At 64.1% G+C, this 115343-nt stretch carries 103 protein-coding genes, 2 tRNA genes and 3 riboswitches (1 of these 108 running past the window's edge); of the genes, 34 read left to right on the top strand and 71 right to left on the bottom strand.

All coding sequences use genetic code 11. The features are described from left to right. The 10 genes from AC50X5_RS14515 to AC50X5_RS14470 all read right to left on the bottom strand — a co-directional run. Positions 1–226, bottom strand: partial view of a PLDc N-terminal domain-containing protein gene (locus tag AC50X5_RS14515; protein WP_494976777.1) — the 5' portion only. The gene continues 29 nt to the left of window position 1, outside the view; 226 of the gene's 255 nt are visible here — the first part of the coding sequence; the start codon lies at positions 224–226; its stop codon lies beyond the left edge, outside the window. A 13-nt stretch (positions 227–239) separates the two neighbouring features. After that, positions 240–1022: a copper homeostasis protein CutC gene (locus tag AC50X5_RS14510; RefSeq protein ID WP_494976776.1), complete on the bottom strand. Its 783-nt coding sequence runs from the start codon at positions 1020–1022 to the stop codon at positions 240–242. 34 nt (positions 1023–1056) lie between these two features. After that, positions 1057–1473 (bottom strand): acyl-CoA thioesterase, encoded by a 417-nt coding sequence (locus tag AC50X5_RS14505; RefSeq protein WP_494976775.1) that lies wholly within the window; start codon positions 1471–1473, stop codon positions 1057–1059. Between the two features lie 89 nt (positions 1474–1562). Then, complete coding sequence (locus tag AC50X5_RS14500) at positions 1563–3494, bottom strand: ABC transporter ATP-binding protein (protein WP_494976879.1); 1932 nt, start codon at positions 3492–3494, stop codon at positions 1563–1565. A gap of 152 nt (positions 3495–3646) precedes the next feature. After that, positions 3647–5380, bottom strand: coding sequence for an ABC transporter ATP-binding protein (locus tag AC50X5_RS14495; protein WP_494976774.1), 1734 nt, complete (start codon positions 5378–5380; stop codon positions 3647–3649). A 168-nt stretch (positions 5381–5548) separates the two neighbouring features. Beyond that, positions 5549–7114: an MDR family MFS transporter gene (locus AC50X5_RS14490; protein ID WP_494976773.1), complete on the bottom strand. Its 1566-nt coding sequence runs from the start codon at positions 7112–7114 to the stop codon at positions 5549–5551. Between the two features lie 10 nt (positions 7115–7124). Further along, positions 7125–7598: a MarR family winged helix-turn-helix transcriptional regulator gene (locus AC50X5_RS14485; RefSeq protein ID WP_494976772.1), complete on the bottom strand. Its 474-nt coding sequence runs from the start codon at positions 7596–7598 to the stop codon at positions 7125–7127. Positions 7599–7762: 164 nt separating this feature from the next. Further along, positions 7763–9481, bottom strand: a complete 1719-nt coding sequence (locus AC50X5_RS14480) for a thiamine pyrophosphate-binding protein (RefSeq protein ID WP_494976771.1) — start codon at positions 9479–9481, stop codon at positions 7763–7765. 8 nt (positions 9482–9489) lie between these two features. Next, a complete protein-coding gene (gene speB / locus AC50X5_RS14475; RefSeq protein WP_494976770.1) occupies positions 9490–10575 on the bottom strand; it encodes an agmatinase in 1086 nt (361 codons plus the stop codon). 268 nt (positions 10576–10843) lie between these two features. Further along, positions 10844–11419 carry a helix-turn-helix domain-containing protein gene (locus tag AC50X5_RS14470; protein WP_494976878.1) on the bottom strand — a complete coding sequence of 192 codons (576 nt, stop codon included), beginning with the start codon at positions 11417–11419 and terminating at the stop codon, positions 10844–10846. A 291-nt stretch (positions 11420–11710) separates the two neighbouring features. On the opposite strand from AC50X5_RS14470, the gene AC50X5_RS14465 reads away from it, so the two are divergent. Further along, positions 11711–13240 (top strand): sodium:solute symporter family protein, encoded by a 1530-nt coding sequence (locus AC50X5_RS14465; protein WP_494976769.1) that lies wholly within the window; start codon positions 11711–11713, stop codon positions 13238–13240. A 105-nt stretch (positions 13241–13345) separates the two neighbouring features. On the opposite strand, the gene AC50X5_RS14460 is transcribed toward AC50X5_RS14465, so the two are convergent. Then, positions 13346–13567: a hypothetical protein gene (locus AC50X5_RS14460; RefSeq protein WP_494976768.1), complete on the bottom strand. Its 222-nt coding sequence runs from the start codon at positions 13565–13567 to the stop codon at positions 13346–13348. A 217-nt stretch (positions 13568–13784) separates the two neighbouring features. Here AC50X5_RS14460 and AC50X5_RS14455 point away from each other — a divergent pair, with 217 nt between their 5' ends. From AC50X5_RS14455 to iolB, 3 genes are all read left to right on the top strand, one after another. Further along, the gene (locus AC50X5_RS14455) at positions 13785–14924 is read left to right on the top strand and encodes a VIT1/CCC1 transporter family protein (protein WP_494976767.1); all 1140 of its coding nucleotides are present in this window, start codon (positions 13785–13787) and stop codon (positions 14922–14924) included. A gap of 169 nt (positions 14925–15093) precedes the next feature. Next, a complete protein-coding gene (locus tag AC50X5_RS14450; protein ID WP_494976766.1) occupies positions 15094–15834 on the top strand; it encodes a GntR family transcriptional regulator in 741 nt (246 codons plus the stop codon). Positions 15835–15849: 15 nt separating this feature from the next. Continuing rightward, on the top strand, positions 15850–16743 hold the full coding sequence (iolB, locus tag AC50X5_RS14445) for a 5-deoxy-glucuronate isomerase (protein ID WP_494976765.1): 894 nt from the start codon (positions 15850–15852) through the stop codon (positions 16741–16743). 78 nt (positions 16744–16821) lie between these two features. Here the strand turns inward: iolB and AC50X5_RS14440 are convergent, their stop codons facing one another. The 16 genes from AC50X5_RS14440 to AC50X5_RS14365 all read right to left on the bottom strand — a co-directional run bounded on the left by AC50X5_RS14440 (position 16822) and on the right by AC50X5_RS14365 (position 35047). Next, positions 16822–17862: a Gfo/Idh/MocA family protein gene (locus tag AC50X5_RS14440; protein WP_494976764.1), complete on the bottom strand. Its 1041-nt coding sequence runs from the start codon at positions 17860–17862 to the stop codon at positions 16822–16824. Beyond that, positions 17859–18638, bottom strand: a complete 780-nt coding sequence (locus AC50X5_RS14435) for a TIM barrel protein (RefSeq protein ID WP_494976763.1) — start codon at positions 18636–18638, stop codon at positions 17859–17861. Before AC50X5_RS14435 ends, AC50X5_RS14440 begins: the two co-directional genes overlap by 4 nt. Then, on the bottom strand, positions 18638–19774 hold the full coding sequence (locus AC50X5_RS14430) for a Gfo/Idh/MocA family oxidoreductase (RefSeq protein WP_494976762.1): 1137 nt from the start codon (positions 19772–19774) through the stop codon (positions 18638–18640). The genes AC50X5_RS14435 and AC50X5_RS14430 overlap by 1 nt, the downstream gene beginning before the upstream one ends. 42 nt (positions 19775–19816) lie before the next feature. After that, the gene (locus AC50X5_RS14425; protein WP_494976761.1) at positions 19817–20764 is read right to left on the bottom strand and encodes an ATP-binding cassette domain-containing protein; all 948 of its coding nucleotides are present in this window, start codon (positions 20762–20764) and stop codon (positions 19817–19819) included. 13 nt (positions 20765–20777) lie between these two features. After that, positions 20778–21821, bottom strand: coding sequence for an ABC transporter permease (locus tag AC50X5_RS14420; RefSeq protein WP_494976760.1), 1044 nt, complete (start codon positions 21819–21821; stop codon positions 20778–20780). Between the two features lie 59 nt (positions 21822–21880). After that, the gene (locus AC50X5_RS14415) at positions 21881–22876 is read right to left on the bottom strand and encodes a substrate-binding domain-containing protein (RefSeq protein WP_494976759.1); all 996 of its coding nucleotides are present in this window, start codon (positions 22874–22876) and stop codon (positions 21881–21883) included. A 239-nt stretch (positions 22877–23115) separates the two neighbouring features. Further along, a complete protein-coding gene (locus tag AC50X5_RS14410) occupies positions 23116–24555 on the bottom strand; it encodes a sugar porter family MFS transporter (protein ID WP_494976758.1) in 1440 nt (479 codons plus the stop codon). Next, entirely contained in the window at positions 24552–25427 is an 876-nt protein-coding gene (locus AC50X5_RS14405; RefSeq protein ID WP_494976757.1) for a sugar phosphate isomerase/epimerase family protein, read from the bottom strand. Before AC50X5_RS14405 ends, AC50X5_RS14410 begins: the two co-directional genes overlap by 4 nt. 79 nt (positions 25428–25506) lie before the next feature. Then, a complete protein-coding gene (locus tag AC50X5_RS14400; RefSeq protein WP_494976756.1) occupies positions 25507–26520 on the bottom strand; it encodes a Gfo/Idh/MocA family protein in 1014 nt (337 codons plus the stop codon). A gap of 54 nt (positions 26521–26574) precedes the next feature. Continuing rightward, positions 26575–27486, bottom strand: a complete 912-nt coding sequence (locus AC50X5_RS14395; protein WP_494976755.1) for a sugar phosphate isomerase/epimerase family protein — start codon at positions 27484–27486, stop codon at positions 26575–26577. Between the two features lie 78 nt (positions 27487–27564). Continuing rightward, positions 27565–29079, bottom strand: coding sequence for a CoA-acylating methylmalonate-semialdehyde dehydrogenase (locus tag AC50X5_RS14390; RefSeq protein ID WP_494976754.1), 1515 nt, complete (start codon positions 29077–29079; stop codon positions 27565–27567). Positions 29080–29124: 45 nt separating this feature from the next. Beyond that, positions 29125–31059 carry a 3D-(3,5/4)-trihydroxycyclohexane-1,2-dione acylhydrolase (decyclizing) gene (gene iolD, locus AC50X5_RS14385; protein WP_494976753.1) on the bottom strand — a complete coding sequence of 645 codons (1935 nt, stop codon included), beginning with the start codon at positions 31057–31059 and terminating at the stop codon, positions 29125–29127. 27 nt (positions 31060–31086) lie between these two features. Next, the gene (locus tag AC50X5_RS14380) at positions 31087–32001 is read right to left on the bottom strand and encodes a Cgl0159 family (beta/alpha)8-fold protein (RefSeq protein WP_494976877.1); all 915 of its coding nucleotides are present in this window, start codon (positions 31999–32001) and stop codon (positions 31087–31089) included. 35 nt (positions 32002–32036) lie between these two features. Further along, positions 32037–33038 (bottom strand): 5-dehydro-2-deoxygluconokinase, encoded by a 1002-nt coding sequence (gene iolC / locus AC50X5_RS14375; RefSeq protein ID WP_494976752.1) that lies wholly within the window; start codon positions 33036–33038, stop codon positions 32037–32039. Between the two features lie 197 nt (positions 33039–33235). Next, positions 33236–33640, bottom strand: a complete 405-nt coding sequence (locus AC50X5_RS14370) for a tautomerase family protein (RefSeq protein ID WP_494976751.1) — start codon at positions 33638–33640, stop codon at positions 33236–33238. A gap of 168 nt (positions 33641–33808) precedes the next feature. Next, positions 33809–35047: an MFS transporter gene (locus AC50X5_RS14365; RefSeq protein WP_494976750.1), complete on the bottom strand. Its 1239-nt coding sequence runs from the start codon at positions 35045–35047 to the stop codon at positions 33809–33811. 172 nt (positions 35048–35219) lie between these two features. On the opposite strand from AC50X5_RS14365, the gene AC50X5_RS14360 reads away from it, so the two are divergent. Next, positions 35220–35669, top strand: a complete 450-nt coding sequence (locus AC50X5_RS14360) for a MarR family winged helix-turn-helix transcriptional regulator (protein WP_494976749.1) — start codon at positions 35220–35222, stop codon at positions 35667–35669. Between the two features lie 27 nt (positions 35670–35696). On the opposite strand, the gene AC50X5_RS14355 is transcribed toward AC50X5_RS14360, so the two are convergent. Beyond that, positions 35697–37598 carry a glycerophosphodiester phosphodiesterase gene (locus AC50X5_RS14355; RefSeq protein ID WP_494976748.1) on the bottom strand — a complete coding sequence of 634 codons (1902 nt, stop codon included), beginning with the start codon at positions 37596–37598 and terminating at the stop codon, positions 35697–35699. 180 nt (positions 37599–37778) lie between these two features. Between AC50X5_RS14355 and AC50X5_RS14350 the strand changes: the two genes are divergently transcribed. Continuing rightward, positions 37779–38129, top strand: coding sequence for an ArsR/SmtB family transcription factor (locus tag AC50X5_RS14350; protein ID WP_463937044.1), 351 nt, complete (start codon positions 37779–37781; stop codon positions 38127–38129). A gap of 9 nt (positions 38130–38138) precedes the next feature. Continuing rightward, a complete protein-coding gene (locus AC50X5_RS14345) occupies positions 38139–38621 on the top strand; it encodes an SRPBCC family protein (protein WP_494976747.1) in 483 nt (160 codons plus the stop codon). 130 nt (positions 38622–38751) lie between these two features. Here the strand turns inward: AC50X5_RS14345 and sucD are convergent, their stop codons facing one another. From sucD to AC50X5_RS14320, 5 genes are all read right to left on the bottom strand, one after another. Next, complete coding sequence (gene sucD, locus AC50X5_RS14340; RefSeq protein ID WP_494976746.1) at positions 38752–39654, bottom strand: succinate--CoA ligase subunit alpha; 903 nt, start codon at positions 39652–39654, stop codon at positions 38752–38754. An 11-nt stretch (positions 39655–39665) separates the two neighbouring features. Continuing rightward, positions 39666–40835, bottom strand: coding sequence for an ADP-forming succinate--CoA ligase subunit beta (gene sucC / locus AC50X5_RS14335; RefSeq protein ID WP_494976745.1), 1170 nt, complete (start codon positions 40833–40835; stop codon positions 39666–39668). Between the two features lie 223 nt (positions 40836–41058). Continuing rightward, complete coding sequence (locus AC50X5_RS14330; protein ID WP_494976744.1) at positions 41059–41745, bottom strand: hypothetical protein; 687 nt, start codon at positions 41743–41745, stop codon at positions 41059–41061. Positions 41746–41769: 24 nt separating this feature from the next. Beyond that, entirely contained in the window at positions 41770–44301 is a 2532-nt protein-coding gene (pcrA, locus tag AC50X5_RS14325; protein WP_494976876.1) for a DNA helicase PcrA, read from the bottom strand. Positions 44302–44349: 48 nt separating this feature from the next. Further along, complete coding sequence (locus tag AC50X5_RS14320) at positions 44350–45177, bottom strand: inositol monophosphatase family protein (RefSeq protein WP_494976743.1); 828 nt, start codon at positions 45175–45177, stop codon at positions 44350–44352. A gap of 33 nt (positions 45178–45210) precedes the next feature. Between AC50X5_RS14320 and AC50X5_RS14315 the strand changes: the two genes are divergently transcribed. The 4 genes from AC50X5_RS14315 (at position 45211) to AC50X5_RS14300 (ending at position 48631) form a co-directional block, all read left to right on the top strand. After that, a complete protein-coding gene (locus AC50X5_RS14315; RefSeq protein WP_494976742.1) occupies positions 45211–45843 on the top strand; it encodes a hypothetical protein in 633 nt (210 codons plus the stop codon). Between the two features lie 89 nt (positions 45844–45932). Next, positions 45933–46718 (top strand): hypothetical protein, encoded by a 786-nt coding sequence (locus AC50X5_RS14310; protein WP_494976741.1) that lies wholly within the window; start codon positions 45933–45935, stop codon positions 46716–46718. Beyond that, positions 46715–48193 (top strand): hypothetical protein, encoded by a 1479-nt coding sequence (locus tag AC50X5_RS14305; RefSeq protein ID WP_494976740.1) that lies wholly within the window; start codon positions 46715–46717, stop codon positions 48191–48193. The genes AC50X5_RS14310 and AC50X5_RS14305 overlap by 4 nt, the downstream gene beginning before the upstream one ends. Positions 48194–48202: 9 nt before the next feature. Continuing rightward, entirely contained in the window at positions 48203–48631 is a 429-nt protein-coding gene (locus AC50X5_RS14300; RefSeq protein ID WP_494976739.1) for a hypothetical protein, read from the top strand. Here the strand turns inward: AC50X5_RS14300 and AC50X5_RS14295 are convergent. Further along, positions 48607–49371 (bottom strand): DUF998 domain-containing protein, encoded by a 765-nt coding sequence (locus AC50X5_RS14295; protein WP_494976738.1) that lies wholly within the window; start codon positions 49369–49371, stop codon positions 48607–48609. The genes AC50X5_RS14300 and AC50X5_RS14295 overlap by 25 nt on opposite strands. A 70-nt stretch (positions 49372–49441) precedes the next feature. On the opposite strand from AC50X5_RS14295, the gene AC50X5_RS14290 reads away from it, so the two are divergent. Both AC50X5_RS14290 and AC50X5_RS14285 read left to right on the top strand, forming a co-directional pair. Continuing rightward, positions 49442–49514 (top strand) — tRNA-Arg (locus tag AC50X5_RS14290). A gap of 1 nt (position 49515) precedes the next feature. Continuing rightward, positions 49516–49920, top strand: coding sequence for an NUDIX hydrolase (locus AC50X5_RS14285; RefSeq protein WP_494976737.1), 405 nt, complete (start codon positions 49516–49518; stop codon positions 49918–49920). Between the two features lie 4 nt (positions 49921–49924). Here AC50X5_RS14285 and AC50X5_RS14280 read toward each other — a convergent pair whose 3' ends face one another. Together AC50X5_RS14280 and AC50X5_RS14275 are read right to left on the bottom strand one after the other, a co-directional pair. Beyond that, positions 49925–51832 (bottom strand): ABC transporter ATP-binding protein, encoded by a 1908-nt coding sequence (locus tag AC50X5_RS14280; RefSeq protein WP_494976736.1) that lies wholly within the window; start codon positions 51830–51832, stop codon positions 49925–49927. After that, positions 51829–53493, bottom strand: coding sequence for an ABC-F family ATP-binding cassette domain-containing protein (locus AC50X5_RS14275; RefSeq protein ID WP_494976735.1), 1665 nt, complete (start codon positions 53491–53493; stop codon positions 51829–51831). Before AC50X5_RS14275 ends, AC50X5_RS14280 begins: the two co-directional genes overlap by 4 nt. 232 nt (positions 53494–53725) lie before the next feature. Between AC50X5_RS14275 and AC50X5_RS14270 the strand changes: the two genes are divergently transcribed. Both AC50X5_RS14270 and AC50X5_RS14265 read left to right on the top strand, forming a co-directional pair. Further along, complete coding sequence (locus AC50X5_RS14270; RefSeq protein WP_494976734.1) at positions 53726–54460, top strand: hypothetical protein; 735 nt, start codon at positions 53726–53728, stop codon at positions 54458–54460. Next, positions 54457–55191: a hypothetical protein gene (locus tag AC50X5_RS14265; protein ID WP_494976733.1), complete on the top strand. Its 735-nt coding sequence runs from the start codon at positions 54457–54459 to the stop codon at positions 55189–55191. Before AC50X5_RS14270 ends, AC50X5_RS14265 begins: the two co-directional genes overlap by 4 nt. Positions 55192–55362: 171 nt before the next feature. Here AC50X5_RS14265 and AC50X5_RS14260 read toward each other — a convergent pair whose 3' ends face one another. The 10 genes from AC50X5_RS14260 to AC50X5_RS14215 all read right to left on the bottom strand — a co-directional run bounded on the left by AC50X5_RS14260 (position 55363) and on the right by AC50X5_RS14215 (position 66519). Next, a complete protein-coding gene (locus AC50X5_RS14260; RefSeq protein ID WP_494976732.1) occupies positions 55363–58389 on the bottom strand; it encodes an alpha-mannosidase in 3027 nt (1008 codons plus the stop codon). A 68-nt stretch (positions 58390–58457) separates the two neighbouring features. Next, a complete protein-coding gene (gene fdhD, locus AC50X5_RS14255) occupies positions 58458–59393 on the bottom strand; it encodes a formate dehydrogenase accessory sulfurtransferase FdhD (protein WP_494976731.1) in 936 nt (311 codons plus the stop codon). Positions 59394–59529: 136 nt separating this feature from the next. Continuing rightward, a complete protein-coding gene (locus AC50X5_RS14250; RefSeq protein WP_494976730.1) occupies positions 59530–60858 on the bottom strand; it encodes a molybdopterin molybdotransferase MoeA in 1329 nt (442 codons plus the stop codon). Beyond that, on the bottom strand, positions 60855–61196 hold the full coding sequence (locus AC50X5_RS14245; protein WP_494976729.1) for a DUF6457 domain-containing protein: 342 nt from the start codon (positions 61194–61196) through the stop codon (positions 60855–60857). Before AC50X5_RS14245 ends, AC50X5_RS14250 begins: the two co-directional genes overlap by 4 nt. Further along, positions 61177–61869 carry a molybdenum cofactor guanylyltransferase gene (gene mobA, locus AC50X5_RS14240; protein WP_494976728.1) on the bottom strand — a complete coding sequence of 231 codons (693 nt, stop codon included), beginning with the start codon at positions 61867–61869 and terminating at the stop codon, positions 61177–61179. Before mobA ends, AC50X5_RS14245 begins: the two co-directional genes overlap by 20 nt. Before the next feature lie 86 nt (positions 61870–61955). Next, positions 61956–62456 (bottom strand): HNH endonuclease, encoded by a 501-nt coding sequence (locus AC50X5_RS14235; RefSeq protein WP_463937024.1) that lies wholly within the window; start codon positions 62454–62456, stop codon positions 61956–61958. 206 nt (positions 62457–62662) lie between these two features. Further along, positions 62663–63427 (bottom strand): NlpC/P60 family protein, encoded by a 765-nt coding sequence (locus AC50X5_RS14230; protein WP_494976727.1) that lies wholly within the window; start codon positions 63425–63427, stop codon positions 62663–62665. 98 nt (positions 63428–63525) lie between these two features. Continuing rightward, positions 63526–64227 (bottom strand): C40 family peptidase, encoded by a 702-nt coding sequence (locus tag AC50X5_RS14225; RefSeq protein WP_494976875.1) that lies wholly within the window; start codon positions 64225–64227, stop codon positions 63526–63528. A gap of 61 nt (positions 64228–64288) precedes the next feature. After that, positions 64289–64467, bottom strand: a riboswitch (cyclic di-AMP (ydaO/yuaA leader). Positions 64468–64595: 128 nt separating this feature from the next. Then, entirely contained in the window at positions 64596–65432 is an 837-nt protein-coding gene (locus AC50X5_RS14220) for a M23 family metallopeptidase (RefSeq protein ID WP_494976726.1), read from the bottom strand. Between the two features lie 3 nt (positions 65433–65435). Further along, a riboswitch (cyclic di-AMP (ydaO/yuaA leader) is annotated at positions 65436–65643 on the bottom strand. A gap of 180 nt (positions 65644–65823) precedes the next feature. Continuing rightward, the gene (locus AC50X5_RS14215) at positions 65824–66519 is read right to left on the bottom strand and encodes an iron-dependent transcriptional repressor DtxR (RefSeq protein WP_494976725.1); all 696 of its coding nucleotides are present in this window, start codon (positions 66517–66519) and stop codon (positions 65824–65826) included. A 275-nt stretch (positions 66520–66794) separates the two neighbouring features. Between AC50X5_RS14215 and serC the strand changes: the two genes are divergently transcribed. Further along, positions 66795–67925: a phosphoserine transaminase gene (serC, locus tag AC50X5_RS14210; protein WP_494976724.1), complete on the top strand. Its 1131-nt coding sequence runs from the start codon at positions 66795–66797 to the stop codon at positions 67923–67925. A 79-nt stretch (positions 67926–68004) separates the two neighbouring features. Here the strand turns inward: serC and AC50X5_RS14205 are convergent, their stop codons facing one another. After that, positions 68005–68610, bottom strand: a complete 606-nt coding sequence (locus AC50X5_RS14205) for a DUF3027 domain-containing protein (protein WP_494976723.1) — start codon at positions 68608–68610, stop codon at positions 68005–68007. Continuing rightward, the gene (locus tag AC50X5_RS14200; RefSeq protein ID WP_493984856.1) at positions 68603–68986 is read right to left on the bottom strand and encodes a cold-shock protein; all 384 of its coding nucleotides are present in this window, start codon (positions 68984–68986) and stop codon (positions 68603–68605) included. The genes AC50X5_RS14205 and AC50X5_RS14200 overlap by 8 nt, the downstream gene beginning before the upstream one ends. A 121-nt stretch (positions 68987–69107) precedes the next feature. Here AC50X5_RS14200 and AC50X5_RS14195 point away from each other — a divergent pair, with 121 nt between their 5' ends. From AC50X5_RS14195 to AC50X5_RS14170, 6 genes are all read left to right on the top strand, one after another. Next, positions 69108–69341 carry a hypothetical protein gene (locus AC50X5_RS14195; RefSeq protein ID WP_494976722.1) on the top strand — a complete coding sequence of 78 codons (234 nt, stop codon included), beginning with the start codon at positions 69108–69110 and terminating at the stop codon, positions 69339–69341. 10 nt (positions 69342–69351) lie between these two features. Then, positions 69352–71853 carry a helicase-associated domain-containing protein gene (locus AC50X5_RS14190; RefSeq protein WP_494976721.1) on the top strand — a complete coding sequence of 834 codons (2502 nt, stop codon included), beginning with the start codon at positions 69352–69354 and terminating at the stop codon, positions 71851–71853. A gap of 49 nt (positions 71854–71902) precedes the next feature. Further along, complete coding sequence (locus tag AC50X5_RS14185; protein ID WP_494976720.1) at positions 71903–73549, top strand: DNA repair helicase XPB; 1647 nt, start codon at positions 71903–71905, stop codon at positions 73547–73549. A gap of 66 nt (positions 73550–73615) precedes the next feature. Further along, entirely contained in the window at positions 73616–74326 is a 711-nt protein-coding gene (locus AC50X5_RS14180) for a response regulator transcription factor (protein WP_493984853.1), read from the top strand. Between the two features lie 2 nt (positions 74327–74328). Further along, positions 74329–75774 (top strand): sensor histidine kinase, encoded by a 1446-nt coding sequence (locus tag AC50X5_RS14175; protein ID WP_494976719.1) that lies wholly within the window; start codon positions 74329–74331, stop codon positions 75772–75774. A 125-nt stretch (positions 75775–75899) separates the two neighbouring features. Continuing rightward, positions 75900–76187 (top strand): WXG100 family type VII secretion target, encoded by a 288-nt coding sequence (locus tag AC50X5_RS14170; RefSeq protein ID WP_493984851.1) that lies wholly within the window; start codon positions 75900–75902, stop codon positions 76185–76187. 17 nt (positions 76188–76204) lie between these two features. Here the strand turns inward: AC50X5_RS14170 and AC50X5_RS14165 are convergent, their stop codons facing one another. Next, on the bottom strand, positions 76205–77218 hold the full coding sequence (locus AC50X5_RS14165) for an RNase H family protein (RefSeq protein WP_494976718.1): 1014 nt from the start codon (positions 77216–77218) through the stop codon (positions 76205–76207). A 151-nt stretch (positions 77219–77369) separates the two neighbouring features. On the opposite strand from AC50X5_RS14165, the gene AC50X5_RS14160 reads away from it, so the two are divergent. Continuing rightward, entirely contained in the window at positions 77370–78680 is a 1311-nt protein-coding gene (locus AC50X5_RS14160) for an ABC transporter substrate-binding protein (RefSeq protein ID WP_494976717.1), read from the top strand. A gap of 104 nt (positions 78681–78784) precedes the next feature. Here AC50X5_RS14160 and groL read toward each other — a convergent pair whose 3' ends face one another. The 5 genes from groL to AC50X5_RS14135 all read right to left on the bottom strand — a co-directional run bounded on the left by groL (position 78785) and on the right by AC50X5_RS14135 (position 83304). Beyond that, positions 78785–80419 (bottom strand): chaperonin GroEL, encoded by a 1635-nt coding sequence (groL, locus tag AC50X5_RS14155; protein WP_463937009.1) that lies wholly within the window; start codon positions 80417–80419, stop codon positions 78785–78787. Between the two features lie 312 nt (positions 80420–80731). Then, positions 80732–81883, bottom strand: a complete 1152-nt coding sequence (locus AC50X5_RS14150) for an ABC transporter substrate-binding protein (RefSeq protein WP_494976716.1) — start codon at positions 81881–81883, stop codon at positions 80732–80734. Positions 81884–81972: 89 nt separating this feature from the next. Beyond that, positions 81973–82179 carry a cold-shock protein gene (locus tag AC50X5_RS14145; RefSeq protein ID WP_463937007.1) on the bottom strand — a complete coding sequence of 69 codons (207 nt, stop codon included), beginning with the start codon at positions 82177–82179 and terminating at the stop codon, positions 81973–81975. Positions 82180–82304: 125 nt separating this feature from the next. Then, on the bottom strand, positions 82305–82925 hold the full coding sequence (locus AC50X5_RS14140) for a LytR C-terminal domain-containing protein (protein ID WP_494976715.1): 621 nt from the start codon (positions 82923–82925) through the stop codon (positions 82305–82307). A 49-nt stretch (positions 82926–82974) separates the two neighbouring features. Next, positions 82975–83304, bottom strand: coding sequence for a DUF3263 domain-containing protein (locus AC50X5_RS14135; RefSeq protein ID WP_494976714.1), 330 nt, complete (start codon positions 83302–83304; stop codon positions 82975–82977). 95 nt (positions 83305–83399) lie between these two features. On the opposite strand from AC50X5_RS14135, the gene AC50X5_RS14130 reads away from it, so the two are divergent. Together AC50X5_RS14130 and AC50X5_RS14125 are read left to right on the top strand one after the other, a co-directional pair. Continuing rightward, positions 83400–84176, top strand: coding sequence for a uracil-DNA glycosylase (locus tag AC50X5_RS14130; protein ID WP_494976713.1), 777 nt, complete (start codon positions 83400–83402; stop codon positions 84174–84176). A 15-nt stretch (positions 84177–84191) separates the two neighbouring features. Further along, the gene (locus AC50X5_RS14125; protein WP_494976712.1) at positions 84192–85028 is read left to right on the top strand and encodes a siderophore-interacting protein; all 837 of its coding nucleotides are present in this window, start codon (positions 84192–84194) and stop codon (positions 85026–85028) included. Between the two features lie 5 nt (positions 85029–85033). On the opposite strand, the gene AC50X5_RS14120 is transcribed toward AC50X5_RS14125, so the two are convergent. The 8 genes from AC50X5_RS14120 to AC50X5_RS14085 form a co-directional block, all read right to left on the bottom strand. Next, entirely contained in the window at positions 85034–86521 is a 1488-nt protein-coding gene (locus AC50X5_RS14120) for a threonine/serine exporter family protein (protein ID WP_494976711.1), read from the bottom strand. 36 nt (positions 86522–86557) lie between these two features. Then, the gene (locus AC50X5_RS14115) at positions 86558–87847 is read right to left on the bottom strand and encodes a peptidoglycan bridge formation glycyltransferase FemA/FemB family protein (RefSeq protein WP_494976874.1); all 1290 of its coding nucleotides are present in this window, start codon (positions 87845–87847) and stop codon (positions 86558–86560) included. 87 nt (positions 87848–87934) lie between these two features. Next, positions 87935–89008, bottom strand: a complete 1074-nt coding sequence (locus AC50X5_RS14110; protein WP_494976710.1) for a lipid II:glycine glycyltransferase FemX — start codon at positions 89006–89008, stop codon at positions 87935–87937. Between the two features lie 87 nt (positions 89009–89095). After that, positions 89096–90493: an L-serine ammonia-lyase gene (locus AC50X5_RS14105; protein ID WP_494976709.1), complete on the bottom strand. Its 1398-nt coding sequence runs from the start codon at positions 90491–90493 to the stop codon at positions 89096–89098. Between the two features lie 42 nt (positions 90494–90535). Next, the gene (gene gcvH, locus AC50X5_RS14100; RefSeq protein ID WP_494976708.1) at positions 90536–90910 is read right to left on the bottom strand and encodes a glycine cleavage system protein GcvH; all 375 of its coding nucleotides are present in this window, start codon (positions 90908–90910) and stop codon (positions 90536–90538) included. 18 nt (positions 90911–90928) lie between these two features. After that, positions 90929–92077, bottom strand: coding sequence for a glycine cleavage system aminomethyltransferase GcvT (gene gcvT, locus AC50X5_RS14095; RefSeq protein ID WP_494976707.1), 1149 nt, complete (start codon positions 92075–92077; stop codon positions 90929–90931). A 70-nt stretch (positions 92078–92147) separates the two neighbouring features. Beyond that, a complete protein-coding gene (gcvP, locus tag AC50X5_RS14090) occupies positions 92148–95009 on the bottom strand; it encodes an aminomethyl-transferring glycine dehydrogenase (RefSeq protein WP_494976706.1) in 2862 nt (953 codons plus the stop codon). A 143-nt stretch (positions 95010–95152) separates the two neighbouring features. Then, a riboswitch (glycine riboswitch) is annotated at positions 95153–95251 on the bottom strand. 115 nt (positions 95252–95366) lie between these two features. Further along, positions 95367–95927: a TetR/AcrR family transcriptional regulator gene (locus AC50X5_RS14085; RefSeq protein WP_494976705.1), complete on the bottom strand. Its 561-nt coding sequence runs from the start codon at positions 95925–95927 to the stop codon at positions 95367–95369. A 68-nt stretch (positions 95928–95995) separates the two neighbouring features. Here AC50X5_RS14085 and AC50X5_RS14080 point away from each other — a divergent pair, with 68 nt between their 5' ends. After that, complete coding sequence (locus AC50X5_RS14080; RefSeq protein WP_494976704.1) at positions 95996–97579, top strand: MFS transporter; 1584 nt, start codon at positions 95996–95998, stop codon at positions 97577–97579. Positions 97580–97701: 122 nt separating this feature from the next. Here the strand turns inward: AC50X5_RS14080 and AC50X5_RS14075 are convergent, their stop codons facing one another. Next, on the bottom strand, positions 97702–98181 hold the full coding sequence (locus AC50X5_RS14075) for a Dps family protein (protein ID WP_494976703.1): 480 nt from the start codon (positions 98179–98181) through the stop codon (positions 97702–97704). Between the two features lie 216 nt (positions 98182–98397). Between AC50X5_RS14075 and AC50X5_RS14070 the strand changes: the two genes are divergently transcribed. Genes AC50X5_RS14070 through AC50X5_RS14060 form a run of 3 tightly spaced genes read left to right on the top strand, consistent with a single transcriptional unit; the run spans position 98398 to position 102031 of the window. Continuing rightward, positions 98398–99438: a nitrilase-related carbon-nitrogen hydrolase gene (locus AC50X5_RS14070; protein WP_494976702.1), complete on the top strand. Its 1041-nt coding sequence runs from the start codon at positions 98398–98400 to the stop codon at positions 99436–99438. Then, a complete protein-coding gene (locus tag AC50X5_RS14065) occupies positions 99435–100457 on the top strand; it encodes an agmatine deiminase family protein (RefSeq protein WP_494976701.1) in 1023 nt (340 codons plus the stop codon). The genes AC50X5_RS14070 and AC50X5_RS14065 overlap by 4 nt, the downstream gene beginning before the upstream one ends. Positions 100458–100468: 11 nt before the next feature. Beyond that, positions 100469–102031 carry an APC family permease gene (locus tag AC50X5_RS14060; RefSeq protein ID WP_494976700.1) on the top strand — a complete coding sequence of 521 codons (1563 nt, stop codon included), beginning with the start codon at positions 100469–100471 and terminating at the stop codon, positions 102029–102031. 183 nt (positions 102032–102214) lie between these two features. Here AC50X5_RS14060 and AC50X5_RS14055 read toward each other — a convergent pair whose 3' ends face one another. The 6 genes from AC50X5_RS14055 to AC50X5_RS14030 form a co-directional block, all read right to left on the bottom strand. Next, positions 102215–102517, bottom strand: a complete 303-nt coding sequence (locus tag AC50X5_RS14055; RefSeq protein WP_463936990.1) for a DUF4193 domain-containing protein — start codon at positions 102515–102517, stop codon at positions 102215–102217. 170 nt (positions 102518–102687) lie between these two features. Further along, positions 102688–102900, bottom strand: a complete 213-nt coding sequence (locus AC50X5_RS14050; RefSeq protein ID WP_494976699.1) for a hypothetical protein — start codon at positions 102898–102900, stop codon at positions 102688–102690. Between the two features lie 88 nt (positions 102901–102988). Then, positions 102989–104647, bottom strand: a complete 1659-nt coding sequence (locus tag AC50X5_RS14045; protein WP_494976698.1) for an alkaline phosphatase D family protein — start codon at positions 104645–104647, stop codon at positions 102989–102991. A gap of 65 nt (positions 104648–104712) precedes the next feature. Next, positions 104713–104789 (bottom strand) — tRNA-Thr (locus AC50X5_RS14040). A gap of 70 nt (positions 104790–104859) precedes the next feature. Then, on the bottom strand, positions 104860–105168 hold the full coding sequence (locus AC50X5_RS14035; protein ID WP_494976697.1) for an MmcQ/YjbR family DNA-binding protein: 309 nt from the start codon (positions 105166–105168) through the stop codon (positions 104860–104862). 109 nt (positions 105169–105277) lie between these two features. Next, the gene (locus AC50X5_RS14030) at positions 105278–106153 is read right to left on the bottom strand and encodes a DsbA family protein (protein ID WP_494976696.1); all 876 of its coding nucleotides are present in this window, start codon (positions 106151–106153) and stop codon (positions 105278–105280) included. 283 nt (positions 106154–106436) lie between these two features. Between AC50X5_RS14030 and AC50X5_RS14025 the strand changes: the two genes are divergently transcribed. From AC50X5_RS14025 to AC50X5_RS14005, 5 genes are all read left to right on the top strand, one after another. Further along, positions 106437–107849 carry an alpha,alpha-trehalose-phosphate synthase (UDP-forming) gene (locus AC50X5_RS14025; RefSeq protein WP_494976873.1) on the top strand — a complete coding sequence of 471 codons (1413 nt, stop codon included), beginning with the start codon at positions 106437–106439 and terminating at the stop codon, positions 107847–107849. Beyond that, entirely contained in the window at positions 107839–108669 is an 831-nt protein-coding gene (gene otsB / locus AC50X5_RS14020) for a trehalose-phosphatase (protein WP_494976695.1), read from the top strand. The genes AC50X5_RS14025 and otsB overlap by 11 nt, the downstream gene beginning before the upstream one ends. Before the next feature lie 198 nt (positions 108670–108867). After that, a complete protein-coding gene (locus AC50X5_RS14015) occupies positions 108868–109950 on the top strand; it encodes an ABC transporter ATP-binding protein (RefSeq protein WP_493984827.1) in 1083 nt (360 codons plus the stop codon). Positions 109951–110095: 145 nt separating this feature from the next. After that, positions 110096–111670, top strand: a complete 1575-nt coding sequence (locus tag AC50X5_RS14010; RefSeq protein WP_494976694.1) for a beta-N-acetylhexosaminidase — start codon at positions 110096–110098, stop codon at positions 111668–111670. A gap of 32 nt (positions 111671–111702) precedes the next feature. Beyond that, the gene (locus AC50X5_RS14005; RefSeq protein WP_494976693.1) at positions 111703–113112 is read left to right on the top strand and encodes a DUF4032 domain-containing protein; all 1410 of its coding nucleotides are present in this window, start codon (positions 111703–111705) and stop codon (positions 113110–113112) included. A gap of 36 nt (positions 113113–113148) precedes the next feature. Here AC50X5_RS14005 and AC50X5_RS14000 read toward each other — a convergent pair whose 3' ends face one another. After that, a complete protein-coding gene (locus AC50X5_RS14000; RefSeq protein WP_494976872.1) occupies positions 113149–114492 on the bottom strand; it encodes an FAD-binding oxidoreductase in 1344 nt (447 codons plus the stop codon). A 102-nt stretch (positions 114493–114594) separates the two neighbouring features. Continuing rightward, a complete protein-coding gene (locus tag AC50X5_RS13995) occupies positions 114595–115080 on the bottom strand; it encodes an SRPBCC family protein (RefSeq protein WP_494976692.1) in 486 nt (161 codons plus the stop codon). Between the last annotated feature and the right edge of the window lie 263 nt (positions 115081–115343).

The raw sequence follows: 115343 nt of genomic DNA, 5'->3' as shown, positions 1-115343 counted from the left end.
GCGTCTTGATCCGGCCGAAGACGAAGTAGCCCATGGGCCCCACGAAATTCACCAGCGACGCCAACCGCCAGGCTGCCTTGGGCCCGCGGATCAGTTCTGCAGGCCGCCGTGAAATGTCCCGTTGGGCCATCGTCAGCAGGATGATCTGAGCCGCACCGACGGCCAGGACTCCTGCCCGCCTGGCCGGCGACAGCTCGCCCCACGTCTTCTTGTTGTTCATGGCCATGGTGTTCTCCTTCTCATTCCCTCACTGGGAGTTTTGCGCAGGCCATCGCGGCAGCTTGCACAATGGCTTCATCGGTGACCTGGTAGGCAGTGGGATCGGCGCCATCGGCCGTACCCAGTGCTATGGCTTGCCGCGCCGTGGACACTATCCGCTTGGCGGACAGATGGACAGCCGAAACCCCGGCCTGATGCATGGCCGGGATGTCCGCCGGAGCCAGTCCCCCGCCGGCCATTACGTCTATGCGGCCGGCAGCGTGCTGGACCATGCGCTGCAGCATGGTGGTTCCAGCTCCTGCGGTGGGTGCCTGGCCGGAGGTGAGGACCCTGGTAAAGCCCAGGCCTGCGAGCCCGTCAATCACGGCCAGCGGATCCGCTGCCTGGTCCATCGCCCTGTGGAAGGTGAGTTCCGCCGTCGGGTTGGTTTCCCGGGCAGCGTCGGCCAGCCGCGTGATCGCCTCACGGTCAATGCCGCCGCTGGGCGAGAGCGCACCCACCACAACGCCCGCGCACCCCATCCTCAGCAGCGCCTTCAGCTCTGCAACCATGGTGCGGATATCGTCCTCGGAATAGACAAAGTCGCCCGGACGGCAGCGGATCAGCGGGTGGACGCCGGCATTGTCCTCCGGGCGTTGGGAACCGGCCAGTTCCTCGACTCCGGCCAAGGTGGACTCGGCGAGCCCCTGGCTGGGTGTCAGGCCGCCCAGTTCCAGAGCACTACAGAGCTCAACGCGGTGGGCTCCGCCGCCAATAGCAACAACGGCTCCCGCAGCACTGGCTACGGCAATTTCAAGTTTCAAGCGCGTCCTCCCCCTGACGGTGCCACCTCGACGGTTAACCTGCGTACGGTGCCAACAGTTCCTTTTGTTCCGGGGTGAGCCGCTGAACCCGCCCGGTGGCTTCATCCACGAACGCCAGGTGCGTAATGGCCTTGACGCAATCTTCCCCCGTCACCGGGTCCTTCACCAGATAGTGCACATCGAAGCTTGCACCCTTCACGGCGCCCACCCAGACCAGGACGTCCGCGGGAATGTTGCGGTATTCCAGTGTCCTGACGTAGCGGATACGATGCTCCACCACCAGAGTCAGCGTTCCTTCCGGGACCGCATCAAACAGCGAAACCGGCGGCGGGGTTCCGGGCAGCCCGGCACCCCGCGGCGGACCGAAAGCAGCGATGCGTGCTTCCTCCAGCATCCGGACAATCTGGACGTTGTTGATGTGCCCGTAGGCGTCCATGTCGCCCCAGCGCATGGGCACCTTGACCTCTATGCGCCGGGGCCCGCCGCCAACCGTGACTGCCGAGGCTCCGGCCGCAGCACCTGCGGCGCCTCCTGTGCGCGTCAGCTGTGCACCGCCGTCGAATCATCCACCACTGCGTCCTCGACGTCAGCCCCGGCGAACTGGGACATGTACAGGCGGTAGTAGGCGCCCTTCGCGGCAAGCAGCACCTTGTGGTTGCCCTGCTCCACGATCCTGCCGTTTTCCATCACCAGGATGGTGTCGGCGTCGCGAATGGTGGAGAGCCGGTGGGCGATGACAAAGCTGGTCCGGTCGGTCCGCAGTGCCGCCATGGCCTTCTGCACCAGGACCTCTGTGCGCGTGTCCACCGAACTGGTGGCTTCGTCCAGGATCAGCAGCGACGGGTTGGCCACGAAGGCACGGGCGATGGTGATGAGCTGCTTTTCACCCGCGCTGACGTTGTTGCCTTCCTCGTCGATCACGGTGTTGTAGCCCTCCGGCAGCGCACGGACAAACCTGTCCACAAAGGTTGCCTTGGCGGCCGCCATCACCTGTTCTTCGGTGGCGTCCAGGTTGCCGTAGCGGATGTTGTCGTAAATGGATCCGCCGAACAGCCAGGCGTCCTGCAGCACCATGCCCACTTTTGAGCGCAGTTCGGAGCGGCTGAGTTCCGTGATGTCCACTCCGTCCAGGGTGATGGAGCCGGAATTCAGCTCGTAGAACCGCATCACCAGGTTCACCAGGGTGGTTTTGCCGGCCCCGGTAGGACCAACGATTGCCACCGTATTGCCGGGTTCTGCCGTGAAGGAGAGGTTCTCGATCAGCGACTTGTCCTCGGTGTAGCTGAAGGTGACGTCCCGGAACTCCACGTGGCCGTCTGTCTTGGCGGGCAGCTGCTCGGTGGCGGTTTCGGGATCCTGCTCATCGGCGTCGAGGAATTCAAAGACACGTTCGGAGGAGGCCACACCGGACTGGAGCATGTTGGCCATGCCGGCCATTTGCCCCAGCGGCTGCGTGAACTCACGCGAGTACTGGATGAACGCCGTGGCATCACCCAGGGACATCGAGCCGGAGGCAACCCGCAGGCCGCCCACCACGGCGATCCCGACGTAGCTGAGGTAGGAGACGAACTGCATCACCGGGAAGATGATGCCGGACACGAACTGCGCGCCGAAGCTGGCTTTGTAGAGTTCCTCGTTGCGCTCCTCGAAGCGCTCCAGGGCGTCGGCGTCGCGGCCGAACACGCGGACAAGGTCATGGCCGGAGAACGATTCCTCGATCTGGCCGTTGAGCGCACCGGTGTTCTTCCATTGCGCGGCAAAGAGCTTTTGGCTGCGTGTGCCGATGATGCCGGCTGCCACGGCGGACAGCGGCAGGGCGACCAGGGCGATCAGTGCCAGCTGCCAGGACACGATAAACATCATGATGACGATGCCGATCACGGTCAGCAGCGAGCTGATCAGCTGGGCGAATGCCTGCTGCAGCGCCTGCTGGATGTTGTCGACGTCGTTGGTAACCCGTGAGAGGACATCGCCGCGCTGACGAGTATCGAAGTAGTTCAACGGCAGCCGGTTGAGCTTCGCCTCGGTGTTGTCGCGGAGGTTCCGGATCACCTTCATGACGATCCTGTTGAGCACATAGCCCTGGAGCCACATGAAAATATTGGCCACGAAGTACATCAGCAGCACAATGGAGATCAGCACGGTCAGCTTCTGGAAGTCGATTCCGGTGCCCGGGATGAGCTCCATGCGGGCGATCATGTCCGCCATCTGGGTCTCGCCCTGCTGGCGGAGGCCTGCCACCACCTGTTCCTTACTGGCCTCGGCTGGCAGTGACTTACCGATCACGCCACCGAAAATCACGTCCATCGCCTGGCCCAGGATCTTGGGCGCCACGACGTTCAGCACTACCGAAACCACCACCAGTGCCACCACCGCGTAGATGCCCGCTGCTTCGGGCTTCAGCAGCCCCAGCAGGCGCTTGGCGGACGGCCAGAAGTGCTCCGCCTTCTTGGCCGGGACGCCACCGAACATGTCGCCGTCGGCCTCCGAGGGCTTAAATTCTTCTTCAACAAAGTCGTCGTCCTCGTCAAGGGCATCCACGGATTCGACACCGGTATCCGTGGTGTCGGTGGTGGGGCTGGCCGAGTCGGCGGTCGAGCTTTTCGAGATCCTGTTTCCGGCGCTCATGCCATTTCCTCCACGCTCAGCTGGGATTCCACAATTTCCTGGTAGGTGGGAGAGGTTTCCAGGAGTTCCTCATGGGTGCCGCGGTCTACGATCCGGCCGTTGTCCAGAACCAGAATCTGGTCTGCGCCAGTGATGGTGGAGATACGCTGCGCCACGATGATCACGGTGGCGTCGGCGGTGGTTTCCTTCAAGGCTGCCCGCAGCCGGGCGTCTGTGGCGACGTCCAAAGCGGAGAAGGAGTCGTCAAACAGGTACACCCTGGGTTTGGTGACCAGGGCGCGGGCGATGCACAGGCGTTGCCGCTGTCCGCCGGAAACGTTGGTGCCGCCCTGCGAGACCCGCGAGGCTAGGCCCTTCTTCTTCTCCCTGACAAAATCCTCACCCTGGGCTACGCGGAGCGCCTCCCAGAGTTCCTCATCCGTGGCCTCTGTCTTACCGAAGCGGAGGTTGTATTCAATGGTTCCGGAGAACAGGTAGGGCCGCTGCGGGACCATAGCCACCCGCTTGGTGATCTCTGCGCGGTCCAGCTTGTTGACGGATACGCCGTCCAGGAGCACGTCGCCGCCGGCGATGTCATACAGACGGGGAAGGAGGGACAGCAGCGAGGTCTTGCCGGAGCCCGTGGACCCGATGATCGCCGTGGTCTGTCCGGGCCGGGCGGTGAAGCTGATGTTGCTGAGGACTGGTGCCTCCGCGCCCGGATAGGCAAAGCTGACATCGCGGTATTCCACCACGCCTTCCAGGCGTTCGGGCGTGATGGGCTCCTGGGGATCGTGGATGGACGGCTCAACGTCCAGGACTTCGCCGATGCGGTCAGCACATACAGAAGCGCGCGGAATCATCATGGCCATGAACGTGCCCATCATGACCGCGATGAGGATCTGCAGCAGGTACTGCAGGAAGGCCGTCAGCGCACCGACCTGCATGTCGCCCGAATCCACCCGCTGGCCACCGAACCACAGCACGGCAGCGGTGGACAGGTGAAGGATCATGCCGATGGCAGGGAACATCAGCACGAACAGGGCACCGATCTTCAGCGATACCTGCGTCAGTTCCTGGTTGGCGGCGCCGAACCGCTCGGTCTCGTACGGTTCCCGGACGAAGGCACGCACGACGCGGATGCCGATGATCTGTTCACGAAGGACGGCGTTGATCCGGTCGATCTTCTTCTGCATGCTGCGGAACAGCGGCATCAACCGGACCACAATAAAGCCAACCACCACGACGAGCACTGGCACTGATACCCACACCAGCCAGGAAAGGCTGAGGTCCTCACGGAGAGCCATGATAATGCCGCCAACACACATGATGGGCGTGGCCACCATGAAGTTCAGCCCCATCAGCAGCAGCATCTGAACCTGCTGGACATCGTTGGTGCCGCGGGTGATCAGGGTTGGTGCACCAAAGACGTTGACGTCTTTTGCCGAGAAGCTGGTGACTTTCCGGAACACGCCGCGGCGAAGGTCGCGCCCCACAGCCATGGCGGTCTTCGAGCCGAAGTAGACGCCGGCGATGGCAGTGCCGACCTGGAGGAAGGCCACCAGCAGCATGATGCCGCCGGTGCGCCAGATGAAATCGGTGTCCCCGCGGGAAACGCCTTCGTCGATGATCTGGGCGTTCAGGCTGGGCAGGTACAGCGCGGCAATGGTGGAGGCGAGCTGGAAAATCACGACGGCGACGATGTACGGCATATACGGCCGGGAATACCGCCGTATGAGAGTGAGGAGCATGCCCACTGGTCCTTAGGAAGTCAGTTCGAGGAAGTCAGTTCGAGTTAGTGGTGTTAAGAGATACCAGCGGGGTATGACACCCGCAGCCTTCCAACTCTACGAGCTCCGTTGCCGGTGCGGAACATCACCGGCCAAAGATCATCCCGTGGACTTACTTCCCCCGAGCCTCTACCCCTCGGGACGGATGTCCACGGTCTTGCGCAGCGGCTTTTCCTTGATGAACAGGACGGCGACGAGTGCCACCACTGCGATGATGGCCGAGATGAGGAAGACCAGCGCCGTGGCGTCGCCATAGGCGCCCCGCACGATGTCCGCGATGGGTGCCGGCATGTGGGTGAGGTCCATCGTGGCGCCTGCCGAACCGCCGTCGGACTGGATTCCGGCTGCAGTCATCCCCTCCGCGGTCAGGTGCTTGACCTGGTTGGACATCACGGCGCCCAGGACCGCAACGCCGACGGCGCCACCCACGGAGCGGAAGAACGCCACAGAGGCACTGGCGGTACCGATGTCCGAGGCCCGGACCGTGTTCTGCACGGCAAGGACCAGGTTTTGCATCAGCATGCCGAGGCCGAGGCCAAGGATGAAGATGTAGATGCCGGTAAGCCGGAAGTCGGTGGTGTGGTCCAGTGTGCCGCCTAGGCCCATGCCGCCGATCAGGAAGATGGAACCGGCGATGAGGTAGCCCTTCCATTTGCCCGTGCGGGAGATCAGCAGGCCGGTAGCCACCGAGCCGATCAGGTTGCCGGCGATCATGGGCAGTGTCAACAGACCGGCTTCGGTGGGAGTTGCCCCGCGGGCCACCTGGAAGTACTGGCCGATGAAGGTGGAGGAGCCGAACATCGCCACACCCACCGCCATCGAGGCCACGATCGCCAGGGCTGTGGTGCGCTCGGAAATGATCTTCAGCGAGATGATGGGCTGGGCCGCCCTGGACTCAACCAGGACCAGCAGTGCCAGCAGGATGATGCTTCCGCCCACCATCGCGGCAGACTGCCAGGAAATCCAGTCGTAGTATTCGGGGTTGCCTGCAAAGGAAACCCAGATCAGCAGCAGGCTGACCCCTGAGGTAAGGAGGATGGATCCGAGCCAGTCGATCTTCGCCGGGCGCCGGACGTGCTTGATCTTCAGGGTGAACTGCAGCAGGATCATGGCGACGATCGCCAGCGGGACGCAGACGAAGAAGGTCCAGCGCCAGCCCAGCGGGCTGTCCACAATGAATCCGCCCAGCAGCGGGCCGCCGGCAGTGGCCACAGCCATGACAGCGCCCATGTAGCCGGAGTACTTGCCGCGGTTGCGCGGAGCGATCATGGTTCCGATGATTGCCTGGGCCAGTGCCGTCAAACCGCCCATGGCGATCCCCTGGATGACCCTCGCGGTGAGCAGCAGCGGCATGGTGTGCGACAACCCTGCCATGACGGATCCGGCCACGAAGATGACGATGCTGAGCTGGACCAGGAGTTTCTTGTCGAACAAATCGGCCAGCTTGCCCCAGATCGGGGTACTGGCCGCGTTCGCCAGGAGGGCCGCGGTGATCACCCAGGCGAAGTCCATTTGGGTTCCGTGCAAATCGGACATGATGGTGGGCAGGGCGTTGGCGACGATGGTGCTGCTGAGGATGGCAGTGAAGAACGCTGCCAGCAGGCCGGTCAAGGCCTCCATGATCTGGCGGTGCGACATTTCCGGGGTAGCCTCCCGCAATGCCTCTTCAGCGGGGGCGGCAGTCTGACTTGCCATGGATGTGCTCCTAAGAGGTGGTGATGGTGGTTCCGGCCGCCTTTGCCCGGGCTGAAATTCTGAGTGATTCGGTGAGCTTGCGCAGGGTGCCGGCCGTTGCTTCGGCATCTTCCTCGCTCCACTCACGGAGAAGGTCCTGCAGGGACGCAACGCGCTGTTCTTCGATCCGGTGGAGCTTCTCCGCTCCTGCAGGACTCAACGCAACCAACTGGGCCCGGCCGTCGTCGGGGTCCTGCTTCCGCACGATGTAACCCTGCTCCTCCAGATCGGCGATATGCCGGCTGAGGACCGGCGCGCTGACACCAAGCCGTTCGGCCAGACGCGTAGCACGGGTCTCCCCCTCCCCCACGAAACGAAGGACGCCTTGCAGCGCGACGCCCGTCTCCAGGCCTTTGGTATTGGCCGCGGCTATACAGCGAACAGCCCGCTGGAGGTCGAAGATTTGATAGACCAGCTCCACTGCCGTGCCTGACTTAACTGCCATTGCCCGTCACTCCTTAGTTGCTTGCCTAAAGCAACTATATGGCTAAATGGTTGCTTAGGGCAAGTATTGAGGCGGGAGTCACTCATTTGATCGAGGCATCGCAGATGCGAAAAGCCCCGGTCCCACCAGGACCGGGGCTTTCTCGATAGAACTGACGGTGAAGCTCAGCTGTCCAGATGCGTTGGAGCGAACATCTTCAGCAGGGTTTCAACTACGACGACGTTAGGGCCGTCTGCGGCGAAGCCCGCCTTCAGCGCGTCCCCCACTTCCTCCGGCGACACGCGGCGTGCAGGGACGCCAAAAGCTTCCGCCAACTTCACAAAGTCCGGCCGCGCGAGTTCGGTGGCCGTGGCTTTGCCGAACGCACCCACCATGTATTCGCGCAGGATGCCGTAGCCGCCGTCGTCAACAATCAGCCACGTGACCGGCACATTGTGCTGCTTGGCGGTAGCCAGCTCTGAGATGGAGTACATGGCCGAGCCGTCACCGGAAACGGCAAGCACCCGGGACGGCGCGCCCACAGTTTCCAGCCCCACCGCCCCGCCGATCGCGGCGGGGAAACCGTAGCCGAGTCCGCCGGCACCCTGCGCCGAGTGGAACTGGCCGCTGCGCGCGTCCCAGCAGCTCCAGGCCCAGTACGCGGAAATGGTCATGTCCCAGAAAGTCTGCATGCCATCCGGCACGGCGTCCCGGATTGCCGCCATGAAGTTCAGCTCCTTGGCCAGGTCCTGGGATTCCAGCCGGGCCCGCACGTTAGCAAGGGATTCCTTCACCAGGTCCTCGGGCGAGGTGCCATGCCAGTCAGCAGACACGGCCACGCCGTGCCGGCGTGAACCGGCGAGGGCCTCGGCGAGGGCTTCATCCAACGCTGAGAGCGCCTGTCCGGCGTCGGCACGGATGCCCAGACCAGGCCGGTTCGATTCAAGGACCCGGGGCTCGGCGTCAATCTGGATGATTCTGCCGCGCGGCTCGAAAGTGAAGTAGTTGGAGGTGACTTCGCCCAGTGAGGAACCGATGACGATCAGGACGTCGGCGTCTTCCAGGAGGTCCGTCATGTAACGGTCCTCGATCCAGGACTGCAGGGATAACTCGTGGTTCCAGGGGAAGGCACCATTGCCACCCGGCGTGCAGATCACCGGGGCCCGGAGATGCTCCGCGATCGAGAGCAGGAACTTCTCCCCTTTGCCCCGACGCGTACCGCCGCCTGCGATGATGGCCGGGCGTTCCGCCGTCGTCAGCCATTTCACGGCTTCCCTGATCAGCTCCACCCGCGGCGGATTGTCCGCGGCAACCGCCAGGGCATCCTCCACCGGCGGGACCATGATCGGGTCCAGCAGGACATTCTGCGGGACCTCGATCCAGACGGGTCCCTGCGGCGACGAAATGGCTTCCGTCCAGGCATCCTGGATGGCTGACGGGATGCCGGAGGCATGCTGGATGAGGCGCTGGCTCTTGGTCACGTTCGCTGCGGACGCCTTTTGGTCATCCAGCTGGTGCAGCATTCCCTTGCGCCGGGCACCGAGTCCGTCAAGCGGGATCTGGCTGGCCACCACCACCATGGGCACCCCGGTTGCATAAGCTTCCTGGAGCCCGGCGAGCGAGGTCAACGCGCCGGGGCCGGTGGACAGGAAAAGAACACCTACCTCGCCGGTGGCGCGTGAGTAGCCGTCCGCCGCAAAGGCGCTGTTGTTCTCCACGCGGGAGGACACAAAATGCAGGTTGCCGCGACCCATCGCGTCAAAAAGGCCCAGGGCGTGCTGTCCCGGGATGCCGAAAACCGTTTTGGCACCCAGCGCCTCGAGGGTTTCGACGACGAGGTCTCCGCCGTTACGGACGCCGGTTCCCTTACTGGCAGCAGGAGCCCCGGGATCGATATCGGTCATGGCGTACCTTAGTTCGTGCGTCCGGCTGCAGCACCGGCAGCAGGGCTTGCAAAACCTGCAGGCCTGCGGCTTTCCTGGCCGAGGACCTGGGCAGCGTAGCCGTTGGCGGCACCAAAGCGGTCCCCGTCAACGGCATTGTCCGCCATGAGGGTGATGAGCTCATAGGCCACGTGGCTGGCAGCAACACCGGTGATTTCGGCGTGGTCGTAGGCGGGGGCCACCTCAACAACATCGGCGCCCACCAGGTTCATGCCGCGGAAGCCACGGATGATTTCGAGGAGCTCGCGGCTGGTGATGCCACCGGCCTCCGGGGTGCCGGTGCCCGGCGCGTGGGCGGGGTCAAGAACGTCGATGTCCACCGAAATGTAGAGCGGCCGGTTGCCGATCCGGTCCCGGACCTTGGCCACCGTCTCCAGGACGCCCTGGTAGTAGACGTCCGAGGAGGTGACGATGCCGAAGCCGAAACGGTGGTCGTCGTCGAGGTCCTTCTTGCCGTAGAGGGGACCACGGGTACCGATGTGGCTGATCGCTTCGGTATCCAGGATGCCTTCCTCCACAGCACGGCGGAACGGCGTGCCGTGGGTGTATTCGGCGCCGAAGTAGGTGTCCCAGGTGTCCAGGTGTGCATCGAAGTGCAACATGGCGATCGGTCCGCCAGCGCGTTCGGCGGCTGCCCGGAGCAGCGGCAGGGCGATGGTGTGGTCACCGCCGAGGGTTACCAGCTTGCTGCCGTTGGCCGTGAGGTCAAGGGCGTTCTGCTGGACTGTCTCGATGGCCTCGTCAATGTTGAACGGGTTGACGGCCATGTCTCCGGCGTCGGCCACCTGGATGTTCTCGAACGGGCTGACATCCCAGGCCGGGTTGTACGGCCGCAGCAGGCGGCTTGCCTCGCGCACGTGATTGGCGCCAAAGCGGGCGCCCGGGCGATAGGAAACGCCGGAATCGAAGGGGACGCCCACCACTGTGATGCCGGCTTGGGCCACCTGGTCCAGGCGCGGGAGCCGGGCGTAGGTGGCAGCCCCTGCATAGCGGGGAATACGGGCGGAATCGATGGGGCCCAGGTTGCCGTTGGCTTCAATGCGCAACTCTTCCAAGATGTACCTTCCTTCGAGGACGATCGGCGGATGTGATTGCCATCATACACTTCGAGTTGCCTCATATGCACCATGTGTTTACACCCGCCGCTGCGGCCCTGCGTTTCTGCTTGGCATCTACGACGGCGGAACCCGCGGTATTCCGCGCATCAGCGCACGCGGGGGCGCCTAAGCCGAAGCAAGAGGGAGGAACGACGCGGCAGGGCAGCGGGAAGCAGGCTCGCGGTGAAATTAGCGGCTGGCCGCAGGAAGCAGGATCGCGGCGAATCTAACGGCTGGCCGCAGGCACCAGAACCCAGAGAACTTCGACAGGCTCATCAGTGGGGTTTACCCAGGTGTGTGGCTCGCGGCCCGGGAAGGTGACGGTATCGCCGGCCTCCAGGTCGTATTGCTCGTTGGAGAGGATCAACTGGATGGATCCTTTGACGACGTGCAGGACGTCGACGTCGCAATCCACGGCGTAGAGTTCGGACTCCCCGCGGCCCCGGGGAGCGATCACAGACTGGATAATTTGCACCCGGCGCTCGGATCGGGCAGTGAGCAGGCGCTCCGTAATGCCCTCCCCGCCCAGGGAGATGCGCGGCCCGGAGTCGCGTTTGGTGAGATGGGTTTCCGGTGCGGCGAACAACTCGCCGATCGAGATGGAGAGCACCTGGCAGAGGGTCACCAGCGACGCTACTGACGGCGAAGTAAGGTCGCGCTCCACCCGGCTCAGGAATCCCTTGGTCAGGCCGGTGGCGTCGGCAACCTGCTCGATGGTAAGCCGCTGCGACTGCCGGGCAGCACGGATCCGGGAGCCAATAGCCACGGGGACATTACTGGGCTCAACGGGCAGTGCCTTCATCATCAAACCTTTCACGGCCAGACGCCTGGCCCCATCACTGGAGTAATCCTAACGGGCAGCCCCCTTTGTGACGCCGACCATGCGGGGGAGTCGGAAGCAAGGTCGCCGGCCTCGCGTCACACGTTGACTGTTACTCCAGTCACAATCTAACGTATGGTCAACAATAGTTGCGTATTTGAAACATGAGAGCAGACGCTCCACACGACGTGTCGGCGTCATCCCAGCACTGCACCCTCCCGGGCACTGCGGCTACCCCGGCCGTACCGCCTCCCAGATCCAGGAGCTCCAAACATGGATGCAAGTTTTATCAACATCGCCATCGTGGTGGTGTACCTGATAGCCATGCTGGCCTTTGGCTGGTGGGGCAAGTCCCGTACCAAGAACAACAGCGACTTCCTGGTGGCCGGCCGCCGCCTGGGCCCTTTCCTCTACACGGGCACCATGGCCGCCGTGGTCCTCGGCGGAGCCTCAACCGTCGGTGGCGTGGGGCTTGGCTACAAGTTCGGCATCTCCGGCATGTGGCTGGTGGTGGCCATCGGCGCCGGCGTCCTGCTGCTGAGCCTGCTCTTCGCCGGAACCATCCAGAAGCTCAAAATCTACACGGTTTCCCAGATGCTCACCCTGCGCTACGGCAGCAAGGCCACGCAGACCTCCGGCATCGTGATGCTGGCCTACACCCTGATGCTTTGCGCCACGTCCACCGGCGCCTATGCCACCATCTTCGTGGTCCTGTTCGGCTGGGATCGTGCCCTGGCCATCGGCATCGGCGGGGCGATTGTGCTGGTTTACTCCACAATCGGCGGAATGTGGTCCATTACGCTTGCGGACCAGGTGCAGTTCGTCATCAAGACCGTCGGCATCTTCGCCCTGATGCTGCCGTTCACCCTGAACGCCGCCGGCGGCCTGGACGGCATCCGCAGCCGTGTTGACGCAAGCTTCTTCCAGATGGACGGCATCGGGCTCCAGACGATCATCACGTACTTCGTGGTCTATACCCTGGGCCTGCTGATCGGCCAGGACATCTGGCAGCGCGTTTTCACCGCCAGGACTCCAACCGTAGCCCGCTGGGGTGGGGCGACTGCCGGTGTTTACTGCATCCTTTACGGCGTGGCCGGCGCCCTGATCGGCATGGCGGCAAGCGTGGCCCTCGTGGACATGGAAATTGAAGCCAAGGACGACGTCTACGCAGTTGTGGCGCAGAACCTCCTCCCCGTCGGCATCGGCGGACTGGTCCTGGCTGCCGCAGTGGCCGCCATGATGTCCACCGCTTCGGGCGCGCTCATCGCCGCCGCGACCGTTGCGCGGGCCGACGTCATGCCGTTCGTTGCCGGCTGGTTTGGCAAAACCGTCAACACCGAGGACACCGATAACCCGGAGCACGACGTCAGGGCCAACCGCATGTGGGTACTGGCCCTGGGCGTGGTAGCCATCCTGCTCGCCATCATGACCAAGGACGTGGTGGCCGCCCTCACCATCGCGTACGACATCCTGGTTGGCGGTCTGCTGGTGGCCATTCTGGGCGGTTTGGTCTGGAAGCGCGGCACCGGAATTGCCGCCGCGGCTTCGATGGCCGTTGGAACCGTGGTGACGCTGGGCACCATGATTGTCCTGGAGCTCAATGCGGAGGTACCGCTGGACGGCGTCTACGCTAATGAGCCCATCTACTTCGGCCTGATCGCGTCAGCTGTGGTCTACGTCGTGGTGTCGCTGCTGAGCAAGCCCACCGATCCGGCCGTGATGAGCGCCTGGAACAGCCGGGTAGCCGGCACCTCAGGCAAAGAACCGCTTCGGGACGAGCCAGCGCCCGCCAGTACCCTCTAGCGTTCGGGCCCTCGCGGCCACCACTCAATTACCCGGACGCCCGACGGCGGCGCTCCCCACTGTGGGTGCGCCGCCGTCGGACATTAAGTGCGGATCATCCGGTGATCATTCAGTCCCGCGGAACTCATCCGAGTCCAGGGGGACGGGCCGGTCCTCGTCCGGGAGCACCGGCGGGGTGTGGATCACCACGTTGTCTTCGGCGTCAATAGCGTCACCTTCGCCGTCCCAGTCCTCGTCCACGGGGGTGTCCTCGGCATAGTCAAACGCGGGATCGTATTCGAGGGTGTCCGGTACCGGGAGATCGTTGGGATCTTCTGTGCTGGCCATCTCTGTAAACCTCCTCACTATTGCGCTGGATGGAACTGTTCCTTCATGACAACACCGGAGCTCCAGCCGGTCAAGGAAGTGCCGTTGATCCGCCCCCTTATTGAGGTGTGCCGAAAATATCCGCTAAGGAATACCAGCCGAAAATCCGCGGAAATGAGGGGTAGGCTGGGTCGGGCAATGGGGCCGCACCACGTCCTATTCCAGACCAGGAGTTTCTGTGTCAGAGCACAATCAGCACACCAGGCGGAGCGCTGCCAACAGCACTCAAGACTCACCAGCACCCACTGCGGCGGATTACCGCCGCTGGCGGCAGTACCTCGCGGACGAACGCGCGGAGGCGGCCGTCTACCGGGATCTGGCGCAAAACCGCAGCGGCGAGGAACGTGAAATCCTTTTGGCCCTGGCAGAGGCGGAAGGCCGCCACGAGGCCCACTGGCTTCAACTCCTCGGCAAGCACGCCGGGAAGCCGCGGCCGGCGTCCCTGCGCAGCCAGTTCCTTGGGTTCCTCGCCCGGCATTTCGGTTCAGTTTTTGTCCTTGCCCTGGCTCAGCGGGCCGAGGGCCGCTCCCCCTACGCCAAGGACCCCAACGCCACCCCCGCTATGGCCGCGGACGAGCAGATCCATGAAGAAGTGGTGCGCGGCCTGGCCACCCGCGGCCGCAACCGGCTCGCTGGGACATTCCGCGCTGCAGTGTTTGGCGCCAACGACGGCCTGGTCAGCAACCTCGCGCTCGTGATGGGCATGGCCGCCTCCGGTGTGGCCAGCAGCGTAGTGCTGATGAGCGGCATCGCAGGACTGCTGGCCGGAGCCCTGTCGATGGGCGCCGGCGAATTCGTTTCCGTCCGTTCCCAGCGTGAACTCCTCGCAGCCACCCGCCCGACCCAGGTGACACTGGCCGCCGCCCCCCAGTTGGACCTTGAGCACAACGAGTTGCTGCTGGTTTACCTGGCCCGCGGCATGTCCCACGAAGCCGCCAGGCACCGCGTTGCCGAACGCATGGGCCTGCTTTCCTGCGACTGCGATCCCAGCCTTTCGCTCCAGCCGGAATTGCCTGATGCCGAGGACCAGCATGAGGCAGTGGGCACCGCGTGGGGTGCTGCTTTTTCCAGCTTCGGGTTCTTCGCGTCCGGCGCCATCGTGCCCATCCTGCCGTTCCTGTTCGGACTGACCGGCATCACGGCACTCATCGTTGCGGGCGTCCTGGTGGGCCTGGCCCTGCTCCTTACCGGCGCCGTGGTTGGCTTGCTCTCCGGCACCTCTCCCCTGACCCGCGGACTGCGGCAATTGGGAATCGGGCTTGGCGCTGCACTGGTCAGCTACCTGCTGGGCCTGGTATTCGGCACCGTAGTGGCCTAACCGCTCAGCCCGGAACTTCCCCGAACTTCCCCGACCGACATCATTGACCGCCGTCATGGTGCTGCTAATATCGGTAGAGGAAAGTATGTCCTATCAAGCGAACATATGCGGCGGACCCTTACCCGACCCGGACGCCGGACGGGCAAGCGCGGAATCTGAGGGAACTTCAGTGACGAATCAACTTGGGCTTATCATCGACCGCTCTTCCCCCGTGCCCCTTTACCACCAGGTTGTCCAGGGCATCGAGGCGGCTATCCACAGTGGCGTCCTGGAGCCCGGCAGCAGGCTGGACAACGAAATAGACCTGGCAGCACAGCTGAACTTGTCCAGGCCCACCATGCGCAAAGCCATGGACGAACTGGTGCGGTCCGGCCTTCTGGTGCGTAAACGCGGAGTGGGAACGCAGGTGGTTTCCAGCCAGGTCCGCCGGCACCTGGAACTCTCCAGCTTGTTCGACGACCTCACCACCAACGGCAAAAAACCCACCACCGAAGTGTTGAGCTTTTCCCACGGAGAAGCCGATGCCGCCACGGTGGCCGCACTGGAACTTCCCAAAGGCTCTTCGATCTACCACTTCACGCGACTGCGAAAGGTAGGCGGAAAGCCACTGGCGCTGATGGAAAACTGGGTCCGGGATGACATCGTGGCCATCGACGAGGCCTCGCTGGCAGCAGAGGGCCTGTACGCCATCCTGCGCCGAGGCGGCGTAAATTTCCGGCTGGCCACCCAACGGATCGGGGCAACCGTCGCCAACGAATACCAGGCCGGCATGCTTGACGCCGAGCTCAACTCGGCACTGGTCACCATGGAGCGCACCGCCACGGACGACACCGGGCGCCGGGTGGAAACCGGCAACCACGTCTACCGGGCCGATTCCTACAGCTTTGAAATGACACTCGTACAGCGCTAACGCAAGGAAAAACCGATGACCAATTGGGTCTACCCCCTGGGCACCGCCGCCGACGGCAAATGGGACATCTCGCTCGGCACCGCCGATTCATCCATCACAGTGGACGGCTGGTCCCATACCGGACTGAAGGTGGCCACCCTGGCCGCGGGCACCGCCGTCGAACTTCCGGCCTCCGCCGAAGAGCGCATTGTGATCCCGCTGAACGGCTCCTTCACCGCCGTCGTTGACGGAACCAGCTACTCCCTGCATGGCCGGGAATCAGTTTTCCATGGCCCCAGCGACGTCCTCTACTCAGGCATCAACCGCGCAGTGAGCATCAGCTCTTCCGACGGCGGCAGGGTGGCAGTTGCCACCGCTCCGGCCGGTGCGGAGTACCCCACCCGGCTGGTCACCGCCGCCGAAACCCCCGTAGAACTCCGCGGGGCGGGGAACTGCTCACGCCAGGTCCACAACTTCGGCACTCCTGCGGCCCTGGAAGCCGACCGCTTTATTGTGTGCGAGGTCATTACCCCGGCGGGGAACTGGTCCTCCTATCCCCCGCACAAGCATGACGAGGAAAAGGACGGCGAGACACGCCTCGAGGAGATCTACTACTTCGAGACCAGGGTGGCCAGCGAATCCGGCGCGCCTGCCGGGGCGGACGCCTTTGGCTACCAGCGCGTCTACGCCTCGGACGACCGCCCCATCGATGTCGCGGCCGAGGTCCGCACCGGGGACGTAGTGCTGGTTCCCTATGGCTGGCACGGCCCCGCGATGGCCGCCCCGGGCTACGACATGTACTACCTGAACGTGATGGCCGGGCCCGGCCCCGTGCGTGAATGGTTGATCAGCGACGACCCCCACCACGGCTGGGTCCGCCAGACGTGGGACGGCCAGGAGATCGACCCCCGGCTCCCGTTCGGCGCCTGATCCTTTCAGTACACGACTACTTTCAGCACACAAAGAAGCCCCCTTCGGAACTTTGATCCGAAGGGGGCTTCGTTGGCATCAGGCTGCGGGAGTGGCGGCCAGCGTTACCCGGACGGGAACGCCGGCGGCCAGGGACTCCTGTGCCGCATCGGCCACCCTGGAAGCGGCAACCGCATCCTCAGGCGTGCAGGGGTTCTCGCGCCGGTCCAGGATCAGCTCCACGAACGCTGCCATCTCGGACCGGTAGGCCTGGTCGAAGCGTTCGGCGAATGTCCGGTGCGGCTCTCCAGAAGGGAAACCCACACCGGCTTCCGCAGAGGCCAGCGCCGTTTTCCCGTCGAGACCCACCAGCAGCGACCCGGCAGAACCCTGGATCTCCAGGCGGACATCGTGCCCGGCCCCGTTGTACCGGGTGGCAGATACCGTGCCGAGTGTTCCGTCGTCGAAGGTGACCACGGCGAGCGCGGTGTCCACATCACCGACTTCCCCAATGGCCGGATCGCCGTTGTTGAACCCCTTGGCGTAGACCTCCACAATTTCGCGGCCGGTCAGCCAGCGCAGGATGTCGAAGTCGTGGACTGAACAGTCACGGAACAACCCGCCGGACGTAGCCAGGAACGCCACGGGCGGTGGCGCCATGTCGCAGGTGACCGCCCTGAGCGAATGGATCCAGCCCAACTCACCGGCCTGGTACGCGCGTTTTGCCTCGAGGTACCCGGCATCGAAGCGGCGCTGGTGACCGATCTGGACCACCCCGTTGTTGCGGCGGATGTAGTCGAGCACCGGCCCGGCGTCAGCCACGTTCAGGGCCACAGGCTTTTCGCAGAAGACCGGAATCCCGGCGTCCACGCCGGCGCGGATCAGCTCCGGATGCGTTCCTGTTCCCGTGGCGATGACCAGCCCGTCCAGGCCTGACGCGATCAGAGCCTCCACAGACGGCAGGAACCCAGCACCCAGCCCCGTGGCGATGTTCCGGGCGTGTTCTTCGGCAACATCGGTCAGCCGGAGCCGGACATTGATGCCGCGCGGGTTGAGTACCCCGTTGAGCGCTGAGATGTTGTTGGCGTGCATCACGCCGATCCGTCCCACGCCAATGAGGCCAAGAGTCAGCTCCTTCACACCACAACCTCTGCTGAGAACGCCTGCCGGAATGCTTCCAGGGCCGCTTGGTCATTGCCGCTTGCCCAGGCCTCCATTCCCACCGTGCCGTCGTAGCCCACAGCGGCCAGTGCCCGAGCCACTGCCGCGTAGTTGATTTCCCCGGTGCCCGGTTCACAGCGTCCGGGCACATCGGCCACCTGAATCTCACCGAGGTGCGGCAGCGCACTGCGGACCAGGCTGATCAGGTTTCCCTCGCCAAGCTGTGCGTGGTAGAGGTCCAGCATGAGTTTCACGTTGGGGTGTGCGGCCGCCTCCACCAGCGCCAGGGTGTCCTTGGCCCTGGCCAGTGGAATGCCGGGATGGTCCAGCACGGTATTGAGGTTTTCCAGGCAGAACGTCAGACCGTGCTTTTCGCCCAGGGCGCCAAGCCGCTGCAGCGTGCGGGTTCCGGTCAGCCACATTCGCCCATCAGGCCGGTACACCGGCCGGGCCGCCTTCCCGTCAACAAGTTCAGCCGAGTGCACCACCAGGCGCGTGACGCCAAGCTCCAGGGCGGTGGGAATCAAAGTCTCTGCCGTCCGCACCACGTCGTCCGCAGTGTCCGGATCCACCAGGCTCCCGGCGGTGTAGCCGGTCATCGAGGAAAAGACCGCGTCCGTGGCTTTGAGGGCCGCTATGTCCTTGGTCCTCGAGTCCCAAAGCTCGACGTCAAACCCGGACTCGTGAATCCGGCGCACCCGTTCGGTAAATGGCAGGTCCAGAAAAACCATTTCCGCACATACGGCCAGCCTCATCAGGATCCCGCCTGGGTGCCGCCGGCACCAACCAGCGGAGCCACAGCCACAGAGACGCCACGCGGGGCCACAGCCACAGGTACGCGGTTCTTGACCGAGTCGATGCAGGCCAACGCCACGGCCAGGGCACGCCTGGCGTCAGCTGCTCCCGGGGTCAGGGTAAAAGCAGGCGACGGCGGCTGCGAACCCTGGCCTCGCGCCCGCACCGCCGCGACGAAATCCACCAGCTCATCCGTATAGGCCTCGCGGAACAGCTCCACGTTGAGCCTGGGAGTCTCTGCGGAGACGCCTTCTGCCGTGTATCGGACTGCCGAAGTTTCGGTGGGCCGGCCTGCCTGGACCATCCCTTTGGAGCCGAAGACCTCTCCCCGCACGTCGTAGCCATAGAGTGCGCTGAAGTTGGCTTCCGCCACAGCAATCGCCCCGTTGCTGTAACGGACGGTGACAACGGCCGTGTCCAGGAACCCCTGGTCCCGCAGCCCGGGTTCCACCAGGGCGTCCGCCACGGCGTAAACCTCAACCGGCTCGGCGCCTTCGTTGAACCAGTTCAGGGTGTCGAAGTCATGGATCAGTGTCTCCAGGAAGATGGTCCACGCCGGTATCCGCGCAGCGTGCCCGATGCTCCCGGTCCCGGGGTCCCTGGTCAGCGACCGCAGGAGCTGGGGCTGGCCAATTACGCCCCCGGCGATGTCCTTCTTGGCTGCCTGGAAGTCCGCGGCGTACCGCCGGTTGAAGCCGATCTGGAAGTGCACCCCCGCCGCATCCACAGCCTGGAGGGCCGCATCCAGCTCCGCCAGGTCCTGCGCGGCCGGCTTTTCGCAAAACACATGCTTTCCGGCGGCTGCCGCCTGAGAAATAAGCGCCGAATGGAAGCGGGCCGGACTGGCGATGATGACGGCTTCGATCTCCGGATCGGCAAAAATATCAGCAGCACTGGCGGTGACCTTGGTGGCCCCCAGCTGGGTGGCCACCGCTGCGGCGGATTCCAGGTTCGGGTCCGCAACAGCTGCGAGCACGGCGTCTGGAAGCCGGCGCGAAATGCTTTCGCCGTGGAATGCGCCCATCCAGCCAGAGCCGATGAGGCCGATCTGTACCGGGCTGGGCCGCTCCGTGAAACCCTGTTGGGTGTAGGCCATGGCCTGTCCTTTCAATAGTTCATTCAGCACTTAAGCGGTCGGCTACACGTGGCGTGCGCCGCCGTCGTCCTTTGCTGCAGTTGTTGGTGCACCCATCTGGGCCACTTCGGCCACTTCGGCACTGACTTCCTCCACCACGGCGCTGTGTCCGCCCAGCTGTTCCAGCTCATGGGCCAGCTCGGCGAGTTCGGCGCCGCCCGCCATTTGGGCGGTGAGTTCGTCGAGGGTGATGTCCTTTTTGTCGTAGTAACCAATGGACTTGCCGCGCTTGAGCAGCAGGAAACGGTCCCCCACCGGGAAGGCATGGTGCGGGTTGTGGGTGATGAAGATGACCCCAAGCCCGCGGTCCCTGGCCTGCAGGATGTAGCGAAGGACCACACCGGACTGTTTGACGCCAAGTGCCGCCGTCGGCTCATCCAGGATCAGGACCTTGGCTCCGAAGTAGACGGCGCGGGCGATGGCCACACACTGGCGCTCGCCGCCGGAGAGCTGGCCGATGGGTTGTTCAACGTCCCGCAGGTCGATGCCCATTTCGGCGAGTTCGTGCTTGGTGATGTCCTTCATCTGCTGGACATCCATACTCTTGAACGGCCCAAACCCGCGGGTCAGCTCCGAACCGAGGAAGAAGTTCCGCCAGATGGGCATCAGGGGAACTACGGCCAGGTCCTGGTAAACCGTGGCGATGCCCGCGTCCAGGGCGTCGCGCGGCGAAGAGAATTTCCGTTCGGCGCCCATGATGTTCAGCACGCCCTCGTCATGCTGGTGCAGGCCCGCAATGATCTTGATCAGCGTGGACTTGCCCGCCCCGTTGTCCCCCAGGACGCACGTGACACGGCCGTTGTCCACCGCCATGGTGACGTCGCTGAGGGCCACGATGTTGCCGTAGTGTTTACCGACGCCGTCCAGGGACAGCAGGTGCACGGGAGTGTGCGTGAGGGGATCTGTTTCGTTCTGCAGAAGTGTCTGCTGGTCGATCGCTTTGGCGGTCATTGTTCCGGGCCCCTTACTTCAGTTCCGCGCGGCGCTTGACGACGAGGTTGACGATGGTGGCGAGCAGCAGCATGAGTCCCAGGAAGAACTTGAACCAGTCCGGGTTCCACTGCGCGTAAACAATGCCCTTATTGGCCATGCCGAAGATAAACGCGCCGATTGCGCCGCCCACAGCCGATCCATAGCCGCCCGTCAGCAGGCAGCCGCCGATCACCGCCGCGATGATGTACAGGAACTCGTTGCCCACGCCTTCACCGGACTGCACAGCATCGAAGGCGAACAGGTTGTGCATGCCAAGGATCCAGCCGCAGAAGCCGACTCCCATAAAGAGCCCGATCTTGGTGGCCTTGACGGGAACCCCAACGGCGCGGGCAGCATTCGCATCCCCACCGACGGCGAAGATCCAGTTGCCGACCTTGGTGCGCAGCAGGATCCAGGAGGCCACGGCTACCAGCGCAAGCCAGATGAAGACGGTGATCTTGACGTCTACGCTGCCGATCGTCACGGATGAGGCGAAGATGGCCCGGGCCGAATCGAAGCCGTCCATGGTGGAGATCGAGGGCGAAGAGACAGAGCCACCGATGAGCCGGGTCAGGCCCAGGTTCAGGCCGGTCAGCATCAGGAAGGTGGCCAGTGTGACGATAAAGCTGGGGAGCTTGGTCTTCATCAGGATCCAGCCGTTGATGAAGCCAATGGAGATGGACACCACCAGCGCCAAAATCACGCCCACCCAGACGTTTGTGGTGAAGTACCAGCTGAACAGGGATGCCGTCAGCGCGGAGCTGATGACTGCCACACCGGTGGAGAGGTCAAACTCGCCGCCGATCATCAGCAGCGATACCCCCACCGCCATGATGCCGATGGTGGAGCTGCCGTACAGGACGGTGGCGATGGCGTTCGGCTGCAGGAACGTCTGCGAAACAAGTGCGAAGAAAACAAGCAGTACGACAGCGCCGACCAGCGCCCCTACTTCGGGCCGCTTCAGCAGGTTCTGGACAGGGTTCCGGACGGCCAGGCGTTCATCGACGGCAGGCGGCCGGGTCAGGGTTTGAGTCATGGTGTTCTCCTTAGGGCCTGGCCCCCGGAGCTTCCCGGGAGCCAGGCTGGAAAGCGGATTTAGCGGATGCCGGATTCACTGAACTTGAGGGCATCGCCGGCTGCCGCCTGGTCGATGATGGCGGGACCGGTCAACACCGGCTGTCCGCCGCCGATCGTGAAACCGCCACGCTTGTTCTGCCAGAGCGAGTCAACGGCTCCGTAGCCCTGGAGCCAGGGCTGCTGGTCCACGGTGAACGCCACCTCGCCGTCGGCGATCTTCTTTGCGAGTTCCGCGTTGAGGTCAAACGAGGCAACCTTGGCGCTGCTGCCCGCGGAGGAGACGGCCTTCAGGATGGTCAGCGTGTACGGAGCTCCGAGACCGATCACGGCGTCGACGTCGGCACTGGCCTGGAGCTTGGCGGTAACGGTTGAGGAAACCTGGGTCATGTCGGTGCCGGTGACGTACAGGATCTCGCTGCCGGGAACCTTGGCCTTAACACCGGCACAACGAGCTTCGAGGCCCACATGGCCCTGTTCCTGGATGACGCACACGGGGTGGGTGATTCCAAGTTCGTTCAGCTTGGTCCCCACGGCTTCCCCGGCCAGTTTTTCATTCGAGCCGAAGTGCGTGAAGGCCCCCAGCTGGGCGGAAATTGACTCGCCAGCATTGAGGCTGACGATGGGAATTCCGGCATCTGCGGCCTTTTTGAGCGCATCCTTAAGGGCGTCCGGCTTGGCCAGTGTCACGGCGATGCCGTCGACATTCTGGTCCACCGCCTGTTCGATCAGCTGGGCCTGGCGGCCGCCTTCCGGATCTGACGTGTAGAGCAGTTCAACATTGTCCTTGGCTGCAGCCTCTTCCGCGCCCTTCCGGACGATGTCCCAGAAAGTGTCGCCGGGTGCAGCATGCGTAATCAGCGCTACCTTCATTCGTTCGGTGGTAGCCACTTGGCCGCCGCCGGCGCCGGCGCCGGAATCAGCGGGCTTACCACCAGTGCTTGAACAGGCACTCAGGGCCAGCATTGGCACTACGGCCGCTACCAGGACTGTCTTGCGCCAGGAAAACTTTGCCACGTGAATCTCCTTTGATTTCGCTTCCGGGCAGCTGCGTCGCGGCCATCGGAATAACGCTTACGTCGATCATGGTGACTTTCGCCACACATGTCAATAGTTTGTCCTGACAATAAGATGTACGTACGTAGAATGTGTTCCTTTCGTGACTTCCGGGGCCTTTCCGGGGACAGTGCGCGGCACACCAAAGGGCAGCACCGCCGATGAAACGGTGCTGCCCTTGTGGTCTAGTGCGCGGAGGTTTAGTTGACCGCTGGTTCCGGCTTCCTTCCGGCGATGTTCTTGAAGTAGTGCTCCAGGTCTTCCAGGCTCTTGTCCTTGGTCTCCGGAATGTACCTGGACGCGAAGAGAATCGCTCCCACGCCGAGCACGGCAAAGAAGAAGAACGTGTTGGAGAGGCCGATCGCTGCCAGGAGCTGCGGGAAGCCAAAGCCCACCAGGAAATTGACAATCCACAGCACGAAGACAGATGCCCCCATGCCCAGCCCACGCATCTTCAGCGGGAAAATCTCGGAGAGCATCAGCCATGTCACAGGCGAGATGGCTCCCTGCTGGAAGGCCAGGAACGTGACGGTCAGTGCCAGGATCACGAAACCGCGCCCGGTTCCTTCGGGCAGGATCAGAGAGAAGATGCCGATCAGCAGCAAAGCACTGGTGGTGCCGATCTGTCCGGTGATGAGCATTTTGCGGCGGCCCACCTTGCCCAGGAGCCAGATACCGACGAAGGTCGCCGCCACCGAGATGACCCCGTTCGCGATGTTCGCCGTCAGCGCGGCTTCACGTCCGAACCCTGACTCGGCCAGGATCTGAGTGCCGTAGTACATGATCGAGTTCACGCCGGTAATCTGCTGGATCACGGCCAGGCCGATACCCACCACAAAGATCCGACGCAGCCAGGGGACGCTCAGATCCTTCCAGGACCCCATCTTGGACTTGTAGTCCTCAACGGCCATCGCCTTGACTTCTTCAAACTCCTTGCGGGCTTCTTCCTGGGAGCGGATGCGCTGCAGCACGCTCAGCGTTTCGCCGAAGCTTCCCATGGACGCCAGCCACCGTGGGCTTTCCGGCATGAAGTTCATGCCGATCCACAGGGCGATCGCGGGCAGGGTGGCAATCACCAGCATCCAACGCCAGATCCCGCCTGCTTCACCGAAGGTGTTGCCCAGGTAGGCGTTGAAGATAAAGGCCAGGAGCTGGCCGGTCACGATCATCAACTCGTTCTGCGTGACGATCCGTCCGCGCCGGGCACTGGGCGAGACCTCTGCCAGGTAGACCGGCACGGTTACCGAGGCGCCGCCCACCGCCAGGCCGAGCACAAACCGGGCCAGGATCATCACCTCGGTGTTGGGCGCGAAGGTGCAGGCAAGCGTTCCCAGCAGGAAAATGACCGCCAGGACCATGATCATCCTGCGCCGGCCGCTCCGGTCGGCAAGGCGACCGCCCAGGATGGCGCCGAACGCGGCACCGAACAGCAGCGAGGATGTCACCAGGCCCTCGGTCAGCGGCGTGAGTCCCAGGTCCTCCTGCATGTAGGGCAGGGCGCCGTTGATGACGCCGGTGTCGTAGCCAAAGAGCAAGCCGCCGAACGTGGAAATGATGGTGACCGTACGCAGCGCCCGCTTGTGGTTGAGCGGCTTGTTCCCGGCACCTTTCGGAGTGGCCGCCGCTGGGGTCGCCGTCATGCGCTGGCCTTCTCGACGTACGCATTGATGGTCTCCAGCTGGTAGCGGGACACCTCTTCCGCGTTCTCGTCCTCGGCAAAGACGCTGGAAACCATCACGGAATCCTCCCGGTCCAGGAAGCCGATCTCCTTCAGGCCACCGAAGAACTCGTCCCAGTTCACGTCACCGTCACCGATCTTCAGGTGCTGGTGGACCCGGACCGGGTTTCCCGGCGGATTGGTGATGTAGCGCAGCCCGTGCGAGGCATGATGGTTCATGGTGTCCGCAACGTGGACCAGGCGCAGCCTGTCCCCTGCCGCCCGCATGATCTCCAGCGGGGAGTTCTTCATGTGGAAGCTGTGCGAGGCAACGTAGACCATGCCCACGTTCTTGGAGTTCAGGCCGCGGATCACCCGGATCGCCGCCAGCCCTTCCTCCACAAAATCGTCCGGGTGCGGGTCGATCAGCAGGTCGATACCCTCACGCTCGATGATTGGCAGCAGTTCCTCCATGGAGCGGTAGAAGGCCCGCTCAGACTCTTCTGCCTTTTCCGGCCGGCCGCTGAACTCGGTGTTCATGGTGTTAACGCCGAGGTCCACGGTGATCTGGATGGCACGCTTCCAATAGCGGACTGCCGCCTCGCGTGCGTCCTCGTCCGGACCGGACCAACGGAGCACCGGCAGAACCGAGGCAATCTCGATTCCGGCGTCACGGCAGGCCTTGTTCATCTGGCCCACCAGCTCGTCGTCCGCTTTGGGGTGGTTATAGAACGGGATGAAGTCGGCATGCGGGGTCATCTGCATGTACTGGTAACCGAGATCAGCCACCACCTTCGGAAACTCCAGCAGCCCGTGGCTGTGATGGAACGGTGTGGGGTCCAGTGCAATCTTCATGGTCACTCCTTTGTGTCTTTCAGGCAAAGCCGCGGCGGCCGGCCAATACCCTGGGCCAGCCGCCGCATGTCGGGACTGTTTACTTGTACAGGTCCGGCTTGGAGTTCAGCTGGACAACCACCTTCTCGCCGGACTTCTGGGCCTCAACCCCTGCCTCACAGCATGCCGCGGTAGCGTAACCGTCCCAGGCGGTGGGGCCGCCGATCTCCCCGCGAAGGGCAGCGTCCGCCCAGGCCTGCACCTCGACGTCGTAAGCGGCACCAAACCGTTCCTCGAACCCCGGGGTGACACTGCCGCCCCATTTACCGGCCGACTGTATGGAGGGGCCGCTTTCCGCGCCGATGCTCACAATGCCGTCCTCAAAGGATGCCTGGGTGGCCACCTGATACCCAAACTTTGCGTTGACGAAGATCTCGACGTCGGCCAGGACGCCTGATTCGGTTTCGATCAGTACGTGCTGGGGATCGTGCTGGCCGTTGGGTGCGTTCCGGGTGGGCTTGCCCAGGCGGACCTGCACCGAGGTGACCTCCTCGCCCGTGAAGAAGCGGATGGCGTCGAACTCGTGGACTACGGAGTCATTGATCAGCATCTCGTTGGTGAAGCCAGCGGGGGTGGTGGGGTTGCGGTGCTGGTGGTGCAGCATCAGCAGCTCCCCCAGTTCCCCACTGCCGATGATTGAACCCAGTGCCGCGTATTCAGCGTCAAAGCGACGCATAAAGCCAACCTGGATGCGTTTGTGGCCCAGCGCTGCCTCAGCCTGCACAACCTTCCATGCACTGCCGGCATCCGGGGTGAGCGGTTTCTCGCACAGGATCGGGAAATCCTTCTCCAGCGCTTTGTACAGGATTTCCTCGTGGAGGAAGCCCGGGGTGGCAATCAGCACCGCGTTCACGTCGCCGTTGTTGAGTGCTTCGTCGGCCCTGGCCAGTGCGACTGCACCGTCGATTCCTTCGATGGCTGCCTGCGCGCGGGCCAGGTCAACATCTACGACGGCGGCAACCTCTGCACCGTGGATCCGGGTGTTAAGGCGCTTGATGTGGTCCGCACCCATGCGGCCTGCGCCGATGACGGCAACGCGGAGAGTCTTGGTCACTGTTTCTATCCTTCGTAAGTCGGGGTCATTCCGGGACCGGTTATTGGCCGTGCGTTATTGCACGGTGGTGCGGGAGCCGCAGGACAACAGGTAGTCGCGGGTGCGCTTGGCAATGGGCATCGGCACATCGAAGGCAACCGGGTACATATCCTGTTCCACGATGCCAAAGATGGGCCGGTTCAGGGCCTCCACGGCTTCGATGACGGCGCGAAGATCCGGCAGGCCGTTGGGCGGCTCGGTCATCACGCCGGCAAGGTTGGCCGCCGCCCAGGTCATGTTTTCCTCGTTGACCTTTTTGAGGATCTCCGGGTTGATCTGCTTCAGGTGCAGGTAGCCGATCCGCTCCGGGTATTTCCTTATCAGGTCAAGGCTGGAGGCCCCGCAGTATTCGGCGTGGCCGGTGTCCAGGCAAAGGTTCAGGTACTGAGGATCGGTAGCGGCGAGCAGCGTTTCAATGTCCTCCTGGGCGCCTACGTGGGAGTCGGCGTGGGAATGGAACTGCTGCTTGAGGCCGAAGTCCTCCAGCAGCGTCTTGCCCAGGCGGTTGTGGCCGGCGAACAGGTCGTTCCAGCCGCTACCGCTGAGGGTGCCGCTTTCCACCGCCTCCCCGGTGACGTCGTCGCGCCACATGGCCGGGATGACCACAATGTGTTCGCCGCCCATTGCTGCCGTCAGTTCTGCCACCTGGCGTGCAGGCTCCCAGGCGGTTTCCCAATGGTCCAGGCCGCGGTGGAAGGCGGTGAACACCGTTCCGGCTGTGACCTTGAGGTCGCGCTGCTTCAATTCCTCGGCAAGCCGCGTGGGGTCGGTGGGCAGGTAGCCGTAGGGGCCAAGCTCAATCCACTTGTACCCGGATTCGGCTACCTCATCGAGGAACCGCTCCCACGGCGTCTGCTTGGGGTCGTCCGGGAACCAGACGCCCCAGGAGTCCGGTGCCGTGCCGATGGTCAATGTGTTTTCAGTCATTTGTCTGTTCCTTTGCATCGGTGCGTTTCGACAGGCTCAACCACCGGTGGTTGAGCCTGTCGAAACCCGATCGAGCCGTTAGTTGGACGGGAAGTTGTAGGAGGCACCGGAGGCGTGGGTCGGCTCGGGCCAGCGCGAGGTGATGACCTTGCCGCGCGTGTAGAAGGAGACACCCTCGGGGCCGTAGATGTGCTTGTCGCCGAAGAGTGATGCCTTCCAGCCACCAAAGGAGTGGTAGGCCACCGGTACGGGCAAGGGCACGTTGATACCGATCATGCCCACGGTGACGGAGCGCTGGAACTTCCGGGCGTGGGCGCCGGAGGAGGTAAAGATGGCGGTGCCGTTGCCGTAGGGGTTGGAGTTGATCAGCTTGATGCCATCTTCCAGCGTGTCCACCCGGACCACCACGAGGACGGGTCCGAAGATCTCCTCGGTGTAGGCGGTCATCTCGGTTTTGACGTGATCAATTACGGTGGGGCCAACCCAGAAGCCGTCTTCGTGGCCGGGGACCACCAGGTCGCGGCCGTCCACCACCATTGCAGCACCGGCGGCTTCGGCCTCGGTGACGATCCTGACAATCCGTTCCTTGGAGGCCGGGGTGATCACGGGGCCCATTTCGGCGTCGGGCTCGGTGCCGTTGTTGACCTTGACGGCCAGGGCGCGTTCCTGGACCTTCTTGACGATCAGGTCTGCGGCGTCCCCGACGGCGACGGCCACGGAGATGGCCATGCAGCGTTCGCCGGCGGAGCCGAATGCGGCGGCGGCCAGGTGGTCCGCCGCGTTGTCCAGATCGGCGTCGGGCATCACGATGGCATGGTTTTTGGCACCGCCCAACGCCTGGACGCGCTTGCCGTGCCTGGTGGCAGTCTCGTGGACGTACTGGGCGATCGGGGTGGAGCCAACAAAGGAGATGCCGTCCACATCCGGGTGCGTGAGCAGCCCGTCAACGGTCTCCTTGTCACCGTGCAGCACCTGGAACACGCCGTCGGGCAGGCCGGCCTGCTTCCACAGCTTCGCCAGCAGCATGGAAGCGGAAGGATCGCGCTCAGAGGGCTTGAGGATAAAGGCGTTGCCGGCGGCGATCGCCATGGGAGCCATCCACAGTGGCACCATCACGGGGAAGTTGAACGGCGTGATGCCGGCTACGACGCCGAGTGGCTCGCGGAAGGAGAAGACATCGATCCCGGTGGACACCTGGTCCGAGTAGTCACCCTTGAGGAGCGTGGGGATGCCGCAGGCGAACTCGACCACTTCCAGGCCACGGCCGATCTCACCCTTGGCGTCCGAGAGTACCTTGCCGTGCTCGGCGGTGATCAGCTGCGCGAGGTCCTCGACATGGGCGGCAACCAGTTCGCGGAACTTGAAAAGTACTGCAGTGCGCTTGGCCAGGGAGGTCTCGCCCCAGCTGTCAGCGGCCTCGCGGGCGGCGGCCACGGTGGCGTCCAGGTCGGCGCGGTTGGCCAGGCGCAGCTCAGCGCTGACCCGGCCGGTGGCCGGGTTGTAGACCGGTTGGGTCCGGTCGCCCTGGCCTGGGGTCTCGGCACCATTGATGAAGTGCCTGATGGTGGTGGTCTCAGTGGTGGTGACAGTCATGGCGTCTCTTCCTTGAGGAGTAAGCATGTGGGGTGGAGGACTGGCTCAGCCCAGCAGGTTGCGCTGGCGGCCCTTGTGGTTGGAGTACGTCCGGTAGGCCTGCTTCGTGGAGTCGAGCTCGGAGACCTGGGAGACGGGAACGTCCCACCACGACTCGGAGCTCGGGGCGTCCAGCAACGGGTCGGACTCGACATGGATCAGGATGGGTCCACCGCGTTCCGGGGCGGCCTTGGCGTCACGGATGGCCTGCTCGAGTTCGGCGATGACCTTCTCCCCCGGTTCGATCCGGATGACCTTCACGCCAAGGGACTCAGCGTTAAGGGCCAGGTCCACCGGCAGGGTGTCGCCCTCGTCGAAGCTGTGCTGCTCCTCGTTCAGCGCCCGGTACTGGGTCCCGAAGCGCTGTGAGCCGAGCATTTCGGACAGGGATCCAATGGAGGCATAGCCGTGGTTCTGGATCAGCACCACGATCAGTTTGATCCGTTCGGCGACGGCGGTGACCAGCTCGGTGTGCATCATCAGGTAGGAGCCGTCCCCCACCATGACGACGACGTCGCGCTGGGTACCGCTGGAGGAGGCCTCCGCCAGCGCTGCGCGCTTGACGCCCAGGCCGCCGGGGATTTCGTAGCCCATGCAGGAGTAGGCGTACTCCACGTGGTAGCCGAACGGGTCCCGGACGCGCCACATCTTGTGGAGGTCACCGGGCAGGGAACCGGCAGCACAGATCACCACATCCTGGGCGTCCATGGCGCGGTTGGTGGCGCCGATGATCTCGTTCTGCGCCGGCAGCGGCGTGAAACGGGTGTCAAATGCCTCGTCCACCGTGGCGTTCCAGCGCGTCTTCTCGGCCTCGATCTGCTGTTCCAGGTCTGCGCCCACCCGGTAGCGGTAGCCGCCCATGGCCTGGTTCAGTTTCACCAGGGCCTTGCGGGCGTCTGCCACGATTGGCAGCGTGGTGCCGTGCTTGTACGCGTCGATGGCGGCCACGTTGATGTTGATGAACTTCACGTCCGGGTTCTGGAACGCGGTCCGCGAGGCAGTAGTGAAGTCTTCGTAGCGCGTGCCGATGCCGATGATCAGGTCCGCTTCCGCAGCGATGGCGTTGGCCGCCGTCGTGCCGGTGGACCCGATGGCACCGAGGGAGAGTTTGTGGTCCCATGGCAGGACGCCGACGCCGGCCTGGGTGTTGCCCACCGGGATGCCGGTCAGCTCCGCGAACCTGGCGAGTTCCTCGTTCGCGTAGGCGTAGAGGACGCCGCCGCCGGCGATAATCAGCGGGCGTTTTGCTGCCCGGATGGCGACGGCTGCGCGGCGGATATCCTCATCCTCGGCGTCCGGGCGTCGGATCCGCCACTCCCGCTCAGCCAGGAATTCTTCCGGGACGTCCAAGGCCTCGGCCTGGACGTCCTGCGGCAGCGAAATCGTGACCGCGCCGGTCTCTGCGGGGTCAGTCAGGACCCGCAGGCCGTGGTGAAACGCCGAGAAGAGCTGTTCCGGTCGGGAGACGCGGTCAAAGAACTTGGACAGCGGCCGGAACGCATCGTTGACAGTGATGTCGTACGCGTAGGGCTGTTCCAGTTGCTGCAGCACCGGGTCCGAGGCGCGGGTGGCGAAGGTGTCGCTGGGCAGCAGCAGCACCGGAAGCCGGTTGGTGGTGGCCAGCGCGGCGCCGGTCAGCAAATTTGAAGAGCCCGGGCCGATGGAGGTGCTGACCGCGAAGGTCTGGCGGCGGCGGGTGTGCCGGGCGTAGCCTACGGCCTGGTGAACCTGGGCTTGTTCGTTCCGGCCCTGGTAGTACGGCATGATGGCCGGATCGAGCTGCTGGTACTGCTTCAGCGCCTGGCCCACTCCGGCCACGTTGCCATGGCCGAAGATGCCGAAGGTGCCCGGAATCAGGCGCTCCCGGTAGTCATGCGTACCAACCCGGTCCACCGTGTACTGCTTTGAGAGATACTCGACGACGGCTTGGGCCACCGTCATTCTACGTGTTCCTGTTCGCATGGCGGGCTACTCCGATACTTTCACGGGCGACTTAATGTTGAGCAGGGAAGCTGCAGCGGCAACAGCGCCGGCAACGTCCCCGTCCTTGGGGTACAGCAGGGTGCGGCCAACGGTCAGGCCCTGGACACCAGGGAGCGCCAGTGCTGCTTCCCAGCTGGCAAACACGTCGTCCTGGCTGCCGTCCGGATCTCCGCCCAGCAGGACGGTGGGCATGGTGGTCGCAGCCATCACGCGTTCCATCTCCGCCACCACGGGAAGCTTCATCCAGGTGTAGGCACTGGTGGAACCCAGGCCTTCGGCGATGGCCACGGATTTGATCACGGCGTTGGTGGATAGATCGTTGCGGACCTTGCCGTTTTCGCGGACCGAGAGGAACGGTTCCACCATGGCGATCAGCTTACGCTCGGCAAGGGAGTCGATGGCCTTCGCAGTGGCTTCCAGGGTGGCCACGGTATCCGGATCGCCCAGGCAGATTCGGGTCAGCATCTTGCCGCCATCGGCCCCCAATGCTTCCAGGGCCTCCGCGGTATGCCCGGTGAAGCGGTCATCGATTTCGTTGACCAGCCCGGACAGTCCGCCCCGGTTCATGGAGCCAAACACCAGCTTGCCTTCCAGTGCGCCGAGCAGCAGCAGGTCATCCATGATGTCCGGTGAAGCCAGGACTCCGTCTACCCTCGGGTTAGCCAGGGCGATCTGGAGGCGGTCCAGCAGTTGGCGGCGGTCGGCCATGGCCACCGGATCCGGGCCCACAGCCAGGGCTCCGCGGGCAGGGTGGTCCGCCGCGACGATGAAGTTCTGCGTTCCTGCCTTGAGGCCGGGGTGGCGGCGGCGTGCCTTGGCGGCGCGGGCGATGGCCTCCGGGTCTTCGAGGCGGATGGTGCTCAGGTGGGCGTACCGGCGGGGATCGTCATCGACGTGCAGGGCGGCCGACGTGGAATGAGGGAAGTCGTTCCTGATCACAGTGTTGCTCCTTCGGTAGCGAACTGGCCCGGACGGAGCCGGCCACGTTCCGCAAGCAGCGAGGTAACCTCGTCTGGCGTTGGCATGGCGTCTGCACAGGACAGCCGGGAGGCCACGATGGCTCCCGCGGCGTTGGCATAGTCCAGGACATCGGCAAGGGGCCATCCGGAAAGCAGACCGTGACAGAAGGCACCGCCAAAGGAATCGCCAGCACCCAGGCCGTTGACGGTTTCCACCGGCACGGGGGCGGAGACAACGCGCTCAGTGCGGGTTTTAGCCATCACGCCCTCGGGACCAAGCTTGACCACGGCGATCTCCACGCCGGCTGCCAGCAAACGGTCCGCCTGCTCGTCAGGTGTACCTTCCCCAACAGCCACAGCGCATTCTTTGTCGTTGCCTATAGCCACAGTGACATACGGCAGGATTTTGGCGACCTGTTCGCGGGCGGCTTCCTCGGAGTCCCAGAACATGGGCCGGTAGTCCAAATCCAAAATGGTGTACTGGCCATCCCGCAGGCCGGTGCGGGGCCGCGCTTCATGAGCCGCTATGTGGGCTTCGCGGCTGGGTTCCTGGCAGAGCCCGGTGACCGTGGACCAGAAGATTCCGGCCGTCCGGATGGCGTCCAGGTCCAACTCCGAAGCGCTGATTTGCAGGTCCGGCGCCGTGGGGAAACGGCCATAGAAGTACAAAGGAAAGTCCTCCGGCGGTTTAATGGCGCAGAACGTGACGGCCGTGGGCCACTCCTTCACGCCGGAGACGAACGAGTCATCGACCTTGAACTTGCGCAGCTCGCGGTGCAGGTAGGTGCCGAACGCGTCATCCCCGGTACGCGTGATCACGCCGGTGCGCCGACCGTGCCTCGCCGCCGCTACGGCTACATTGGAGGGCGAGCCGCCGAGGTACTTCCCAAAGGACGCCACGTCCTCCAGGTCCACACCGACGTCGTTCGGGTAGATATCAACGCTGATGCGCCCGATGGTAAGCAGTTCGTGGGTCACGGTGATCGCGGACCTTTCTGGATTGAACTCGGTACCTGTGACAGGTGGAGCTCCGGTGTGACCGTCCCCGTGAGCAGGGACACACAACTACTTTGCACCACAATTAATGTCCTGTCAAAGGTTTGTACTGACATATTGACAACTTGCATTTGCGGACGAAAAAGCCCCCGCTCGGCAAGCCCGGCCTGGCCGCGGGACTACTTTGCCGGAATACCCAGCTCGCCCGTAACGTACTGGGCACGGCCGAACCCGAAGGACCAGTCCCCCGCAGTGTTCTCGACGTAGCCGATAAAAACATCCACTCCGGCAACACCCGCCTTCTCCAACCTGGCGGCCACGGCGGCAAACAAGCGCTGTTTGGCTTCCTGGGACCTGCCCCCCTGGGTGAAGATCTGGATCATCACCACTCCAGCGGTCCGCTCAAACCCGAGCCCGGCGTCCTGGGCGACAATCTGGCCGGCGGGGTGCTCTGTGAGGATATGGAAGTAGTCCCGCTCTGGAATGCCGTATTCGGCGAGAATGGCGTCGTGGATGGCTTGGCTGAGCAGGCGCAGTTCCTCCGGGGTGCGGCCCTGGTTTACATCAATCCGTACGAGAGGCAAGGTCAATCTCCTTTGTAGTTTGTCCTGACATACTAACAAATCTCGATGCCATTACTCAAGGGATCCGCCGGAGGTCTCCCGATTAACCCGAGCAGGGCCGCCTGCGGCCCACCCCGAAAATGCGGGATGGCCTCGGACGGCCCTGCGTAAAGTTGAAAGCGGCGCCGTTCAGCCGGCGCGGGCAGAACCCTGAGCAGCAGGTTCGGCAGCCTCCCTCACCGAAGGGCCGCCGTCGGACATTCCATCAGCGCCCGCTTCTCTGCCTGCGGCCTTGGCCGCCGCAACAGCCATAACGCCCAGACCCAGCAAGGTCAGTCCCGCTCCTGCCCAGATGGGCGAGGTGTACCCCAGGCCGGCGCTGATAGTGACGCCGCCCAGCCAGGCCCCCAGCGCATTGCCCACGTTGAAGGCGCCGATGTTCGCGCCGGAAGCCAGCGATGGAGCACCGGACGCATATTTCATGACCCGCATCTGCAGCCCTGGCACCGTGGCGAAGCCGAAGCCACCCATCAGCAGCAGCGACGCAACGGTAAGCATTTGATTACCGGCGGTGAGCGCAAACAGGACCAGGATTAGAACCAGGACGGCCAGCACCACCAGGAGGGTACGGTCCACGTTTTTATCAGCAGCCCTGCCGCCCAGAGTGTTTCCCGCAAACAGCCCGACACCGAAGACGATCAGCAGCCAGGGAACCGTAGTGGCAGCGAAACCCGATACGTCGGTGAGGGTAAACGCAATATAGGTGAAGGCGCCGAACATGCCGCCGTAACCAAGAATGGTGACCGCGATGGATAACCAAACCTGCGCGGAACGGAAGGCACGCAACTCCCCGCGGAGACCACCGGCCGGCTCGTCACCGCGGCCGGCGCCGGGAACCAGCGCCAGGATTCCGACGAGGGCAATAACGCCTATCACCGTGATCGCCCAGAACGTGGCCCGCCAACCTGCCGCCTGGCCCAGCAGGGTGCCGAACGGTACGCCCAGGACGTTGGCTGCGGTCAGGCCGGTGAACATGATGGCGATAGCAGCCGCCTTCCGGGTGGGAGCCACCATCCCTGCCGCAACCACGGCACCGATGCCGAAGAATGCCCCATGGGACAAGGCGGCAACAATCCTGCCGGCCATCATCACCCAGTAGTCGGCGGAAACAGCTGAGATGAGGTTCCCGGCAATGAACAGCACCATCAAGACCGCCAGGACCGGCTTCCGGTCAAAACGGGACACCGCAGCGGTGAGTACCAGCGCACCAACAACCACCGCCAGGGCGTAGCCGGAGATGAACCAACCGGCGGCCGCTTCACTGACGGCGAAGTCAGCGGCTACTTCCGGCAACAGGCCCATAATGACGAACTCGGTAAGTCCTATACCAAAGCCGCCGAGGGCCAGTGCGATTAAGCCAACAGGCATGGGTGGGACGCTCCTTGAAAATTGTGTGAAGTAGGTCGTCCGCATAGACTATTAGTTGCAGACGCGGTATTTATCTTTGCACGCGCAAGTACATTGCGCAAGCATCTATAAAGCGTATGCAACTAATTAGCGGCTGTGCGTTGCGCAGTCAGAGCGAAAAGGGGCACCACACATGGGCATCAAGGACGACGCCGTCGAAGTCCGCGCGCAGGGCTGGCGTACCCTGGCCGCATTGCATGGCCTGATCGAGGGCGAACTTGAGCGCGCGCTGCAGGCTGAGTCCCAGCTGTCAGTGGTTGAGTACACAGTACTGGACGCACTAAGCCGCCAGGATGGCTGGCACATGCGGATGCAGCAACTGTCCCGTGCCACCGCGCTTAGTCCCAGTGCCACCACACGTCTGGTGAACCGCCTCGAGGACCGCGGCCTGCTGACCAGGATCCTCTGCGCTGACGATCGTCGCGGCATTTACACTGAGCTCACGCCTGCCGGCAACCGACTCCTTGACGCCGCCCGCCCCACCCACGACGCCACGCTTGAACGCGCACTGGACGACGCCGGGCAGGTTCCGGAGCTTGCCGGGCTGGTGCGCGCGCTCCCCCGCCTGCACGCAGGGGTTTAGGGCGTCTCGGCGCGCACCAGCGTGTACTTATCCGGCCAACAGCCTCGAGTCAGCAGCAATCAGCGCGGCGAGTTCGGCGGGCAGGCCGGCGCCGGAGGCCGATTCAGCCCGGGCTGCTAGATCAGCCCAGTCAGTCTTGTCGATGGCCTTGATGAGCTTGTCCCGGACCTTGGAATCCACGCCTTCAGACACGGACAGCAGGTACAGGCCGGCGGCGGAGGGTGCCACCGTGAAGGTGATGGCTGCGGTCGCCTGCCCACCCGGGCCGGTGGCCGTGGCCGCCAGCGTGTGAGCACCGGGCGTCAGCGAGTTGGTGGAGATGGCGACGCCTTCTTCCACAGCGTTTTCATCCAGGGTCAGCGCCACACTTTCCGCGTGGGAGCTTACGACGGCGGGAACTACTGAGGTGCCGCGGCCGTACGTTGCGCCGTCGGTACCTGCCGGGAAGCTGACCGCGGGTTTTGGTGCCGGCGGCGCCGGGACTGCAGTGGCACTCTGGTAACCCACCAGGGCGCCGGCCCGGTTGGTGATGATGCCGTCCACACCAGCCTCGGTCATGACTTTCCACTGCTCTGCGGAGTCAACGGTGTAGGGCATCACGGCGATCCCGGCGTCGTGCAGCTCCTCGATGGCGCCCGGTCGGGCGGCGAGGGCAGGCCAGCTGGGGTTATAGGTAACCACGCCGTACTGTTGAGCGGCCGCCACGACGTCGGCGTCCAGGGTACCGCGGAGCAGGCCGAGCCGCAGGGTGGGCGCATATTCGCGGGAGTACTGCAGGACGCTGGTATCGAAGCTCTGCAGGATGGTTTGGTTCTCCAGGCCACGCTCACGCACCATATCGATAATCCGCCGGACCTCCTCGCGGGTTTCAGGACCCTTGACCTCCAGCAGGATGCCACTGCCCTCCGTGTCGCTCTGGTCCAAAAACTCGGCAAGCGTGGGGACCTTGGCGCCGGCATAGGCCGGAGAGAACCACGAACCGGCTTCAAGGCCTGCGATGTAGCCGGACGTCAGGTTGGCAACACTTCCGGTCCCGGCCGTGGTGCGGTCCACACTGCCGTCGTGGATGACCACGGGAACGCCGTCAGCGGAGGTATTAACGTCCATCTCCACCCAGTCCGCCCCTGCACGACCCCCGGACAGCAGGGCCTGCAGGGTGTTCTCCGGAATAACCGAGGACAGGCCGCGGTGGGCTATGACGGCCGGCCGGCCGCCTTCTCCCACCAGCAGCGATTCGGTATCCGGCAACTGTGTCACGGTGACGTCGTCATAGGAAACGGTGGCGCCGTTGTTCACGAAGCCCAGGACCCCTGTATCGGTACGAACCAAGCGGTTCGTCTCCATCATCTTCTGGCCATTGAAGAACCAGGCGGCCTTGCGGCCCCGGACCTCAACAGCAACCTTCACGTCGGTGCCGGTCCCGGCAGCGGAGGGCGCCGCCGTCGTGTCCGTGACGTTCCAGCTGTTGGCAGCGGTGCGTTCGGCGAATTCCAGCCCATTGCCGGCTGTGGATCCGGACCGCAGGGTGGCGATCCAGTACGGTACGGCGCCGTTGGGCTGGATGTCCATGCCGAGGGCGGACCAACGCCCGGCGTTGAGCACGTTTTCAAAACGGACGGTGGCTTCGAAGCGGTAGCTGGAAAGGTGCGGCCCGAACGTGACCCGGGACAGCTGCGAGGTGGTGGCGCTGGTGCCGTAGAGGCGGCCGTTCTCCACCTTCCAGGCACCCTCGACGGCGTTAAAGCCTTCCGGCATGCCCTCGCCGGAGAAATCCTGGCTGTACACAACGGTGGGCTCAGCGACCGGAGCCGGGGCGGTGATTGCCGGCTGCAGCGGTGCGGCAGTGGCGGACGGCAGCGGGACGAGTGCGACGGCGGCGAGCACGGTGAGTGCAGCGGCGGCCGTTCGCCGGAAGGTTGGGATAATCACACTGCCGACCGTAGGCCGTCCGGGTTCCGTGCAGGTGTGGGGCCGGTTCCCCCCATCCATACGGTGTGTGAACGGACGGTAAAACCCTTGCGCATCCGTGGCGCGCGTTCTATTGTTATTCAACCAAGTAGTTGATCAACCATCTGATTGAGCACTTGGCATTTAGGGAGGAGGTTGGCCATGGAAACGGACAATGACGGCCTGCTGGACGCCGCGTTCATGGCGTTGGCGGATCCGGTACGCAGAAGCATCATTGCCCGGCTCAGCCACGGTTCCGCCACCGTCAACGACCTCGCCGAACCGTTTGCCATCAGCAAGCAGGCGGTATCGAAACATATCCAGGTGCTTGAGCAGGCCCAGCTGGTTACCCGGTCCCGGGATGCCCAACGCAGGCCCGTGCACCTGAATCCCGAACGGCTTGAGGCACTCACCGCCTGGATCGGCCAGTACCGGCTGGTCCGGGAAGAGCAATTCCGAAACCTCGATGCCGTCCTACGTTCCAGCGCCGCATCCCGCGGCCGGCAAAGCTAAGGATCAATCATGACCAACGCATTGAAACTCACCGTCCCCGAAGGCGAGCCATTCATCGACACCGAACGCGAGTTCGACTTTCCGGTGGAAGACGTGTTCCGCGCCCACAAGGACCCTGCCCTGATCACCCAATGGCTTGGCCCCCGCGGGCTGAAAATGGAGGTGGATCACTATGATTTCCGCGCGGGCGGCAGCTACCGCTACGTCCACACGGGACCGGACGGCGTGGCCTACAGGTTCAGCGGCATTTTCCACACTGTCCGGGAGAACGAGTTCGCCATCCAGACCTTCGAATTCGGAGGCTACCCGGATGTTGTGAGCTTGGAGTTCATGACGTTCGAGGATCTGGGCAACGGCAGGTGCCGGCTGCGCGGCCACTCGGTTTATCCCAGCCTGGAAGCCCGCAACGGCATGGCGCAGTCCGGCATGGAGGCCGGTATGACTGAAGGCTACGAACGCCTGGACGAACTGCTCAGCGCCGCCAAGGTCTAGGTGACGCCAACAGTACAAACGACGACGGCCGGTTACCTTCCTGGGGAAGGTAACCGGCCGTCGGTAGTCGAGCCTGTCGAGACCGGGGTTTCGACAAGCTCAACCACCGGTGGTCGAGCCTGTCCAGACCCTAGAGGGCTGCGTAAACTTCGCGCAGCAGCTTGGCGGTCTCGGACGGCGTCTTGCCAACCTTCACGCCGGCAGCCTCGAGGGCTTCCTTCTTGGCCTGGGCGGTACCGGCAGAGCCGGAGACGATGGCACCTGCGTGGCCCATGGTCTTGCCTTCGGGAGCGGTGAAGCCGGCCACGTAGCCGACAACCGGCTTGGTGACGTTGGCCTTGATGAAGTCGGCTGCGCGCTCTTCAGCGTCGCCACCGATTTCGCCGATCATCACGATTGCCTTGGTCTCCGGGTCCGCCTCGAACGCGGCCAGGGCGTCGATGTGCGTGGTGCCGATGACGGGGTCGCCGCCGATGCCGATGGCCGTGGAGAAGCCGAGGTCGCGGAGTTCATACATCATCTGGTAGGTCAGGGTGCCTGACTTGGAGACGAGCCCGATGGGGCCCTTGCCGGTGATGTTGGCCGGCGTGATGCCTACCAGGGCTTCACCGGGGGTGATGATGCCGGGGCAGTTCGGTCCGATGATCCGGGTGATCTGGTTGCCGTCGGCGTCGACCTTGGACTGGGCCAGTGCCCAGAACTCGGCGGAATCCTGAACAGGCACGCCTTCGGTAATGACCACTACGAGGCCGATTTCAGCTTCGATGGCCTCAACAACGGCGTCCTTGGTGAAGGCCGGCGGGACGAAGACGATCGAGACGTCGGCGCCGGTTTCGGCGATGGCTTCCTTGACGGTGCCAAAGACGTGGATGTCGTTGTCGCCGTGGACAACGGTAGTGCCGGCCTTGCGGGCGTTCACGCCGCCGACGATGTTGGTGCCGGCCTTGAGCATCAGGGCGGTGTGCTTGGTGCCTTCGCCGCCGGTGATGCCCTGGACGATGACCTTGGAGTCTTTGTTCAGATAGATAGACATGCTGCTGTCCCTTACTTAGCTGCGTTGGCGAGCTCGGCAGCCTTGTCGGCGCCCTCGTCCATGGTGGCGGCCAGGGTAACCAGCGGGTGGTTGGCCTCGGCCAGGATGCGGCGGCCTTCCTCAACGTTGTTGCCGTCGAGGCGGACTACCAGGGGCTTGTTGGCGGAGGAACCGAGCTCTGCCAGTGCGCCGACGATACCCTTGGCAACGGCGTCGCATGCGGTGATGCCACCGAAGACGTTCACGAACACAGACTTGACCTGCTCGTCGCCCAGGATGACGTCCAGGCCAGCGGCCATGACCTCAGCGGAGGCTCCACCGCCGATGTCCAGGAAGTTTGCCGGCTTGACGTTGCCGTGGTTTTCGCCGGCGTACGCAACGACATCCAGCGTGGACATGACCAGGCCGGCACCGTTACCGATGATGCCAACTGAGCCGTCGAGCTTGACGTAGTTGAGGTCCTGCGCCTTGGCCTTGGCTTCGAGGGGATCAGCAGCGTCCTTGTCCTCGAGCCGGGCGTGGTGCGGGTGGCGGAAGGAGGCGTTCTCGTCGAGGGAGACCTTGCCGTCCAGGGCGACGATGTCACCGGCGCCGGTTTTGACCAGCGGGTTGACCTCCACCAGGGTGGCGTCTTCCTTCTTGAAGACGTCCCAGAGCTTGAGGATAACGGCGGCGACCTTGCCGCGCAGTTCCTCGGAGAAGCCTGCAGCAGCGACAATCTCGTCTGCCTTGGCCTGGTCAATTCCAACGGCGGGATCAATGGCGACCTTGGCCAGCGCATCCGGACGTTCGACGGCGAGCTGTTCGATTTCCATGCCGCCTTCTACCGAGCACATGGCCAGGTAGTTGCGGTTGGCCCGGTCCAGCAGGACGGAGAAGTAGTATTCTTCGGCAATATCCGCACCCTGGGCAATCATCACCTTGTTAACGGTGTGGCCCTTGATGTCCATGCCCAGGATGTTGGTTGCGTGCTCCAGTGCTTCGTCCGCAGACTTGGCCACCTTCACGCCGCCGGCCTTACCGCGGCCGCCAACCTTAACCTGTGCCTTGACGACGGTAACGCCGCCAATCTTCTCGGCAGCTGCTTTTGCTTCTTCAGGGGTATACGCCACGATGCCGGCAAGCACGGGTACACCGTGCGCCTCGAACATATCGCGCGCCTGGTATTCAAACAGGTCCACGGTTTAGTGTCCTTCTACGTCGAAGTAGTTTCTGTACAGTCGGGCACCATCGAAGACGATGACCGGGCTGCGGAATTGCATGTACCGGAGGCTGTTGGAAAAACGAGCCGCGCGGCGTAATGCTCCACTGGGAACTCTAGTCCTTCGCAGACACCCGCCTGACCTAGACTACCCGTTCTGTGAGTAACGACACTATTCTATGGAGCGTAGAAAAACCGCGTGATTACGGGGTTTTTGGGCTGGTTTGGGCGGTACCAGCGGCTGTTTCAGTGCCCTTTTCAGCGGCGGAAACAAGTTCATACTTGCCCTTTGCTACGAAGAATCCGACCCCCGCTGAGACATTCCCGCAGGCCACGCCGCCGTTGTACGCTGAGCATCGCAGTCCGTTGCGTTCCAGGTTCTGTCCGTCCGGCAACACGGCAAGCCTTGAAACCGGACCGTTGGCGTTGCCGTTGGCCCCGTATTCCGCTTCCATCTGCGTAACTCCGGAACGGCATTCGCCATACCGCGCACTGTCCGGCATGGCGATGGCCGTGCCGCCAAGGAAGCCCAGATTGGTCCCGGCACAGTCGCTGGAGACGTCCGCAGGCTCCGGTTTGGGGTACTCCGCCAGCTCGCAATGTGCCACGGGAACAATGGCCAGTTTGTTGTTGGCGGCGTCGCTGTAATTGTTTGGCTCGTACGGGACGTTGACGTGTTCGCCCCGGGCCGACGTCAGCGAACACACAATGTTGCGGTCCTCCGTCACAAAGGCCAGGACGTCCTGGCCTGCTGAGTATGGAGCCGGATCCGCCAGCGGCGCCTGCGCCAGTTGCTCTATGGGGGGCAACGGAGCAGGCGGCACGTAGTTTGGGTCTTCCTGGCTAAAGCTGCAGGACGTGAGGGCAAGCAGCAGCAGAGCGGCGGGCATTCCCCGGAGAACACGCCGCACAGGCTATGCCTCCACCTTGGTCAGCGGTGCGTAGCGAAGCAGGAGCCGCTTCTCCCCCACGCTGAACTTCACCTTGGCCACCGTCTTGTCTCCTGCGCCTTCCAGTGCGAGTACCGTGCCGTTGCCAAAGCTGGTGTGGTTGACCTTGTCCCCCACACTGACGGCAATGACTTCCTTCCGCGGCTGCACGCGGTTCCTGGCGATGGCCGCCGGAACGTCTGCATTGAAACCTGCGTGCGAGTCCGCCGCTGCACCGCGTGCGGCACCCGCTCCCCAGAAGGAGCCGCTGTAACGGTCGGACCCGACGCCGGCTCCGTTGCCCCACCCTGCAGCGCTCCGGCTGGTACCCTCGCGCTTCCACTCCACCAGGTCGCTGGGGATTTCCTCGATGAACTGGCTGGCAGGGTTGTACTGGCTCTGGCCCCACAGGCTGCGGACCTCAGAGCGGGTGATATACAGGCGCTTGCGTGCCCGGGTAAGGCCCACGTAGGCCAGGCGGCGTTCTTCCGCCAGTTCCTTGGGATCGGTGGCCGAGCGCGAGTGGGGGAAGATGCCGTGTTCCATGCCGGTCAGGAACACCACCGGGAACTCCAATCCCTTGGCGGTGTGCAGCGTCATCAACGTGACCACGCCCAGCCGGCGGGCTTCTGCCACGGCTGCCGCAGCCTCAGCCTCGGTGGCTCCGGGGGCGTCCGGAATTTGATCGGCATCCGCCACCAGGGATACCTGCTCCAGGAAGGCTTCCAGTGAGCCCTCCGGGTTTTCCTGTTCGTACTCGCGGACCACAGCCACGAGTTCAGCCAGGTTTTCCACGCGGGATTCATCTTGGGGGTCCGTGCTGGCGCGCAGCCCGGCGAGGTAGCCGGTCTGTTCCAGAACGGCTTCCAACGCCGCCGCCGCACCGGAACCGGCAGCTACTACAGCGAGGTCGTCCAGCAGCTTCACAAACCCCTGCACAGCGTTGACGGAACGCGTTGCCATGCCAGGCGCCTGGTCCGCACGCCGGGCCGCGGCCATAAAGGAGATTCGCTCGCGTTCTGCCAACGCGGCAACCGCCCCCTCGGCACGGTCACCGATGCCGCGCTTGGGTTCGTTAAGCACCCGGCGCAGGTTGACGTCGTCGTCCGGATTGACCAGTACCCGCAGGTAGGCCAGGGCGTCCTTGATTTCCTTGCGTTCGTAGAAACGGGTGCCGCCCACCACTTTGTAGGGCAGGCCGACGCGCACCAGGACGTCTTCGATGGACCGCGACTGCGCGTTGGTCCGATAGAAAATAGCGACATCGCCCGGACGCAGGCCGTCCTCGTCCTGCAGCCTGTCGATTTCCTTGGCAATGAACCGGGCTTCCTCGTGTTCGTTCTCTCCCACATAGCCAACGATTTTGTGGCCGTCCCCCTCCGCGGTCCACAGCCGCTTCTCCGGCCGGTTGGGGTTGCGTGAGATCACCGAGTTGGCGGCGCTGAGGATGTTCTGGGTGGACCGGTAATTTTGCTCCAGCTTGATGGTGCGTGCGTTGGGATAGTCCCTGGAGAATTCCACAATGTTCCGGATGTCCGCGCCGCGAAAGGCGTAAATGGATTGGTCGGAATCGCCGACGACGGTCAGCTCGCTCGCCTGTTCCCCCTCGCCAACGATTTCCCGCACCAGGGCGTACTGCGCGTGGTTGGTGTCCTGGTATTCGTCCACCAGGACGTGCCGGAAGCGGCGGCGGTAGGATTCCGCGAGCGCCGGGAAGGCCCGGAACATGTAGACGGTCTGGGCGATGAGGTCATCAAAGTCCATGGCGTTGGCCTGCCGCAGCCGCTGCGTATATCCCTGGAAGACCTCTGCCACGGCCGACTCGAACGGATCGCTGTGGTTTGCCGAGGACGAGTAGGAATCGTCGTCGATGAGTTCGTTCTTGAGCGCGGAGATCTTGTGCTGGATGGCCTTGGGCGCGAACCGCTTTGGATCCAGTTCCAGGTTCTTGGCCACGAGCGTAATCAGCCGCAGCGAATCCGCGGAGTCGTAGATGGAGAAGTTGGACTTCAGGCCGACGTTCGCTGCCTCTCGGCGCAGGATGCGAACGCACGACGAGTGGAACGTGGAAATCCACATGGCCTTGGCGCGCGGCCCCACCAGCGCTTCGATGCGTTCACGCATTTCAGCTGCTGCCTTGTTGGTGAACGTGATTGCCAGGATCTCGCCGTGGTGGGCCCGCTTAGTAGCGATCAGGTAACCGATCCGGTTACTCAGCACACGGGTTTTTCCCGAACCGGCGCCGGCCACAATAAGCAACGGCCCGCCGGAGTGCTTGACTGCCTCCTCCTGCTGCGGGTTCAGCCCCTCAAGGAGCCGGGCGGCGTCGAGGGCGGGAGCGCTGTGGCGGGCAGAACCTGCGCTGTCACCGGAACCGGCGGCTTCAGGTCCCGCACCGGCCACGCCGCCGGAACCGAAACCGACCCCGTCTCCGGCACTGAAAGCACGGGTGTGAGTGCGCGCGGCAGCGGCGGGTGCGGCTTTGAAGGGGCCGTCGGAATAAGGGTCAAACAACATATCCATGGTGTAGACAAGTCTAGGCGCTGGGGCAGACAGCGGGTGTTCCTAGCCCACCCGCCCGGTCTCGAGGGCTGCGCGCAACTGGCGCACCGCCGTCGGGCTTCCTGCCATGAACCACTCCAGCCCGTTGATGGAGGCGGTGTCCGTAGCGCCGCCGGCGGCTTCCACGATTGCTTTTCCGGGCAGCCAGTCCCACTCCGGGCAGCTGTGCTGGAACCAGCAGCCCAGTTCGCCGTCGGCTACCCGGCCGAGGTCGCAGGACCCGGAGCCCAACATGCGAAGGGCCGCCGCTGAGGTTGCCGCGGCGTGCCACGGCATGGCGCACATCGGATCAGCGAGCCAGCCCGGATGGATGTAGGTGGCCGCGCCGATTTCGGCAAGCGGGCGGTCACCCCGGAGCCCATCGGTATCGAAGGTGCCAAGTGCAACATCGTTGAGCGTGGCCGGCCGGGCTTTGCCGCCCAGCCACAGCTTGTCCTCCTCCGGCTGGAAGATGGCGCCCAGCAGCACGCCATTGCTGTCCTTCAGTGCCAGCGCCGAACACCAGTAGCTGGAGCCGTGCAGGAAGTTGTAGGTGCCGTCCACCGGGTCGATCACCCAGGTCCGGCCGCTGCTGCCGGCGAAAGCAGCGCCTTCCTCCCCCACCACGCCGTCCTCAGGCCGGCAGCGGCGAAGCTGCTCCAGGACGTAGGCTTCAGCCGCGTGATCCGCGGCGGTAACGACGTCTGATATTGAGGTTTTGCGCTCCCCTTGCAGCCCTGCCATCCGCATCAGCAGGGCAAGCTGGCCCGCTTCCCGCACCAGCGCGGAAGCGAGTTGGTAGTCATCGAGGGCGGGATCAAGGTCAAGGGTGCTGTGCCTGCCTGTGGTCATGCAGACAGTCTAGGCGGGACAATAATGGAAGTTATGGCCAAGACCCCAGCGCAGCGGATGAAGAAGCACGGCACCAAGGCTGTGGTACCGCAGCACCATCTGCCGCCGGTGATTAATCCCACCACCTCCAGGACCCCGCAGAAGGCCGGCAGCAACGCCAACCTGATCCTGATCGCCGGTGTGGTGGCCAGCCTTTTCCTGTTCTGGTACCTGCACCTGCTCACCCTGAACCAGCTCTCCCAGATTTCCGGTGGCCTGGCCATGCCTGATTCGCTGCTGGGCGGTTTTGATGCTGGCTACATCGAGCAACTCCGCGCCGCTATGGACAATGATGCGCGTGGCCAGCTGAATTACCTCCACAAAACCGCCGGCACGTTGTTCCCGCTGATTTTCGGCTTTACGTGGTTGCTGCTGATCGGCACCAATGAGGCCCGTAAGGCACTGCGCTGGATCCTGTGGGCCGTTCCACTGCTGTTTGTCGTAGCCCGGCTGTGGGCCAACGCGGCGATCGACGGCGTGATTTCCGGTGAAGCGCTCGACACCGGCCAGGTGGCATTCGCGTCGGGCCTCACCGTGGCCGGGTGGGTGCTCCTGGTGCTGAGCCTCCTGGTTGGCGGTGCCGCCGTGTTCTTGAACTCATCGGCTGCCCGCGCCAAAAAGGGATAGTTCTGCCCATCGCCAACCGGACGCGCTGCTCATAGTCTGACGAGGTAGCGATAAACGAGCCGGAAGGCTCCTGTCCCGAGGCGGAAAACATGGCCGGTCCCACCATGGCCCCCAGCTCCACGTCATATCAACTGAGCACACTGGCCTGGGCCTTGGCCACGGAGCTTGCCGGCGGTGAGTCCGGCCGATTGAGCAGCCTCGACCCGGAAACCCTGGAGGGGCTCCACCAGGAACTGCGGGCAGCCGGAATCACGGCCGGCTCGCTCTCCGGAAGCACAAACCTCGTCCCCGAATGGCTGCAGCTTATCCAGAGGGCAGCTGCCGCCGCTTTGCGCCTGCGCTGCGTCGCCCGAACGGATGCCGAATCCGTGCATACGCACGTGTCCCTCTTCGATGGTCAGGGCCTAGCCGTGACGTTCTCCCGAGACGTGGCCGACGTCGACGGTTCAGTAGAGGTCACCGCTCTCCACAGCACCACCCGGATCACCGTTTTCGCGGAACGGGACTTGTGGCACGTCCTCTCTGGCACGTTCCCCGTTGTTCTCCCCGGCGAAGCGGCCGATCCCCCGCAGGCGGATGAGTCCGACGTCGAACGGGCCGTTTCTGCGCCTCGCGCTACCTTCCACTTCGCCGTGGAAGCCCGTACCCCGGCAACGTCCGAACGCTTCAGCACCCGCCGGGTCTGGTCCCTCGCCGAGCATCTCTATGCGGTCAAAACCGCGTCGAGCGGTGTCCGCGAAGGCCTGCTGACACCTGAGCCGCCCGCCCGAATGGCGGAGCAACTGGTGTGGGACGTGCTGGGGGCACATGATTTCTTGGCCATCCACGGCACGTCCGGCTCCACTGCGGATGCAGCCCAGGGAGGCCAGGCATGAGCCTCTATGGGATGGACCTTGAACAGGGCAGGGCCTTGGCGCAGCAGTTCAACCGGGCCGGCGAACGCTTCTCCACACTCAGCACCCAACTGACTCCCATGATCAGAAATGCGAACTGGAGGGGCACGGACAGCGCCGAGTTCCGGAGCGCGTGGTCCGGCCACAACCAGCAACTACTCAGCATCTCGCGTTCATTGCTGGCGGTGGCTGAGAGCCTCTTGGATGACGTCCGCCAGCAGGAAGAGGCCAGCAAGAGTGGCGGGTCCGGCAATGGATCAGACGACGTCGGCGTCCCCGAGCAGCAGCCCGCACCGAAGGAAGAGTCGAAGGAAGAGTCGGACAAGAAGGAAGACAACGACGACGGCGGGGGGCTGTGGGGCGACATCAAGAACGGCCTGGGAGACGTCAAGGACAGCGTCACCGGCGCTGCCAAGAACAGTTGGGACAATGTTTCCGACGCCGTGGGAGACCAAGCTGACAGCCTCGCGGACATCGGCCGCCTAGGCTGGGACGCCCTGACCACTGGCGAGCCTCCTTCCATCACGGAACTGGTGGCCACGGGAACCCAGGCCCTTGTGGGCCAGGCAAACCTCCTCACCACCGTTGCCACGGGCGGCCAGTACCATCCGCATCTTCTGGACGACGGCTCACCCGTTGCCACTGAAGGCCAGTCCGTGGGCGTCGGAGAGGATCCCGCCGTCGATGGTCACGGCAATACCCCGGTGCCGTCCGACTTGGCCAGCATTATGGGCGCTGTGACGTTAGCCTACGAGGACGGCGGACAGCCCGGTACGCCGGACGCCGCCATTCGCATCACGGAGGTCAACAAAGGCGACGGGCCGGCCTACATCGTCGCCATCCCCGGAACCTCGGAGTGGAACGTTCAGTCCGGAACCAACCCGATGGACACAGTGGGCAACCTATCCTCGGCGTCCGGTGATCTCTCCACGGCTTCGCGTGCCGTTCAGCTGGCTATGGAAAATGCTGGCATCCCCGACGGTGCGCCCGTCATGCTGGTGGGGCACTCGCAGGGCGGCCTGACAGCGGCTGCGTTGGCCTCCGACGAAGGATTCCGCGACGAGTTCAACGTGACCAATGTGGCCGTGTATGGCGCGCCCATCGATTCCGCCCGCATTCCAGATAACATCCAGGCCATATCTATCCAGCACGAATACGACATTGTTCCGCGGTTGGATCTAGGCAACGACAAACCACCCATCCTTCCCGGGACTCCAGCAACTCCGTGGTCCGCCAGCCACAACGCCACGGTGGTCACCCTCCCAACTCCGGACGGTGCCGGACCGGGCAGCGCCGCGGATAACCACGACTACAACAAGTACGCGGATTCGGTGCAGGAATATCAAGGGTCCGGACCATTGGGCGGCTACTCCAACCACCCGTCCATGGAGGCGTTCCTCACCGACAACCCGGCTCAGGTGTCCTCCTCCGTCTACGGCATTTCCCGTGAGCAGTAGGCTCGGGCTATGAGGAACATTGGACTGATCCTAGGTACCGCCCTGGCACTCGTGCTCGCCGTGGCAGCCTGTAGCCCAGGTGGCGCCGGGCATGGGAACCACCCGGGCGGCAGTGACGAAGACTACGCAGCGAAGTACCGTGCCGCCGTCGACGATTTGGCTCACGTGGAGCGCGTGGAGTCCTCGTATAAGTCCACGGCTGGCATGGGGAGAACGGCGCACGTGTTCATCCACTCAGATTCCTCAGACTCCGCCGTGCTGCAGGGCGTGCTGGAGGAGGCGTTCCCGGCCGTCATCGAGGCAGCGGAGGGCGATCCGGACACTCACCTGGGGCTGCAAGTGATCTCCGCGGACGGGTCCACCGCGGTTTCGCCAACGCATCTGGGGTACGAGGGCACCGGGAGCTTGTCCAGCTACCGCGAATTCCTGGCCGGATAACCCTCAGGGGCCGCGCGCAGTTGAACACGGTGCCGGTGGATGCGGCGCGCCACCACCAGGCCAGCCGCTGCCACCCCCAGCGTGATCGGGTAAGCCATCAGCCGTTCGAGCAGGCCCGGGAGCGGAACATCCATGGCCGTCACTCCTCCCGTTGCCAGGGCGCCAAGGGACGCCACCGCGCAGGCGAGCAGGAACCACGCCCACGGCGTTTGCCTCAGCCACAGGAAACCCAGGACCAGCAGAGCCAGCGCTCCGGCCAGGAAGTACATCACCGCTCCGGCAAAATGCAGGCCGGAACCGGCGTCTTCCGGGACCAGGCCTACCAGCACCGTTCCCGCCCCGGCCGCGGCAAACAGGAACCGTACGGCAACGGCTGCGAACCAGGGCCTGCCGTGGCCGGGCGCAACCAGCACCCCGGACCTTCCTGCGACACACAACAGCCCGGAGGAGAGCAGCAGCGCGCCCAGCAGCATACCCAGGCCCTGCACCACGAACGACGCGTTCATCAGCCAGTTCAGGGGCGAGCAAACATTCCGCCCGTCGTAGATTCCGCAATGCCAGGCGCCCAGGTCGCTGATCCAGCCGGTCAGCCTGCTGTAGGGCGCCGGCCCGGCCCAGGCCCCGATCACCGCGGCTTCGGCAGCGAAGTACTGCAGGACGCTAAGCACGGACCACGCGCCGATGTATTGCCTGGTGGATGCAGTATCCGGGATATAGGCCACGGTGCCGGCTGGACTCATGGTTTGAGCGTAGTACCCGGGTACCTTGTATGCTGGTATCCGTGCCCGGGCCGTTATGCCCCGGACACAGGCCCTCGTAGCTCAGTGGATAGAGCACGGCTCTCCTAAAGCCGGTGTCGTTGGTTCGATTCCAATCGAGGGCACTTGATCCCCCAGAATCCCCGCATCATCGTGTCCGCCGTGTGCGTGTACAACGCTGACGGGCACCTGCTCACCGTGCGGAAGCGCGGCACCGACAAGTTCATGCATCCTGGCGGCAAGCCTGAAGCGGGCGAGACCGCCGTTGAAGCCGCAGCCCGCGAACTTGCCGAGGAAGTGGGCATCGTCCTTGCCCCCACTGACCTCAGGCTGATGGGCGTCTGGATTGCCGGCGCCGCCAACGAGGCCGCCACGGACATCGAAGCAACGGTTTTCTCCGCACCGGGGGTGTGGGAGGCCGTGCCGTCAGCCGAGATCGCCGAGATCCGCTGGCTGGACCTGCATGCGGCCCTCCCCGGGGACCTCGCTCCCCTGCTGACGGACCACGTCCTGCCTATGCTGAGGCGCTAGGGCGCTAGACCTCAGGCACGGCCTCTTGTACGGCGGCTGTGGCTTCCTGGAACTGGGTCCGGTACAGCTCGGCGTACCTGCCCGACTTGGCCAGTAGCTCGGCGTGCGTACCACGCTCCACGATCCTGCCGTCCTCCACCACCAGGATGAGGTCTGCGGCCCGGATGGTGGAGAGCCGGTGGGCAATCACGACGGCGGTACGGCCTTCCAGCGCAGCCCCCAATGCCGCCTGCACTGCTGCCTCGTTGGTGGAGTCCAGCGCGGCGGTCGCCTCGTCGAGGATCACCACGCGGGGCTGGCCGATCAGCAGGCGCGCGATGGTCAGCCGCTGCCGTTCGCCTCCGGAAAGCCGGTAGCCTCGTTCGCCCACCACGGTATCCAGACCGTCGGGCAGCGAGCGGATCATGGGCTCCAGGCGGGCCTGCCTGATGGCTTCCCACATCTGGTTTTCAGTTGCGTCGGGTCTGGCGAGCCGCAGGTTGGAGGCGATGGACTCGTGGAACAGGTGGCCGTCCTGTGTGACCATGCCGAGCGTCGCCCGCAGCGACTCGAAGGTCGCGTCCCTGACGTCAACCTCGCGGGAGCCAACGCCCAGCCGAACGGCTCCGGAGTCGACGTCGTAAAGCCTTGCCATCAGCTGGGCGATAGTGGATTTTCCGGCCCCGGAGGAGCCCACCAGGGCAACCGTCTGCCCCGGCTCCACACGGAAACTGATGCCATGCAGCACTTCTTCGCCGCCACGGGTGTCCAGGGTGGCCACGTCCTCCAGCGAGGCGAGCGATACCTTGTCCGCGGACGGGTAGGAGAAGCGGACGTCGTCGAACTCTACGGAAACGGGCCCTGGCGGGACGGCAACGGCGTCAGGCTTTTCCTGAATGAGCGGTTTCAGGTCCAGGATCTCAAACACGCGCTCAAAGCTGACCAGGGCGCTCATGATCTCCACCCGCGCGTTGGACAGGGCGGTGAGCGGGGCGTAGAGGCGGGTGAGCAGCAGGGCCAGCACCACAACGTCACCGGCGGCCAGCTGCCCCGTGATGGCGTACCAGCCACCCAGGCCATAGACCAGTGCAAGCGCCAGCGCAGAGACCAGTGTCAGTGCTGTGACGAAGGTGAACTGCAGCATGGCGGTGCGGACGCCAATGTCCCTCACCCGGCCGGCGCGGACGGCGAACTCGTGCGATTCCTCGTCCGGGCGCCCGAACAGTTTGACCAGGGTGGCCCCGGGTGCAGAGAAACGCTCGGTCATTTGGGTGCCCATAGTGGCGTTGTGTTCCGCGGCCTCGCGGCGCAGGTCCGCCAGCCGGGAGCCCATCCTGCGGGCCGGAATGAGGAAGGCGGGCAGCAGGATCATGGCCAGCAGGGTCACTTGCCAGGAAGTCCCGAGCATGACCACGAGCGTGAGGATCAGTGAGACAACGTTGCTCACCACCCCGGACAGCGTGCCGGCAAAAGCGGACTGCGCGCCGATTACATCGTTGTTCAGCCGGCTGACCAACGCGCCGGTCCTGGTGCGTGTGAAGAACGCGATGGGCATTTTCTGCACGTGGTCAAAAACCTTGGTGCGCAGGTCCAGGATGACGCCTTCGCCGATCGTCGCGGAGAACCAGCGGCTCACCAGGCCAACGGCGGCCTCGGCAATCGCGACCCCGGCAATCAGCATCGCCAGCCGGATCACCTGGTCCGCGCCGGCCTTGGCCACGATTGCGTTGACCACCTGGCCGGCCAGGACCGGAGTGGCCACAGCCAGGAACGCCAGCACCACAGACAGAAGCACAAAGGCGATCAACCTTCCCCGGTGCGGCCGGGCAAAGCCCAGCACCCGCTTCAGCGTTTCCTTTGAGAACGGCTTGGAGCCGCTCTTGGCCCGGGTGATGTTGTACAGCGACCCCCAGGCCACCCGTTCCATGCTCACTGTTTGCTTTCTCCGGTTCCTGCCAGCACTTCGGTGACCTTGCCGGCGTCGACATGCCACTGGGTGTCCAGGCGTACGTTGGCGAGCAGGCGGCGGTCGTGGGTAACCAGCAGGAGCGCACCGTCGTAGCTTTCCAGCGCCTGTTCCAGCTGTTCGATCGCGGGAAGGTCCAGATGGTTGGTGGGCTCGTCCAGGACCAGCAGGTTCACGCCACGGGCCTGCAGCAGCGCCAGCGCAGCGCGGGTGCGCTCCCCCGGCGACAATGAATCCACGCTCCGTCCGGTGTGGTCCACCTTCAGGCCGAACTTCGCCAGGAGCGTACGGACTTCAGCGGGATTCATGTCCATCAGGACCGCTTCGACGGCGTCACCCAGGAGCAGGTGCCCGGCCAGCAGTCCGCGTGCCTGGTCGATCTCGCCGACGGCCACCGAGGCACCCTGCGAGGCAGCGCCCTCATCCGGCTCCTGGACACCGAGAAGGAGCCTGAGCAGGGTGGACTTCCCGGCGCCGTTGGGGCCGGTAATCCCGATCCGCTCGCCGGCGTTAAGCTGCAGGTTGACCGGGCCCAGGGTGAATCCACCGCGACGGACGACGGCGTCGCGCAGGGTGGCAACGACCGAACTGGACCGCGGGGCCTCGCCAATGCTGAACTGCAGCTGCCATTCCTTGCGGGGCTCGTCCACCTCGTCCAGGCGGGCGATCCGGGACTCCATCTGCCGCACCTTCTGGGCCTGCTTCTCCGACGATTCGACACTGGCCGCCCGGCGGATCTTGTCATTGTCCGGGCTCTTCTTCATGGCGTTGCGTACGCCCTGGGAGCTCCACTCACGCTGGGTGCGGGTGCGCTGCACCAGATCCGCTTTGGTGGACGCGAATTCCTCGTAGCGTTCACGGGCGTGCCGACGCGCTACTTCGCGTTCAGCCAGGTAGGAGTCGTACCCGCCATCGTAGACGTTGACCGCGTTTTGGGGGAGGTCCAGCTCCACTACGGTGGTGACGCAGCGGGCCAGGAATTCGCGGTCGTGGGACACCAGCACCACGCCGCCGCGCAGGCCCCGGACAAAGGTTTCCAGGCGTTCCAGCCCGTTGAGATCCAGATCGTTCGTGGGTTCATCCAGCAGCACCACGTCAAAGCGGCTCAGCAGCAGTGCGGCGAGCGCCACCCTGGCGGCCTGGCCGCCGGACAGTACAGTCATTTCGGCATCCGTGCCGGTTTCCAGGCCAAGATCCGCGAGCATGGCCGGGATCCGGTCATCCAGGTCGGCAGCTCCGGAGGCCATCCACCGGTCAAAGGCCAGGGAATAGGCATCATCTGCGCCGGGCGCGCCGGAGCCAAGCGCTTCTGCGGTAGCTTCCATGTCCGCCGTGGCCTGGGCGCAACCGGTGCGGCGGGCAATGTATCCGGCAATGCTTTCACTCGGGATGCGGTCATGTTCCTGGGGCAGCCAGCCGACGAAGGCATCCGAGGGTGCCAGGCTGACGCTGCCGCCCTGCGGCTCATCCACTCCGGCGAGGAGCCGCAGGAGTGTGGATTTTCCTGCCCCGTTTGCTCCCACGACGCCTACAACATCGCCCGGGGCAACGGTCAGCGACAGTCCGCTGAACAAGGTGCGGTGATCGTGGCCGCCGGCAAGGTCTTTGGCTACGAGCGTTGCAGTCATGGGTCCATCCTCTCACCGGCCCGAAGGGCCAACCAGCACAGCCCAACCAGCACAGGCCAACCAGCACAGCCAGCCAGCGCCCGGGCATAAGAGAACCCGTTGATCCGGACTTGGGGGGTGTACGGACCAACGGGTTCGACCATTAATACTAGTCGTCGGCGGTCCTGGCAGCAAATGAGACTAAGATCGTGGAGTCAGCCAAACCAGTCGCCGTCCAAGTAGAGGGCCCCTCATGCCACTTCCCGCCAAGGCGTTCCAGCGCTGGCTGCAAGGCATCGCCCCGGATACCAGTGCCGCTGACGTCTGCCGGGTATCCGGCATCAAGCGGACCACTCTTGCCCAGCAGATGGTCCGGGGCAAGGTTGCGGAATCCTCCGTGGTGGCCATCAGCCGCGCTTATGGCGTGAACCCGGTGGCAGCGCTGTCCACCTTCGAGGCCTTTCGGGTCCTCGCCGGCCCGGCCACCCCGCCGTCGGCAGAAGAATTGGTCAGCCAGGTGTCCACCGCGGACCTGCTCCGGACCGTCCTGGCGCGCTCCGCTACCGAACCTGGTGGCACGCCGGAAGAAGCTCCGCCGCTGGGGCCCGTCCCGCACAGCACTTCGGTGAAGAACTGGGTTGATGCCATTGACGATGGCGAGCTCCGGCACCGCGTGGCGGCGGCCACCGGCATCGCTCCACAGAACTATTCGGCACAGCTCACCGCCAACCGGCTGACCCCGGAGCTTGCGCTGGCCACAGCTGAGGCCGCAGGCGCCTGTCCCACCACCGGGCTGGTAGCCAGCGGACTAGTCACTGAGCTTGAAGCCGGCTGGCACCCGGACGCGAGGCGTGCTGCCTTGAACACCATGTCCGATTCCATGCTGGTCTCCCTGGCCGGTGAACGGCTGCAGACTTTGGGCCGCACCCTGCGGCGCCAGGAACAGGACCAGGAACAAACTGACATGATCTGGGAGAACCTCGGATGATTGCAACGCTCCAATGGGTAACGCTCGCCGTCTGCGCCGCCGTCACCATCGCCCGTCTCCCCAGTGCCCTGCGCCGCGATAACCGTTCCCTCTTCTTCATCTTCGCGCTGATTACGCTCGCGATCCTGCTCAGCATCGAAGGCCCGTACCTGGCCATTGACCGGACACTCGGCGGCATGAACATCGCCAACCTCCTGCTGCGCCTCGTCATCTTCGGGGCCATCTTCTTCCTGGGCGTGAAGATCACCAAGGGCTTCGGCGCTGTCAAGGAGTACCGGCTGATCACCGGGAAGCCGGGAATTGTGGCGCTGGCCATGTGCAGTGCCGCCGTCATCATCACCTTCCTGCTGACGGATACCACTGGTTCGTCCGTGGGGATGAGCCAGGTGGCAGGCAAGCATGAGACGAACGCCGCGCTGGTGGAGTTTTACGGCGCCGCCGGGCGGCTGTATCCGGCGTATGTTTCGCTGGTCCTGGTTCCGGCCATGGCCAGGGCAGTGCGCAGCAGCCTGCCCCTGCTGGTACGCCTCGGCGCTCTGCTCCTGGGTATCGGGTCTGTAGCAATCATCCTGACCCTGTCATTTCCCTGGCTGCCGCCCGAGCTCGGAACCGTGGAGTTCGTCACCAACTACACGGCCATCCTGTGCTTCGTCGTCGGACTTGCGCTGATCTGGATTGCCAAGCTTCACGCCTCCCGTCAACGGAGTAAAAAGTCATTTTCAAAAAAGTAGCGGAAGGGCTTTCACAAAATCATTAGAGGATGGCATAATCATGAATGTGTGAAAGTGCCTAAGCTTTGGTGTTGCGAACGGGGATTATTTCTTGCACCCAGGTTAGCTTTCACGCACATTGGGGGGATGAGTGGTGGCGGGCCGTTGGGGACCCGCCCCCACTCAGCCTGTTTAACGGACGAAACGCAGCGTCACCAGTTTGAATGGGTTCAGGGAAAGCCGGGCAGCAGGGCCATCGGTCTCCATCCCGGCCAGTTCAAGTGGCCGTTCCAGTAGATCCACGGCCCGGATTCCGGTGACTGCGAAGCCTGCAGTCAGGGTGCCGGCAGATCGCTGGCCCAGCGATTCATACAGCCGCACAATCACATCCCCCGAGCCGTCTTCGGCCAGCTTCACTGCCTCAATCACCAGCGCCGGATTGTCCATGGTGAACAGCGGCTCCACGCCGTGTTCGCCCTGCACCAGCCGCGGCGGAAGATTTGTCCGGTAGCCTTCCTCGACGGCCTCGGCGATGCCGGCGCCGGGCCGGACCGTAACCGTCAGCTCATGCATTCCCTGGTCAGCTGCGGGATCCGGGAATTTAGGGGCACGCAACAGGGACAGGCGCACCGTGGTGGTGGTGCCGCCGTCGTTCCTTACTCCCCGGGTGACGTCGTGGCCATATGTCGAAGAATTGGCGATGGCCACCCCATAGCCCGGCTCACCGACGTGGATCCAGCGGTGTGCGCAAATCTCGAATTTGGCCGCTTCCCAGGACGTATTGACGTGGGTTGGCCGGTACACGTGGCCGAACTGGGTTTCGGACGCCGAGCGGTCCGCCCTGACATCCAGCGGGAACCCCAGCTTGAGCAGCTTCTCGCGCTCCTGCCAATCCACGCTGGTAGTGATGGCCAGCGATGGGCTGCCGGCCGCCAGGGTGATGCGCTGGGTCACCGGTAATTTTCCAGCCAGCCGCTCCACCACCACGACGGCGGCACCTGGCTGTTGGTCCACGGCCAGGCTCTGCGCCTCCCGGATGGAGGTAACGTTGCGCCGGTAGAACTCGTCGATGTCCCAGGCGTCCCATTCGTTGGGGGTGTCCCGGTGCAGTTCAAGGTGGTTGCCGGCTTCGCCGGGGGCAATGGCCTCCCGCCCTGTGGCGTGGTCGCGTAGCGAAACAAGCATCCCGGCGGAATCGAGCTCTGCCCGGATCAGGCCGTTATCCAGCACTACCGAGCCCTCCCTTTGCGTTACCTGCACCGGGGTTTCGCTGGTGACGGCTTCCGCAATGGCCAGGGCCGGTACACCGCGGCCGGGATGCGGCGCAGCGTTCAGCAACAGCGTACGCGGGCCTGGTCCTGTCAGTGCGGCCGCAGCGGTGGCGATCATCCGCTCCAGAGCCTCGGCGATGGCCTGGTAGTTCCGCTCGGCGTCCTGGTGGACCCAGGCGATGGAGCTGCCGGGCAGGATGTCATGGAACTGGTGGAGAAGCACCAGCCGCCAGAGCCGCTTCAGTTCAGCGGCCGGATAGGTGAAATTCCCGGCATGGCGTACGGCGGCTGTGGTGCACCACAGCTCGGCTTCCCGCAGCAGGTGCTCGCTGCGCCGGTTGCCGAGCTTGGTGCGGGCCTGGCTGGTGTAGGTGCCGCGGTGCAGTTCCAGGTACATCTCCCCTACCCAGACCGGCAGGCTTTCATACTCCTCGCTGGCTTGCTGGAAGAAGCTCTCCGCGGTGCCGATCCGGACCTTCGGTGAGCCTTCCAGATTCGCGGTCCGATGAGCTGCCGCGAGCATTTCCCGGGTGGGCCCGCCGCCGCCGTCGCCGTGGCCAAAGGGCACCAGCGAGGAGTTGCCGCGCCCATGGTCGCGGTAGTTCCGCTCGGCATGGGCCAGTTCGCGTGCGCTGAGTTCCGCGTTGTAGGTGTCCACGGGCGGAAAATGCGTGAAGAGCCGCGTGCCGTCGATGCCCTCCCAGTTGAAGGTGTGATGCGGCATCCGGTTGACCTGGTTCCAGGAAATTTTCTGGGTCAGGAACCACTGGCTTCCCGCCGCCTTGACGATCTGGGGCAAGGCCGCGGAGTATCCGAAGGAATCGGGCAGCCAGGCCTCCTGGCAGTCCACGCCGAATTCCGCCAGGAAGAAGCCCTTGCCTTCGATGAACTGCCGCGCCATGGCTTCGCCGCCAGGCATATTGGTATCTGATTCCACCCACATCCCGCCCACAGGGACGAACTGGCCGGCCGCCACCTTTTCCTTGACCCGGCGGAACAGGTCAGGATAGTACTCCTTGATCCAGGCAAGCTGTTGGGCCGAGGAGCAGGAGAAGACGAAGTCCGGGTGATCATCCATCAGGGCCACCACGTTGGAGAAGGTGCGGGCGCATTTGCGGATGGTTTCGCGGACGGGCCACAGCCAGGCCGAGTCGATATGCGCATGCCCGGTGGCCACTAGTTGATGGGCAGACGAATACGCAGGCTGGCTGAGCACGTCTTCGAGCGCCCGCCTTCCGGCCTCGGCCGTTCCGCCGACGTCGTCCGGGTCCATGACGTCCATCATGTGCTCGAGGGCACGCAGGATCTGGTACCTGCGGGGCAGTTCCAGCGGCAGCTGGTGCATCAGCCCGTGGAGAGTCCACACGTCCTGCTGCAGCTCCCAGACGGCCTGGTTCAGCTCTGCGATGACGATGCTGCCGAGCCGGTACTGCGGCGCGCTGCCGGCAGTGGATTTGTCGCCGTATGGGGTTGCCGCGAAGGTCCACCCCTGGGCAACATCCGGATTGGCGGCAGCTTCGACGTAAAAATCGATAGCCATCCCGGAGCCCAGGAGCTTGAGCGGGATGTATTGGTTCCGGGGCGAAATGGCCTTGATAAGGCTGCCGTCGGGGCGCCACGCAATGCCCTCACATTGAAACCCGGGGGTCTCCTGGGTGAAGCCCAGATCCACCACGATTTCGACGGCGGTACCGGGCTCAGTGCCCCAGTGGTGCGGAACTTCGCCCTGGAGGCGCAGCCACATGGTGCTCCACGGCCTGCCCCAGGCAGCGCCCGGTTCCTGGTGGCGGAACTCCTGTTGCAGGGCTTCCTCCACCGGCACTGGCTCGTCGGGAACGTCCCAACTGGTCAGGGAAAGCGGCGTACTGCGGGCATAAACGGCAGTAGCGATGCGCTCGCGCATGAAGCGGTCGAGACGGACTTCCGTGAGCCGGCGGTCGTCGTGCAATGTGTGGCCTCATTTGATTGCTGGATCCGTGTAAAAGCGTGTCCAATCGATGGACAAAATCTACTGTTTCAGACCACGATATCCAAGCCGGGCTTCGGGGCGGATTCCGCATCGGCCGGGAGCTCAACGGCGGTGGCAGGCGCAGCATCCGGCACAGCAATCCGGGACTGGCCTGCATATACATTCAGGCTGCTGCCGCGGCTGAAGCCCACCAGGGTCATCCCCTCCGAGGCCGCCAGCTCTACCGCCAGGCTGGACGGTGCGCTCACCGCTGCGAGCACCGGGATTCCGGCCAGCGCCGCCTTCTGGACCAGCTCAAAGGAAGCCCGTCCGGATACCTGCAGTATTAGGTTGTGCAGCGGCAATAGTCCTTCGCGCAGGGCCCACCCCACCACCTTGTCCACGGCATTGTGGCGCCCTACATCCTCGCGCAGGCAGAGCATCTGCACGCCGCCGTCGTCCATCACGCGGAAAAGACCTGCCGCATGCACACCACCGGTAGCATCGAAGAGGCTCTGGGCTTCACGGAGGCGGTCCGGCAAGGACGCCAGGACCTTTGCCGGAATAGCCATCCCGTCCCCCTTGGGCTCGTGGTGCGAGGACTTCCGGACGGCGTCGATCGAGTCAGTTCCGCAGATACCGCACGAGCTGCTGGTGAAAACGTTCCGGCCCCGCTCCGGAAGGACAACGTCCGGGCGCAGCTGGGCTTCAACGACGTTGAAGGTCTGCACGCCGTCTTCGTCCTCCCCCGCGCAGAACCGCATGGACACCAGCTGCTCGGGTTCCCAGATCACGCCTTCGGACACCAGGAAGCCGGCCACGAGGTCAAAATCGTCCCCGGGCGTACGCATGGTCACCGAGAAGGACATCTGGCCCAGCCGGACCTCCAGCGGCTCTTCCACGGCCAGGACGTCTTCACGGTTCCGGACCGGAAATTCGACGGCGGCCGGCGAACCGTCCAGGACGTAGCGGTGGATCCGGCGGCGCTGGGTTACACGTCCCATGGGTTACGGCTCTCTTCGTCGGGGCTGTACTTCGGCCCGTGGGCCTGAAGGTGGTCCTTGTTGGTGTCCTCTTGGGGCGGGCGCCTGTTCATCCTTCCATCATCCCAAGGTGTTCATCCCGGCGCCACCAAATGCGTCAATCGAGGAGGGCGCTCCAGTCCACTGGACCGGCGGGCTTAGCGGTATTACTCCGGCGCTGTTTCCGGGCTGCGGGTTTTTCCTTGGCCTTTGCATCCTCGTGCGTACGCAGCTCCGGAGTCCAGGGCAAGGCAAACGCCGGCACAGGCTCGCCGAGCTGGACGCCGTGCGGCGGGACCACCATCACACCATCGGCGGAAGCGAGGCCGCGCATCATTCCGGCGCCAGTGTGTTGCGAAGGAGACGCCATGCCGTAGAGCATCCGGAAGGGCAACAGGCGGGTATGGCCCAGCTGCGGCTCCATGATGGTCCCGCAAGGTACTTCCCGCACGATCATTGGCCTGCCGTTGCCAAGTGTGGCAAGGAGCGGCCAGCCCACCGTACAGAGCGCCATCATGGCTGCCAGCGGGTTACCGGGCAGCCCAAGTATCAGGCGGCCATCGGGCAGTTCGGCCAACACCGCGGGGTGCCCGGGCCGCATGGCGATGCCGTCAATAACCAGCCGGCCACCCAGCTCAGCAACGGCCCGGCGCAGGTGATCCGTCTCGGAGCGGCCGGTGCCGCCGGTGGTGATAACGACGTCGGCCGGTTCTTCACCGGGTTGGTCCTCGAGGGCCGCGAGCCATTCCTCATAGCTGTCACCGATCCGCAGCGCCCCGCCGGGCATGCCGCCCATCATTTTCACGACGTCGGCCAGCTGGGGGCCGAACGTGTCCCGGACCTTACCCGGCTCCGGGAGCCCGCTGTCCACCACTTCCGAGCCGGTCAGCAGCAGTTTCACTACCGCCTTGCCCCGGACGACGAGCTCGTCATATCCGGCCAGGGCGGCCAGGGCAATGTGGGCAGGATTGAGGGTGACGCCGCTTTTGATCAGCAGTTCTCCGGCGGCAGCTTCCTCCCCCGCCTTACGGATGTGCTGGCCATTGCGTGGTTCACCGGGACGTGCCGTGCCGCCCAGATGCAACACCGGCAAGCCGTCTTCATCGGTGCCCAGCGCCGCACTCTCACTGCGCAGCACTGCCTTGGCACCGGGCGGTACCAGGCCGCCGGTGACAATGGGGCTGGCCTGGTGCGGGGCCAGCCGCTGACCGCGCTCCACAGGGATCCAGGGCCCGGAGCCGTTGACAGCCCAACCATCCATGGCGGATGAGGCGTAGTGCGGCATGTCCTGCAACGCCGGCACGTCCTCCGCAAGCTCTCGGCCCACCGCCTGCCGCAAGGGTACGGGGCCTGGCGGGATGGGAACTGCGCTGTTGAGGGCTGACTGCCGGGCTTCGTCCCAGGTATGGGCATGGTGGTGCGGCGGAGCTGGCGTATCCGGCGTCATTCGGGAGAGTCCGCCACCGGCGCCGCATCAGTGGCAGCGGGCCCGGCTCCGGCGGATAGATCCGCGGCGCTCCCGGTTCGTGGATACTCCGCTGCGAGCTTCCGGGCCAGCTCCATGGTGGCGGCCATGGCCGCCGGAGCCGGGGACTGGCCGGCGCCTGCGGCCTTGCCGGCAGCGTAACCGGCAATAAAGGTGGTCAGCGGGGCGGCCGGACGGACGATCGAGTGCGCGGCCACCCCGGCCAGGGACAGGACAGCACTTACGTCAACTTCCACGCCTTCCAGTTCGAAGGCAGCGAGCAGGAACTTGCTCCAGTCCTCAAGAATCTCGTCCTGCATCTTCACCGTCTGCCTCCAAAGTAGCTTCTTCCAGGCACTGACCAAACCCGTATGGTGGGTCTGCCCGCTCGATTCCCAGGGCTTCCGCATCAGCCCAGGTATCGACGTCGTCGGTGGAACCCCCGGGGACCGGGACAGTCGCCACGTCAAGATTAGCAAGGAGAGCCCGGACCGAACCGTTCGTAAGCTTTCCGAGCGACGCCAGCTCGTCAGCATTCTTTTGTAGCAGGGCAGTGCTATAAAGGGCGGCAAGCGGCTGGCGACGGCCGTCGGGCGAGACGGCCGCAACGCCCCCGAAGCTTAGCTCTCCGAGTCCCGCTCCGGCAGCACAAGCCTTCAGGAGGGCGGGAACTGCCAGGCTCACCAGCGGCATATCGCACGCCAGGACCAGGGTGAATGCCATGGGCGGGCGGTTCCTGGAAAGGGCCCCAAGCCCGGCGGCGATGGCAGCTGCCGGCCCACTGAATGGCGGGTCTTCGCGCGCGTGCAGCACGTCCGGGGGCAACGGGTCCAACGGATCCTCGGGTCCGACTACCACAATCCTGTGCGCTCCCCGGGCCGCGGCAACCGTACGATCCAGCAGCGCGACGCCACCATAGAGCAACCTGGACTTAGGCACCCCGCCCAGCCGGGCAGAGCGTCCTCCTGCCAGAATCAGGGCGTCGTAATCCACCGCCCCAGCGTACCTCCCGGTGCCCGGCTTCGCGCTGGGGGCGGTAAAACCCGCGTGGGACGAAGGTGAGACCGAAGGGCTGCTGCTCAGGCGGCGTTTTCCGGCAGCAGGAAGGGATCCCATGCCGGTGCCGGCTTTTCCAGCTCCTTGATCTGCCATATGGTGCCCTGCGGAGGTTCCGGGACAAAGCGCAACTTCCAGCCCATTTCCGCCGGAGTGTGATCGCCCTTGGCATTATTGCAGCGCAGGCACGCGGCAACCAGGTTCTCCCAGGAGTCAGCCCCACCACGTGACTTAGGGTGCACGTGGTCAATGGTGTGCGCCGCCTTACCGCAGTAGGCGCAGCGGTGACCGTCGCGGCGAAGCACGCCACGCCGGCTGACCGCCGTCGCCCTGTTGTAGCGGGGACGGATGTAGCGGTTGAGCAGGATCACGGAGGGTCTGCCCAGAATCTCCTGCGGTCCGACGACGGGGTCCTCCCCCTCGGCAACCACACTGGCTTTTCCTGTGAGCACAAGCACCAGCGCCCGGCGGAAGGTGATAACCGCCAGCGGTTCATATCCAGCATTCAGAACGAGAGTGCGCATGCACATACCTCTTCACGGCCGCACCCGTCAGGGGCACGAGGGCCGGCTGCCCTCGGCATGTCCGGGCTATGGATCGACAAGTCCAGAGTAAACACCGCAGGCCGTTTAGGGCTAATCGGGCGTCCGGTAAATACCGTGTCCTGCAGTTAAATGCAGCAGGGACCCCCACCGAAGTGGAAGTCCCTGCCGCATCTCACGGGAAGCTGTTAGCCGTTGACGCGGATGAAAACCGGCCCGGAACCAACGTTGACGCTGAAGAGGACCGTCTGGTTGCCGTTGTAGCCGCCGTGGACGGCCTGGCCGTTTCCAGCGTAGATCGCAACGTGTGCAACGCCCGCGCCACCGTCGGCGTAATACACGACGTCACCCGGCTGGGCCTCGGCTGCGCTAACGGTGCGGCCCAGGGACAGGTAACCGGCAGGCCAGTCGTGGAAGTGGATGCCCACTGCTGCCAGCGAATTGGTGACCAGCATGGTGCAGTCCTGGTTGACGCCGATCTGCGCGTAGGCGGCAGCCAGGATGGTGGAGTTGAGCCCGGTGGAAGCGGCGGCCGGAGCCGGGGCAGCCTTGGAAGCGGCCACAGCCTGCGGGGCCACCGGCGCTGCTGCGACTTCTTTTTCCGGGGCTGCCTTGACCTCAACAGCAGGTGCCGGCTCTTCTTCGACCGGAGCCGGCGTGGTGGTCACGGCAGGCCGCTCAAAGGAGATGGCGATGCTGGAGGCCGCGGTGATGACTGCCGGTACCGATGACCGGACATCCACCGAGGAGGCCGTGGCCGCTTCACGCTGAATACCGGAGTCAGCGGCGTTGGCGGCAACGCCGCTGCTCAGAACAAGGCCGGAGGCTGCTGCAATGACAGCGGCCTGGCGGCCCACTCCGCCGGCGTTGTCGCCGACGGCCTTGGCAATGGTGGCCAACGCGCTGGTCTTGGTGACCTCAGCGCGGTGCCGTGCAGACGCACTTGTTGACATGGGGGATCTCTCTTTCGAATCCTCTAGCCGGTTGGGCGGCATGAGGTTTTGAGCGTTGCGGCGTTATTTTGGTACGCCGGCAAGCCCCGAACGGGAATTTAGCGGAGGGTGTAGAAGGAGGACGAACCCGTGGCGGCTACCGAATGCAGCAGCGTGCCCTGGGACGGGTTCAGCGCGCTGATCATCATGCCGTTGCCGACGTAAATGCCAACGTGTGCGCCACCGTTCTGCATGACGAGGTCACCCGGCTGCGGGTTGCCCGTGGGGGTCATGGCGTTCCAGGCACCGGTGCGCGGGATGGAGATGCCAGCCTGGGCGTAGACCCACTGCGTAAAGCCGGAGCAGTCCCAGCCGGCGGGAGTGTTGCCACCCCAGACGTAGGGGCTGCCGATGCCGGTGTAGGCAATAGCTGCCAGGCCTGAAGCTGCAGCCGAGGTGGCAGCCGGCGCTTCGGGAGCTTTGGTGGTGACTGCGGTAGCGGCAGTGGCGGTGGCGGTTGCGGTGGCCCCTGCAGCTTCATCGTCTTCATCGTTGGACCGGGGCTCAATGACCTCAATCACAGGGGCGGCGACGGTGGTGATCACGGGGCGTTCGAACGACACGGTGGCCGTCGGGGCGGCCGTGACAGCCAGCGAGGTCTGGGAAGCCGACTCAAGGGAAGCGGAGACGCCTACCGTGCTGTCTGCTGCGTTGGCCGGAAGGCCGATGCTGAGGATAAGGCCGGAAGCTGCTGCAATAACCGCTGCCTGGCGACCTACGGTCCCGGCATTGGCGCTGACGGCCTTCGAAACAGTTCCCATGGGGTTGGTGCGCACCGGCTGGGCGCGGTGGCGCGCAAGATTATGGCGTGACGACACGTAAGTAGCCTCTCCCAATGCCTGCGAGGTGAGCTGTCGGATTCGGATGGGAGTTCACCCGGCCGCGCCGCTTCCAAGGAAGCTTTGCGACTTAACCCCAAGGCCTTCCAAAGAAGGCCATATTTGGTTCCCCCGTCTCTGCCAGACGATGTCATGCGAACGGACCTTGGGCGGTGGCAGAGTTAGGCAATCCACTCAAGAACGTCAACTTCGGAAAAGTTGACGCGGTTTAGACGGTACAGCAGTTCTTCTTCAATGTCACATTCAGGTCACGGCGTGTTGCACAGAACCGAGAGCCGTTCATCGTTTGGTTACAGCCAGCCGGCGGGATCAACGACTTCACCGTTGACCTGCACCTCAAAGTGGAGGTGGCAGCCGGTGGAAGCGCCTGTGGTGCCGCTGAAAGCCACGACGTCGCCCCGGCTGACCTTCTGGCCTACCGTGGCTTTGAAGGACGACAGGTGGTTATAGGTGGTCTCCAGGCCGTTACCGTGATCCACTACAACGCGGTTGCCGCCGCCATAGGGGTGCCATCCCGCGAAGGTGACAGTGCCGGTTGCTGCGGCGAGCACTTGGGTGCCGCACTGGGCAGCGAAGTCGGTTCCACGGTGGAAATCGCCGGTTCCGCCCGTGATGGGGCTGACACGGTAGCCATAAGGGGAAACCGTGGTCAGTGACGCCAGCGGGCCGGCCAGGCTGCCCACGGAGGCGGCCGGGGTCACGGCAGACGCGGCCTGGGCGCTGAGGAGCTGCTTGAGCTTTCCGTCAGGATCGCCCTGGGTAGTGACGGCCGTGCGGCTGAAATCGACCTGCGCTGCGGATTCCGCGGAAATATCGGGCTGTGGCGCAGCAACAACGGCGGCAGAAGCGCTGGACGCAGCGATGGGAAGGGCGGAATTGGCGAGTACCGGACTGGTCACCGGGACGGTGATCGTCAGGAGCAGGCCCGTGGCGGCAAGCCCGATTCCGGCCTTCTGGCCAATGCCACTCGCGGCAGCGAAGTCAGTAAGCTGCCGGAACGGGCTCCGGTGGCGGCGCGCTTCCCGTTGCGGGTCCCGGGGACGGTCCGCGAGGGGGACTTCAGCAACCCGTGGCTGCGAAGCAGAGCCGACGGCGCGACGGCGGCCCCTGTAATTCTGCGTGCTCAAGTATTTTCCTCTCTGGAAGCCTGCGAAGTTAGCTGTCGGATTCGGATCAGAGAGTTAGCGACCCGGCCCGCAAAGCAGGTCATCTTGACGCACAGATATCCAGGGGATTCGTTTATCAAAAGGACTGCCGCTGCGGACTTCACCCCAAGGCCGCTCGAAAACGGCCGATTGTGGTTCCCCCGCCCCTGCCAGAAGGTGACTCGAACAACCGGTCCGCTGGCAGAGCTAGGCTTTCGGACCAGATAACGCTTAGGTATCGGCGTCGAAGATTAACTATAGGCGATGAGACCGAACAGTAACAATTCCGTTATAAAGGAAGTTGGCTTACCATTTCGCGCCCGCGATCCGTCAGGCCGGTTGCCCATGAAGCAGGACAGAGGTTAGAGGACAATCAGGAGAGCTTCACAAAAACGTGGGCGGCAACTTCCGGCGGCAATTCGAGGGCGCCTTCGATGCCGGCAACCCGGACCGAGATGTACTCGCCCACGCGTTCGAGCGTGACGTCGGTGCCGGGGCGGATCCCGCCCTCGTCCAGCTGGACCAGCAGCTCAGGTTCAACCTGGATGGGCTCCGCCAGCCGGCAAACCCGCACGGTGGACTCCGGACTATAGGCAGCCATGGCTTCCAGAAGGTTGATCACGCCGTCCGTGAAGGCGGAACCCACTTCGCCGCCCAGTGCTGCCAGGCCCGGGATGGGATTGCCGTAAGGCGACTCGGTGGGGTGGTCCAGCAGTTCATAAATCCGCTGTTCAACGCGCTCACTCATCACGTGCTCCCAGCGGCAGGCCTCGTCGTGGACATAGGCCCAATCCAGGCCGATGATGTCCGACAGGAGGCGCTCGGCCAGCCGATGCTTGCGCATGACCTCTGTGGCACGCTTACGGCCTGGCTCGGTGAGTTCCAGGTGCCGGTCGCCTGCAACAACCACCAGGCCGTCGCGTTCCATGCGGCCGATGGTCTGCGAAACCGTTGGCCCCGAGTGGCGCAGCCGCTCCGCAATGCGGGCGCGAAGTGCCACGATGTTCTCTTCTTCAAGCTCCAAAATGGTCCGAAGATACATCTCCGTGGTATCGATCAGATCCGTCATCCAGCTCAGCTCCTTGAGCGCAGTCCCATGCGTTCGTCCACCGTATCGCGTACTGATAGCGCGTCGCTTATCAGGTCCTCAGCTTAGCCTATTTTGAATTACTCCGGATAATCCCCGGGTGGTGGCCGGCCCCCAAAAGTCCCCACTGTGACAGCTCCAGTTCCCGGAGGACAGCGTCGTCAGGCAGAATGAAAGCGGCCCCTACAGCAGCCATCACTGACTGTCCCGTCCGACGGCCGCTGCGGCCAAACTGTCCCTACGAATTTGGAGCCCTAGTGAGCGACGCCAGCATCACCATCCCCGCCAACCTCCTGCCACAGGACGGACGTTTCGGCGCCGGCCCGTCCAAGGTACGGGCGGAGCAGCTGGAAGCACTCTCCGCTGCGTCCACCACCATTCTCGGAACTTCGCACCGCCAGGCACCCGTGAAGAATCTCGTTGGTTCGGTCCGGGACGGCCTGTCCAGTTTCTTCCGGGCGCCGGAAGGCTATGAAGTGGTCCTGGGCGTCGGCGGTTCCACTGCTTTCTGGGACGTTGCAACGTTTGGCCTGGTGGAGAACAAGGCACAGCACCTTTCCTTCGGCGAGTTCGGCTCCAAATTTGCCGCTGCCACCAATAAGGCACCGTTCCTGGCAGAATCCAGCATCATCAAAGCAGATCCCGGAACGCGTCCGGTTGCGGTGGCAGAGGCCGGCGTGGACCTTTACGCCTGGCCGCAGAATGAGACGTCCACCGGCGTCGCCGCTCCTGTACGCCGGGTCGAGGGTGCAGACCCCGGTTCCCTGGTGGCCATCGACGCCACCTCCGCCGCGGGCGGCCTGGACGTGGACGTCGCCGAAACCGACGTCTACTACTTTGCCCCGCAGAAGAACTTCGCATCCGACGGCGGCCTGTGGCTTGGCCTCTTCTCCCCCGCCGCTATCGAGCGCGCTGCCCGGATCGAGCAGAGCGACCGCTGGATCCCGGACTTCCTGAACCTGCAGACGGCCATCGACAACTCCCGCCTGAACCAGACCTACAACACTCCGGCGCTGTCCACGCTGGTGACCCTGGACGCCCAGGTCAAGTGGCTTAACAACAACGGTGGCCTGGACTTCGCCGCGAAGCGCACCGCCGATTCGGCCGGACGTATCTACGCGTGGGCGGAGGCCTCCAGCTTCGCCACTCCGTACGTCACCAACCCGGAGGACCGCTCCAACGTCATCGCCACCATCGACTTCGACGACTCGATCGATGCCGTCCAGGTTGCCAAGGTCCTGCGCTCCAACGGCGTTGTGGACACCGAGCCGTACCGCAAGCTCGGCCGCAACCAGCTGCGGATTGCCACCTTTGTAGCCATCGAGCCGGACGACGTCACAGCCCTGCTTTCCTGCATCGACTACGTGGTGGCGGGACTGAAGAAGTAACTGGAACCAGGAGTTTCAGGGTTCGACGGCGTCGTCCGGGCTTTGTGCCGGGGCGGCGCCGTCTGTTCAAGCCACCTGCCTAGTGGGTGCCGTCCACAGCAGACTGGCCGGCAGCGTCAGCGGTGTCATCTTCGTCGGAATCCGCTGCCAGCTCGACGTGCTTGACCGACTCGATGGCATCGTGTTCCACCACGGCAGCCGGATCCGGCAATCCCTCAGAAGTTTCGCTTTCCCGCACTTCAGCCTCCTCCGGAACATCGTCCGGCCGGGCATCCTCCGGGCGCACCCGTTCAGCCCATGGCACCCATTCGGGGGACAGGACCGAATCCTCGGAAGGCAACAGACCAACCTCGTTGACCGTAATTACTTTGGAGCGCGAGTTGCGGGTCAGTACCGCGAACCACTGCCACCCCGGATAGCCGGACAGCCGGCATTCAAAGAGGTGCGTAACCACGCGGTCGCCCTCCGTGCGGGCACCGATGTGAGTGCCGACGTCGGATGGGTCTGCGATCGACTGGACCGCTTCCCTGGCGACATCCACGGCGGCGGCCAGCACTGCGTCGGGCTTGCCTGTACGCCAGACCGGGACAGCGGACCGTTTAGCGGGAGTCTTCACCCGTGCAGCGGAGGCAGCACCGGTGGGTGCGGATCCTTCAGCTTCGGCGTCCACGGCGAGCCTAGGCATCCAGCTCGTCGGCAACCTTACGGAGCGCCGTCGCGATGGCTTTTCCCTTGTTGCCTTCCGGGTACTTTCCGGCAGAAAGCGTTCCGGAGAGGTTGTCCAGGACCGTTACCAGGTCCTGGACAAGCGGTGCCAGGTCGCGCGGATTGGTGCGCTTGGCCTTCGCAATGGAAGGCGTCTTGTCCAGGATGCGCAGGCCCAATGCCTGGGCGCCCTTACGGCCGTCGGCTACGCCGAACTCCACCCTGGTGCCGGGCTTAAGGTCCAGCGTCCCTTCGGGGAGTGCGGACTTGGGCAGGAAAACCTCCTGGCCATCCTCACCTGCGAGGAAGCCGAAGCCCTTTTCCTTGTCATACCACTTGACCTTGCCGGTAGGCACGTTATCAACCTTCTTTGTTCTCGGATCCTGCAAAACTGGTTTCTGCCTCCTAGGTTATCCTGCCCCGCAGCCGATTCCCGCAAGTGCCGACTGCCGGGCAGGCCCTGTTAACGTTGCCTGTATGACTCCCACGCGTTTCCGACGTTCCCTGACGATCATCGCCGCTGTCGTAGCCGTCATTTCCCTGGTAGCCGTGGGCATCGTGATGGCCATGGCGTTTGCGCGAACCCCGGCTCCGGCGTGGATTACGTCCACGGCATTGTTCGGCCTTCCACTGGCTTTCCTGCTGCTCGTGTTCCTGGTGCTGGACTCAGCTGCCGGACGCCGCCGGGCGGGAAAGGGCGGCGGGCGGTAACGTTGGACTGATGTCCCTTATCCGTGTGCTCAGCAAGGACCTTGAGGCGCGCAGTGATGAATCACTGCGTGCCCTGCTCGCTGCACGTCCGGACCTCATGTCCCCCGGTGTTCCGGACTTTAGTGCGTTGGCGGCACGGGCCAGCAGCCGGGTCAGCGTCCAACGGGCCCTGGAGCGCCTGAACCGGCCACAGATGCAGGTTCTGGAGACGCTGCATCTGTGCACCAATACGGACACCGGCCACAGTGCTTCGGCTGCCATCCTGAAGAAATTCATCGCCGGATCGAGCATCACCGCCATCGAACGTTTCCTGGCGTCTCTGGAGGACCTTGCCCTGGTGCACCGCGCCGCTCCCCCGCATGGGACTCCGGCGGGCGGCCGGCACCATTTCTACCTGCCGGTCGCCTGCCTCAAGGACGTCCTCGGCATCTACCCCGCCGGCCTGGGCCGCAGCTATACCGAGCTGGTCCGGCTTCAACCGGCCTTCACGCAGCGCGCCGTCCAACTCGTGGCCGAACTCCGCCAGCGCGGCACGGACATCCCGCCCGCGGCCACACCGATGGAGGCCGCACTGGCACTCCAGCATTGGACGTCCTCCCCGGAAGCCCTGGCCGCCATCCTCAGCACGGCACCGGAACGCACGACGGCGTTACTGGCCAAATTCGGAGACTGGGCCATGGGTGCCGTCCCCCAGGCTCAGCGGAAGGTATCCGTCCTCCACGAGGGATCCGACGTCGGGCCTGTTGACTGGCTGCTGGCACGCGGGTTGCTGGTACCGCTCGACGCGGCACACGTTGAACTGCCGCACAGCGTTGGCCTGGCCCTGCGTGGTGGAGCCATCATCAATGACTTCGGCCTGGTGCCTCCGGTTCCCCGGCTGGGCAGGACCAGCGCCATGCGGCGCCGCAACGCAGCCTTGGGCGCGATCGGCGAAACCCTGCGGCTGATAACCGAGCTGCTTTATATTGTCCGGGATCAACCCTTGGCAACCCTGCGCAGCGGTGGTGTTGGCGTGCGGGAGGTTAAGCGGCTGGCGGACGCGCTCAGGGTGGAGCCCCCCCAGGCGGCACTGTTGACGGAGATGGCAGCGCTTGCCGGCCTTCTCCGGCTTGACGTGGACCGTTCCGCCTGGGTTCAACCTCCGCAGCTGGAGTGGCTGTCCCTTCCAAGGCAGGAGCAATGGCTGTGGCTGGTCCGCGCCTGGCTGGGAAGTGAGCGGGTGCCGTCGCTGGTGGGCCAGCCAGTGAACGGTGGCGGCTCTGCCGGGCCGGCCCGCAACGGGCCCGGTGGTACAGCTGCAGTGGTGAATACACTCTCCGCCGAGGCCCAGCGGCCGGATGCGCCGCTGATCCGGAAGCGGATCCTCGAAATCCTCAACGAACTGACACGCGAGGCCTGTACCGCGTCGGGCAGCGGCACGGCTCAAGACGATGCCAGTACCCCGGTGCTGGATGCTTCAGCTGTACTGGAACGCGCCGCCTGGGCCCAGCCCCGGATGTCACGCCGGTTCAGTTCGCTGGTGCAGGGAGTCCTGACGGAAGCCGAGATCCTGGGTTTGATGGGCTCCGGTGCCCTCAGCCAGTTGGGCAGCGCCATCGCCGACGACTCCCCCGACGCCGCCCTTGAACTGCTGGGCGAGCACCTCCCCACCGCCCTGAACCACGTCCTGCTGCAGGCTGATCTAACCGCCGTGGCTCCCGGATACCTCGCCCCGGAGGTGAGCACCGGGCTGCTGCGCATGGCAGACGCCGAAGGCCAGGGACCGGCAACAACTTACCGTTTCTCGGTGGCTTCGGTCCGGCGCGCCCTGGACGCCGGCCTGGATGCCCCCGCCATGCTGGGGTTCCTCCGCGAGCATTCGGCCACCCCGGTACCGCAGCCCCTGGAGTACCTGGTCCAGGACACCGCCGCACGGTACGGCCGGCTACGGGTTGGCGGGGCGTCAAGCTACATCCAGAGCGAGGATGAGACGGGCATCGTGGAGATGTTGCGGAACCCGCGGCTTGCCGGTCTGGGCCTGATACAAATTGCGCCCACGGTGCTGGTTTCGGCGTACGCTCCGCGTGAGGCTGCCGAAGCCCTCCGTGGAGTGGGATTGTCGCCGGCGGTGGAGGAGAGCGGGCCGGCTGCCGTGGTCAGGCTTCGCCGTACGACGGCGGCACCTGGCATGGCGCGGCCCGTGTACTCAGCCCCGGGTACTGCGCCGGCCACCGCAGACATCGACGCCCAGCTGGCGGTGCTGCGCCAGGAAACCCCTGCCGCCACTGGCGAAGCCGCTACCCAGCTGGGTTTGGAAGCATTGCAGAAAGCCATCCGCCTCAAACAGCGCGTCACCATGAACGTTGTGGACGGACTCGGGAATGCCGCACTGGAAACTGTTGTTCCACTATCAGTAAACGGCGGCAGGATCCGGGTTTTTGATCCGGTCAAGGAAACCGAACGGGTGGTTTCCGTGCACCGCGTCATCGACGTCGAACCGGTGGAAGAACCGGCAGAAGAGTGGTCCCCATGAACAAGGCATATGCCTTCCCCTTGAATATTCGGCACCGATACGGAACCGCATGAGCGACGGCCCCCTGATCGTCCAGAGCGACAAGACGATCCTGCTGGAGGTGGACCACGAACAGGCCACCGAGGCCCGGCATGCCATTGCGGCCTTCGCCGAACTTGAGCGCGCCCCCGAACACATCCACAGCTACCGGCTGACGCCGCTGGGCCTGTGGAATGCCCGCGCCGCCGGGCTGGACGCGGAAAAGGTTCTGGACACCCTGCTGAAGTACTCCCGCTTTCCAGTGCCGCATTCCCTCCTGATCGACATCGAGGAAACGATGTCCCGCTACGGCCGGCTGCGCCTGGAGAAGGACCCGCAGCACGGGCTGGTGATGCGCACGGATGATTACCCTGTCCTTGAAGAGGTGATCCGCGCCAAAAAAATCCAGCCGCTGCTGGGCCCACGGATCGACGGCGAAACCATTGTGGTGCAGTCATCCCAGCGCGGCCAGCTCAAACAGCAGCTGCTGAAGATCGGATGGCCGGCCGAAGACCTCGCCGGATACGTGGACGGAACCCCGCACCTGATCGCCCTCAACGAGGACGGCTGGGCCTTGCGTCCTTACCAGAAACTGGCTGTGGAAAACTTCTGGGCCGGCGGCAGCGGCGTCGTCGTGCTTCCCTGTGGTGCCGGGAAAACCCTGGTGGGCGCGGCAGCCATGGCTACCGGTTCCACGACCACCCTGATCCTGGTGACCAACACCGTCTCCGCCAGGCAGTGGAAGGATGAGCTGCTGAAGCGGACCAGCCTGACGGAGAACGAGATCGGTGAGTACTCCGGTTCTGTCAAGGAAGTCCGGCCCGTAACTATCGCCACCTACCAGGTCCTGACCACCAAGCGCGGCGGGCTGTACCCGCACCTGGAGTTGGTGGACGGTCATGACTGGGGTCTGATCGTCTACGACGAGGTCCATCTGCTTCCTGCCCCGATCTTCCGGATGACCGCGGACCTGCAGGCCCGGCGACGGCTGGGACTGACGGCCACGCTGGTCCGCGAGGACGGCAGGGAAGGTGAAGTCTTCAGCCTGATCGGACCCAAACGCTATGACGCACCGTGGAAGGACATCGAAGCCCAGGGATACATCGCTCCTGCGGATTGTGTTGAGGTCAGGGTGGACCTGCCGCGCGACGAGCGGGTGGCCTACGCCATGGCCGAGGACGCCGACAAGTACCGTCTTTGCGCCACCTCCGAGACCAAGACCAAGGTGGTGGAGGAACTCGTGGCTCTGCATGCGGGCGAGCAATTGCTGGTGATCGGCCAGTACATCGACCAGCTTGATGAACTCGGCGAGCGGCTTAAGGCACCCATCATCAAGGGCGACACCCCCGTGAAGGAGCGCCAGCGGCTGTTCGCGGCATTCCGCGCCGGCGAGGTGCAGGTGCTCGTTGTCTCGAAGGTGGCGAACTTCTCCATCGACCTGCCGGAGGCCTCGGTAGCCATCCAGGTTTCGGGCTCGTTCGGCTCCCGTCAGGAGGAGGCCCAGCGCCTGGGCCGGCTGCTGCGCCCCAAGAAGGATGGCCGCGCCGCGCGTTTCTATTCGTTGGTGGCCCGTGACACCTTGGACCAGGACTTCGCGGCCAAGCGGCAGCGGTTCCTGGCCGAGCAGGGCTACGCGTACCGGATCATGGACGCCAAGGACGCAGGCACCGCCCCCTGAGTTGCCCTGAGTAAACACACATCGGACGCTCAGAAAACTCCCAGATACTGGGAGCATGATGGGTGTATGAACAAAAATGGCCCTGAAGCCCGGCTGCTGGTGGTTGACGACGAACCCAATATTCGCGAGCTGCTGTCCACGTCGCTGCGATTCGCGGGGTTCGAGGTGGTATCCGCTGCGAACGGCCGTGATGCCTTGGCCGCCGTCGAGGAGCACGCACCGGACCTCGCCGTCCTGGACGTCATGCTCCCGGATATGGACGGCTTCACCGTCACGCGCCGGTTGCGTGCTGCCGGCAAGCACTTCCCGGTACTCTTCCTGACCGCAAAGGACGATACCGAGGACAAAGTCACCGGGCTAACCGTTGGCGGAGATGACTACGTGACCAAGCCGTTCAGCCTGGATGAGGTGGTTGCCCGGATCCGCGCAGTGCTGCGCCGGACCCAGCCGCTGATCGACGACGATGCCGTCATCAGGGTTGGCGACCTGGAGCTCGACGACGATGCCCACGAGGTGCGCCGTGGCGGAACCGTCATTGAACTGTCCCCCACCGAGTTCAAACTGCTGCGGTACCTGATGCTGAACCCCAACCGTGTGCTGTCCAAGGCCCAGATCCTGGACCACGTGTGGGAGTACGACTTCAACGGCGACGCCTCGATTGTGGAATCCTATATCTCCTATCTCCGGCGCAAAGTGGACCTTGACCCCGAAGCCCCGGCATTAATCCAGACCAAACGGGGCGTAGGGTACGTTCTGCGGACCGCGGAGAAGCGCTGACCTTGTTTGGACGGTGGAAAGCGGCCCCGCTGAGATCCCAGCTGGTGGCCATCATCATGGCCCTCCTGGCGGTGGCGCTGACCGTCACCGGCGTGGGAACCCTGACCATGCTGCAGACCTACCTGGTGGACCAGGTAGACCAGAAGCTGGAGGCCGCCGTCGATGTTGCCCGGACGCAGCGCTCCTTCAATCAGCTGCAGGCACCGGGCCCATGGGTGCCCACGGAATATTCGCTGCTGGTTTTCAGTGAGGGACAGGACCCGGTGCCTTTTGGCGGCGACACCGCCAACCGCCCCGACATCACCGGCATCAGCGTGGACGAAGCCCGGCACCGGGCAGCGGAGCCATTCCAGGTGGGCGGCACTGACGGGAAGAACTGGCGCGTGGTGGCCGTGGCCGTCACTACCAGCAATGGCGAATCCGCGGTGGTGGTGATCGGGTTGCCTCTCCAGTCTGTGGATGACGTCATGAGCCATGCCGCACTGGTGACCACCGGCGTCGGGCTCCTCACCATGCTGCTGGCATCGCTGACTGCCAACTGGACGGTGTCGCGGTCCTTCCAGCCCTTGGCGAGGGTGGAGAAAACCGCTGCCGCGATTGCCGCCGGCGACCTGTCCCGGCGCGTGGACATCGAAAACCCCGGCACCGAAGTGGGTCGGCTGGGCGAATCCCTGAACGCCATGCTGGAGCACATCGAGGGCGCCTTCGCGGCCCGGACCGCGTCGGAAGGCCGGATGCGCCGTTTTGCCGCCGATGCCTCACACGAACTCCGGACGCCGTTGGTGACCATCCGGGGCTTCTCCGAGCTGTACCGGCACGGCGCCCTGGCCACCGAGGAAGACGTCTCCACCGCAATGGGGCGGATTGAAAGCGAAGCCAAGCGGATGGGATCGCTGGTGGAGGACCTCCTGCTGCTGGCCCGGCTGGACGAACAGCGGCCGCTGCAGCGCAAGCCCGTGGACCTGCAGTTACTGGCCCACGATGCCGTGGTGGACAGCCAGGCCAGTGACCGGACACGGAGCATCACCCTGGCAGGGCTCGACGGCGACGCTCCCGCCCCCGCGCCTGCCCTGGGAGACGAGGCCAAACTGCGCCAAGTGGTGGGAAACCTCGTGGGCAACGCCCTGCGGTATACCCCGGACGGCTCACCGATAGAAATTGCCGTGGGCACCCGTTCCTCCGACGGCGGCACCGATGCTGTGATCGAAGTCCGTGACCATGGTCCCGGCATCGATGAGATGGAGGCCGGTAAGGTCTTTGAGCGCTTCTACCGGGCCGACACGTCCCGCACCCGTGAAACCGGCGGCAGCGGACTGGGACTGGCCATCGTTGCGGCGGTGGTTGGCTCACATGGCGGAACGGTGCGGGTAAAGCCAACCCCCGGCGGCGGAGCCACCTTCGTGGTGACCCTTCCGGCCAGGGACGATCCGGATGTTATCCACATATAGCGCCGGGCCGTAGCGGCTGCCTGAACACCCTCCGTAGGCTCGCTTGAAAGGTCCGGATTCCCCGGACCACCGGCAACGATTCCCGTAGGCAGCTACGGAAAAGCCCGTCAGAAAGAGGCCCCGCCATGAGCATCATCTCCGTTGACACCGAACTGCTTCAGCTCAAATCAGCCAACGTCCGCGCCACCGTGGACCGCATCAGCGCCGATGTCCAGACCATGAAGCGTGGGCTGGACGAACTTCAGGGCACGTGGCGGGGCTCTGCAGCCACCAACTTCCAGTCGCTCGTCACAGAATGGACCCTGACACAGGGCCGCGTGGAGGCATCACTGGCGTCCATCAATACCGCCCTCGCATCCGCGGCCATGAGCTATGCCCAGACCGAGCAGGGCAACACGCAGCGCTTCAGCTGACCGGAAAGGGCAGCGCGTTAGACTTCCGGGGTGCCCTGGTGGAAACGCAGCCGCCATTGGCTGCCATCCAGTACCCACAGTGAACTGCGGAGCGCGGACCCGGCCCTGGAGTAGCTTCGGTAGGTCAGCAGGATAGCGCTGGTGCCGATGCGGTCGGCCCCGAGGATATCCAACCGGAGCTTTTCCCCAGGGTCCTCCTCCAGTTCCATCATGATCGCATCCCGGTTCCACATCCGACCGGATGCGCCTATCTCAAGGTAATCCGGGTGCAGCAGCACGCCCGTCCGCCCAATGTCCGCGCGGACCTCAGGAAGAAGCAACTCGCGCTCCAGGGCCTCCACCAAGGTTTCGGGATTTTCCTCTGCCGGGGCCAAACCGGAGACGGCCTCGCGTTCGAGTTCACTGAACAGGTCCTCGGCGTAAGGCTCGGGGTTGGGCGGGGCTTGGCGTGCCGAGGTTCCTGGCTTGCCCCCTGCTGCTGAGGTTGCCGGGTCCAGTGAAGTGGCACCTTGCGAGCGCGATGTCGTGGCCCCAGCCGGCGCCAAGGGACGCCCGGTGGAAGGTGAGGACGGGAACCCAGGGCCGCGGCGTGGCTCTATTCCCTGCTGGTATGCGGTGGCTGCGGCCCTGGCCCGCTCGTCGGCGGCTTCGTTGAGATCGTGGCCGGCGTGGCCCTTAACCCATTCGAAAGTATATTTGCGTCCCTTGAGTGCCCGGTCGATGTCCTGGAGCAGTTCCACGTTCAGGACCGGCTTTCCGTCGGCCTTCCGCCAGCCCTTACGCTTCCATCCCGGCATCCACTTGGTCACCGAATTGATGACGTACTGACTGTCGCAGAGGATGTGCAATTCCTCCGCCGGGAGGTGTTCGGTGGCACGGAAGAGGTCCAGCACTGCCATCAGCTCACCCTGGTTATTGGTACCGTGCGGCCAGCCACCGGCGCGCCAGCAGTTGTCATCCACATACCAGGCCCATCCGGCGGGACCGGGATTTCCCAAAGCCGAACCGTCGGCTGCTGCAGTAATCGTCACCGGACCATCCTGCCAGACGCGGGCGGCCCCTTGGCTCAGAAAGCGTTTACTCATATCCCTTGACGTAGCCCCCCACTAGCGGCAGAATCAAGAAACCACAATGAGAAACCGTTTTCTCGCCTAGTTTTAGCATCAGCAGGAAGGCATATCAATGAAGATTCCAAACCTGAGCCGGAGGAAGTTCCAGTTTGGCGCAGTAGCTGTGGCAGTTTCGCTGCTGGCCAGCGGCTGTGGCGCAGCTAGTGGCCAGAACGCCAATGAGGAAGTCACCCTGCGGTTTGCCTGGTGGGGTAACGAATACCTCAACGCGCAGACGGAAAAAGTCATCTCGGCCTTCGAAGCGGCAAACCCCACCATCAAGATCGAATCCGAACCCGGTGAGTGGAGCAGTTACTGGGACAAGCTGGCCACCAAGACGGCGGCCAACGATGCGCCGGACGTCATCCAGATGGACCAGAAGTACATCGCCGAATACGGTGGCCGCGGGGCCCTTCTGGATCTTAGCAAGCAGGACGGCATAGACACCTCCAAGCTGTCGGAGGAGGCACTGACTTCGGGCCAGTACGACGGCGCCCAATACGGCCTCAGCACCGGACAGAACGCGTACGTCATCATGGCAAACACCAAGGTCTTCGAAGCAGCGGGCGTCCCACTCCCCGACGACACCACGTGGACCTGGGATGATTTTGTGGACATCGCGGCCAAGATCAGCGCTTCCGGTGACGGCAGCACTTACGGGGCAGCCTACGGAAGCAACGAAGCCGATCTCATCATCTGGCTTCGGCAGCACGGCCAGAACCTCTACTCAGCCGACGGCAAGCTGGATTTCGACACCGCAACGGCAGCGTCCTTTTGGGAGCGCCTGAAGGAACAGCGGGATTCGAAAGCCAGTCCGCCCGCCACGGTAGCCACCGAGGATGCCGGGGCCGGCCTTGAGGAAAGCCTCTTCGGCACGAACCGCGTGGGCATGGCATGGTGGTGGACCAACCAACTGGGCTCCCTTGAGGCGACCACCGGCAACACCATCAAGATGCTGCGGGCGCCGAGCGCGGACGGCGCGGCCGCGGACAACGGCATGTACTACAAGCCCACCATGTTCTGGTCGGCTTCCTCGCGCAGCAAGCACCCGGAAGCCGCTGCCAAATTCATCGACTACCTGACGAACAGCCCCGAGGCCGGGGCAATCCTGATGACGGACCGCGGCGTGCCCACCAACTCCGAAATCGTCGAGAGCATTACTGCCTCGCTGAAGCCGGCCGATACCACGGTGGTGTCCTTCCTGAAGGAGATCGAGCCGGACATGAAGGAAGCGCCGCCGGTTCCGCCCGTAGGTGCGGGCAGCGTGCAGAACGTCATCAAGCGCTACACCGATGAGGTTCTCTACGACAGGCTCACCCCGCAGGCCGCCGCCGAAGCCTTCAAGAAGGAAGTTGAAGGCATGATTGCCAGCGCCAGTAAGTAGCTGCACTCCAGAATCCGGCTAACACGCCAACAAAAAAGCGGCTCCCTCTTCACTGCAGAAGAGGGAGCCGCTTTTGTGTCCGGGAGCAGGTCCGGTAGAGGAGGCTAGAAGCCGCCCATACCGCCCATGCCACCCATGTCGTCGCCGCCCGCGGGGGCAGCATTCTTCTCGGGCTTGTCAGCAACAACGGCCTCAGTGGTGAGGAACAGGCCGGCAATGGAGGCAGCGTTCTGCAGTGCAGAGCGGGTCACCTTGACCGGATCGTTGATGCCGGCAGCCAGCAGGTCGACGTACTCGCCGGTTGCGGCGTTCAGGCCGTGGCCTGCGGGCAGGCCGCGGACCTTGTCCACCACAACACCGGGCTCGAGGCCGGCGTTGAAGGCGATCTGCTTCAGCGGGGCGTCGATGGCAACGCGGACGATGTTCGCACCGGTTGCTTCGTCACCCGTCAGGTTCAGGTTCGCGAACGCCTTGGCGCCGGCCTGGATGAGGGCAACGCCACCACCGGCGACGATGCCTTCTTCGACGGCAGCCTTCGCGTTGCGGACGGCGTCCTCAATGCGGTGCTTGCGTTCCTTGAGCTCAACTTCGGTTGCGGCACCGGCCTTGATGACTGCAACGCCGCCGGCCAGCTTGGCCAGGCGTTCCTGCAGCTTCTCGCGGTCGTAGTCCGAATCGGAGTTTTCGATCTCGGCGCGGATCTGGGAAACGCGGCCGGCGATCTGGTCGGCGTCGCCGGCACCTTCAACGATGGTGGTCTCATCCTTGGTGACAACAACCTTGCGTGCCTGGCCCAGGAGCTCCAGGCCGGCGTTCTCAAGCTTGAGGCCGACTTCCTCGGAGATGACCTGGCCACCGGTGAGGATGGCGATATCGGCGAGCTGGGCCTTCCGGCGGTCACCAAAGCCCGGAGCCTTGACGGCAACAGACTTGAAGGTTCCGCGGATCTTGTTCACGATCAGCGTGGCCAGGGCCTCGCCTTCGATGTCCTCGGCGATGATCAGCAACGGCTTGTTGGACTGCATGACCTTTTCGAGGACAGCAACCAGTTCCTTGACGTTAGAGATCTTGGAGTTGACGATCAGGATGTACGGATCCTCAAGGACCGTTTCCTGGCGCTCGGCGTCAGTGACGAAGTAGGCGGAGATGTAACCCTTGTCGAAGCGCATGCCTTCGGTGAGTTCCAGCTCCAGGCCGAAGGTGTTGGATTCCTCGACCGTAATGACGCCTTCCTTGCCGACCTTGTCCAGGGCTTCGGCAATGAGGGCACCGATTTCATCGTCACCGGCCGAGATCGAGGCCGTGGCGGCGATCTCTTCCTTGGTTTCGATTTCCTTCGCGGATGCCAGGAGTTCGGTGGTGACGGCGTCGACGGCCTTTTCAATACCGCGCTTGAGGGACAGCGGGTCCGCGCCGGCGGCTACGTTACGCAGGCCTTCCTTGACGAGGGCCTGGGCCAGGACGGTTGCGGTGGTGGTGCCGTCGCCTGCGACGTCATCCGTCTTCTTGGCAACTTCCTTGACCAGCTCGGCGCCGATCTTCTCGTAAGGATCGTCCAGCTCGATCTCCTTGGCGATGGAAACACCATCGTTGGTGATCGTGGGGGCGCCCCACTTCTTTTCGAGGACGACGTTGCGGCCACGCGGGCCGAGGGTGACCTTAACGGCGTCGGCGAGGATGTTCAGACCCCGCTCAAGGCCGCGGCGTGCCTCTTCATCAAATGCAATGATCTTGGCCATAACGGCAGTAGTCCTTTCGGGACAGTCGTTAAGAATGGACCGTTGCTGAAGTGCCCGCGACGGACGATCCTTCGCCGCCGGCCTCTGTATGCCGACGGTTGCGGGATCTCACCCAGCAAGGTGTTTTCTTTCGCCCCCGGTCCAGCAGCGGATGCGGACCGGAAGAACCGGCCAACATTTAGCAGTCTGCACGCGGGAGTGCTAACTCAATAATTAGCACTCCCCCGGTGAGAGTGCAAGCAGCCGAACCCCTCAAGGCCCGGAACCGGGCGGCAGTTCGCTGCTGGCGATCACCACCCGGGCGGCATCAAGTCACCCGCCGGCGCGGGCTGAAGATTCCTGGCCGGAAAGCGTCGCTTTGTTGTCCGGCCCATAGGTGAAGGTCATATAACTGGCCGAGGTGATGTCGCCGTTCTCATCAAATGCCACCGGACCTGACTGGCCGTCGTAATCCACCTCAGATCCGGAATCCAGGAACTCGCGGCACTCTACGAAGGAGGTGCATACCTTCCGGTCGGCACCGGCTCCGCCCCCCGAAACGGCGATGAGGCCTGCTGCAATCGACTTCCCGGCGTCGTCTTCCCTGGCCTCGGCAGCAAGTGCAGCAAGGGTGGCTGCATCGTAGCTCTCGGCCGCGAACGTCAGGTCCACCAGATCCTGGTCAACGGACAGCAGCCGGTCCTGAAACCCGGCCGTGGGAAAGACGCCCGGAAGCACTGCACGGGCACCTACCAGGGTGCCCTTCGCCAGCCCGGCTCCAAACTGGTCAAAAGCGGCGTCCGCGAGCAGCAGCTTCGCGCCGGAGATTCCGGCATTTTTCAGTTCCGCAAGGGCTCCCTGGGAACCTTCACGGGCGATGACGACGACGGCGTCCGCGGCGGCGTCGCGGATCTTGCCGGCGGCGTCGGCTGCTTCGCCCGGCGCGAACTCCACGACGACAGGCGCACCCAGTCCGGAGTCCTCCGCAACGGCGGCTACGGCGTCGGAAACGGCCCTGCCGTAACTGCCCTCCTGCGCGATGACTGCCAGGCTCTTGGCTCCGGTGTCCCTGGCAAGCTTGACCAGCACTGGCGCCTGGGCAATATCGGCAGCTGCCGTGCGGAAGTAGTAGCCGCCGGACTTGTAGCCGCTGAGGCCTGAGGAAGTATTAGCCGGGGAGATCAAAGTGATGCCGGCGCGTGAGAGGACGTCGATGGCGGCGGGGGCATTGCCGGAATCGGTGGGACCAATAACAACATCAGCCTTGGCGTCAGCGAGTCTGCGGGCCTGCGCCGCAGGGTCACCCGTGGGCGTTTTTAGGAGCTCCACCGGCTTGCCCTTGTGGCCGCCTGCTGCATTGATGTCCTTGACAGCCAGTTCCACGGCCGCACGCTGGGCGTCATTGAGGAAGGACTGATCGCCGGCATTGTCCAGGATGACGCCGATCCGCAGGGTGCCGTCACCACTGGCTTCAACGTCCGCCATACGGGCATTACCGGCGACCCCGCTGCATGCCGTCACGGTCAGGATCAAGGCGCCCGACAGTCCGAGGGCGGAGCTACGCAGCGCGGGAATCACGGGGCCGGCCGGACGCTTTCGGCCTGCGGGCCTTTTTCGCCTTCGCCGACTTCAAGCTCAACCCGCTGGCCCTCTTCCAGGGCGCGGTAGCCTTCACCCTGGATTGCGGACCAGTGGACAAAGACGTCATTGCCGGAGCCATCCACTGAAATGAAGCCGTACCCCTTTTCGGCGTTGAACCATTTAACGGTTCCCAATGCCATGGTCTCCAACTTTCACGTAGCTCGCGGATCAGGACTTGAGGCTACTCTAGCCAGCGGCGAGAGGTGTCCAGGAGGTTCCCGCACGGCAGGCCGGCAATAGTTATTCAGGCGTAATCCGGAACGGTTTACTGGTAGCCCGGTCCCAGTACAACCACCAGGGGAAGCCGGAATTCGGCGCTTTCAACCACCGTTGGAATGCCCAGTAGTCCTGCCAATGCCTGCGCATTGGCCAGCTGCGCGGGACCGGCATAGAAGACAACTGATGTCTGCTGTGGGGCCCCGGCCCAGTTGCCTACTTCGGCGAGGGCCCAGCCGTTAGTCTGCACTACTCCGGCCACCTGCCCGGCCAGGCCGCCCACTCCGGCGCCGTTAAAGACGGCTACCGGTTGGGTCTTGTCAACCGCTGCAGCGGTCTCCGACGGTGACGGCTCCGGTTCCGCAGACGGCTCACCTTCGGGCGCACTGGGAGTGGGTTCCGGTTCAGCGGGAGTGTCCGACGCCGGCGGCTCAGTGGGTGCCGACGATGTGCTGGGAGTGTCGCTCACGGCGGCAGGGGTACCGCCCGGGCCGAGCCCAAGCGTGGGAAAAATGAAGAAGGCAGCGAGTCCAACCAGGAGCGCAATAACGCCTACCGTCATGACCGGCCACAGCCGCTTGCGGGCGGGGGCCATTACTGTCCTGTGAACACCTTGCCGTGCAGAGGATTCCGGTACCTGGTCGAATTCATCCCGGGCATATTGGGTCATGGTGGCGAGTCATCCTTGGTTGTTGCAGCTGATGGCTCAGCGCGGACTATTAAGCGTCCGAGCCCAGGCGGCGTGCCGTCCTGGCGCGTTGACGCGACGTACGTAGTCTACGCAATCTCTTGACGAGCATGGGATCGTAGGCCAAGGCGTCCTCGGTATCGATGAGCGCATTGAGGCTCTGGTAGTAGTGCGTGGCGGACAAACCGAACAGCTCGCGGATGGCTTGTTCCTTGGCTCCGGCGTACTTCCACCACTGCCGTTCGAGGGCAAGCATCTGCTGTTCCCGCTCCGACAGGGGCGAGTCGCGGAGGGTAAATCCTGCCAGCAGGGAGTCCTCACCGGCTGGCTGCTGCAGGTATTCGTGCGCTGGTTCTGCCACGGCAAAATCCTTCCGGCTTGGAGGCGCAAAGTGTTCCTCCCATGCTACGGACGAATTACATGGTTGTCATTTGCCGCGGCTGCAAGAATGGACGGATGTCTGATCCCGAACCGCTCTTTGACCTGCCGGCACCGGTCCGGCGCAGCGAGGACCATGCTGCCGAACTCCGGGCCATGGCAGAGCGCCCGTTGGCTGAACTGGTGGCACCGGACTGGGCAGAGGCGTTGGCCGCTGTCGAGCCCGAGCTCCGGAGGGCGCTGGCTTTCGTAGCCGGCGAAGCCGAAGCCGGTCACCTGGTCCTCCCGGCGCCGTCGGACATTCTCCGAGCCTTCCGCCAGCCGTTGGCCCAGGTGCGGGTTCTGATAGTTGGCCAGGATCCCTACCCGACGCCGGGGCATGCTGTGGGACTGGCTTTCGCCGTGGACCGGGCAACGCGACCCGTTCCCCGCAGCCTGGCCAATATCTACCGGGAACTTGAGGCGGACCTGGGACTGCCGCCACGAAACCATGGCGATCTGTCAGCATGGACCGGGCAGGGAGTCCTGCTGCTGAACACGGTGCTGACCGTGAAGGCCGGCGCCGCCGGGTCACATCGCGGAAAGGGCTGGGAGGCAGTCACTTCCGCCGCCATCCGGGCAGTGGCGGGGCGCCGCCGGCCTGACCGCTCGCGGCAACCTTTAGTGGCGGTGCTGTGGGGTCGGGATGCCCGGAACCTGGCACCCCTGCTGGACGGGACGCCCGCCGTCGTCAGTGCACACCCCAGTCCGCTGTCCGCCTCACGCGGGTTTCTCGGATCCAGGCCCTTCTCCAAGGTGAATACACTGTTGAAGGAGCAGGGAGCAGGCAGCGTTTCCTGGGAGCTGCCGCATTAACTTAGGCTTACCTATATGACTACTCCTGCAGACACCTCTGCACCGCGCCGGATCAGGCCGATCATCACCCTGACAGTACTTCGCCGGGAGCAGCTCTCCGCGCACATGATCAGGATCGTAGCGGGCGGTCCCGGATTCGCCGAGTACGTCAACAACGGCTTCGTGGACCGCTACGTCAAGATTTCCTTTCCCCGGCCTGGTGTGGAGTACCCGCAGCCGCTGGACCTGGCGGCCATCAAGGAGACCATGCCGCGCGAACAGTGGCCGGTCACCCGCACCTACACCATCCGGTGGGTGGACGAGTCCGCACAGGAACTGGCCATCGATTTTGTCAACCACGGTGATGAGGGTCTTGCCGGTCCCTGGGCCGCCCGCGCCCGTCCCGGGGACACCTTCAGCTTCTCCGGCCCGGGTGGCGGCTACAACCCCGATCCCGACGCCGACTGGTACCTCTACGCCGGCGATGAGGCAGCCATTCCGGCGATCGCCGCCGCCATTGAATTCCTCCCCGCCGATGCTTCCGGGCTGGCCTTCCTGGAAGTGGACAGCGAGGCCGAGGTGCAGGAGCTCAAGGCTCCCGCCGGCGTTGAGCTGCGCTGGCTCTTCCGCCATGGAGCGCCGGCAGGCTCACCGGAATTCCTGGTCCAGGCTGTCCGCACCGCCGAATGGCCCGTGGGCACTGTCCAGGTCTTTGCGCACGGCGAGCGCGGTTCAATGAAGGCCCTGCGCGACGTTTTCTTCGTGGAGCGCGGCTTGGACCGCAAGCAGGTTTCGCTGTCCGGTTACTGGGCCCAGGGCCGCGTGGAGGACGACTTCCAGGCCGAGAAGAAGCTCCCGATCGGGAAGATCTAGCCGGACTACCGCCGCCGGGCCCTGCGCCGTTCGTTGCTGGCAAGGCCCCGCGTCAGTGGCCTGGCCAGCACATCGCCCAGCACAATGCCGGCCGCGGCGCCCAGCACGATGGCCCCGGCGCTGAGCATCCCGCTGGCGCCAAGCAGGATCTCGGATTCCTCGATGGTCAGGACGTACATGGAACGGAAGATGGTCAGGCCGGGCAGCAGGATCAGGGCGGCCGGCACCGCGACCACCAGCTGGGGCGCACCCATCTTGAGTGCCACCACCCGGGCCAGCAGGCCGATGACGACGGCGGACATCGCGGGCGAGAACCGGTCACCAATGCCGATGGCTTCGGCGCCGATCAGCACCAGGTAGCCGGCAATGCCAACAGCGGCGGTGGGCAGCAGCAGGTCCCACGTCGTCTGTTCGGTGATGCCGATGGCCATCACCGCAACCGCGATCAGGATGACCAGCACCCAGAGGTCGTAGGCGGGCGGGAAGGTCTGGGTGACGTCGATGGGCTTCATGCCGGACAGCTGGCCTGCCAAGAAGGCGACGGCGATGCCCGCCACCAGTGCCCCGAACGTTAACAGCGTGGACAGAAACCTGCCGGCCGCAGTGACCGGAAAGCCGTTAATGGCATCCTGCACGGACGAGACAAGGCGTCCTGTGGGCAGGAGCAGCAGGATGCCGCCCACCACCACGATCGACGGCGAATTGGTCAGGCCAAAACGCCACAAAAGCAGCGCCGAGAGCGTTACAGCGAAGGCGCAGGCCGCAGTCGTAAAGAAGTCCGGAACGCGCCAACGCCCCAGTTGGCGGCCCAGCAGGTTGACTCCGATGTTGAGTACAAAGGCGAACAGTGAGGACACCGGCCCGCCGCCCAGCACACCGACAAACACGGCGGCGAAGACGCCGAACGCCACCGTGACCATCCAGCGCGGGAACGGCTTGGGGCTGGTGATGGCATCGTCCAGCCGGCGGATGGCCTCGTCCCTGCCTACTCCCCCGGACACGATGTCGCTGACCAGCTGGTGCACCTTGGCGAGCCCTGCGTAGTTGTTGGTCCAGGACCGCACCACGCGCAGCAGCGCGATGGGCGGTTGGTCCTTGGGCGCGTAGTTGATCGCGACGGACTGGTTGGTGATGTCCACCTCGATGTTCTTCAGGCCCAGGGCGGCGGTAACGGCGATGATGCTCGTCTCCACCTCGAGGGCACCGGCACCGTACCGGAACATGGTCTCGGCCAGGTGCAGCGCGAAATCCAGCGTCTTGCGGGCAGAGGTGTCAACGCCGCCTACCTGGATCATCGGGTTGGCATAAGGACTCCCGGCGAGCCTGTCCACAATGCTCAGCGGCGCCGTCGGAGGGTGCTCTCCCTGGACCAGGCGCTTGAGCATCCGTTTGGCGGCCATATTCTGCCGCAGCTGGGAAGGTGAAAGCGGCTGGGTCTTAGGCAGTCCGTCGGTGTGCGGCCGGTTCTGTGGCTCGTCGCCTTGATGGCTCACGCTGGTCCTCCCTCCCTGATTGATGATAGTTCCGTGTTACGCCCCGCGTTTCAGGGGCAGTTTGGCCAAAATTGTGCGGCCTGCCGCGACGGCGGCCCGTGCCAGGTTGTTGGCCCGGAACGCCAGGGGCCGGACCGGCATCACGAAGTCACCCATCAGCTGGACCACCTCGCCACCGAAGCCCTTCTTGAATTCGTAGCCGCCGTGGCCTTCCTGGTCCTGGCCCTGGATGCCGAACGTTCCGTAGAAGTTGTAACGCGAATAGCCGTTTTCCAGCGCATGCAGCATCATCCCCCAGTACAGCGAGGTGGCGCCGTTAAAGTAGATGTAGTCCTGCTTGGTGCCGCCGATCACGCAGGTCAACTCATCGCCGTAGCAAACAAAGTGGATCGCCGCCACGGTTGCCACACCCACCGAATCCGGGAACCGCTCAATGTCCTTCAGGCTGCGCTCGTAGCTGTCCACGAGGTCCTGGACCACCTTGATGCGGTTGGCCTTCTTTTTGCTGCCGGTCTCCTCCACCTCGCGGCGCAGCTCTGCCAGCACCACTGATTCGGCATCGCGCCGATCGGTGATGGACTTCCGGTAGGCCGGAATGTCGATCTTTGCCATCATCAGCTTGGTGAACTCGGCCGAGGTGGTACGCAGCAGCTTTTCGTAGTAGTCACGTTCCCGGAAAACGAAGCCCTTTTCGTTGCCGGCAGTGCTGAGGGCATCGTAGAACTCGTCAAGTGTTTCCGGCGTGGCCTGCTCCAGGTACACGCCGTTCTTCTCGGCCTTGCGGATGGCCTTCCGGGTCCGGTAGCTGGTGCCCATAATGAGCTCTTCGGCGTCCGTGATCCCTGTCAGGGTCTTGATGAACATCCAGTTGACGTTCACGAAGTTCATCTGGTGGCCTTGGTGCACGAAGCCCAGACCCTCCAGCTGCGCCGCCAGCGGCCGGTTGTCCAGCAGTTCGGGGTGTTCGGCGCCGTCCTCGTCGCGCGCCACCCAGGGAAGGTTGGGCGAAATCCTGAGTTCGGCGGCCTTACGTTCTGCTGCGCGCTTTTTGAGGAGCCCGACGGCGCCACTGACCAGCGCCGCGTCCGTGTAGTCAAGCAGTGGTCCCTTTGAGCAGTCGCAGACCGTATATCCCAGCCGGTTACGGCTGTAGGCCAGCTTGGCAGCCGCCACCAGCTCGCCACCCCTGCGGATGCCGACCAGCTCCACATCCTGGCTGCGCGAGCGCTGGAACCGGGTGAATTCCGCGGACTGGATGAAGTTGTTCTGGGGATGGCCGGAAGCGAAAGCTTCAAAGTCGGAGTCGCTAAGAATGCTCAGCTCCAGGGCCGTGCCCAGCGCTGTACCGAAAGAATTCAAGGGTGAACCTCGCCTCATTGTGGTGGACGTCAAAAAGATGGTAGGCGGGAATCGTCAGTAGAACTGGGCGCCGGTGCGTGCGGTTTCGAGACGGCGCAGCACACGCTCGCCGCCTTTGACCCAGAGGGCGTAGCGAAAGCGGTCCAGCACCAGATCGTGGCAGCCCACGAAGTCGGTGACCACCTTGGTGAAGCTGGTCTTGAACATTCCCATGCCCGCCAACGGGTGGGTTTTGTCCTTGATCCGGTCCGCCGGCGGCGTGCCGCAGAAGTCGTATTCGGTGCAGCCCAGCTCCTGCATGCGGCGGATCGCAGCCCACTGCACCAAGTGGGAGTCACCGTACTGCTTGCGGTTCTGCGTGGAGCCACCGTCCTTGTAGGTGGCCTTGGAGCCGTAGTTGATGACGAAAGCTCCCACGCTGGGCAGGCCGTCCTCGTAAACAAAGAAGAAGTTGCCCTGGCCGCGGCCGCAGAACTCGTCCCAGAATCGGGTGTAGTAATCGAAGCTGCGCAGCGGCATTGAGCCCTTGGCACTCACAGTGTCCGCCATAAGGTCATACAGCGCCCGGTAGGTGTCGGGGCCCGGCTGCTCCTGGACCACCGTGCAGCCCTCGCGTTCGGCGCGGCGCACGGCGTTGCGGGCACGTGAGGAGATGGCCTTGAAAACGTCCTCTTCCGGGGCACTGATGTCCAGGATGGCCGTGGAGTCGTTGGACTGGATGTTAGGAGCCTTTACCAGCGGCGTGGCGGCCAGCACGGCCAGGTTCTCCGGCGTGGCCACAACGTCCGGTTCCACCTTCAGCGCAAAGACGTTCAGCCTGTTAGCACGGATAAACGTGGCACAGGCGTCAAGCATTGGCTGGAGCTCGGCTGCATCTGCGGTGTCCGGCCCCTTGATCAGGTACCAGAGGCGGCCCAGCACCGGGAACTTCTTCTCCAGGACCAGGTTGTAGCTGGGGGTGCCGGTGCTTTCCAGGACCAGGAACCGGGCTGTCCAGCCGTTGCCGTGCTTGACGGTGGCATAAGCGGCGGACTGGAGCATGTTGCCGCCGTTGGGATTGGCCACCACGTGCTTGTCCCAGTTCTCGATTTCCCCGTCAGTGGCGAATCGGGCGGTGAATTCTCGCAAGAGTGCCGTGTCCAATCTGGTTCTGTTGAGTACAAATTCCAGCTTCCAGTCTAGAGCCTGGAGGAACGGCGGCCATTCAGGCTCCGGTCAGCATGCCACCACATTGACGGCCAGGCCGCCCATGGCGGTCTCCTTGTACTTGGAGCTCATGTCCTTGCCCGTCTCCCGCATGGTCACGATGACCTCGTCCAGCGACACCCGGTGCGAACCATCGCCCCAGAGTGCCATCTTGGCGGCGTTAATGGCTTTTGCTGCCGCGATCGCGTTACGTTCGATGCACGGCACCTGGACCAGTCCGCCGATCGGATCGCACGTGAGTCCAAGGTTGTGTTCCATGGCGATCTCTGCCGCGTTTTCCACCTGCTGGGGTGACCCGCCCATCACCTCGGCAAGACCTGCAGCGGCCATGGACGACGCCGATCCCACCTCGCCCTGGCAGCCCACTTCAGCGCCGGAAATGGACGCCTGTTCCTTGTACAGCACTCCGATGGCCCCGGCCGTGAGCAGGAACTTGACCACTACGTCGTCGCGGTCCGTTTTGCTGGCGTTCTCCATCCCCGGGGCAAAGTGCAACGCGTAATACAGGACGGCGGGAATGATCCCGGCGGCGCCGTTGGTTGGCGCCGTGACAACCCGGCCGCCCGAGGCATTTTCCTCGTTGACGGCCAAGGCGATCAGGTTCACCCATTCCTGCCAGAACTTCGGATCGCGGTCCTTGTCTTCCTTCAGCAGCCTTTCGTGCCAGTCAGGGGCTCGACGGCGGACCTTCAGTCCGCCGGGCAGCAGGCCCTCGCGCTTGAGGCTGACGTCCACGCAGCTCTCCATCACGGAGTAGATGTGCAGCAGTCCCGCACGGATTTCCTCCTCCGAGCCGGCCGCGAGTTCATTGACCATCATGACTTCGCCGATGGACAGTCCCTTGGACTCGCAGTGGGCAAGCAGCTCCGCGGCGGTGCGGAAGGGCAGTGGAAGTTCCTTCTTCGACTCGTCCAGGTCCTTCAGGGCAGCATCCTCTTCCCCTTCACGGACAATAAAGCCGCCACCCACCGAGAAGAACGTTGCCTCGTGAAGGACTGTGCCGGCGTCGTCCATCACTGCGAATTTCATCCCGTTGGTGTGCCGGGGCAGCACAGTGAGTGGGTGCAGGATCATGTCCTCCACGGCGTACGGCAGTGCAACACTGCCGGCCAGTTGCAGCGTCCCGGTCTCTGCGATGGAGGCCAGGCGCGATTCCACCTCATCGGGCAGGATGAGTTCCGGGTGGAACCCCTCCAGGCCCAGCAGCACCGCGGTCATGGTGCCGTGGCCCCGGCCGGTGGCCGCGAGCGAGCCGTAAAGGTCCACCCGCAGCGAAGCAACCCGGCCAAGGTCCGCTGAGTCCTTCAATTCACCGGCGAAAACCGCTGCAGCCCGCATCGGTCCCACCGTGTGGGAGCTGGACGGGCCGATCCCGATGGAAAAAAGGTCAAAGACGCCAACAGCCATGGCCGGGTTCCTTAATAGAGGTAGTAATGGAGATGCCGCAGGTTACGCGTACTTGGACGTGTATTCCTCGGCCGTCAAGAGCGGACCGTCCTCAACGGCAGCTACCTTGAACAGCCAGCCGGCACCGTAAGGATCGCTGTTGATCAGCGCCGGATCATCCGCGAGGGCGGAGTTTATTTCGGTGACCTCTCCGGTGACGGGTGCGTAGAGGTCTGAGACCGACTTGGTGGATTCCACCTCACCGCAGGTTTCCCCGGCGGTCACGGTGGCACCAACCTCGGGCAGCTCCACGTACACGATGTCACCGAGCGCATCGGTGGCGACGGCGGAAATCCCCACCGAGACCACATTGCCACCCTCGCGGGCAACCCATTCGTGCTCGTCGGAGTACTGCAATTCAGGAGCGATCGTTGCCATGTTGGTAATTCCTTCTTTTTATTTTTCGCGCTTATAGAACGGCAGGGTGACGACCTCGAAGGGTTCGGCCTTGCCGCGGAGGTCAACATCCAGTGCCGTGCCGGGTTCGGTGAACGCTACATCCACGTAGGCCATGGCAACGGGGTAGCCCAGAGTCGGCGACGGCTGGCCGGAGGTCACTTCGCCTACCGTTCCGCCGTCCTTCAACACCGGGTAGTGGGCCCGGCCTGCGCGGCGGCCCAGGCCCTTGAGGCCTACCAGACGTCGTCCTCTGCCGGTCCCGGCGCCGGCTTCCTTCGTGGCTGCCAGGGCCGCCTTTCCCACAAAGTCGCCCTCCTTGGACAACGCCACAACGCCACCCAAGCCGGCGGAGAACGGATCGCCCTGCAGGGAAAGTTCATTGCCGTACAACGGCATCCCGGCTTCCAGGCGCAGTGAATCGCGGCTGGCCAGGCCTGCCGGCGTCAGCTCCCCTTCGTCTGCAATGGCGACGATGGCCTGCCACAGGGCGGCGGCGTCATCATTGTCGATGAAAATCTCGAAGCCGTCCTCGCCGGTGTAGCCGGTGCGCGCCAGCAGGAGTTCCTTGCCCGCGCCGGCCACCAGGAACGGCACCTCGACGGCGGCGTAGTACTTCAGCTCCGTGACCAGGCTGTGCCGGGCCGCAGGTACCAGGCGAAGCAGCAACTCCTCTGCCTTAGGGCCCTGCACTGCGATCAGTGAGGTTTCCGCGGAAGCGTCCCGCACCTCAACGTCGAAGCCGGCGGCGCGCTTGGCCAGGGCCTCGGCCACCACCTTCGCGTTGCCGGCGTTGGGCACCACCAGGAAGACGTCGGTTCCATCAGAAGATGCCGGCCGCCTGTAGGTAATGAGGTCGTCGATGATGCCGCCGTCCTCGTTGCAGATCAGCGAGTACTTCGCCTTGCCCACGGCCATGGCGGAAATCTTGCCCACCAGGGCGTAGTCCAGGAACACAGCGGCTTCCGGCCCGGTGACCCAGATCTCGCCCATATGGGAGAGATCAAACAAGCCTGCGAAATTGCGGACAGCGTGGTGTTCAGCCAGCTCGGAGCTGTACTTCAGCGGCATCTGCCAGCCACCGAAATCGGTGAAGGAGGCACCAAGTTTCCTGTGCTCTTCGTACAGGGCCGTGTAATTCTCAGTCATTGGGAATCCTTTCAGGCGGTGGTTGAGCTCGTCGAAACCCTGGTTTCGACAAGCTCAACCACCGGACGAATCAGTTTTCGAATTCGGAGAGGGGCGGGCAGGAGCAGATCAGGTTCCGGTCACCGGCTGCGCCGTCAATGCGGCCCACCGGCGGGAAGTACTTGTCCTGCTTCAGCGCTGCCAGCGGGAAGACTGCCTGCTCGCGAGGGTAGCTGCGCTCCCAGCTGCTGCTGATCGCGGCGGCCGCAGTGTGCGGGGCGTTGCGGAGCGGGCTGTCGTTGAGGGCGAAGTCGCCGTTGGCCACTTGCTCGATCTCGGCACGGATGGCGATCATCGCGTCTATAAAACGGTCCATCTCGCCCAGGTCCTCGGACTCGGTGGGCTCCACCATCAGCGTGCCGGCAACCGGGAAGGCCAGCGTGGGGGCGTGGAAGCCGTAGTCGATCAGGCGCTTGGCCACGTCCTCGGCAGTGACGCCGGTGCGGGTTGTCAGCTCGCGCAAATCCAGGATGCACTCGTGCGCCACCAGTCCGCCTTCACCGGTGTAGAGCACCGGGAAGGAATCGTTGAGGCGGTTCGCGATGTAGTTGGCAGCGAGCAGTGCCGACTTTGTGGCTTCGGTCAGGCCGTTGCCGCCCATCAGCTTCACGTACGCCCAGGAAATAGGCAGCACGCCGGCGGAGCCATACTTGGAGGCGGAGATCGGCGTGCCGGCCTCGCCGTCGGCTGGATTTGCAGCGTTACCGGGCATGAACGGTGCCAGGTGCGCCTTGGCGGCAACCGGGCCCACGCCCGGTCCGCCGCCGCCATGCGGAATGCAGAAGGTCTTGTGCAGGTTCAGGTGGGAGACGTCGCCGCCGAACATCCCCGGCTGGGCCAGGCCTACCAGCGCATTGAGGTTGGCGCCGTCAATGTACACCTGGCCGCCGGCCGCGTGGATGGCGTCGCACACTTCGCGGACGTCGGCGTCGTAGACGCCGTGGGTGGACGGGTAGGTGATCATGATGCAGGACAGCGCGTCTTTGTTCGCCTCGATCTTGGCGTACAGGTCTGCGTGGTCGATGGTGCCGTCCGCGGCAGTGGCCACCACAACCACCTTCATGCCGGCCAGCACGGCGGACGCAGCGTTGGTGCCGTGCGCCGAGGCTGGAATCAGGCAGACATTGCGCTGCTCGTCACCGCGGGAGAGGTGGTAGCCGCGGATTGCCAGCAGGCCGGCCAATTCACCCTGGGAGCCGGCGTTGGGCTGGATGGATACCTGGTCGTAGCCGGTGATCGTGGTGAGCTGGGCTTCGAGGTCCGCAATCAGTTCACGCCAGCCAACGGTCTGTGAATCCGGCGCGAACGGGTGGATGGAGGCGAACTCCGGCCAGGAGATGGCTTCCATCTCAGCGGTGGCGTTCAGCTTCATGGTGCAGGAGCCGAGCGGGATCATGGTGCGGTCCAGTGCCAGGTCACGGTCAGAAAGCCGGCGGATGTAGCGCAGCATCTGCGTTTCGGAGCGGTGCGTGTTGAAGACCGGGTGCTGGAGGTATTCGGAGGAACGCTCGACGGCGGTATCCAGGCAGAAGGACTTGCTTGCCTCCACTGCCTCCGCGCCGAAGGCAGCCAGGACGCCGTCGACGATTTCCGGTGTGGTGGTTTCATCCGTGGAGAACCCAACCGTGTCCGCGTCGATGCTGCGCAGGTTGATCCCGCGAGCCTCGGCCGCGGCAACAAAGCCCGCCGCCTTGCCCGGTGCCGAGACGGTCACGGTGTCGAAGAAGCTGCTGTGCTGCACGGCGAATCCGGCGGCGCTGAGGGACGTGGCCAGGGTGCGGGCGTGGCCGTGGACCCGCTGCGCGATTGCTTTCAGCCCGTCCGGGCCGTGGTAGACGGCATAGAAGGAGGAAACGATCGCCAGCAGGGCCTGTGCTGTACAGATGTTGGACGTGGCCTTCTCGCGGCGGATGTGCTGCTCGCGGGTCTGCAGGGCCAGGCGGTAGGCGGGGATGCCGGCGGAGTCCTTGGAGACACCCACCAGGCGGCCGGGCATGGAACGCTCCATACCCTTCTGAACTGCCATATAGGCGGCGTGCGGACCACCGTAGAAGAGCGGCACGCCGAAGCGCTGGGCGGAGCCGACGGCGATGTCAGCACCCTGCTCGCCGGGAGGTGTAATCAGCGTGAGGGCCAGGAGGTCGGCAGCCACGGTAACCAGCGCACCGCGTTCCTTGGCGTCGGCAATCACGGCGGTGTGGTCAAAGACCCGGCCCGAAACACCAGGCTGCTGGAGCACCACACCGTTGATGGCGCCGTCGGGCAGTCCGTTGGAAAGGTCAGCGACCTCCACCTCAAAGCCGAGGGCCTCGGCACGGCCCTTGACGATCGCGATGGTCTGCGGGAGGCAATCGGCGTCCAGGACGGTCTTGCCATCCTTGGCGTCCTTGTTCTTATTTGCGCGCCGCATCATCAACACAGCTTCAGCAACAGCCGTCGCTTCGTCCAGGAGCGAAGCGTTGGCGATGGGAAGGCCCACCAGGTCCTGCACCATGGTCTGGAAATTCAGCAGCGCCTCGAGGCGGCCCTGGGAAATCTCCGGCTGGTAAGGGGTGTAAGCGGTGTACCACGCGGGGGCTTCAAGGACGTTGCGGCGGATCACCGGCGGGGTCACGGTGTCGTAGTAGCCCTGGCCGATCATCTGCACGGCTGTTTTGTTCTTGCCCGCCAGCTTTCGGAGTTCAGCCAGCACCTCCACCTCGCTGAGCGCGGAGCCCAACTGCAGGGCGGAGTCCTGGCGGATGTCCTTGGGAACGGCGGAGTCCACCAGGGCATCCACGGAGTCGAAGCCGACTGCCGTCAGCATGGTGCTGACGTCGCCGTCACGGCGAGCGCCGATGTGCCGGTCAACAAAAGAAGTAGAGGCTGGAATAACGGTCACGAGGAACTCCATAACTCAGGCGGCGCAGGGTACGCCACATCGATTAGGTTCCTCCCCGCTCTGTATTGGACCTGAGAGTTTCCGCGTGCCCGCAGGGCGGGTCACGCTTGCACCGTCGGTGAGCGGGCATGCTGCCTGCTACTTTCCAGAGTTGCCTCGCCGCGGCGGTACATGGGCCTGAGAGATTCCTGGGGAGGATTTGCTCCTACGGCGCCTGCTTGTACTGTGTGGCAGAACTCTCCCGCCGCAGATCAAAGGCATATTAAGTTGGGTTGCTGCCTCACGGCAGGACTGTCGCCGGTAGCCAAATGTGGCCTCCGTAACTTATCCATTCTCCTACGCGGGAGACGCTGGGGCAAATGGTGCGATTTAGCCCCGGAGCCGCTCGACGGCGGCCAGGAGGCTTGCGACGTCGGCAGCACGGTCTGGTGCAGACGCATCCCCTTCCGGGGGCGGGGCATCCGTGGCACCTTCCCACATGGCATTGAAGTACAGCCCGTCCCCCATGTAGCGCACCGCTTTGGCCATTTCCGGCCCCACATCCTCGGCCAGCAGCTCCAGCCACCGCCCCTGGATGGCAGCGAAGCGTCGCCGGGTTTCCTGGTGCGCCACCTCGGCCAGCCGGGTCACGGCAACGAATACCCGGTCCAAGGGGGTGTCGGACCAGAGCGAGGACTTGATGAAGTAGGCCGCGGAGCCTTCTTCGGCCGCCGCCATGGCCGCCATATCCTCCCCCGCCAACTGGTCCAGCCGCTCCAGGAGGGAGGAGATGAGGGCTTCCTTGTTCGGGAAGTGGTACAGCAAGCCACCCTTGGAGACCCCGGCCCGCGTAGCGACGGCATCAAGGGTGGCAGCCCTCTCGCCCACCTCAATCAGGAGGGCTTCGAAGGCATCAAGCACCGCTTCGCGGGCTACGGGTTTTCTGGCCATGGGTCCAATCATGCCTGCTTTCTGGCGTCGCCTTCCTAACTATACCGTCCAGACGGTACAGTTATCACATGACTTCCAGCCCCGACCTCAGCACTGCGCCGCACACTGGAATCGGAAAGCCTGCGGGCTCTCGCCTTTCCGGTCCCCGCGCGCCGTGGCGTGACTGGCTGGCATTGGGCCTGCTGATGTTCCCCGTGCTGCTCGTGGCGGTGGATAACACAGCACTGACCTTCGCCCTGCCTGAAATCGCGCGCAGCCTGCAGACCAGCGGCATTCAGCTGCTGTGGATTGTGGACGCCTACCCGCTGGTGCTTGCCGGGCTGCTGGTGGCAATGGGCAGCCTGGGCGACAGGATCGGCCGCCGTCGTCTTTTGCTGATCGGCAGCGTCGGCTTCGCTGCCGTCTCCGCCATCACTGCATTCGCACCGTCTGCCGGCTTTCTGATTGCCGGCCGCGCAGCCCTGGGCTTCTTTGGCGCCATGCTGATGCCGTCCACACTGTCCCTGATCCGGAACATCTTTCCCGAACCCAACCGCCGTCGGTTGGCCATAGCCATTTGGGCCGCCGGTTTCTCCGGCGGCGCGGCGCTGGGTCCGATTTTCGGCGGCTGGCTGGTGGAGCATTTCTGGTGGGGCGCCATCCTCCTGGTCGCGGCGCCCATCATGCTTCCGCTGCTGGTCTTTGGCCGCGCCGTCATTCCCGAATCCCGGGACCCCAAGCCCGGCAAAATTGATGCGCCCAGCGTCCTGTTGTCCATGCTGGTGATGGTCCCCGTAGTGTACGGAATCAAGGAGCTGGCTACAGAAGGGATGGCCGCCACGCCGCTTGCCATCATCGCGTTTGGCCTGGTGATGGGGGTGGTGTTTGTCCGCCGGCAGAAACGGCTCGCCTCACCCCTGCTGGACATCTCCCTCTTCGGCAACAGCATCTTCAGCACCGCGATTATGGCCAACGTCCTGGCTCTGTTCTCCTTCAACGGGTTCATCCTCTTCCTGGCCCAGCACCTGCAGCTTCTGGAAGGAATGTCGCCGTCCGAATCCGGAGTGGCCATGATTCCGGCCCTGCTGGCCACGGTCATTGCCGGCTTGCTGGTGGTTCCGCTGGTGCGCATGGTCCGGCCCGGCCTGGTGGTGGCTGGCGGCCTCTTGCTCAGTGCCACCGGATATGCCCTGGTGGCTTTTGGCAACCACGCAGGCGGCCCGGAGCTGCTGCTGGCAGCGCTGCTGGTTCTGGCCCTGGGCGTGGGCGCCGCAGAAACCATCTCCAACGACCTGATCCTGGGCTCGGTCCCGGCAAACAAGTCAGGTGCTGCCGCGGCGGTATCGGAAACGGGCTACGAGGTGGGATCGCTACTGGGCACCGCAGTTCTGGGTTCCATCCTGACTGCGTCCTACCAGCACAACCTTTCGCTGCCTGCGGAAGTGGCGGGTCAGGGTTCCGACGCCGGAACGCACCTGGCCGGCGAAACGCTTGCCGGCGCCGTCGAACTCGCCCATACCCTGCCCGCGCCTTTAGCGGACGCCGTTCTGGACGCTGCCCGGGCGGCATTCGACTCGGGGGTGCACATCACGGCGGCGATGGGGCTGGGACTGATGGCAGCGGCGGCGCTGACTGCCGGCGTCGTACTCCGGAAGGCTCCAAGGGCAAGCTAGCCCCATTACCAAAAACACCGAGTGGCGGGATAACGCCGCTTAGCTCAAATCCAAGCAGTATCTTCCCGCCACCCGGCGCACCAGGTGTGTCTGCCGGGGCCCAGCGGCCCCGGCAGGGCCCTTTACTTGCTGTCGGGTGCCGTTACGCTGGCTGTCGCCTTCATGGTTTCGGCATTAATCATCCAGGCGAACTGCTCCAGCTTGCTGATGAACTCGTGCAGGAGGTCGGCGGTGGTGGGATCTTCCTCATCAACCTCGTCGTGCACCTTCCGCATGGTTCCCACTGCGGCCTCAAGTGCAGCAACAATCCGCTCGATGGCGTCCTTGGTGCTGATCAGGCCTTCCGGGAAAGCGGGCAGATTGGTGGAGCCCGAGACCGTGGCGCTGCGGCCATCCGGCAGGGCGTGCAGGGCGCGCATGCGCTCGGCGACATCGTCGGCAAAGAGCCGGGCTGCGTCCACAATCTCGTCAAGCTGCAGGTGGAGATCGCGGAAGTTGGTTCCCACAATGTTCCAGTGGGCCTGCTTGCCCTGCAGGTGGAGCTCAATAAGGTCCGTCAGGACGGCCTGCATGTTGTTGGTCAGTGTCGGTGAAGCTTTCATGAAATCCTCCTCGATTGGTCCGTAATCCTGACGCTATCAGCACTGCTCAACCGGGTCGCCGGGCACTGGGAAAATTTCTCAGTGAGCTTACTAAGTTGACTTCACGGACGACATAAAAGAACGCGATTCATTTAACCCCTTGCACCTCAGCCTGTGACCCTCCATACTAAATGAACGTCATTCATTTAGTGACAGTCGTCTCACTGGAGTAGCCACATGATTGAAATTTCCTGCCTCGATGCCCCCGCCTCCCTGGCCCGGACAACGGCGTCCGCCCGCCCCGCCCTTCGGGTGGGCGTGGTGCAGCACCGCTGGCACCCGGACACCGCGGTGCTGCATGCCGAACTCAACGAGGGCATCGAACGCGCAGCCCGATTGGGGGCCAGCGTGGTGTTCCTGCCCGAACTCACGCTCGCCCGTTATCCTGCAGACACCCGGCCGGAGAACGACACCACCTCCGGTGCCAAAAACAGGCCCAGGCCATCGGACCTTGCGGAGGACCTCCTGACCGGGCCCACGTTCACTTTCGCGGCGCGGGCCGCGCGGCGCTACGGCGTATCCGTCCATGCCTCGCTCTATCAAAAGTCGGAGAACCCGGACGGCTCCGATGACGGATTGGGCCTGAACACAGCCATCCTGGTCTCCCCGGAAGGCGAGCTTGTGGCCCGCACACACAAGCTGCATATCCCCGTCACCGCCGGCTACTACGAGGACAAGTTCTTCCGCCAGGGTCCCGCAGCCCAGGACGCCTATGAAGTCCATGCCCCGGCCGAACTCGGCGGAGCGCGACTGGGCATGCCCACGTGCTGGGACGAGTGGTTCCCCGAGGTCGCCAGGCTGTACTCACTGGGCGGTGCCGAGATCCTGGTCTACCCCACTGCCATCGGTTCGGAGCCGGACCACCCGGGCTTCGACACCCAGCCGCTCTGGCAGCAGGTGATCGTGGGCAACGGGATCGCCAATGGGCTCTTTATGGTCGCGCCCAACCGGTGGGGCCATGAAGGGACGCTGAACTTCTACGGCTCGTCCTTCATCTCCGATCCCTACGGCCGGATCCTGGTTCAGGCTCCGCGCGACGAATCCGCGGTGCTCGTCGCCGATCTTGACCTGGACCAGCGCCGCGACTGGCTGACACTCTTCCCCTTCCTGTCCACCCGCCGCCCGGATACCTATGCCCGGCTCACCGATCCCGTGCGCCGGGATCAGCCCCTAGGCGGCGAAGCATTGGCGCTGGAAGATGTGGAGGCTGCGTCATGAGCTGGCGCATGCCTGCGGAAACTGCACCCCAGGAGCGCCTGTGGATGGCCTTCCCCACCGGCGGTTACACCCTGGGTGACACCGAGGAAGCCGCTCATGCAGCGCGCTCCACCTGGGCAGCGGTGGCGAACGCCGCCGTCGAATTTGAACCCGTCACCATGGTGGTGGACCCCCACGACGTCGATACCGCCGCGCGCTATCTGCACCCTGACGTCGAGGTACTTTATGCCCCGCTTAACGATGCCTGGATGCGGGATATTGGCCCCACTTTTGTGCTTGACGGCCTGGGACGGCGCGGCGCCGTCGACTGGGTGTTCAACGGCTGGGGCGGCCAGGACTGGGCGAGCTGGGACAAGGACGCCGGGATCGCGGCCGAGGTCACCCGCCAGTCCGGGGCACACCATGTCCCGTCACCGCTGGTCAATGAGGGCGGCGGGATCCAGGCCGACGGGTTGGGAACCATCCTGGTGACCGAAACCGTACAGCTGGATCCGGGCCGCAATCCAGGCTTGAGCAAGGCTGACGTGGAGAAAGAACTGGCACGAACCCTGGGAGCTACGCACGTAGTGTGGCTCCCCCGCGGCCTGACCCGGGATTCGGAACGCTTCGGTACCCGCGGGCACGTAGATATCGTGGCCGCTATCCCATCCCCGGGAACCCTGCTGGTTCATTCACAGCAGAACCCGGCCCATCCCGACTATGACGTCTGCCGCGAGATCATCGACTACCTCCGCACCACAAGGGACGCCGCCGGCCGAGCGTGGAAGATCGTGGAGGTTCCTGCTCCCGAGACGCTTCACGATGACGAAGGGTTCGTGGACTACAGCTACATCAACCACGTGGTGGTCAACGGCGGCGTGATCGCCTGCAGCTTCAATGACCCCCATGACGACAAGGCCCTCCAGATCCTCGCCGAGGCCTACCCCGGCCGCCGTATTGTCAGTATTGATGCACGGGAGCTTTTTGCCCGTGGCGGCGGTATTCACTGCATCACCCAACAGCAGCCCGCTGCCTCCTAGAAAGCACGGACATGACCCAAACTATCCGTAACAGCGATGACAGCCGCTCCGGCGCATCCCGCAACGCCTCCGGAAGCTCTGCACACGGCATTAGCCCAAAGGGACTCAAGGGCGGGCAGCTGGGGCTCCTCGCCGTCGTCGTCCTGGGTATCTCCACCATTGCCCCGGCCTACACGCTGACCAGCGCCCTTGGCCCCACTATCAATGAGGCCGGGCTCCAGCTGCCTGTCATCTTCCTGATCGGTTTCATCCCGATGATCCTGGTCTCGCTCGCCTACCGGGAGCTCAACGCCGATTCACCGGACAGCGGCACCACCTTCACCTGGGTCACCAAGGCGTTCGGACCCTGGGTGGGCTGGATGGGCGGCTGGGGACTGCTCGCGGCAAACATCATCGTGCTTTCCAACCTCGCGGCAGTTGCTGTCGACTTTTTCTATCTCTTTCTTTCACAACTCACGGGTTCACCGGAGCTGGCCGAGCTGGCCGCCAACAAGCCCCTGAACGTGCTGACCTGCTTCGTTTTCGTGGCTCTGGCAATTTGGGTCAGCTACCGCGGCATGCGCACCACCAAGCTGGTGCAATACGGGCTGGTGGGATTCCAGCTCCTGGTTCTTGGCCTGTTCGTGGCCTTGGCCTTCGCCAACTGGTCCACTTCGGAAACGGCCATTCCTTTCAGCTGGGAATGGTTCGACGTCACTGAAATCGAGACCTTCGGCCAGATTGCAGCCGGCATTTCGCTGTCCATCTTTGTCTACTGGGGCTGGGATGTATGCCTGACGGTGAACGAGGAAACCACCAACGGCAAGCGGACCGCCGGCCTGGCGGGCACCCTGACCGCCGTGATCGTCCTGGGCATCTACCTTCTGGTCAGCATCGCCACCATGATGTTCGCCGGCATCGGCGACACCGGGAACGGGCTGGGCAATCCGGACAACCAGGAGAACATTTTCACGTCCCTGGCCTCGCCCATCATGGGACCGTTCGCCATCCTGATGTCCCTCGCCGTCCTGTCCAGCTCGGCTGCTTCGCTGCAGTCCACGTTTATGTCGCCGTCCAGGAGCCTGCTGGCCATGTCCCACTACGGAGCCCTGCCCAAGCCGCTGAGCAAGCTGAGCAAGTATTCGACGCCGCGCACGGCCATTATTGCTGCCGGTGTCCTGTCCTCGGGGTTCTACGCGATCATGCACATCATTAGCGAGAACGTCCTGAATGACACCATCCTGGCACTGGGCCTGATGATCTGTTTCTACTATGGACTCACCGCCATCGCCTGCGCCTGGTACTTCCGTAACAGCGTCTTCAGCAGCGTCCGCAACTTTGTGCTCCGGCTGCTGTGCCCGGTGTTGGGCGGCGTCGGCCTGTTCGTCGTGTTCGTCCAGACCGCCATCGACAGCCTGGCCCCCGAGTTCGGCAGTGGCTCTGAAGTCTTCGGCATAGGTCTTGTGTTTGTCCTCGGCGTGGGCATCCTAATCATGGGCGCCGTCTTCATGCTGGTCATGGCGCGCCTCCGCCCGGGCTTCTTCCGTGGCGAGACCATCCGCCGCGATACCCCGGCACTGGTGGTTCCGGAGTAGCCAATCGAGCGCCCGTACAAACAGCCAGAGACAACACGGTGCCCTGTCCGGGAATCTTCCGGGCAGGGCACCGTTGTGTCCCGGGCGGCTGCACCAGAAAGGCGCCGGAAACGGCAAAGGCACCGCTCACCTGGTGGTGTCCGGTGCCCTGCTTGCCGTGGTGGCAGGCTGCTCTGAAGGTCTTTAGCCTTCGCAGTCGTAGCAGTACTTCAGGCCGTTCTTTTCCTTGGCAACCTGGGACCGGTGACGGACCAGGAAACAGGAGGAACAGGTGAACTCATCCGACTGTTCGGGAACAACAGTAACCGTCAGTTCTTCGCCGGAAAGATCGGCTCCGGGAAGGTCGATGCCCTCCGCGGTGTCGTTCTCGTCGAGGTCGATGACAGCAGTCTGGGCGCTACCGCTGCGGGACGCCTGAAGGGCCTCCAGCGATTCGGCGGGAGATTCTTCTTCGGTCTTGCGTGGGGCGTCGTAATCGGTAGCCATAACGTGTTCACTTTCGTTGCTGCACAGCGCCATTTCAGGCACCTCAGTGAAGCAGTTTAGGTCATTCTGCAGGCGTGTAAAGAAAATTGTGTTCAACACTACAGTTTTCTACCGCCGTTGGGCGCCTGGCCGCGGCGTCCCACCCTCGCTATTGACCGGGAAGCCCCGGTTCAGGCAGGCCCGTCGGGCATGCTGTCCGAGCCCGAATACGCGGTCGCGGCACCGTCTGCTGCCACCGCTACTCCGCTCAGGGCCGGCAGCCAGCCCCAACGGCTCGCCTCCAACACGCCGTCCAGCGTGTTTTCCACGCAGTTTTCAACGTAAGCCGCTTCAATCCAGCAAGCGATACGGCGGCTGGTCCTGCCGAGGAATGTCCCGTTCATCCGGCCAACGTATCCGGCCCATATTCGGGAACCATTTCCGGAATGTCAAAGGCGTGTTAACGGCACGACGGGTGGCACGCTATGGCCATCACGACCCGCGAGGAGCTACGGTGAGGTCCGCCACCCGCTCGAGCCGAGGGTGCAACCCGTCGTCACCGTCCACGACGCCCGTTTCCCACCAGAGCTTGAGCCCGTCGGGAGTCACCTCGAGGCTGGCGAGGTTGTTGTTGAACCAAGGTCCGGTAACCCGTGTCCAGCGGAACGGCGGTTTCGGAACCCGGGCCAAATGGGCCACCACGGCGCCTACAGGCGCAGCCAGGCCGTAGGCCGTCAAAGCCCCGAAGTACCTCATCACCCGTGGAAGGGGGTTACGGATCGGAGAGCAGACCGCCTGCACAATGCGGCTGCCCCCGCTTCGATCCACCTCCGCGACGTAGGAGAAGTGCACATCCCCGGACAGGAAGGTAATGGTCTCCGGTGCCGGGCCCCGCTTGCCGTCAGCGACCTCGGCGGCCATGGAGGCCATCTTGTGGAAGCTGCTTTGGAAGGCGCTCCAATGTTCCAGATCGACCGTCTGGCGCAGTTTCTCTCCGGCGCGGGCGGCAAGCTTGCCCCACGCGCCTTCCGAGACGGCCTCATTCCAGGATTCGATGTGATGCAGGCCCATAGGCAGCAGGAATGGCAGCGACGTGGCAATCAACAAGTGGCGGAAGCCACCGCGCATCTGGCCGTCAAGCCAGTCCATTTCCTGATCATCGAGCAGGGCGCGGTGGTCCGGTTCCAGGTTCCGGGCAGCGCGGGAATCGATCACGATGAGCCTTGTGTCCCCGAAGTCCCGGCAGAAGCTCCACCGGTAGGATGGCGGGTCTTCGTCCGCACGTTCCGCGAACCTGTCCAGTTCCAGGCTTAGGTCAAGCTCAGCCTCGCCCGCATGCCCGGTGATCCGTTGCCAAAGGGGGTCCCTGAGCCGTTCACACGGCGAAAGGTTGCCAAGGTGCTGGTACACCCAATAGGAGGACAACCCGGAGACGATCCGTTCATGCCACCAGGAGGTGGCTTCCATTTCCTTTCTCCAACTCAACGAGGCATTCCAGTCGTCCCGGATGTCATGGTCGTCGAAAATCATTGCGCTGGGCAGCGTGGACAGCAGCCACCTGTTGGCCGGGTCGGACCAGGCGAGTTTGTAGAGGTGGGCGTACTCCTCGTAATCCTTAAGCTCCTCGCCGGGCTGGGCATCAATGTCCCGGCGGGCACGGATAAACTCCTGCATCTGATCGCTGGTGGAGTCTGCGTACACTTGATCCCCCAGGAAGACCACCAAGTCAGGCCTGGCGGGACCTCCGCCTGAGGCCATCGCCAGCGCGTAGGCCCGAAGCGCGTCGACGCCGTGCGTCTTGTTGCCGGATGCATCGTGGGGGATACTGGTGCGGCAGGAGCCGTAGGCCATACGCAGTGCCTTGCCGGATTCCAGCGTCGCAATGACGGGCGGTGGAAATGTGGAGTCGCGCTCGGGCCAGCACTGTTCTCCATCAATTTCCAAGGTATAAGGGAGGACCGTTCCGGGCTGTAGCCCGTCCGCCTCCACAAGCGAGTAATGGTGGCCGTGCACAGCGAAGGAACGGGCTGCCCACTCCCTGTCACCGGCGCGGACCAATACCCGGGCAGCGTCACGCGTCTCTACCCAGATGCTGGCTGAGTTGTCATCCACGTACCGCATGATTGGTCCCAGCACCAGCGAGGTTGTCATGACTTAGTTGTACCCGTTTCGCACGGCATCAACCATGGGCACCCAGTCAGGGGTCTACATTTTTCTGGAGCCTCCTGTCGGATTCGAACCGACGACCCCCGCTTTACAAGAGCGGTGCTCTGGCCAACTGAGCTAAGGAGGCATGCCCGCAATCGGGCTGCACCGAAACGGCGCTAGATAAGGTTAGCTCACCGGGGCGGAGAACAAAAAAATCAGCGCCCGGTGCCGCCGGCAATCCGGTAGGACTCCTGCAGCAGCTCGTCCAACTCGTCCCGGTCCACGTTGGCCAGCTTGACCAGCACAAGCTGCGGGGACCGTTCGTGGTGCGGGGTCCAGAAGTATGTGTCCGGGTCCGTCCCCGCGAGCGCCTCCCGTTCGGCGGTCTTCACGGTGAGGACACCGTCTTCCCACATCCGGGCCATCAGGGACCTGTTGAACCAGGCCGGCATGTTCCAGCTGGGCCGTTCGGTGACACCGGGCAGTGCCAGGCAAATGCTGCGAACGTCCTCTTCGGTAGCCATACGCCCATGATGGCCCAGCCAGGCAGGATCAACCACCCCTGGTTAAACAACCGTGGACCGCCTGCTGGGCTACAGCATGCGGTCCACGGTTACAGGGCAACGAAAGGAATCAGGCCTTGGCGTCAGCCGCTGCCTGAATAGCGGCAGCTAGGTCGCTGGTACCGTCCCACTGCTGTCCGTCGATGAAGACTGTGGGCGTACCGGTGATGCCGCTGTTCGCAGCCAGTTCAGTGGAGTACTTCACGTACGGCCGGAACTTCTTGTCCTCAACACAGCTGTTGATGTCTACGCCAACTTCACCTGCCAGGGATTTCAGCTTGTCATCAGACAGGCCGGCACCACCTTCAGGGGGCTGGTTCGCGAAAAGGATGTCAACATATTCGGCGTACTTGTCCGGTGCGGTGTCGGCGACGCAAGCCGCGGCGTTGGCCGAACGGGAGGAGTAGTTCGTGGTGGACCGTGTATCGAGGAAGCCGAGGGGACGGTATTCCATGGCGATCGTGCCGTCGTTGCGCAGCCCCTTCAGCAGCTCGCTGTTGTTGGTTTCAAACTGCAGGCAGGCGGGGCAAATGAAGTCGATGTAGGCAACCACCTTGACGGGCTGGCCTTCTACGGCCTCGGCTCCTGGTGCCACCACAGGCGAAGGCTGGGTTTCGGGCCGGGCCGGCAGGCTGGCCATGTCGATGGTGGCAGGATCCGTAGCCGCTACTTCGTCGTTAGCCAGCAGGGTAACGCCGCCGTTGACGTTGGCGCTGGCAGGAACGGGCCCCTGGTCCGCGATCGGCGTGTTCCGCTGGATGTTGTTGACCACCACAAGGGCGATGACCGTCAGGATCGCCACGACGGCGACGACGATGCCCCACCCGATGAGCATCTTGTTACGTTTGTCCTTCTTCAGCTGGGCCTCGCGGATGGCGCGGGCCTTCTCGCGTGCTTCCGCTGTTCTTTCTGCTTTGGACTTACGGTTTTCGTTTGCGGGGCTCATCTGTTCCTCGTGTCGATCGACGTCGGGCGGACCACATTGTGGCAACTTCGCCTATTTTAGGGGAGAAAACTGGGAGCTTGCGCTTTCAAGTAATCCAGGGCGGCGGCGACATACGAATAGCACCCGGGATTCCGCCCCATTAGGGTGGAACAAGAGCCATAGGCAACCTTAGGGGACCGAATTGGAACGCAACGATCAGCACAATCCGAACAACGATGCCGTGGATAAACCCGCCGGGCAGCACGCCACCCAGGGCGTAGCACCGGGAACGCGGTATGACTTCATGGTGGTTTCCAACCGGCTTCCGGTGGACCGCTGCAACGCCGGAGACGACGGCGACGACGGATCCGGCTGGCGCCGGTCCCCCGGCGGACTCGTCACTGCCCTCGCCCCCATGATGACCAAGACCGACGGCGCGTGGGTCGGCTGGCACGGCGCCCCTGACGAGACGGTCAAACCGTTCAGCCACGGCGGAATGGACCTGGTGCCGGTGCACCTGAGTACCGACGACGTCGAGCTTTACTATGAGGGCTTTTCCAACGCCACGCTGTGGCCGCTGTACCACGACGTCATCGCGCCGCCGGAATTCCACCGCACCTGGTGGGATTCGTACCGGAAGGTGAACAGGCGGTTCGCCGACTCCGTCATCAAGTATGCCGCCGAGGGCGCTACGGTGTGGGTCCAGGACTACCAGTTGCAGCTGGTCCCGCGGATGCTCCGCGAGGCCCGGCCGGATCTGCGGATCGGCTTCTTCAACCACATCCCGTTCCCGCCGCCGGAGATTTTCGCCCAGCTGCCGTGGCGTCGTGCCATTATTGACGGCCTGCTGGGAGCGGACCTGGTGGGCTTCCAGCGAACCAGTGACGCCGGCAACTTCATGCGCTCTGCGCGCCGGTTCCTGGGCGCCAGCGTCAAGCGACAGCAGGTGCACGTCAAGGGGCCCGGCGGCCAGGTAACGCACATCGCCAGGGCCCAGGCGTTCCCCATCTCCATTGATGTCCAGCAAATCCACGAGCTGGCCAACAAGCCGGAAATCATCGAACGCGCCCGCCAGATCCGGCAGGACCTCGGAAACCCGAAGACCGTCCTGCTGGGCGTGGACAGGCTGGATTACACCAAGGGAATCCGGCACCGCCTCAAGGCCTTCGAGGAACTCCTCGCTGACGGCTCGCTGAAGGTGGAGGACGCCACGCTCATCCAGGTCGCCAGCCCCAGCCGTGAGCGCGTTGAACAGTACCGACTGCTGCGCGAGGAAATCGAAGGCACCGTGGGCCATATCAACGGCACCTACGACACCATCCAGAACACGGCCGTCCGCTACCTGCACCACAGCTACCCGGTGGAGGAAATGGTGGCCCTGTATTTGGCCGCGGACATCATGCTGGTGACCGCCCTGCGCGATGGCATGAACCTCGTTGCCAAGGAATATGTCACCACCAGGACCAAAGACGACGGCGCGTTGGTCCTCAGCGAATTCGCCGGCGCCGCCGATCAGCTCAAGCACGCCCTGCTGATCAATCCGCACGACATCGACGGCCTGAAGGAAACCATCCTCAAGGCGGTCAGCATGACGCCCCGCGATGCAGCCCGCCGGATGCGTGCCATGCGCAAGCAGGTCCTCGAGCACGACGTCGACCACTGGTCCAGGGAGTTCCTGACCGCCTTGAACGAGAAGGTTGTGCGCGATGACTCCTGATACCAACAGCGCAGACTGGCTTAACCTGAGTCCGGACCTGCTCGATGCCATCCACCGGATCGCCGCCACGGAACACCTGCTGGTGGCCCTGGACTTCGATGGCGTGATGGCACCCCTGGTGAACCGTCCGGAAGACGCCCGGCCGCTGCCCCGCACCGCTAGCGCCGTTGCCTCCCTCGCCACGCTGCCACGCACGACGACGGCACTCATCTCGGGGCGCGCACTGGACAGCCTGCGGCTGGTCGCCTCCCCTCCGGCGCAGACCCTGCTGATCGGCAGCCATGGGGCCGAGGCCTGGATGGGGCCCGGGTCCACACCCCTGACGCTGGATCCGGAGCAAGTGCAACTGCTGGCCGAGGTCAGGGCAAGGCTGGCCGAGATCGCCGGTGAAGCGCCGGGCACGCACCTGGAGGACAAGCCGGCAGGAGTGGTGCTGCATACCCGCCTGGCTGCCGATGACGTCGCCGAAGACGCCGTGGCAGCTGCCCGGTCCGTCTTGGGCGACTTGCGGGGTGTGCACCTGAAAACCGGCAAGCGCGTCCTGGAAACCTCCGTGGTGCACGCATCCAAGGGCGACGCCATCACCTTCCTGCGGCAGGCAACAGATGCGTCGGCGGTGCTTTTCGCCGGCGATGACGTGACCGACGAGGACGCCCTGGCACGGATGACCAAGGACGACGTCGGCATCAAGGTGGGCTTCGGCTTCACCCAGGCCAGCTACCGTGTGGAGGCCCCCGTTCACATGGCCGAAGTCCTGGAGGCACTGCTCAAGGAGCGCCGAAAGGCCCTCGGCGAGGTCCCGATGTCGAACGCCCCGTAACGAACCTCACAAGTGACGTTTGTAACATTCGCCGACATTCCGGATAAATCTGACATACTCTTGGATGTGATGTGGCGCACAAGAACCGTGCGGCGTCGCGAGTGCTCCCGGGCTTCGGCCTTGGGAGCACCCAACTGAATACACACCATTCACTACGGATCGTCCGGCACGTACCTGCCGGTGAAGGGATTGATAACTGTGGCAACAGTTACTTTTGATAACGCAACACGTCTTTACCCGGGCACCGAAAAGCCCGCCGTCGATAAGCTCAACATCGACATCGCCGATGGCGAATTCCTGGTCCTCGTTGGGCCCTCCGGCTGTGGCAAGTCCACCTCACTGCGTATGCTCGCAGGCCTTGAGGACGTCAACGCCGGCCGCATCCTGATTGGCGACCGCGACGTCACTGACGTCCCGCCGAAGGACCGCGACATCGCCATGGTCTTCCAGAACTACGCCCTGTACCCGCACATGACCGTTGCGGACAACATGGGCTTCGCCCTGAAGATCGCAGGCGTTTCCAAGGAAGAGCGGGCCGAGCGTGTCCGCGAAGCCGCCAAGCTCCTGGACCTCGAGCCGTACCTGGACCGCAAGCCGAAGGCACTCTCCGGTGGCCAGCGCCAGCGTGTCGCCATGGGCCGTGCAATCGTCCGTAACCCGCAGGTCTTCCTCATGGATGAGCCGCTTTCCAACCTGGATGCCAAGCTCCGTGTCCAGACGCGTACGCAGATCGCATCCCTTACCCGCCGCCTCGGCGTCACCACCGTCTACGTGACCCACGACCAGGTCGAGGCCATGACCATGGGCGACCGCGTTGCGGTCCTCAAGGACGGCCTGCTGCAGCAGGTGGACACCCCGCGCAACCTGTACGACAAGCCGAAGAACGTCTTCGTTGCGGGCTTCATCGGCTCCCCCGCCATGAACCTGCTGGAACTGCCCGTCGTCGACGGCGGCGTCCAGTTCGGTGGAACTGTTTACCCCGTGCCGCGCAACATCCTCGAAGAGGCACACGGCTCCACTGTCACGCTGGGCTCACGCCCGGAAGACCTCGAAACCGTTGGCAACGGCGAAGGCCTGCAGGTGGAGGTGGACGTTGTCGAAGAACTCGGCGCGGATGCCTACGTCTACGGCCACACCACGCTTGACGGCCAGGACCACGACATCGTGGCGCGGGTCGACGGCCGCCGCCCTCCGATGAAGGGGGACACCATCTTCGTCCGCCCGCAGTCCGGCCACGTGCACCTGTTCGACACCAAGACCGGCCTGCGCCTGGGCGACTAGTCCCCACCGGCGGTTGAGCCTGCCGAAACCCCAGGTCTCGACAAGCTCGACCAACGACAACAGTAACGACGGCGGCCCCTCCTTTGGACATTCATTGGAGTGGCCGCCGTCGCACGTTAACACCCTCAATGCGAGCAGGAGCTCTGTGGATTACCCCATGTCGCTGATTCCCTTCCCCGTCCTGCTGGACCAGCTGGACGGGGACGGTTTTGCCCTCACTCGCGACACCTCCATTTCGGCCGACGCGGAGAGCCTGGCGGCCGCCGCGGAACTAGCCAGGATCCTGCGGCGAAGCACGGGCTTTGAGTTACCGGTTGAAAAGTCCGCGCCAGAGGGCGCCAACATTGTCCTTGCCGTCGCTCCTGAGCTTGCGCTGGAAGCAGCCCGGAACGACTGCCCGGCTCCGGCGGAGGCTTACACGCTCACCGCTGATGCATCCGGCGTCGTGATTACCGGAGCCTCCGCGGCCGGGGTGATGAACGGCGTACAGACGCTGCGGCAACTCTTTCCTGCCGACGTCGAAAGTCCTTTCCCGGTTTCAAGGGACTGGCGGGTACCGGCTGTTGCCATCCGCGATTTCCCGCGCTTCACCTACCGCGGCCTCATGCTGGATGTCGCACGGAGCTTCCTGACAGTGGATGAGGTGAAGCGGCAGATCGACACGATGATCCAGTTCAAGTTCAACGCCCTGCACCTCCACCTGACGGACGATCAGGCCTGGCGGATCGACATCAGGAACCCGGAACACAACCCTTCCGGCCTGGACTACGGCATGCTGACCCGTCTGGGCGGCTCTGGTGCTGTTGATTCCCCCGGCGTCGGGCTGGGTCCCGGGCACACGGGGTTCTACAGCCAGGCGGACTTCTCGGAAATAGTCGCCTACGGGGCACTCCGGAACGTCCTGGTGGTCCCGGAAATCGATATGCCGGGCCACGTCAACGCAGCCCTGGCCGCCGTGCCGCAGCTCAACGCCAACAACATTCCACCAGCCATGAACACCACCGGTGAAGTGGGGTTCTCCAGCCTCGACGCGAACAATCCAGTGACGTACGAGTTTGCCCGGGAGGTGATCCGGCAGCTGGCAGCGCTGACGCCCGGGCCCTACCTGCACATCGGCGGGGATGAAGCCCTGGTCACGCCGCGCGGAGAGTACCTGGCCATGGTGTCGGCGATTGCCTCGATGGTTGCTGACGCAGGCAAGGTCCCGGTGGGTTGGAATGAATATGCCGCGGCGACGATTCCGCACGGTTCCGTCATCCAGTACTGGCACGGCAGCACGTCCGCCTCGGCGGAGAAGACATCCGACGCCGGCGCCTCGGTGATCATGTCCCCCGCCCAGCACACCTACTTGGACCAGAAATACACTCCTTCCAGCCCTATCGGCCTGGGCTGGGTGGAAGGCGGTCCGTTCAGCTGGCGTGAATACTACGCCTGGGATCCAGGGCAGTTGGGCATCTCGGCGGAGCACGTCCTGGGCGTTGAAGGCCCGCTTTGGAGCGAGACTGTCCGCGGCGGGCTGCAGGCGGACTGGCTGCTGTACCCGCGGGCGGTCGCGTTGGCCGAGGTGGCCTGGACCGCGCAGGAAAGCCGCCACCCGGACCATTTTGCAGATCGCCTGGGTGAGGTGGGCGCCCGGCTGGCGCTCCAGGGAGTGGCGTTCCAGGCTGCCCCCGACGTCCCCTGGGCGGCTCAGCCCGTGTACCCCTTCAATGACATTTAGCCGTTGCGCAGCAAGTAGGAAAGAATTGGATCATGACTGAGGACAACAGCGCGCTCTGGCACGACGAACCTACGGATTACGGGCAGATCGGCAAGTTGCCCCGGTTCGAGGCAGCGAGCGCCAATGACGGCGCCATGAACGTATCCAGCTCGCTGAGTATCACCGCTGCAGCCACGGAGCCGGAGTTGTTGGACCTGCCGTGGCACATTGCCCTGGAGGACTGGCCGGCGGAGAACCTGGCCGCGCTTCCCCGCGGTATCTCCCGGCACATTGTGCGCTTCGCCCACTTGGGTGGTTCGGTCATCGCCATCAAGGAAACGTCGGAGCACGTGGCCCGCCACGAGTACCATATGCTGCGCAAGCTGGCCCGGTTGGATGTTCCCTGCGTCGAGCCGGTAGCTGTTATCACGGGCCGCACCACGCCACAGGGCCAGCCGCTGAACCCCGTGCTGGTGACCCGCCACCTGAAGTTCTCCATGCCGTACCGTGCCTTGTTTTCGCAGATGCTGCGGAAGGACACCCTGACCAGGCTGATCGATGCCCAAGCGCTGCTGATGGTCCGCCTCCACCTCATCGGTTTTTATTGGGGCGACGTTTCGCTCTCCAATACGCTGTTCCGCCGCGACGCCGGCGCCTTTGCTGCTTATCTGGTGGATGCGGAGACCGGGGAGCTCTACCCGGACCTCTCCACGGGGCAGCGCGAATATGATCTGGAGATTGCGCGGGTAAACATCGCCGGTGAATTGATGGACCTGCTCGACGGCGGCCTCATTGAGGAGAAGGTGGACCCCGTCGCCACCAGCGAGCTGATCATGGACAGCTACCGCCGGCTCTGGGCCGAACTCACGGAGAAGGAATCGTTCGAACTCGGCGAACGCTGGCGCGTTGGGGCACGCATCCGCAGGCTCAACGAGCTCGGCTTCGACGTCGAGGAATACGCCATCAAGACCACCCAGAACGGCTCCACCATCCAGCTGCAGCCCAAGGTGGTGGACGCCGGCCACCACCAGCGGCGGCTTCTCCGGCTCACGGGCATTGACGCCCAGGAAAACCAGGCGCGGCGGCTGCTCAATGACATGGACACCTTCCGGGCAGACAACAATCCGGACATGGACGAGGAATACAGCGCCCACCTGTGGGTCAGCCAGATATTCGAACCGATCGTCCGGTCGATCCCCCGTGACCTTTCCGGAAAGCTCGAGCCGGCGGAGGCAGTCCACGAAATCCTGGAACACCGCTGGTACATGTCCGAGCAAGCGAACCGCCATATTCCGCTGGCCGAAGCGGTGCAGTCCTATATCGATTCGATCCTCCGGCACCGCCGCGACGAGGCCGCGATCATGCTGCACCCGGACACCGAGCTGCTCAAGATCCTGGAAGTGGAAACTGAGGAATCCCGGTATGGGAAGGATCAGGACGAATACCCGGATTCAGACGACTAAGCGTTGTCCGGAATGCCCGCGTGCCTGGACTGGCGCTCAGATTGCCTTACCAGGGTTCAGGATTCCGGCCGGATCGAAAAGCTCCTTGATCCTGTGCTGCAACTCCCGGACCTCCGGAGCCTGCTCAAGCCCCAGCCAGCGCCGTTTGTACTGCCCCACGCCGTGCTCGCCGGTGATTGTTCCGCCCATCTCCAGGGCAGCTGCCACCGAATCATCCAGGGCGAGGTGCAGTCTTTGGATGGCCTCGGCGTCTGCCTCTGTCCGGTCAATCCAAAACGTGGGGTGAAGGTTGCCGTCCCCGGCATGGGCCACCACCCGCAGGCGGACGCCACGGCGGACCGCCATCGCCTCAAGCCAGGCCACATAATCCACCAACCGTGAACGGGGTACTGCCACGTCCTCGCCCACCCGGTAGTCATCGTCCGGGGCGGCACCACGGCTGTTGCGCCGCAGGTCCACCAGCCTCTCCGCCTCGGCGCTGGCTTCGGTGGTCACCACGGCGCCGCCGGCCGCCAGGACGCTTCGAACGACGTCGGCCTCCGCCTCAGCCCCGAAGCCATCCGTCTGGATGAGCAGCAGCGCCGCGCCGCGGGCCCGGAGATCGGAGCCATAGGCATCGTCAAGTTGGGTGAGCGAGCCGCCGTCGAGTAATTCCATGATGGCGGGCTGCACACGCGCGCTGCCCACAGCGAGCACACCCGCAGCAGCAGAAGGGAAATCGGGATAGAACGCGGCGATGGTCTGCACGTGGCGCGGCAGGTACTTAAGCCGGACTGTAGCCGCCACCACAATTCCAAGAGTCCCCTCGGAACCAACGAACAGCGCGGTGAGATCGTAGCCGGCTACGCCCTTGAATGTCTGGTGCCCCGTATGGATCAGCGAGCCGTCGGCCAGGACAACGTCAAGCGCCAGCACGGAATCGCGCGTTACTCCGTACTTCGCACAGCGCAGTCCGCCTGCATTGGTGGCAACATTGCCGCCTATGGTGGATATCCGAAAGCTGGCCGGGTCAGGTGCGTACATGAGCCCATGCTGCGCGGCCGCATCGTTGAGTGCAGCGTTCACCACGCCGGGTTCGACGACGGCGGTCTCGTCGTCCGGGTTCAGGTCCAGAATGCGGTTCATCCGTTCCAGGCTCAGGACGATGCAGCCCTGGCTCGCGTGCGCACCGCCGGACACCCCGGTCCCGGCTCCGCGGGTCACCACAGCTATCCCGTGGGCCGAGCAGGTCCGCATCACACCCTGGACGTCAGCCACGGTTTCAGCCCAGACCACAGCGATGGGCAGGTGGTAGTCAACGATCGGCGCGGCGTCCACGGCGTATTTGGTCCGGGTTGCGTCGTCTACCGCAACCTTTCTAGGGCCAAGGAGGAGAGCCAGTTCCTCCGGGATTCCTGCCGTGCCGGTGTTCTGCTGAGTTTCATGCACGAGCCCAGTTTAGGGTGGCGGGGTGAACTGCGGGACGGAGGATCTTCCAGTCGCCTAGCTTGCGCCCATAAAACGCGCGAAGTGGGACAGGATTTTTGGCCAGGCCTGTTCCCAAACCCGGCGGACAACAGCAGGGTTCTCTGCCCCCTCCCACCCGTCGTGGCGGATCTCTACAGTCGTGGAGTGCTCACCAGGGACAAAGACGGCCCTGACCTCCGTTGACCACAGTGCAGTAGTTCCCGGATGCCACGAGGCCTGAAAGGTGAAGGGTGGCTGCCAGTCGCCCACCATGCCCCAAATGCTGGTCCGGCCATCATCGGCGGTTTCCAGGATCAGTTGCTCCTCGAACTCAACGTATGAGCCCTCCCCGTACACGCTGTGTGCGCCCATGGGCCACCACAGGTGCGTATGGTCGGTGAAGCCTTCAAATGCCCTGGAGACCGGCCCGGGTACCGTTACAGAGGCCACGACCGCTTCCGGTTGACCTGCTGGTGTGGGGTCCGGTGCGTCGTCGGCTGCATGGCTGAAGAGACTGTTCATGGTGCCCAACTTTACCGCGACCCTTTCTTCCCGGATTCCTGCACCTGGCTCGGGGTCCGTTGGTGGTCCCTGATGCGTGGGCTTGGGTGGCGGGCTGTGTTTTTGGGCACGGTGGCTGGGCCAGTGTGCGGGTGCGTGGGTGGTGGTGTTTGGGTGTTTAAAGGGGTCAGGCCCCGACACGTGGTGTCGGGGCCTGGCCTTTTAATGTTTGTCCGGCGGTGACCTACTCTCCCACACCCTCCCGGGTGCAGTACCATCGGCGC

The organism is Pseudarthrobacter sp. MDT1-40-2 (genome assembly GCF_059383595.1).
The sequence above is the reverse complement of the archived record's forward strand: the minus strand, read 5'-3'. Positions and strand labels throughout refer to the sequence as shown.

Coding starts and splice junctions, on each gene's coding strand:
- AC50X5_RS14060 (WP_494976700.1), top strand. CDS start 100,469: ATGACCCAAACTATCCGTAACAGCGATGACAGCCGCTCCGGCGCATCC.
- AC50X5_RS14500 (WP_494976879.1), bottom strand. CDS start 3,494: ATGTTCGGTGGCGTCCCGGCCAAGAAGGCGGAGCACTTCTGGCCGTCC.
- AC50X5_RS14225 (WP_494976875.1), bottom strand. CDS start 64,227: ATGGGAACTGTTTCGAAGGCCGTCAGCGCCAATGCCGGGACCGTAGGT.
- AC50X5_RS14145 (WP_463937007.1), bottom strand. CDS start 82,179: ATGGCATTGGGAACCGTTAAATGGTTCAACGCCGAAAAGGGGTACGGC.
- AC50X5_RS14045 (WP_494976698.1), bottom strand. CDS start 104,647: ATGACAACCTCGCTGGTGCTGGGACCAATCATGCGGTACGTGGATGAC.
- AC50X5_RS14410 (WP_494976758.1), bottom strand. CDS start 24,555: ATGACGGCGACCCCAGCGGCGGCCACTCCGAAAGGTGCCGGGAACAAG.
- otsB (WP_494976695.1), top strand. CDS start 107,839: ATGACTCCTGATACCAACAGCGCAGACTGGCTTAACCTGAGTCCGGAC.
- AC50X5_RS14065 (WP_494976701.1), top strand. CDS start 99,435: ATGAGCTGGCGCATGCCTGCGGAAACTGCACCCCAGGAGCGCCTGTGG.
- AC50X5_RS14050 (WP_494976699.1), bottom strand. CDS start 102,900: ATGAACGGGACATTCCTCGGCAGGACCAGCCGCCGTATCGCTTGCTGG.
- AC50X5_RS14425 (WP_494976761.1), bottom strand. CDS start 20,764: ATGACCGCCAAAGCGATCGACCAGCAGACACTTCTGCAGAACGAAACA.
- AC50X5_RS14315 (WP_494976742.1), top strand. CDS start 45,211: ATGGCCAAGACCCCAGCGCAGCGGATGAAGAAGCACGGCACCAAGGCT.
- AC50X5_RS14245 (WP_494976729.1), bottom strand. CDS start 61,196: ATGCAGGACGAGATTCTTGAGGACTGGAGCAAGTTCCTGCTCGCTGCC.
- AC50X5_RS14270 (WP_494976734.1), top strand. CDS start 53,726: ATGCCACTTCCCGCCAAGGCGTTCCAGCGCTGGCTGCAAGGCATCGCC.
- AC50X5_RS14490 (WP_494976773.1), bottom strand. CDS start 7,114: ATGGCAAGTCAGACTGCCGCCCCCGCTGAAGAGGCATTGCGGGAGGCT.
- AC50X5_RS14080 (WP_494976704.1), top strand. CDS start 95,996: ATGACTTCCAGCCCCGACCTCAGCACTGCGCCGCACACTGGAATCGGA.
- AC50X5_RS14305 (WP_494976740.1), top strand. CDS start 46,715: ATGAGCCTCTATGGGATGGACCTTGAACAGGGCAGGGCCTTGGCGCAG.
- fdhD (WP_494976731.1), bottom strand. CDS start 59,393: ATGGGACGTGTAACCCAGCGCCGCCGGATCCACCGCTACGTCCTGGAC.
- AC50X5_RS14295 (WP_494976738.1), bottom strand. CDS start 49,371: ATGAGTCCAGCCGGCACCGTGGCCTATATCCCGGATACTGCATCCACC.
- groL (WP_463937009.1), bottom strand. CDS start 80,419: ATGGCCAAGATCATTGCATTTGATGAAGAGGCACGCCGCGGCCTTGAG.
- AC50X5_RS14105 (WP_494976709.1), bottom strand. CDS start 90,493: ATGGCTGTTGGCGTCTTTGACCTTTTTTCCATCGGGATCGGCCCGTCC.
- AC50X5_RS14215 (WP_494976725.1), bottom strand. CDS start 66,519: ATGACGGATCTGATCGATACCACGGAGATGTATCTTCGGACCATTTTG.
- AC50X5_RS14265 (WP_494976733.1), top strand. CDS start 54,457: ATGATTGCAACGCTCCAATGGGTAACGCTCGCCGTCTGCGCCGCCGTC.
- AC50X5_RS14055 (WP_463936990.1), bottom strand. CDS start 102,517: ATGGCTACCGATTACGACGCCCCACGCAAGACCGAAGAAGAATCTCCC.
- AC50X5_RS14360 (WP_494976749.1), top strand. CDS start 35,220: ATGGGCATCAAGGACGACGCCGTCGAAGTCCGCGCGCAGGGCTGGCGT.
- AC50X5_RS14350 (WP_463937044.1), top strand. CDS start 37,779: ATGGAAACGGACAATGACGGCCTGCTGGACGCCGCGTTCATGGCGTTG.
- AC50X5_RS14160 (WP_494976717.1), top strand. CDS start 77,370: ATGAAGATTCCAAACCTGAGCCGGAGGAAGTTCCAGTTTGGCGCAGTA.
- AC50X5_RS14465 (WP_494976769.1), top strand. CDS start 11,711: ATGGATGCAAGTTTTATCAACATCGCCATCGTGGTGGTGTACCTGATA.
- AC50X5_RS14395 (WP_494976755.1), bottom strand. CDS start 27,486: ATGACTGAAAACACATTGACCATCGGCACGGCACCGGACTCCTGGGGC.
- AC50X5_RS14195 (WP_494976722.1), top strand. CDS start 69,108: ATGACTCCCACGCGTTTCCGACGTTCCCTGACGATCATCGCCGCTGTC.
- AC50X5_RS14300 (WP_494976739.1), top strand. CDS start 48,203: ATGAGGAACATTGGACTGATCCTAGGTACCGCCCTGGCACTCGTGCTC.
- sucD (WP_494976746.1), bottom strand. CDS start 39,654: ATGTCTATCTATCTGAACAAAGACTCCAAGGTCATCGTCCAGGGCATC.
- AC50X5_RS14170 (WP_493984851.1), top strand. CDS start 75,900: ATGAGCATCATCTCCGTTGACACCGAACTGCTTCAGCTCAAATCAGCC.
- AC50X5_RS14310 (WP_494976741.1), top strand. CDS start 45,933: ATGGCCGGTCCCACCATGGCCCCCAGCTCCACGTCATATCAACTGAGC.
- iolD (WP_494976753.1), bottom strand. CDS start 31,059: ATGACGGTGGCCCAAGCCGTCGTCGAGTATCTCTCAAAGCAGTACACG.
- AC50X5_RS14030 (WP_494976696.1), bottom strand. CDS start 106,153: ATGAGCCCCGCAAACGAAAACCGTAAGTCCAAAGCAGAAAGAACAGCG.
- AC50X5_RS14185 (WP_494976720.1), top strand. CDS start 71,903: ATGAGCGACGGCCCCCTGATCGTCCAGAGCGACAAGACGATCCTGCTG.
- AC50X5_RS14320 (WP_494976743.1), bottom strand. CDS start 45,177: ATGACCACAGGCAGGCACAGCACCCTTGACCTTGATCCCGCCCTCGAT.
- gcvT (WP_494976707.1), bottom strand. CDS start 92,077: ATGACTGAGAATTACACGGCCCTGTACGAAGAGCACAGGAAACTTGGT.
- AC50X5_RS14205 (WP_494976723.1), bottom strand. CDS start 68,610: ATGCCTAGGCTCGCCGTGGACGCCGAAGCTGAAGGATCCGCACCCACC.
- AC50X5_RS14130 (WP_494976713.1), top strand. CDS start 83,400: ATGTCTGATCCCGAACCGCTCTTTGACCTGCCGGCACCGGTCCGGCGC.
- AC50X5_RS14140 (WP_494976715.1), bottom strand. CDS start 82,925: ATGACCCAATATGCCCGGGATGAATTCGACCAGGTACCGGAATCCTCT.
- AC50X5_RS14390 (WP_494976754.1), bottom strand. CDS start 29,079: ATGACTGTCACCACCACTGAGACCACCACCATCAGGCACTTCATCAAT.
- AC50X5_RS14085 (WP_494976705.1), bottom strand. CDS start 95,927: ATGGCCAGAAAACCCGTAGCCCGCGAAGCGGTGCTTGATGCCTTCGAA.
- iolB (WP_494976765.1), top strand. CDS start 15,850: ATGACCAATTGGGTCTACCCCCTGGGCACCGCCGCCGACGGCAAATGG.
- AC50X5_RS14035 (WP_494976697.1), bottom strand. CDS start 105,168: ATGGCTACCGAAGAGGACGTTCGCAGCATTTGCCTGGCACTGCCCGGT.
- AC50X5_RS14435 (WP_494976763.1), bottom strand. CDS start 18,638: ATGAGGCTGGCCGTATGTGCGGAAATGGTTTTTCTGGACCTGCCATTT.
- AC50X5_RS14485 (WP_494976772.1), bottom strand. CDS start 7,598: ATGGCAGTTAAGTCAGGCACGGCAGTGGAGCTGGTCTATCAAATCTTC.
- AC50X5_RS14125 (WP_494976712.1), top strand. CDS start 84,192: ATGACTACTCCTGCAGACACCTCTGCACCGCGCCGGATCAGGCCGATC.
- AC50X5_RS14005 (WP_494976693.1), top strand. CDS start 111,703: ATGACTGAGGACAACAGCGCGCTCTGGCACGACGAACCTACGGATTAC.
- AC50X5_RS14235 (WP_463937024.1), bottom strand. CDS start 62,456: ATGCGCACTCTCGTTCTGAATGCTGGATATGAACCGCTGGCGGTTATC.
- AC50X5_RS14405 (WP_494976757.1), bottom strand. CDS start 25,427: ATGAAGATTGCACTGGACCCCACACCGTTCCATCACAGCCACGGGCTG.
- AC50X5_RS14480 (WP_494976771.1), bottom strand. CDS start 9,481: ATGACCGATATCGATCCCGGGGCTCCTGCTGCCAGTAAGGGAACCGGC.
- AC50X5_RS14075 (WP_494976703.1), bottom strand. CDS start 98,181: ATGAAAGCTTCACCGACACTGACCAACAACATGCAGGCCGTCCTGACG.
- AC50X5_RS14470 (WP_494976878.1), bottom strand. CDS start 11,419: ATGAAGGCACTGCCCGTTGAGCCCAGTAATGTCCCCGTGGCTATTGGC.
- pcrA (WP_494976876.1), bottom strand. CDS start 44,301: ATGTTGTTTGACCCTTATTCCGACGGCCCCTTCAAAGCCGCACCCGCC.
- AC50X5_RS14460 (WP_494976768.1), bottom strand. CDS start 13,567: ATGGCCAGCACAGAAGATCCCAACGATCTCCCGGTACCGGACACCCTC.
- AC50X5_RS14505 (WP_494976775.1), bottom strand. CDS start 1,473: ATGCGCTGGGGCGACATGGACGCCTACGGGCACATCAACAACGTCCAG.
- AC50X5_RS14330 (WP_494976744.1), bottom strand. CDS start 41,745: ATGCCCGCCGCTCTGCTGCTGCTTGCCCTCACGTCCTGCAGCTTTAGC.
- AC50X5_RS14495 (WP_494976774.1), bottom strand. CDS start 5,380: ATGCTCCTCACTCTCATACGGCGGTATTCCCGGCCGTATATGCCGTAC.
- AC50X5_RS14190 (WP_494976721.1), top strand. CDS start 69,352: ATGTCCCTTATCCGTGTGCTCAGCAAGGACCTTGAGGCGCGCAGTGAT.
- gcvP (WP_494976706.1), bottom strand. CDS start 95,009: ATGGAGTTCCTCGTGACCGTTATTCCAGCCTCTACTTCTTTTGTTGAC.
- AC50X5_RS14180 (WP_493984853.1), top strand. CDS start 73,616: ATGAACAAAAATGGCCCTGAAGCCCGGCTGCTGGTGGTTGACGACGAA.
- AC50X5_RS14345 (WP_494976747.1), top strand. CDS start 38,139: ATGACCAACGCATTGAAACTCACCGTCCCCGAAGGCGAGCCATTCATC.
- AC50X5_RS14365 (WP_494976750.1), bottom strand. CDS start 35,047: ATGCCTGTTGGCTTAATCGCACTGGCCCTCGGCGGCTTTGGTATAGGA.
- AC50X5_RS14150 (WP_494976716.1), bottom strand. CDS start 81,883: ATGGCGGACGTTGAAGCCAGTGGTGACGGCACCCTGCGGATCGGCGTC.
- AC50X5_RS14250 (WP_494976730.1), bottom strand. CDS start 60,858: ATGACGCCGGATACGCCAGCTCCGCCGCACCACCATGCCCATACCTGG.
- AC50X5_RS13995 (WP_494976692.1), bottom strand. CDS start 115,080: ATGAACAGTCTCTTCAGCCATGCAGCCGACGACGCACCGGACCCCACA.
- AC50X5_RS14230 (WP_494976727.1), bottom strand. CDS start 63,427: ATGTCAACAAGTGCGTCTGCACGGCACCGCGCTGAGGTCACCAAGACC.
- AC50X5_RS14430 (WP_494976762.1), bottom strand. CDS start 19,774: ATGGCCTACACCCAACAGGGTTTCACGGAGCGGCCCAGCCCGGTACAG.
- gcvH (WP_494976708.1), bottom strand. CDS start 90,910: ATGGCAACGATCGCTCCTGAATTGCAGTACTCCGACGAGCACGAATGG.
- AC50X5_RS14025 (WP_494976873.1), top strand. CDS start 106,437: ATGGTGGTTTCCAACCGGCTTCCGGTGGACCGCTGCAACGCCGGAGAC.
- AC50X5_RS14275 (WP_494976735.1), bottom strand. CDS start 53,493: ATGACTGCAACGCTCGTAGCCAAAGACCTTGCCGGCGGCCACGATCAC.
- AC50X5_RS14070 (WP_494976702.1), top strand. CDS start 98,398: ATGATTGAAATTTCCTGCCTCGATGCCCCCGCCTCCCTGGCCCGGACA.
- AC50X5_RS14420 (WP_494976760.1), bottom strand. CDS start 21,821: ATGACTCAAACCCTGACCCGGCCGCCTGCCGTCGATGAACGCCTGGCC.